The sequence below is a fragment of the Bradyrhizobium sp. CIAT3101 genome (assembly GCF_029714945.1).
Lineage (GTDB): Bacteria > Pseudomonadota > Alphaproteobacteria > Rhizobiales > Xanthobacteraceae > Bradyrhizobium.
In genome coordinates this window covers 6,925,193-7,040,535 of record NZ_CP121634.1, presented here as the reverse complement: position 1 = coordinate 7,040,535, position 115,343 = coordinate 6,925,193, and the positions used below count along the sequence as shown (strand labels likewise).

Annotated in this window: 98 protein-coding genes and 23 pseudogenes (2 of these 121 running past the window's edge); 67 read left to right on the top strand and 54 right to left on the bottom strand. The window is 58.4% G+C overall.

The genetic code is table 11. From position 1 onward, the window contains the following. From QA645_RS32860 to QA645_RS32850, 3 genes are all read left to right on the top strand, one after another. Nucleotides 1–99: the end of an IS110 family transposase gene (locus QA645_RS32860; RefSeq protein WP_283045398.1), read on the top strand. The gene continues 927 nt to the left of window position 1, outside the view; 99 of the gene's 1,026 nt are visible here — the last part of the coding sequence; the start codon falls outside the window, past its left edge; it ends in the stop codon at nt 97–99. Between the two features lie 769 nt (nt 100–868). After that, on the top strand, nt 869–1,168 hold the full coding sequence (locus QA645_RS32855; protein WP_283045397.1) for a hypothetical protein: 300 nt from the start codon (nt 869–871) through the stop codon (nt 1,166–1,168). Between the two features lie 1,638 nt (nt 1,169–2,806). Then, nucleotides 2,807–2,938 (top strand): hypothetical protein, encoded by a 132-nt coding sequence (locus tag QA645_RS32850; protein ID WP_283045396.1) that lies wholly within the window; start codon nt 2,807–2,809, stop codon nt 2,936–2,938. Between the two features lie 262 nt (nt 2,939–3,200). On the opposite strand, the gene QA645_RS32845 is transcribed toward QA645_RS32850, so the two are convergent. Continuing rightward, nucleotides 3,201–3,440 carry a hypothetical protein gene (locus QA645_RS32845; RefSeq protein ID WP_283045395.1) on the bottom strand — a complete coding sequence of 80 codons (240 nt, stop codon included), beginning with the start codon at nt 3,438–3,440 and terminating at the stop codon, nt 3,201–3,203. 726 nt (nt 3,441–4,166) lie between these two features. Here QA645_RS32845 and QA645_RS32840 point away from each other — a divergent pair. Then, nucleotides 4,167–4,373: a hypothetical protein gene (locus QA645_RS32840; RefSeq protein WP_283045394.1), complete on the top strand. Its 207-nt coding sequence runs from the start codon at nt 4,167–4,169 to the stop codon at nt 4,371–4,373. Between the two features lie 111 nt (nt 4,374–4,484). Further along, nucleotides 4,485–4,670 (top strand): hypothetical protein, encoded by a 186-nt coding sequence (locus QA645_RS32835; RefSeq protein ID WP_283045393.1) that lies wholly within the window; start codon nt 4,485–4,487, stop codon nt 4,668–4,670. A gap of 81 nt (nt 4,671–4,751) precedes the next feature. Here QA645_RS32835 and QA645_RS32830 read toward each other — a convergent pair whose 3' ends face one another. After that, nucleotides 4,752–4,982, bottom strand: a complete 231-nt coding sequence (locus tag QA645_RS32830) for a recombinase family protein (protein ID WP_283045392.1) — start codon at nt 4,980–4,982, stop codon at nt 4,752–4,754. Nucleotides 4,983–5,175: 193 nt separating this feature from the next. Here QA645_RS32830 and QA645_RS32825 point away from each other — a divergent pair. Further along, nucleotides 5,176–5,310 (top strand): annotated as a pseudogene (locus tag QA645_RS32825) (transposase); the annotation flags it as partial. A 236-nt stretch (nt 5,311–5,546) separates the two neighbouring features. On the opposite strand, the gene QA645_RS32820 reads toward QA645_RS32825, so the two are convergent. Continuing rightward, entirely contained in the window at nt 5,547–6,128 is a 582-nt protein-coding gene (locus tag QA645_RS32820) for a methyltransferase (protein ID WP_283045391.1), read from the bottom strand. Nucleotides 6,129–6,804: 676 nt separating this feature from the next. Between QA645_RS32820 and istA (QA645_RS32815) the strand changes: the two are divergent. Then, nucleotides 6,805–8,373 (top strand): annotated as a pseudogene (istA, locus tag QA645_RS32815) (IS21 family transposase); the annotation flags it as partial. Here istA (QA645_RS32815) and QA645_RS32810 read toward each other — a convergent pair. Both QA645_RS32810 and QA645_RS32805 read right to left on the bottom strand, forming a co-directional pair. Continuing rightward, entirely contained in the window at nt 8,331–8,561 is a 231-nt protein-coding gene (locus QA645_RS32810) for a LysR family transcriptional regulator (protein ID WP_283053452.1), read from the bottom strand. The pseudogene istA (QA645_RS32815) and the gene QA645_RS32810 overlap by 43 nt on opposite strands. 852 nt (nt 8,562–9,413) lie before the next feature. Then, the gene (locus tag QA645_RS32805) at nt 9,414–9,695 is read right to left on the bottom strand and encodes a helix-turn-helix transcriptional regulator (protein ID WP_283045390.1); all 282 of its coding nucleotides are present in this window, start codon (nt 9,693–9,695) and stop codon (nt 9,414–9,416) included. A 267-nt stretch (nt 9,696–9,962) separates the two neighbouring features. Here QA645_RS32805 and QA645_RS32800 point away from each other — a divergent pair. Both QA645_RS32800 and QA645_RS32795 read left to right on the top strand, forming a co-directional pair. Further along, nucleotides 9,963–10,122: pseudogene (locus tag QA645_RS32800) on the top strand (P-type conjugative transfer protein TrbL); the annotation flags it as partial. Next, nucleotides 10,100–10,864: pseudogene (locus QA645_RS32795) on the top strand (strawberry notch family protein); the annotation flags it as partial. The pseudogenes QA645_RS32800 and QA645_RS32795, both read left to right, overlap by 23 nt. A gap of 626 nt (nt 10,865–11,490) precedes the next feature. Here QA645_RS32795 and QA645_RS32790 read toward each other — a convergent pair. From QA645_RS32790 to QA645_RS32780, 3 genes and pseudogenes are all read right to left on the bottom strand, one after another. Continuing rightward, nucleotides 11,491–11,908: pseudogene (locus QA645_RS32790) on the bottom strand (molybdate ABC transporter permease subunit); the annotation flags it as partial. A gap of 5 nt (nt 11,909–11,913) precedes the next feature. Continuing rightward, nucleotides 11,914–12,225, bottom strand: a complete 312-nt coding sequence (locus QA645_RS32785; protein ID WP_283045389.1) for a hypothetical protein — start codon at nt 12,223–12,225, stop codon at nt 11,914–11,916. A gap of 13 nt (nt 12,226–12,238) precedes the next feature. Next, complete coding sequence (locus tag QA645_RS32780; protein WP_283045388.1) at nt 12,239–12,451, bottom strand: hypothetical protein; 213 nt, start codon at nt 12,449–12,451, stop codon at nt 12,239–12,241. A gap of 736 nt (nt 12,452–13,187) precedes the next feature. On the opposite strand from QA645_RS32780, the gene QA645_RS32775 reads away from it, so the two are divergent. The 4 genes and pseudogenes from QA645_RS32775 to QA645_RS32760 all read left to right on the top strand — a co-directional run bounded on the left by QA645_RS32775 (nt 13,188) and on the right by QA645_RS32760 (nt 16,223). Then, nucleotides 13,188–13,520 (top strand): hypothetical protein, encoded by a 333-nt coding sequence (locus tag QA645_RS32775; RefSeq protein WP_283045387.1) that lies wholly within the window; start codon nt 13,188–13,190, stop codon nt 13,518–13,520. Between the two features lie 148 nt (nt 13,521–13,668). Then, nucleotides 13,669–13,824, top strand: a pseudogene (locus QA645_RS32770) (transposase); the annotation flags it as partial. A 75-nt stretch (nt 13,825–13,899) separates the two neighbouring features. Further along, nucleotides 13,900–14,979 carry a serine hydrolase domain-containing protein gene (locus QA645_RS32765; RefSeq protein ID WP_283053450.1) on the top strand — a complete coding sequence of 360 codons (1,080 nt, stop codon included), beginning with the start codon at nt 13,900–13,902 and terminating at the stop codon, nt 14,977–14,979. 86 nt (nt 14,980–15,065) lie between these two features. Continuing rightward, a complete protein-coding gene (locus QA645_RS32760) occupies nt 15,066–16,223 on the top strand; it encodes a TlpA disulfide reductase family protein (protein WP_283045386.1) in 1,158 nt (385 codons plus the stop codon). A gap of 268 nt (nt 16,224–16,491) precedes the next feature. On the opposite strand, the gene QA645_RS32755 is transcribed toward QA645_RS32760, so the two are convergent. The 4 genes and pseudogenes from QA645_RS32755 to QA645_RS32745 all read right to left on the bottom strand — a co-directional run bounded on the left by QA645_RS32755 (nt 16,492) and on the right by QA645_RS32745 (nt 18,707). Beyond that, entirely contained in the window at nt 16,492–17,034 is a 543-nt protein-coding gene (locus QA645_RS32755) for a hypothetical protein (protein WP_349253145.1), read from the bottom strand. Continuing rightward, complete coding sequence (locus QA645_RS43390) at nt 17,035–17,259, bottom strand: sugar phosphate nucleotidyltransferase (RefSeq protein WP_349253144.1); 225 nt, start codon at nt 17,257–17,259, stop codon at nt 17,035–17,037. 155 nt (nt 17,260–17,414) lie between these two features. After that, nucleotides 17,415–17,699, bottom strand: a pseudogene (locus tag QA645_RS32750) (ATP-binding protein); the annotation flags it as partial. Between the two features lie 204 nt (nt 17,700–17,903). Continuing rightward, nucleotides 17,904–18,707: an IS110 family transposase gene (locus QA645_RS32745; RefSeq protein WP_283045385.1), complete on the bottom strand. Its 804-nt coding sequence runs from the start codon at nt 18,705–18,707 to the stop codon at nt 17,904–17,906. Nucleotides 18,708–18,853: 146 nt separating this feature from the next. Between QA645_RS32745 and QA645_RS32740 the strand changes: the two are divergent. Beyond that, nucleotides 18,854–19,354 (top strand): annotated as a pseudogene (locus QA645_RS32740) (ATP-binding protein); the annotation flags it as partial. A gap of 132 nt (nt 19,355–19,486) precedes the next feature. Here QA645_RS32740 and istA (QA645_RS32735) read toward each other — a convergent pair. From istA (QA645_RS32735) to QA645_RS32720, 4 genes and pseudogenes are all read right to left on the bottom strand, one after another. Next, nucleotides 19,487–21,020, bottom strand: a pseudogene (gene istA, locus QA645_RS32735) (IS21 family transposase). Between the two features lie 142 nt (nt 21,021–21,162). Then, nucleotides 21,163–21,945 carry an aminotransferase class I/II-fold pyridoxal phosphate-dependent enzyme gene (locus QA645_RS32730; protein WP_283053447.1) on the bottom strand — a complete coding sequence of 261 codons (783 nt, stop codon included), beginning with the start codon at nt 21,943–21,945 and terminating at the stop codon, nt 21,163–21,165. Nucleotides 21,946–22,978: 1,033 nt separating this feature from the next. Next, complete coding sequence (locus tag QA645_RS32725; RefSeq protein ID WP_283045384.1) at nt 22,979–24,415, bottom strand: carboxylesterase family protein; 1,437 nt, start codon at nt 24,413–24,415, stop codon at nt 22,979–22,981. A gap of 109 nt (nt 24,416–24,524) precedes the next feature. Next, complete coding sequence (locus tag QA645_RS32720; RefSeq protein ID WP_283045383.1) at nt 24,525–24,956, bottom strand: DUF4440 domain-containing protein; 432 nt, start codon at nt 24,954–24,956, stop codon at nt 24,525–24,527. Nucleotides 24,957–25,105: 149 nt separating this feature from the next. Between QA645_RS32720 and QA645_RS32715 the strand changes: the two genes are divergently transcribed. Further along, nucleotides 25,106–26,074 carry an AraC family transcriptional regulator gene (locus tag QA645_RS32715; RefSeq protein WP_283045382.1) on the top strand — a complete coding sequence of 323 codons (969 nt, stop codon included), beginning with the start codon at nt 25,106–25,108 and terminating at the stop codon, nt 26,072–26,074. A 384-nt stretch (nt 26,075–26,458) separates the two neighbouring features. Here QA645_RS32715 and QA645_RS32710 read toward each other — a convergent pair whose 3' ends face one another. After that, nucleotides 26,459–26,809 carry an aminotransferase class I/II-fold pyridoxal phosphate-dependent enzyme gene (locus QA645_RS32710; RefSeq protein WP_349253143.1) on the bottom strand — a complete coding sequence of 117 codons (351 nt, stop codon included), beginning with the start codon at nt 26,807–26,809 and terminating at the stop codon, nt 26,459–26,461. A gap of 1,538 nt (nt 26,810–28,347) precedes the next feature. Between QA645_RS32710 and QA645_RS32705 the strand changes: the two genes are divergently transcribed. The 7 genes and pseudogenes from QA645_RS32705 to QA645_RS32675 form a co-directional block, all read left to right on the top strand. Continuing rightward, nucleotides 28,348–28,491, top strand: coding sequence for a hypothetical protein (locus tag QA645_RS32705; RefSeq protein ID WP_283045381.1), 144 nt, complete (start codon nt 28,348–28,350; stop codon nt 28,489–28,491). Nucleotides 28,492–29,203: 712 nt separating this feature from the next. Next, on the top strand, nt 29,204–30,289 hold the full coding sequence (locus tag QA645_RS32700; protein WP_283053445.1) for an HlyD family efflux transporter periplasmic adaptor subunit: 1,086 nt from the start codon (nt 29,204–29,206) through the stop codon (nt 30,287–30,289). A 30-nt stretch (nt 30,290–30,319) separates the two neighbouring features. Then, the gene (locus tag QA645_RS32695; RefSeq protein ID WP_283045380.1) at nt 30,320–32,476 is read left to right on the top strand and encodes a peptidase domain-containing ABC transporter; all 2,157 of its coding nucleotides are present in this window, start codon (nt 30,320–30,322) and stop codon (nt 32,474–32,476) included. 725 nt (nt 32,477–33,201) lie between these two features. Beyond that, complete coding sequence (locus QA645_RS32690) at nt 33,202–34,068, top strand: DUF3991 and toprim domain-containing protein (protein ID WP_283045379.1); 867 nt, start codon at nt 33,202–33,204, stop codon at nt 34,066–34,068. Between the two features lie 236 nt (nt 34,069–34,304). Beyond that, a pseudogene (locus QA645_RS32685) lies at nt 34,305–34,904 on the top strand (DUF1419 domain-containing protein). An 11-nt stretch (nt 34,905–34,915) separates the two neighbouring features. Further along, on the top strand, nt 34,916–35,314 hold the full coding sequence (locus QA645_RS32680; protein ID WP_283045378.1) for a DUF3085 domain-containing protein: 399 nt from the start codon (nt 34,916–34,918) through the stop codon (nt 35,312–35,314). An 89-nt stretch (nt 35,315–35,403) separates the two neighbouring features. Beyond that, nucleotides 35,404–36,172 (top strand): annotated as a pseudogene (locus QA645_RS32675) (lactate dehydrogenase); the annotation flags it as partial. A gap of 99 nt (nt 36,173–36,271) precedes the next feature. Here the strand turns inward: QA645_RS32675 and QA645_RS32670 are convergent. From QA645_RS32670 to QA645_RS32660, 3 genes are all read right to left on the bottom strand, one after another. Then, on the bottom strand, nt 36,272–36,724 hold the full coding sequence (locus tag QA645_RS32670) for a tyrosine-type recombinase/integrase (protein ID WP_283045377.1): 453 nt from the start codon (nt 36,722–36,724) through the stop codon (nt 36,272–36,274). Nucleotides 36,725–36,833: 109 nt separating this feature from the next. Beyond that, on the bottom strand, nt 36,834–37,157 hold the full coding sequence (locus QA645_RS32665; protein ID WP_283045376.1) for a site-specific integrase: 324 nt from the start codon (nt 37,155–37,157) through the stop codon (nt 36,834–36,836). Between the two features lie 45 nt (nt 37,158–37,202). Beyond that, a complete protein-coding gene (locus QA645_RS32660; protein ID WP_283045375.1) occupies nt 37,203–37,772 on the bottom strand; it encodes a tyrosine-type recombinase/integrase in 570 nt (189 codons plus the stop codon). 346 nt (nt 37,773–38,118) lie between these two features. On the opposite strand from QA645_RS32660, the gene QA645_RS32655 reads away from it, so the two are divergent. From QA645_RS32655 to QA645_RS32645, 3 genes and pseudogenes are all read left to right on the top strand, one after another. Next, nucleotides 38,119–38,502 carry a hypothetical protein gene (locus QA645_RS32655; protein ID WP_283045374.1) on the top strand — a complete coding sequence of 128 codons (384 nt, stop codon included), beginning with the start codon at nt 38,119–38,121 and terminating at the stop codon, nt 38,500–38,502. 34 nt (nt 38,503–38,536) lie between these two features. Then, nucleotides 38,537–39,070: pseudogene (locus tag QA645_RS32650) on the top strand (SMP-30/gluconolactonase/LRE family protein); the annotation flags it as partial. Nucleotides 39,071–39,186: 116 nt separating this feature from the next. Continuing rightward, nucleotides 39,187–39,405, top strand: coding sequence for a hypothetical protein (locus QA645_RS32645; protein WP_283045373.1), 219 nt, complete (start codon nt 39,187–39,189; stop codon nt 39,403–39,405). Nucleotides 39,406–39,447: 42 nt separating this feature from the next. Here QA645_RS32645 and QA645_RS32640 read toward each other — a convergent pair whose 3' ends face one another. After that, on the bottom strand, nt 39,448–40,209 hold the full coding sequence (locus QA645_RS32640; RefSeq protein WP_283045372.1) for a dienelactone hydrolase family protein: 762 nt from the start codon (nt 40,207–40,209) through the stop codon (nt 39,448–39,450). Between the two features lie 66 nt (nt 40,210–40,275). On the opposite strand from QA645_RS32640, the gene QA645_RS32635 reads away from it, so the two are divergent. The 12 genes from QA645_RS32635 to QA645_RS32580 all read left to right on the top strand — a co-directional run bounded on the left by QA645_RS32635 (nt 40,276) and on the right by QA645_RS32580 (nt 53,224). Next, nucleotides 40,276–41,454 carry a CoA transferase gene (locus QA645_RS32635; protein ID WP_283045371.1) on the top strand — a complete coding sequence of 393 codons (1,179 nt, stop codon included), beginning with the start codon at nt 40,276–40,278 and terminating at the stop codon, nt 41,452–41,454. A gap of 51 nt (nt 41,455–41,505) precedes the next feature. Further along, nucleotides 41,506–42,255 (top strand): citryl-CoA lyase, encoded by a 750-nt coding sequence (locus QA645_RS32630; protein WP_283045370.1) that lies wholly within the window; start codon nt 41,506–41,508, stop codon nt 42,253–42,255. Between the two features lie 118 nt (nt 42,256–42,373). Then, nucleotides 42,374–43,579 carry an ABC transporter substrate-binding protein gene (locus QA645_RS32625; RefSeq protein ID WP_283045369.1) on the top strand — a complete coding sequence of 402 codons (1,206 nt, stop codon included), beginning with the start codon at nt 42,374–42,376 and terminating at the stop codon, nt 43,577–43,579. 54 nt (nt 43,580–43,633) lie between these two features. After that, nucleotides 43,634–44,503: a branched-chain amino acid ABC transporter permease gene (locus QA645_RS32620; RefSeq protein WP_283045368.1), complete on the top strand. Its 870-nt coding sequence runs from the start codon at nt 43,634–43,636 to the stop codon at nt 44,501–44,503. Continuing rightward, entirely contained in the window at nt 44,503–45,468 is a 966-nt protein-coding gene (locus QA645_RS32615; RefSeq protein WP_283045367.1) for a branched-chain amino acid ABC transporter permease, read from the top strand. Before QA645_RS32620 ends, QA645_RS32615 begins: the two co-directional genes overlap by 1 nt. Beyond that, nucleotides 45,455–46,213, top strand: coding sequence for an ABC transporter ATP-binding protein (locus tag QA645_RS32610; RefSeq protein WP_283045366.1), 759 nt, complete (start codon nt 45,455–45,457; stop codon nt 46,211–46,213). Before QA645_RS32615 ends, QA645_RS32610 begins: the two co-directional genes overlap by 14 nt. After that, nucleotides 46,200–46,895 (top strand): ABC transporter ATP-binding protein, encoded by a 696-nt coding sequence (locus QA645_RS32605; RefSeq protein WP_283045365.1) that lies wholly within the window; start codon nt 46,200–46,202, stop codon nt 46,893–46,895. Before QA645_RS32610 ends, QA645_RS32605 begins: the two co-directional genes overlap by 14 nt. Nucleotides 46,896–46,938: 43 nt before the next feature. Further along, nucleotides 46,939–47,709, top strand: a complete 771-nt coding sequence (locus QA645_RS32600; RefSeq protein WP_283045364.1) for an SDR family oxidoreductase — start codon at nt 46,939–46,941, stop codon at nt 47,707–47,709. A gap of 22 nt (nt 47,710–47,731) precedes the next feature. Beyond that, nucleotides 47,732–49,045: a Rieske 2Fe-2S domain-containing protein gene (locus QA645_RS32595; protein ID WP_283045363.1), complete on the top strand. Its 1,314-nt coding sequence runs from the start codon at nt 47,732–47,734 to the stop codon at nt 49,043–49,045. A 343-nt stretch (nt 49,046–49,388) separates the two neighbouring features. Beyond that, a complete protein-coding gene (locus tag QA645_RS32590) occupies nt 49,389–50,603 on the top strand; it encodes an FAD-dependent oxidoreductase (protein WP_283045362.1) in 1,215 nt (404 codons plus the stop codon). A 234-nt stretch (nt 50,604–50,837) separates the two neighbouring features. Continuing rightward, nucleotides 50,838–51,938 (top strand): alcohol dehydrogenase catalytic domain-containing protein, encoded by a 1,101-nt coding sequence (locus QA645_RS32585; RefSeq protein WP_283045361.1) that lies wholly within the window; start codon nt 50,838–50,840, stop codon nt 51,936–51,938. A gap of 563 nt (nt 51,939–52,501) precedes the next feature. Next, on the top strand, nt 52,502–53,224 hold the full coding sequence (locus QA645_RS32580; RefSeq protein WP_283045360.1) for an adenylate/guanylate cyclase domain-containing protein: 723 nt from the start codon (nt 52,502–52,504) through the stop codon (nt 53,222–53,224). A 1,213-nt stretch (nt 53,225–54,437) separates the two neighbouring features. Here the strand turns inward: QA645_RS32580 and QA645_RS32575 are convergent. After that, nucleotides 54,438–54,650 (bottom strand): annotated as a pseudogene (locus QA645_RS32575) (multiubiquitin domain-containing protein); the annotation flags it as partial. 103 nt (nt 54,651–54,753) lie between these two features. On the opposite strand from QA645_RS32575, the gene QA645_RS32570 reads away from it, so the two are divergent. The 3 genes from QA645_RS32570 to QA645_RS32560 all read left to right on the top strand — a co-directional run bounded on the left by QA645_RS32570 (nt 54,754) and on the right by QA645_RS32560 (nt 56,293). Further along, complete coding sequence (locus QA645_RS32570) at nt 54,754–55,344, top strand: hypothetical protein (protein ID WP_283045359.1); 591 nt, start codon at nt 54,754–54,756, stop codon at nt 55,342–55,344. After that, nucleotides 55,337–55,693, top strand: coding sequence for a hypothetical protein (locus QA645_RS32565; protein ID WP_283045358.1), 357 nt, complete (start codon nt 55,337–55,339; stop codon nt 55,691–55,693). Before QA645_RS32570 ends, QA645_RS32565 begins: the two co-directional genes overlap by 8 nt. Nucleotides 55,694–55,828: 135 nt before the next feature. Beyond that, nucleotides 55,829–56,293, top strand: a complete 465-nt coding sequence (locus QA645_RS32560) for a hypothetical protein (RefSeq protein ID WP_283045357.1) — start codon at nt 55,829–55,831, stop codon at nt 56,291–56,293. A gap of 277 nt (nt 56,294–56,570) precedes the next feature. On the opposite strand, the gene QA645_RS32555 is transcribed toward QA645_RS32560, so the two are convergent. The 6 genes from QA645_RS32555 to QA645_RS32530 form a co-directional block, all read right to left on the bottom strand. Then, nucleotides 56,571–57,134: a MarR family transcriptional regulator gene (locus QA645_RS32555; protein ID WP_283021180.1), complete on the bottom strand. Its 564-nt coding sequence runs from the start codon at nt 57,132–57,134 to the stop codon at nt 56,571–56,573. 119 nt (nt 57,135–57,253) lie between these two features. Next, complete coding sequence (locus tag QA645_RS32550) at nt 57,254–58,582, bottom strand: amidase (protein ID WP_283045356.1); 1,329 nt, start codon at nt 58,580–58,582, stop codon at nt 57,254–57,256. Nucleotides 58,583–59,187: 605 nt separating this feature from the next. Next, entirely contained in the window at nt 59,188–60,120 is a 933-nt protein-coding gene (locus QA645_RS32545) for an ABC transporter substrate-binding protein (RefSeq protein ID WP_283045355.1), read from the bottom strand. Between the two features lie 8 nt (nt 60,121–60,128). Continuing rightward, nucleotides 60,129–60,968: an SDR family oxidoreductase gene (locus QA645_RS32540; protein WP_283045354.1), complete on the bottom strand. Its 840-nt coding sequence runs from the start codon at nt 60,966–60,968 to the stop codon at nt 60,129–60,131. Between the two features lie 13 nt (nt 60,969–60,981). Further along, a complete protein-coding gene (locus QA645_RS32535; RefSeq protein WP_283045353.1) occupies nt 60,982–61,374 on the bottom strand; it encodes a cupin in 393 nt (130 codons plus the stop codon). A gap of 8 nt (nt 61,375–61,382) precedes the next feature. Continuing rightward, nucleotides 61,383–62,075, bottom strand: coding sequence for a DUF2848 domain-containing protein (locus QA645_RS32530; RefSeq protein ID WP_283045352.1), 693 nt, complete (start codon nt 62,073–62,075; stop codon nt 61,383–61,385). A gap of 163 nt (nt 62,076–62,238) precedes the next feature. On the opposite strand from QA645_RS32530, the gene QA645_RS32525 reads away from it, so the two are divergent. Beyond that, the gene (locus QA645_RS32525; RefSeq protein ID WP_283045351.1) at nt 62,239–63,732 is read left to right on the top strand and encodes a 4-hydroxyphenylacetate 3-hydroxylase N-terminal domain-containing protein; all 1,494 of its coding nucleotides are present in this window, start codon (nt 62,239–62,241) and stop codon (nt 63,730–63,732) included. A 703-nt stretch (nt 63,733–64,435) separates the two neighbouring features. Further along, on the top strand, nt 64,436–65,986 hold the full coding sequence (locus QA645_RS32520) for a PAS domain-containing sensor histidine kinase (RefSeq protein WP_283045350.1): 1,551 nt from the start codon (nt 64,436–64,438) through the stop codon (nt 65,984–65,986). A gap of 827 nt (nt 65,987–66,813) precedes the next feature. On the opposite strand, the gene QA645_RS32515 is transcribed toward QA645_RS32520, so the two are convergent. After that, a complete protein-coding gene (locus QA645_RS32515) occupies nt 66,814–67,284 on the bottom strand; it encodes an MFS transporter (protein WP_283045349.1) in 471 nt (156 codons plus the stop codon). A 1,003-nt stretch (nt 67,285–68,287) separates the two neighbouring features. Beyond that, nucleotides 68,288–68,476, bottom strand: a pseudogene (locus tag QA645_RS32510) (DUF3363 domain-containing protein); the annotation flags it as partial. A gap of 602 nt (nt 68,477–69,078) precedes the next feature. Between QA645_RS32510 and QA645_RS32505 the strand changes: the two are divergent. Then, on the top strand, nt 69,079–70,284 hold the full coding sequence (locus QA645_RS32505) for a sulfotransferase (protein WP_283045348.1): 1,206 nt from the start codon (nt 69,079–69,081) through the stop codon (nt 70,282–70,284). A gap of 233 nt (nt 70,285–70,517) precedes the next feature. Here the strand turns inward: QA645_RS32505 and QA645_RS32500 are convergent, their stop codons facing one another. From QA645_RS32500 to QA645_RS32480, 6 genes and pseudogenes are all read right to left on the bottom strand, one after another. Further along, nucleotides 70,518–70,829 carry a DUF2285 domain-containing protein gene (locus QA645_RS32500; RefSeq protein WP_283045347.1) on the bottom strand — a complete coding sequence of 104 codons (312 nt, stop codon included), beginning with the start codon at nt 70,827–70,829 and terminating at the stop codon, nt 70,518–70,520. A gap of 280 nt (nt 70,830–71,109) precedes the next feature. After that, a complete protein-coding gene (locus QA645_RS32495; RefSeq protein ID WP_283045346.1) occupies nt 71,110–71,298 on the bottom strand; it encodes a DUF6499 domain-containing protein in 189 nt (62 codons plus the stop codon). 159 nt (nt 71,299–71,457) lie between these two features. Further along, nucleotides 71,458–71,733: a DUF2285 domain-containing protein gene (locus tag QA645_RS32490; RefSeq protein ID WP_283045345.1), complete on the bottom strand. Its 276-nt coding sequence runs from the start codon at nt 71,731–71,733 to the stop codon at nt 71,458–71,460. A 912-nt stretch (nt 71,734–72,645) separates the two neighbouring features. Next, nucleotides 72,646–72,975 carry a transposase gene (locus tag QA645_RS43385; protein ID WP_349253195.1) on the bottom strand — a complete coding sequence of 110 codons (330 nt, stop codon included), beginning with the start codon at nt 72,973–72,975 and terminating at the stop codon, nt 72,646–72,648. 23 nt (nt 72,976–72,998) lie between these two features. Next, the gene (locus QA645_RS32485) at nt 72,999–73,670 is read right to left on the bottom strand and encodes a transposase (protein ID WP_349253142.1); all 672 of its coding nucleotides are present in this window, start codon (nt 73,668–73,670) and stop codon (nt 72,999–73,001) included. A 90-nt stretch (nt 73,671–73,760) separates the two neighbouring features. Continuing rightward, nucleotides 73,761–74,820, bottom strand: a pseudogene (locus tag QA645_RS32480) (IS5 family transposase); the annotation flags it as partial. Nucleotides 74,821–74,901: 81 nt separating this feature from the next. Here QA645_RS32480 and QA645_RS32475 point away from each other — a divergent pair. The 4 genes and pseudogenes from QA645_RS32475 (at nt 74,902) to QA645_RS32460 (ending at nt 77,310) form a co-directional block, all read left to right on the top strand. Further along, on the top strand, nt 74,902–75,141 hold the full coding sequence (locus QA645_RS32475) for a transposase (protein ID WP_283045344.1): 240 nt from the start codon (nt 74,902–74,904) through the stop codon (nt 75,139–75,141). Nucleotides 75,142–75,195: 54 nt separating this feature from the next. Next, nucleotides 75,196–75,324, top strand: coding sequence for a hypothetical protein (locus QA645_RS32470; protein WP_283045343.1), 129 nt, complete (start codon nt 75,196–75,198; stop codon nt 75,322–75,324). Further along, nucleotides 75,321–75,674 carry an IS66 family insertion sequence element accessory protein TnpB gene (gene tnpB, locus QA645_RS32465; RefSeq protein ID WP_283045342.1) on the top strand — a complete coding sequence of 118 codons (354 nt, stop codon included), beginning with the start codon at nt 75,321–75,323 and terminating at the stop codon, nt 75,672–75,674. Before QA645_RS32470 ends, tnpB begins: the two co-directional genes overlap by 4 nt. A gap of 69 nt (nt 75,675–75,743) precedes the next feature. After that, a pseudogene (locus QA645_RS32460) lies at nt 75,744–77,310 on the top strand (IS66 family transposase). Nucleotides 77,311–77,332: 22 nt separating this feature from the next. On the opposite strand, the pseudogene QA645_RS32445 reads toward QA645_RS32460, so the two are convergent. From QA645_RS32445 to QA645_RS32435, 3 genes and pseudogenes are all read right to left on the bottom strand, one after another. Continuing rightward, nucleotides 77,333–77,626, bottom strand: a pseudogene (locus QA645_RS32445) (transposase); the annotation flags it as partial. A gap of 401 nt (nt 77,627–78,027) precedes the next feature. Continuing rightward, nucleotides 78,028–78,429 (bottom strand): annotated as a pseudogene (locus QA645_RS32440) (transposase); the annotation flags it as partial. Between the two features lie 554 nt (nt 78,430–78,983). Beyond that, nucleotides 78,984–81,452, bottom strand: coding sequence for an NEL-type E3 ubiquitin ligase domain-containing protein (locus tag QA645_RS32435; protein WP_283045341.1), 2,469 nt, complete (start codon nt 81,450–81,452; stop codon nt 78,984–78,986). Between the two features lie 811 nt (nt 81,453–82,263). Here QA645_RS32435 and QA645_RS32430 point away from each other — a divergent pair. From QA645_RS32430 to QA645_RS32420, 3 genes are all read left to right on the top strand, one after another. After that, on the top strand, nt 82,264–82,770 hold the full coding sequence (locus tag QA645_RS32430) for an aminotransferase class III-fold pyridoxal phosphate-dependent enzyme (RefSeq protein WP_283045340.1): 507 nt from the start codon (nt 82,264–82,266) through the stop codon (nt 82,768–82,770). After that, a complete protein-coding gene (locus QA645_RS32425; RefSeq protein WP_283045339.1) occupies nt 82,761–83,036 on the top strand; it encodes a hypothetical protein in 276 nt (91 codons plus the stop codon). Before QA645_RS32430 ends, QA645_RS32425 begins: the two co-directional genes overlap by 10 nt. Before the next feature lie 385 nt (nt 83,037–83,421). Further along, the gene (locus QA645_RS32420) at nt 83,422–85,698 is read left to right on the top strand and encodes a hypothetical protein (RefSeq protein ID WP_283045338.1); all 2,277 of its coding nucleotides are present in this window, start codon (nt 83,422–83,424) and stop codon (nt 85,696–85,698) included. A gap of 475 nt (nt 85,699–86,173) precedes the next feature. On the opposite strand, the gene QA645_RS32415 is transcribed toward QA645_RS32420, so the two are convergent. Then, on the bottom strand, nt 86,174–86,479 hold the full coding sequence (locus QA645_RS32415) for an AMP-binding protein (protein WP_283053441.1): 306 nt from the start codon (nt 86,477–86,479) through the stop codon (nt 86,174–86,176). A 27-nt stretch (nt 86,480–86,506) separates the two neighbouring features. Between QA645_RS32415 and QA645_RS32410 the strand changes: the two are divergent. The 12 genes and pseudogenes from QA645_RS32410 to QA645_RS32360 all read left to right on the top strand — a co-directional run. Next, nucleotides 86,507–87,076: pseudogene (locus QA645_RS32410) on the top strand (transposase); the annotation flags it as partial. A 300-nt stretch (nt 87,077–87,376) separates the two neighbouring features. Beyond that, nucleotides 87,377–89,062 (top strand): transposase family protein, encoded by a 1,686-nt coding sequence (locus QA645_RS32405; protein WP_283045337.1) that lies wholly within the window; start codon nt 87,377–87,379, stop codon nt 89,060–89,062. 125 nt (nt 89,063–89,187) lie between these two features. Then, nucleotides 89,188–90,215, top strand: a pseudogene (locus QA645_RS32400) (IS110 family transposase). Nucleotides 90,216–90,578: 363 nt separating this feature from the next. Beyond that, entirely contained in the window at nt 90,579–90,818 is a 240-nt protein-coding gene (locus QA645_RS43380) for an ATP-binding cassette domain-containing protein (RefSeq protein WP_349253194.1), read from the top strand. Nucleotides 90,819–91,374: 556 nt separating this feature from the next. After that, nucleotides 91,375–91,479: a pyrroloquinoline quinone precursor peptide PqqA gene (gene pqqA, locus QA645_RS32395; RefSeq protein ID WP_283045336.1), complete on the top strand. Its 105-nt coding sequence runs from the start codon at nt 91,375–91,377 to the stop codon at nt 91,477–91,479. Nucleotides 91,480–91,571: 92 nt separating this feature from the next. Then, entirely contained in the window at nt 91,572–92,363 is a 792-nt protein-coding gene (gene amoC, locus QA645_RS32390; RefSeq protein ID WP_283045335.1) for a bacterial ammonia monooxygenase, subunit AmoC, read from the top strand. 194 nt (nt 92,364–92,557) lie between these two features. Further along, complete coding sequence (gene amoA / locus QA645_RS32385) at nt 92,558–93,346, top strand: bacterial ammonia monooxygenase, subunit AmoA (RefSeq protein WP_283045334.1); 789 nt, start codon at nt 92,558–92,560, stop codon at nt 93,344–93,346. Between the two features lie 27 nt (nt 93,347–93,373). Then, on the top strand, nt 93,374–94,696 hold the full coding sequence (gene amoB / locus QA645_RS32380; RefSeq protein ID WP_283045333.1) for a bacterial ammonia monooxygenase, subunit AmoB: 1,323 nt from the start codon (nt 93,374–93,376) through the stop codon (nt 94,694–94,696). 95 nt (nt 94,697–94,791) lie between these two features. Further along, on the top strand, nt 94,792–95,259 hold the full coding sequence (locus QA645_RS32375) for a hypothetical protein (RefSeq protein ID WP_283045332.1): 468 nt from the start codon (nt 94,792–94,794) through the stop codon (nt 95,257–95,259). A 44-nt stretch (nt 95,260–95,303) separates the two neighbouring features. Further along, nucleotides 95,304–95,831, top strand: a complete 528-nt coding sequence (locus tag QA645_RS32370) for a copper resistance CopC family protein (RefSeq protein ID WP_283045331.1) — start codon at nt 95,304–95,306, stop codon at nt 95,829–95,831. Between the two features lie 9 nt (nt 95,832–95,840). Then, entirely contained in the window at nt 95,841–97,832 is a 1,992-nt protein-coding gene (locus tag QA645_RS32365; RefSeq protein ID WP_283045330.1) for a c-type cytochrome, read from the top strand. Between the two features lie 42 nt (nt 97,833–97,874). Then, nucleotides 97,875–98,387: a hypothetical protein gene (locus tag QA645_RS32360; protein WP_283045329.1), complete on the top strand. Its 513-nt coding sequence runs from the start codon at nt 97,875–97,877 to the stop codon at nt 98,385–98,387. A 456-nt stretch (nt 98,388–98,843) separates the two neighbouring features. Here the strand turns inward: QA645_RS32360 and QA645_RS32355 are convergent, their stop codons facing one another. The 13 genes and pseudogenes from QA645_RS32355 to QA645_RS32295 form a co-directional block, all read right to left on the bottom strand. Further along, complete coding sequence (locus QA645_RS32355; RefSeq protein WP_283045328.1) at nt 98,844–99,194, bottom strand: hypothetical protein; 351 nt, start codon at nt 99,192–99,194, stop codon at nt 98,844–98,846. 73 nt (nt 99,195–99,267) lie between these two features. Then, on the bottom strand, nt 99,268–99,558 hold the full coding sequence (locus QA645_RS32350; RefSeq protein ID WP_283045327.1) for a hypothetical protein: 291 nt from the start codon (nt 99,556–99,558) through the stop codon (nt 99,268–99,270). Nucleotides 99,559–99,709: 151 nt separating this feature from the next. Beyond that, complete coding sequence (locus QA645_RS32345; RefSeq protein WP_283045326.1) at nt 99,710–100,033, bottom strand: hypothetical protein; 324 nt, start codon at nt 100,031–100,033, stop codon at nt 99,710–99,712. Between the two features lie 742 nt (nt 100,034–100,775). Continuing rightward, entirely contained in the window at nt 100,776–101,372 is a 597-nt protein-coding gene (locus tag QA645_RS32340) for an NYN domain-containing protein (protein WP_283045325.1), read from the bottom strand. Then, a pseudogene (locus QA645_RS32335) lies at nt 101,284–101,802 on the bottom strand (IS5/IS1182 family transposase); the annotation flags it as partial. The pseudogene QA645_RS32335 and the gene QA645_RS32340, both read right to left, overlap by 89 nt. Further along, nucleotides 101,766–101,906, bottom strand: coding sequence for a hypothetical protein (locus QA645_RS32330; RefSeq protein ID WP_283045324.1), 141 nt, complete (start codon nt 101,904–101,906; stop codon nt 101,766–101,768). The pseudogene QA645_RS32335 and the gene QA645_RS32330, both read right to left, overlap by 37 nt. Nucleotides 101,907–102,304: 398 nt before the next feature. Next, complete coding sequence (locus tag QA645_RS32325) at nt 102,305–103,681, bottom strand: FAD/NAD(P)-binding protein (RefSeq protein WP_283045323.1); 1,377 nt, start codon at nt 103,679–103,681, stop codon at nt 102,305–102,307. A gap of 160 nt (nt 103,682–103,841) precedes the next feature. After that, nucleotides 103,842–104,993, bottom strand: a complete 1,152-nt coding sequence (locus QA645_RS32320) for a sulfotransferase (protein WP_283045322.1) — start codon at nt 104,991–104,993, stop codon at nt 103,842–103,844. 423 nt (nt 104,994–105,416) lie between these two features. Further along, nucleotides 105,417–105,717 (bottom strand): annotated as a pseudogene (locus QA645_RS32315) (transposase); the annotation flags it as partial. A gap of 675 nt (nt 105,718–106,392) precedes the next feature. After that, a pseudogene (locus tag QA645_RS32310) lies at nt 106,393–107,599 on the bottom strand (IS5 family transposase). 484 nt (nt 107,600–108,083) lie between these two features. After that, nucleotides 108,084–109,115, bottom strand: coding sequence for an integrase arm-type DNA-binding domain-containing protein (locus QA645_RS32305; RefSeq protein WP_283045321.1), 1,032 nt, complete (start codon nt 109,113–109,115; stop codon nt 108,084–108,086). Nucleotides 109,116–110,031: 916 nt separating this feature from the next. Continuing rightward, nucleotides 110,032–110,352 (bottom strand): hypothetical protein, encoded by a 321-nt coding sequence (locus tag QA645_RS32300; protein ID WP_283045320.1) that lies wholly within the window; start codon nt 110,350–110,352, stop codon nt 110,032–110,034. A gap of 12 nt (nt 110,353–110,364) precedes the next feature. Beyond that, the gene (locus tag QA645_RS32295; RefSeq protein WP_283045319.1) at nt 110,365–110,979 is read right to left on the bottom strand and encodes a hypothetical protein; all 615 of its coding nucleotides are present in this window, start codon (nt 110,977–110,979) and stop codon (nt 110,365–110,367) included. Nucleotides 110,980–111,170: 191 nt separating this feature from the next. Here QA645_RS32295 and QA645_RS32290 point away from each other — a divergent pair, with 191 nt between their 5' ends. From QA645_RS32290 to QA645_RS32270, 5 genes are all read left to right on the top strand, one after another. Continuing rightward, complete coding sequence (locus QA645_RS32290; protein WP_283045318.1) at nt 111,171–111,659, top strand: hypothetical protein; 489 nt, start codon at nt 111,171–111,173, stop codon at nt 111,657–111,659. Nucleotides 111,660–111,753: 94 nt separating this feature from the next. Then, nucleotides 111,754–111,996: a hypothetical protein gene (locus tag QA645_RS32285; protein WP_283045317.1), complete on the top strand. Its 243-nt coding sequence runs from the start codon at nt 111,754–111,756 to the stop codon at nt 111,994–111,996. A 78-nt stretch (nt 111,997–112,074) separates the two neighbouring features. Continuing rightward, nucleotides 112,075–112,440, top strand: coding sequence for an H-NS histone family protein (locus QA645_RS32280; RefSeq protein ID WP_283045316.1), 366 nt, complete (start codon nt 112,075–112,077; stop codon nt 112,438–112,440). A 695-nt stretch (nt 112,441–113,135) separates the two neighbouring features. Continuing rightward, complete coding sequence (locus QA645_RS32275; RefSeq protein WP_283045315.1) at nt 113,136–113,321, top strand: hypothetical protein; 186 nt, start codon at nt 113,136–113,138, stop codon at nt 113,319–113,321. Nucleotides 113,322–114,537: 1,216 nt separating this feature from the next. Beyond that, complete coding sequence (locus QA645_RS32270; protein ID WP_283045314.1) at nt 114,538–114,915, top strand: hypothetical protein; 378 nt, start codon at nt 114,538–114,540, stop codon at nt 114,913–114,915. A gap of 178 nt (nt 114,916–115,093) precedes the next feature. On the opposite strand, the gene QA645_RS32265 is transcribed toward QA645_RS32270, so the two are convergent. After that, nucleotides 115,094–115,343, bottom strand: the 3' portion of a protein-coding gene (locus tag QA645_RS32265) for a hypothetical protein (protein ID WP_283045313.1). 218 nt of this gene lie beyond the right edge of the window; the window shows 250 of its 468 coding nt (coding positions 219–468); the start codon falls outside the window, past its right edge; its stop codon occupies nt 115,094–115,096.

The following is a 115,343-nucleotide window of genomic DNA, read 5'->3' as shown; positions in this document are numbered from 1 at the left end:
AAAAAGGCAAAGGTCGCCATTGCACGCAAGATCGCTGTGATCCTCCACTGCATTTGGGTGGATGGCACGTCGTTCGACTGGAGCCACGCGCCGGCCTGACCTTATTCTGCAAGTTCCTGGCCCGGTCCGCCGGGCCCGGCGATGTCCCGCTGGGACGGTGGTCGTGGTGACCTCGGTCAATCGGCTGGTGGCGGGCTCGCCCGCACGCCGTTGCAAACGATGAGGCACCCGATCCGGACATCATCATGAGGCGCCTGCGACCTCGGAAAGGACCATGACCCCAGCGACGGGCAGCTGATCACATTGAGATTTAGGTAACGGCCAATCGGCCCACGACTACCGAGCTGGCTATCGATCTACCAGCCGCGCTCGTCCCATCTCCGCAACCCGACCCGCTCCGACGGGTCGAGCGCTACCGTCTTGCCGAATGGCTTCAAAGAGAGTTGACAATAATCCGCAATTAAAGGGCCGATTGACGTATTCGACCAGCTTGCGGGCAGCGGCTTCCTGGTGGGCAAAGGGGCGCTCGGGTCACGCCAGAACTTGTGGTTCAGACAAGATTCATAGCCGCGAGCCTCCGAACGTTGTGGAAAGACAACGTAGATGAAAACGGTCATAGCTCACGCGCCATTGCAGGATGGCAGCGGTTCTTCAGCTTTATCCAGTGCTTTTGCCGTCCGCCGCGGTAAGTCCGTTCGAGGTGTTTCGAGACAGCCCCTCAGAACAGGTCTGGCCCGGATGAATTTTAAGGGCATTGTCGAGGTTAACACTAACTCCGCTCGATCGGCGCGGCGGACAACGCGATCCTTGTTAGAGCGATCCAGATGATGGATTGCGGTGCGGCTCGCACTCAAACTGGAAGTGAAAAGTGACGATTATTCTAGCCCTGCTAGGGAGCGCGATCATCGGGCTCGCGACGGGCCTGTCCTTTCGGGTCTGGGCCATGGTGCTAGTGTCTCCGGCGATCGCGGTCCTCGCCGCGATCGTTCTTCAGGTCTCCGACTTCGGCTTCTTCGCTGGCGTGTCCGTCGTCATCGGATGCCTCGTCGTCAGCCAGATCGCCTACCTGCTGGCAGCGTTCTGCCGGCATAACATCTCAGTTCAGGACGAAGCCTACTGCGATCCAGGCGAACACCGCCATCAGGGTATCCGCGACAAGCACAAGTAGCGCAAGGCCCGTCCAGGACGGCAGCTTTGCTTTCGGCGCGGCCGGAGGGTTTTTGATCGTTTCGGCAGAGGGCCCTGTAAGAACGGAGGTGAGTACCTGACAGCAATGCCAGCCGCACTTTTTTGAAGCACCATGGATCTCATTGCGGCACACCTTTCAATGCTAATGGTCGGTTTGATCGGGGTCCCGGAGATAGGATGATCCTCCCGAACAGGAGAGGCGGGGCCGGGTCTTGGTCGGGGACAGCCACCGGCACGGCGCGGGCCGCCGAAGAGACGCGCTGCCGGGCTCAAGAGGGCGCTGTCCGGATGATCTGTAAACGTACTGTCTTTTCCAGGGGGGCGATCAAAACGGCCCACTGGCTCGAACCCCGACAGATTATCGCATGTCGTTTAATACGGCTGTCGTCGCGACGCGAGGCGCCTTGGTCACGGTCCGTGAAGCCGCACTCCCATTTGGAGAGCGAGAGTAATACGCGGCGCGAACGAAGCGATACGATCGTGCGACAAATGCCCATTTTCGGTCGGACAAGTCCAGGGGTGCGACCAGCGAGTCATTGATTGTTCTCAACCCGTGGCTGTTTGAGCGAGCAAAACGGACAATCGCGCTTGCTTTCGGCACGGATGATGCCCGCCCGTTCAGTCCTAAGGCTCAGTACCGGAGCCGCGATGGTGTTGGAAGGCGCAAGACCAACAAAGGCAACACCGGAGATCGATCAGCGGGGCTGAGCCTTCGCGATATTGGTCTCGAACTTCAGGCCGTCTCAGCCGATTTCGAGTCGGCCAGAATTTCAAGGCTAGCACGAGCCGCCGGCGATGGCGGCTCACTCTGACGGCAGTGCCGGCACAACGCTCCCCGAAATCGCCCGTGGGCTGAACCGTGCATCGGCGACGGTGCTACCGAAACTGTGCTGAACCAGGATTTCCGGCGTGCTCCTCAACATGCGCGATGATTCACGGCGTGGGCAACCGAGATTCCGCCTACTACTCGCAGTTTGCGTGTGGTATGGTAATGCTGAGCGCGCTACGTGAATTATGGAGATCAGTAATGGCCGTGTATTTGGTCACTTGGGATTTGAATAAACATAAGGCGAACTACGCCCAGGCTCGACAGAATCTGATCGATCACATTTCACACTACAGTCACATCAAGGATGAGGGCCTCGATTCCGTGTTGTTCATCCAGCGCCGTCGACAGCTGAGGCGCTAGACGCCGACATCCGACGACACATGGACAAACACGATAGGCTCATTGTCACGAGACTGGTGAACGGTCAGCATCAAGGCTGGTTGTCTAAAGAGGTCCGGGACTGGATCAACCCGCGCATTTAACTGAAGGCATAACGGCTCAGGTGCAAGCCCGAGTCGCAACGCAAAGCAAGAAAATGAGTTCATGGGACGGACTTAGCCCTGGCCAGTTCTTGGTTCGAGTGGGGTTTTCAGTCGCTATCACGGCCGTCGTTGTCGTCGGGACTTTCGTCGCAATCCGCTACATGGCGGGCTTTCATCGATGATTACAGCCAGGCGCAGTGCTCAGAGCATTCCGGCCCGCGAGCTCTCGCGGTGCCCATCAATTCCGCAGTGACCTAAGACACGATCTCCAATATACCAATGGCAGGGGCACATGGGGAGTGTACCGATGGCAAAGGAACGTGACGACCTCGGGCTTATCGCAGAGATCGAAATCGACGAGTCGGCTGCGATCATAGTTGAGCAGATCGACGACGAGATCACTGTCGCTATCGCGAGCCTTGTGGGCGTTTTCAGGTAACGGCAGATCAGGCGCTCAAGCTCTCTCAGGCCCTAGCTGTTGCCGCGGAGAATGCGGAAAAATTCCGTCGGTCACAGGGATAGAAGCCCAGCTCTATTTCGGTTCGCATTCCACCTGCCATGTCGCTCACTGTTCGCTGGTGCCACTTCGTCTGATCCCAAGCCGATCGAGCAGAAAGACAGCGGACGACAGCCTGTCTACGCTGATTATCGTCGCGGCTGTGATGCTATATCGCCTGCAATTTGCCGGGGTCAATAATTTGTCATCGCAGGAAAGTTCTGCCCAGTCGACTGGTGCAGCCGATCGGGATCTGATCTTCGTAGTGATCGAGCGTCATCGCGAACTGTCCGCCCACTACGACGCGGCTGCGTCGGTAACGGCGAAGCTTGAGCAGGGCGCCGAATTTGATGCCGCCGACGAAATCAGCGGCAAGGAACCTGGCTCTCACGGAGCATGCAAATGTGCTCATCCGTTCAACGCCAACCACGATCGCGGGCGTCATCGCGCTGACCCGATACGTCGCCAGTCTGTGGGAGTGGGAGCTGCCCGATGATGATACGTGGTATCGGGTCTTCTTAGGAGGGCTGGCGGACGCGATCGATCAAATCGCTACGGCGCAGCAGTGCTACGGCAGCTCTACGACGACATCACTCAGCCATCGGCGGTGAGCTGGACGGTCGCGTGCGGATTGCCGCCGGCATTTCGACGTGGCCGATGAGGCGCCGAAGACCGGGTGACGCGTACTGCAACAGTTCTGATTATCGCAGAACGCTCGCTAAAATTCGCAGGCGCTCCTCGTCCGGGAACTTCTCGGACTCGAGGTCCAGCCTGCGCTTAGCATCCTCCAACTCCCCGGTGATGAGGACGTAATCTTTGAACCTGCTCGACGGGCAGATGTATTTGTCGATTAGATTGCGCGGTTCTGCGGTTCTAGCCGGAACCTCTCGTGGTCCATATGAGCCCTCTCCTCAATCGCGAGCCGAATCTACAACCGATGCGCGGAAATCAAGTCACAAAAAAGCCCCCGCAGCCCTTTCGAGCCACGGGGGTTCGAGGCGCAGTCGGGAGGGAGATGCTTGCGTATCGCCCCGGGTCCACCTGGCCGGAGATCTTGACCAGCCCGCGCTAGCTGACCGCTGGTGGCTGAGCCAAAAACAGGGCGTGGCCGGCGAGCGCCTCGCGCTATTAAAAGAACCAGATCCGGCGTTGGGAGGCGCGGAGGAGATGAATGACCGTCAGCAAAATTCACTTTAGGCATGAGCTGCGGCAGCTGAGCGAGATGCACATCAGCTCGTCGAGTACGTTCGAAGACTATGTCCTCATCACCGGGGAGCTGGAGGAGGCGCCAGGTTGGAACTGGAGGCCGAGAAGTTTCCCGACGGAGGAGAAGCGACAATTTGCGATCGATCATGGTGCAGCTGCCGCTCTCGATTAACTGACGATCGTAGAGCGCCGCGTAGTGAGCGCTCTACGCATTTGAGCAACGCGGCCGGCAAAAGCCGGCACCTGATGGCCCCGGCACGCTCCTAAAAGGTGGTAATAACCCGTGCGAGACCTGATCATCGAAGCCTTTGACAGCGTCATCCGCAGCGAGATCGCGGAAGCGAACGCCGTTCGCAAGGAAATCGCCCAGCGCGGCGCCTATTGGGCCGGCGACGAGATATGGAAGCTGCGCCGCCAAGTCGCCGCGCTGCACAAGCGTATCGCCGAGCTTGAAGAAATCGACGCGTGATCTCAGCAGACCGCGAGTATCGCCTCGATGCCCTTTAGAACCGTGGCTTCAATCGCTTCGCGCGGCACCGTGCGCCGGTTATCACAGAGACCGGTTTCCTTCATGCGCGTGCAGATCTTTTGCCTCAGCAGTCATCCACTGCTCGCGCGGGTTTTCGCGGCTGATGCGCTTGCCGGTCTCCGGGCCTTTGATGAACCTTTGGCGGTTCCAGACGATGCGCCCGGCGTACAGCTCATTCTGAAGGATGCCGTTCAAGCGCTTGCGGCTACCGTCAATGGTCGAGGCGTTCCAGGCGCCGCCTTTCTTGTTCAAGGCAGCTTCGATGTCGCATGGCGAGTTGCCGCCTTCAACGGCTTCTTCATCTGCGGTGTTAGACTCACGAAGGCTTTTCCTTGCCGACGCATTCGATGAGGAAGCGTAACGGCGCTTCGAATGTGTAAAATCGGTTTATGGTGCGGCCCTTATAGACTTCCTGGGAGAACCAGAACATGCGACGACTGAAGCTGAGCGTCGGCGGCGATGGAGTTACGATGAGAAGGTCCGCCTTGTCGAAGAGACCTTGCAGCCCGGCGAGACGGTCTGCGGGGTGGCACGCCGGCACGGGGTGGCTCATAGCCTGCTGTTCACCTGGCGTCGACAAGCGCGCCAGGGGCGACTGGGCGGAGATGTTGCGCCTGTTCTTATTTCCGTCGAGATCACACCCGTAGTGGCTCCGATCTCGAGCGGCGCACCACAACTGGCGTCTTCACCGCCTGCGCAGCGTGCAAGGGCTGGAATCATCGAGATTGATCTCGGGGCGGTTGGACAACTGCCGGGTTGTCATGAGGTCATTCAATCCGATCGACCGGCCTCCCTTGAGTGACGGCAGAAGAGGCTTCACCGAACCGTGAGCTCCCAGATGATACGAATGTGCCCCCCTTCAATCGATGGTCGGAAAATATGCATGTTTCTAACGCGCAGCTTACTGTCATCGATCACGTTCAGGACGCGCCCAATGTCTCCCTGATCAGAAAAGACGACATACATTAGGCCATCAGCCTTGAGCCAATTATGCGCTCCCCCCAGAGCTGCGGCCATGGCGCTGTGACCTTCGTCAAAGCAAGAGCGCTCCAGGTCGTCCTTTGCTTTTCGGTTCCAGTACGGGGCGGCAAACAGAATAAGGTCGAACTTTTCTTTAGGCTGTAGCGCAGAATAAATGTCACTGAGGCGCACTTCTGCGTGATCGGAATAACCTAACCGCTCGATGTTTATCTTTGTGGTGAGAACGGCTTGCGGATTAATGTCGAGAGCCACCAGGCGTTCTGCCCCAGCGCGGAGTGCCGCCAGCCCCAGCACGCCTGATCCGCATCCTAGATCCAATATTGTCGCTCCAGATTGGATGTGCCACTTCGATATCAAGGCGTCGGGAGCGTGACTCAGGCGTGGCGACAGAACGCCAGGGAGAATGTGCAACAGCATACCGCACACTTCCACATCGTGCGGGTGTTCGCACGACCGGAGGTCAGCGATCATTGCGTCTACATCGGACGTTTGGCGCCGCGGCGATACGGCTAGGGGTGCAGTCATTTCAACTCTCCAGTTCGCTAGCGCGCGCTTTGCCTGATCCTCGTCCCATCCGATCAATGGATCGCCCTATTGGGCGAGTACGGTAGCTGTCGCACGCTCGGTACTCTGTACAGGGTCCGTTTTAGAGACGCTGCGAGCATGGTTTTCCCATCCTGTCTGAATGCGCCTCGGTCCTTTGCTGACTATCGTCGCCTCATAGCAACGGCCGTGCCATCGGCATTCAAAGCGCGCTCGGCTTCTAATTTTCCTTGACGAACGGCTGCCGGCAGGCTCTGGCGTGTTCTGCCGCTCCAGCGAGCGTGTCGGCGCCGGTGTCGCAAACCCAACACCGTACAACCGAAGTTGGTGTACGAATGGGCTCGTGTCGCAGCTATTCTCACGGCAGGCTCGACCATAAATCAGAAATTGCAATGTTCATTGAAAACCCCCGACGGTCGGTCAAAATCCCCCGGGTGTGGTCACCTCAAACTCCCCCACTTGATGCTCGCCGGCTGGGCAGCTGATCGGCCGCAACGGACATAGCAGGACGTCTATTTTCGCCCCCTTTTAGGGAAGAGGGGACGGGGAGTTGAACGTCTTGAAGCCGCACCTGCAAAGCACCGTATTTACGTTACTTGAGCGCCAGACGAGCCAGCGAGAGATCCAGCGGCTGACGGGGATCGACCGCAAGACGATCCGGCGCTACCAGGCGATTTTCGTGTCCCGGCGAGCGGCGGAGGCAAACTCCCCCGGGGTGACCGCCGGCTCCGAGGCCGCGGATGGGCAAACTCCCCCGCCTCCGCGACCGCCGGCTATCGGAGCGAAGGTGGCCGCCAAGACGTTTGATTTCGCCCGCTCAGCCTGTGAACCACATCGGGAATGGATCGAACAGCAGGTTCGTCTGAAGCGCAATGCGCAGGCGATCTATCAGGATCTGGTTGACCAGTTCGGCTTCGCGGCCAGCTACGAGAGCGTCAAGCGTTTCGTGCGCGCCTTGCGCCACATCGATCCCAAACAGTTTGACCGTCTCGAGTTTGCCCCAGGCGAGGAAGCCCAGGTCGATTATGGCGAAGGCGCGCTGACCCGTGATCCGAGGAGCGGTCGTTACCGCCGGCCTCGCCTGTTCGTGATGACTCTGCGCTACTCGCGGCGCAGCTTCCGGCGGGTGGTCTGGAAGTCGAGCCAGCAGATCTGGGCACAGCTCCACGAAGAGGGTTTCCGGTATTTCGGCGGTGCCGTCGGCTATGTCGTGCTCGATAATCTCAAGGAAGGTGTCATCACGCCCGACCTGTACGAGCCCGAGCTCAACCGGCTCTACGGCGCAGTGCTCGCGCATTACGGCGTTGTCGCCGATCCGGCACGGGTGCGGGACCCGAACCGCAAGGGGACCGTCGAGAACGCGATCCAGCACACCCAGGGCACCGCGCTCGCCGGGCGGCGCTTCGAGTCGCTCGAGGCTCAGAACAGGTTTCTGGAGCACTGGGAGGCGAACTGGGCTTCCAAACGCATCCATGGCAGCACAAGACGTCAGGTCGAGGCCATGTTCCAGGAGGAGAAGCCGCATCTGCGGCCACTGCCCGCGACCGGCTTTCGTTACTTCTCCGAGCTCGTGCGCACCGTCTACGACGACACCACCGTGCGCGTGGATCACAGCGACTATGCCGCGCGCCCCGCGCCGATCGGCAGCCAGGTCGTGGTACGCCTCTACGAGACCACGATCGAGATCCGCTACCGCAACACCCAGGAGCTGCTGCGCGTTCACGCCCGCGCCGTACGGCCCGGTTCGCTCAAATTGCCGCACAACGAGCGCCCGTTCAATCCATCCCGCCAGACCGCCTTCCTGCTGGCAAGCGCCGGCGACATCGGACCGCAAGCGAAGGCGCTCTGTCAGCACCTGTTCGACACCGAAGGCCGCGTCGGACAGCGCGCGATGTGGGGCATTGTCGGGCTTGCGAAGAAGTATCCCGCCCGGCTCGTCGAGCAGGCCTGCGATCACGCGGTGCGTCATCACATCCATCGCTACAAACAGGTGCGCGCCATCGTTGCGCGATTATTCGAGCAGGCGATCGAGCGCCTCGATCAGGCACCACAACTCACGCTGTCTCTGACGCAGGATCATGCACTGATCCGTCCCGCGGACGAATACGGCGAACTCTTTCGCCTCGGCGCCCGGAACCGTGCCAGCAACGAGAGCCGGCCCGTCAACAACGGCGATGCCACCACGTGCTCGAGATTCCGAAGACAGCGACTGAGCGTTGGCTGCTTGATCCTGAGCGCCTCTGCTGCTTGGCGAAGGCTTCGGTGCTGGGACGCGACGATTGCCCAGCGTAGGTCTCGAAATTCCACTGGCACGGTTGGAGCTTAACCCCTCTAACTCGTATTATTCGGTCAAGTGCCACGATTCGCTACAGTTGGGATCGAGCAGAATATCAACCGGTAGTAGAGCTTCCTTCCGAATTCATCGGAAGCAAAGTTTCAACCGAAATGGGTAGAACCGGGAATATCCGTTTTCGTGGCCCATCTGCGCGAGACTGCCTCAGGCCAGTCGCATGCGGAACGCTGCCCAGCGACAGCGCGGGACTAGAAGCCGAGGGCGGCGACTCTCCGACAGCCGATGAGCCAAAGCGAAGGAAGATCTCGGATCATCGGGGCGCTTCTGTTCCTCCAACACCAAAAGCTAAAGTTGGTGGACGTCTGCCCTTTCCCCAATCGGCAGTGCCTTTTAACGTTACTCAAGCTTACCCAACCCTTAGAGTGAAAGGGACGCTAGAACAACAATGATGGCTAGCCTTCCCCCTGCTGCCGCCTCTGGAAGAGGAGGGCACGTGGCTTTCGGGGCCAAAGAGCCCAAGCGCCGGCAGCTCTTTACGTCATCCATCGAAGACCGGAACACATCATCTAGCCATGCGATGTATGTTTGGTCGATGCAAGAACCGGTTCTCTGATGAGGATGTAACTATCAGAGCGGATGCTTTAGGACATCACGTCGGACGAGGCACGTTGATCCAACTTTCGGAGACGAATCCTGTCGTCCATCGCAGCGCCCCTGTATGCCCTGGCTGGCTGACCTCACTAATCACGTGAAGCCGAACAACACACCGGATGGGATACTCCCTTGCTGCCGTTCGGCTGCTAAACATAATCTTAGAACGAGATTGGTCTTGTAAGTCCCCTCCACTGGGTGCGCGACAGCCGTAGCTATTTCTTCCTGCGACGTGGACGTGCTAGTTTGCGAATTTTAGGCAAGGTCTTGGGAGACCTCGCACCTTTCGGCGGCCGAACAAACAACTCTGACAAATGGACGTCCAGCGTTTCGGCGACACGGTCGAGAAGATCAATTGTCGGATTCTTCGATTGCCGCTCCAGACTACTGATGTAGGAGCGGTCCATCCCGACCTGGCAAGCCAATTTCTCTTGCGAGATACCTTGATCTACGCGAATCCGGCGCACATTCCAGGCCACAATCGCACGAGTTTTCATGCGCCAACTCATGCCATGGGGCCAACCGTGAAAACACTGGCTATAATCCCACGATTAGGACTTGCCTCTGCAGTAACGTGTGCTCTAGGGCCTGCGAAAGATCTGCATTCATGCTGCGGTTTTGTGAGCAGCCTGTTGAGTCTCTTCTTTATCGCGCGTCGATATGTCCGCCGTTATCATGCCCTCCATCCAATAGAGGGCCTGATTGACGCACTGCATGGAGGTCCTGCCCAATAAAGACCCTTCCTCAATGCCTACACCACCTATATCGATTCAGGCTTCGGCCTGATCAAAGGCGAGGTCACCTATCTCGCCTCGACGATGATCGTCCTCGACATGACCTTGGCCGGCGTGTTCTGGGCCTGGGGGCGCAGACGAAGACGTCCTCCAGCGGCTGTTGAAGAAGACTCTTTATATCAGCTTCTTCCCCTTCGGTTGCGCCGCCGAAGCCGAGCTATCGGCCGCACCTGCCGGCGAGCCTCGTGAGCGACGGCATCCTGCCCGATGCCCAGCTCGAGACGCTGATCTATGCCGGTGAGGCGCATCGCGATTATCTCGCTGGCGCCTGGACGGTGGACGAGACCTTTGACCTCGTCACGGCCGCGCGCGACGACGCGCCGAACACCGTTCGTTTCCGTCGCGGCTTTATGCTCGGCGATGGCACTGGCGCCGGCAAGGGTCGTCAGTCCGCGCGCATCATCCTCGACAACTGGCTGAAGGGCCGCAGTGAGGCAGTCTCCAAGTCCGACAAGCTACTGGAAGAGGCGCAGCGCGACTGGTCGGCGCTCGGCATGGAGCGTCTGCTCGTCACACCGCTCTCGCGCATCGCGCAAGGGCGCCCGATCCTTCTCTCCGAAGGCATCCCATTTTTAACCTACGCTACGCTGCGGTCCGACAACCGCGGCGAGAAGCTTTCGCGCGTCCGGCAGATCGTTCAATGGTTGGGCTCCGACTTCGACGGCGTCATCATTTTCGACGAGAGCCATGCCATGCAGAATGCCGGTGGCGGCAAGGGCGAGCGGGGCGATGTCGCCCCCTCGCAGCAGGGCCGAGCGGGCCTGCGCTTGCAGCACGCATTGTCCAACGCCTGCATCGTCTATGTCTCGGCGACCGGCGCCACCACCGTCCACAATCTCGCCTACGCCCAGCGGCTCGGGCTCTGGGGCGGGTAGGATTTTCCGTTCGCGACGCGCGCCGACCGCGCTCAACCGTGGTTGATTTGTCTAGAACAGAATTAGAATATCGCCAACCACTACTGGATTCCCCATGCCTGAACCTACCGCTCCCAAGTTACAATCGGACGCGCAGGCTTTGGAAGCTGTCTCCGATCAGGCAATTGCAACCTGCGGCGGTGATGCGCGGCGAAGTCGTGAAAGGGTGTTGATCGCGAACGAATTTCTTGAGTGGGAAATGAAGCACGAGTCTCCCGCGGCTATATACGCAGCGTGAAAGCACGGCATGTTCAACACGTATTCGGGCTAGAACTGCGGGAACCTGCAAATGGTGAAATGGGTCTATAGAACACGGGCGGGGCACGCTCAGATTGTCCCGACGCCAAAGGGATTTGCAATCGTATTTGCTGGCGAGACGTTAGAGTACCACGCTTCACCCGCTGCGGCGGCAGAGGCACTCGCTAACGGTACATGCTTCTGGCCGTCCGCTGGCGACCCATCTAAGATGGGCATCCCGGAGGACATCGGCGAGTGGCAACGCGTGCCGTGACCATGCGGTGCGGCAGCCACGCGGCCGCAGCGAGCGGCCAGGCCCGTCTGGTGTACGGGGGATAGCCTCAGTCGGCGACCGTGAAGAAGGCATATAACGGAGAGGTGCGCAAGGTGGCCGCAACTTCCAGCGGGCGGTCGCCCATGTTAACGAAGGCGTTGCGGATGGGCTGCACCACCAAAGGCAGTGCGCACAAAACCGATCCGACCACGAGCCCCGCAAAGGTGAAGGCAAGCGTGCGCCCGCCCCAGAGAGAGGCGCGAAGGCCGCCCGGGCCGTGCAGGACCAAGAAACAAAAGCCGACACCGTTGGCGGAAGCACCAGCGGCAGCGCGATGATCGTGGCGTCACCGCCTCAGTCCAAAGCCTCTTCGAACGTGCTAGCTGCCACGCGAGCGGCGTACCAATGAACAGCAGTATCACCGTCGTCGGGCTCGCGAGCGCGATCGTGAGCCCGAGCGACTGCCAGATCTCTGCCGAAAGGCCATCCATTCGCGTCAACTCTGGTCGTCGAGCACGTACCTATCAGGCGCGATCACCTCATAGGCATTCGGCGCTTCGATAAAATCGATGGAGGAGCGTCTCACTGTGCCGTCGGGGCAAATCAACACCAGGCCGGGGCCCAGCGGGATGGGGACATAAAGAATCTGCGGCAGCAGACAACGCGAACTAATGGCGAATAACTGTGAACTTTGACGGCACGATAGGGTGCCGGTCTGGATGAAGTCATAGGCTGGCGTCATGGCCGCGCGCTGGACCGGCTTCGGCTGCATCGACCCATAGAAGCCGAGCGGCTTTATGCCGCGCACCGCGGCTCCGTAACTAGGTGCCGGAGCCGGATTGCAGATCGACGGAAAACGCCTCCACGCCATTTACAAAGTTCGCCGTCGAGCTCCACTGCAGGAGCTTATCGATCGCATAGGTAAACCGCGATTCCCGAACCGCGAGAGCATTCTCGAACAATGGCTTCGGACTTGTGCCGTCGGCCGAAATAGACACCTGAGACGGCACGCCTTGACCGATCTGGCTGTACAAGCTTTCCACTCGCGCCAAGACTGAACAAGGCGTCGTGTGCGGTCTTCGGCTTGAACGACGCTGCAATCTTCGCCGGCTCGATGGGGGGCGCGGTCACCGCCACATTGATGTTCGCCGCTCCCGCATTTCCGAGCATAAGCGGCATAAGAGTTGCGTCGATCAGGATAAATCGGGCAAGTCTCATCGTGCACCTCCTGGGACGAGCCGCTGCGACCGTTTTGGCCGCGCGGCTCTTTGCTGCTCATACCAGCAATCCGCGTGCCGCTCTCGGAATCTGATGCCGTCTTGCTTCAGGAGAGTGAAATCCGCATAGACGTCAGCGTACCTTCTGAAATGGCGGGGCCGCGTTCAACCTGACGTGGATGACACGACAAGATCGAGCCTTAGGATGATGCCGGTCCCCTTCCTCTAACCGGTCTGCCTCGCTTCCGACAGAGAAGCAGCTCGCGGGTAAAGAGAGTCCAATGATGGCAACTCGACCACTCGTCCTAGCTATGGGTAGCACTCACGCAACAAGCCCTCGAAGGGACTTGAATCGCACGTAGCGTCAAGTTGTACATACCAGGCGAAGAACCTATCCGCGAAAGCATCGCCAAAGTGACAAAGCCGTTTCTCGCGACTGTATTATGTTCCGCTTTCGGTTTGATTGGGATGAGCGGGGTCACCCTTGTTAACACAATCGGGCGCTGCAGTTGCACCGCCATAGTCGCTGCTCGAGAGCCAATAGGTGATCGGAATGAACACGACATTGTCGATTTTCAAATATACCTGTCGCGGCGTGGATGGGCTCTTGAAGGAAGCCGTGGTTACAGCAGTATCGGCCAATGAATGGGATGGTCAGAAAGGAACGTGCTTAGCTCCTCTCGACGTTCATCACACGGCCGACGGATTTGCGGTTGGGCAGATCTTGGAGGGTGCCGGTTCTCCTGTCATGAAGGACGGTAAGCTGGTTGGCGTCGACGCTTCCGGTAAGGCGGTGTTTAACTTTGCATCCAGCACATTGGCGGCTCTGTCAGGAAGACCGTCAAATTCACCACCAAACCCGCTGGTTTTGGTCGATTCGAGCTAGGGTTCACAGATTGGCGTGAAGCTGCTCAACTGAAGTGAGACGGTGTGCTCACTTACAACTAGGCTTACTGAAGACCAGACGTCGCGGACCCCTTGCCTGCGGGCTTAATCAGTTCGAAGCTTGTTCGGGCCCAAGACAAGATCAGAGCATGAAGCACAATCGCTTTTCGGAAGGACAGATCATCAAGATTTTGAAAGAGCATGAGGCCGGCGTTTCGGAGCTCGATCTTTGCCGCAAGCATGGCGTCAGCGACAATAGCATCTGCACGTGGCCAACCGCCCAGCCCGAAGCCGTCGATGTTTCGCCAGACCGGCTCTCCCGAATTCGCGCGGTGCTGCAAAAGGAAGTCGACGCGGAGCGCGTGCCAGGCGCCGTCGTCATGATCGCCCGGCGAGGTAAACTGATTTATTCAGAAGCTATCGGTTTCCTAGATACGTCGGCGGGCAAGCCGATGACTGAGGACGCGATCTTCCGCCTCTGCTCCATGACAAAGCCACTTGCTTCGGTTGGCGCCATGATGCTGGTCGAGGAAGGCAAGGTCCAGCTCAACGATGACGTTTCTAAGTTCCTGCCGCAGTTGGCCAAAATGGACGTCCTGGCCACGGACAAAGACGGCAAGACCACCCGCGAGCCCGCCAAGCGTCGGATGACCATCCACGATCTCTTCCGACATACCGCGGGCCTTACTTACGGAAAGTTCTCGAAAATTCTGGAGATCAAAGCGGCTTACACCGAGGCAAACCTCCTTGTTGAGCCATTGCGCTTGGTCACGCCTGAACAATTCACGGCCGCGATTGCCAAAACGCCGCTGGTCCATGAGCCGGGCACCACCTTTGAGTACGGCTTGGCTGTAGATGTGCTCGGCCACGTGGTCGAGGCGGTCTCGGGCCAGCGCCTATCGGCGTTTCTTGATGAGAGGCTATTCCGCCCGCTGAAGATGGCTGACACTGGTTTTAAGGTTCCTCAGGCAAATTGGAGTCGAGTTGCCGAGCCGCTGCGCAGGGAAGAACAGTTTCTCGACATCAAGATCGATCCGTTGAATGACCTTGCTGGAGAAGGCGGCGTGTCGACAGCGGCCGATTACCTTCGCTTCTGTCAAATGATGCTGAATGGCGGAACTCTGGACGGCCGTCGGTATCTGAGCCCCACGACGGTTAAACTGATGACTTCAGATCACCTCGGCAATCGTCCCGGGGTGCCAGCATCACCCGGCATCTCTCTGATGGGTTTGGATGGTTATACATTCGGACTCGGCGTTTTGGTCCGGCAGGGGCCAGGCCTCGCAGGCGTGCCCGGTTCCGAAGGCGAGTACATGTTGGCAGGCTACGGTGGAACGTTCTTCTGGATCGATCCAAGGGAGGAACTGGCAGTCGTTTTCATGGCGCAGACCCCAGGATCTACTCGCACCTACTACTACCGCATGATCAAGGCGCTGGTCGCGCAGGCTCTGGGCAACTGATCCCGAAGCATTGTTGCCGCCTTCGTCGAGAGCAGAACGAGTCTGAGAGAGTCGAGCAACCTTTGGCAATAGCTTTGGAGAGCAACATGGTGCTGCGCATGGAATCCCTGGCTCCTCCTATTAAAGTGCAGAGCTGGCTGCGTGGCCAGCCCCTGACGAACTTTCAGCCCGGGAAGATGTACATCGTCGAATTTTGGGCGACTTGGTGCGGGCCATGTGTGGAGGCGATGCCCCATCTGGTGCAGCTGCGAGAGCAATACAGAGACAGGGGGCTTGAGGTCGTCGGAGTCGCAGCCAGCGAAAGCGCCCCAACGGCGAACGAGGCCCGAACCAAGCTAGACGCGTGGTTGACCGAAAAGTTTCCGAAGCTGAACTATCGGATCGCGTTCGACTACTCAGGCGAAATGAACAAGCTCTGGATGGAGCCCAGTTTTTCTGTCGGAATTCCCACCTCGTTCGTCGTCGACCGTGACGGTCAGATCGCCTTTATCGGACATCCGACGCAACTCGATGACGTTTTGCCGAAAGTTCTCGACGGCATCTGGCGAACTAGCGATGAAGCCAAAGCCGCCGATACGAACCGGATCGACGAAAACCAACGCATAACCCGCGAAAGAGCGGTGATCGAGCCAATCTACGCAAAACTTCAGCCGACGATGGAGGCGGAGGATTGGAAAGCCGCGTTGTCGGCCGTTGAAGAGGGCCTTGCCTTGATGCCCAATCAAATCGAATTCCGAGGGCTTCATGCCCATCTGTTGCTTCACAAAATGCGCGACATGCGGACGGGCCTGCCGGCCATGCGCCAATTGGTTCGCGACGCGATCGACCAAAGGTCCGAGGAGTGGATGACTATAGCTATAAGCGAACTCTTCGATCCGGCGATTGACACGTCCCATCTCCCGCGTGAGGAGCGCTTTGCGATGGGTAGGGATCTGTCCGAACACATCCTGGCCCTAAATCCGCCGCAAGGCGACGGCTACAAGTTTCGGGTATATGGGGCGGTCGCTCAGTATTATTACGAGAGCGGCAACAAGGAACGCGCGATCGAGTTGGTGGAGCTGGCACTGAAATCGCTGGACCATCCGAAGCCTATGCAGGACAAAATGAAACAGCTCTACGTACCGCGGTTGCTCCAGGCCCTAGCCAGCTACAAGGGTGAGAAGGCTTGTTACGGAGAGTTTTGTTCGGCTCCGCAAAGCAAGTCTCCTGAAGTGCTGACGGAGGCGCCGGAAGAGGAAAATTGAAAAATAGGAGCGTTAATCGGAATTTGTTTACTGGCCATTCCCCATTCTCCGGCGGGCCAGTCGCAAGCAGAGTCTATGCAACACAGTTGCGGATCGTTGCGGCAGGTTGGAAGCTTCGAGTCTTGCCGATGAGCGGATTCAGTGCGGTCGCAAATCCTCCGTGTCGTCGATCTCCCAGCCGGAGATCGTCGCGGCGCGGCGTGGCATCTCGGAGATGCTCAATCATGATCACAAACTGTTTGACGTTATAGTTGCGCCATTCTCCGTGTCAGTGAGGTGCGGCTGCTGGGTCGCTGAAAATGCGTTCGGCTACGCCGAGGTCTATAGCGCTGTCGATCTCGAACCATCTAAGGCCATCGCAGAGCGCGCCCTTTATCCTCAGCTCGCCTTCTGTGATTAGCCAAGCGAGAACCTCTTCCACATACTTGGTGTTGTCGCCGGAAGCGAAAAGGGCATCTAGCCGCGGGACAAGGTGCTCTTTCACCGTATCCTTGTCGAAGCGGAAGAGGTTGATGGTCTGGTAGAGTGGCTCTATCGATAGGTCGGCACTCCCTTGGTTCATACGGAATTCGCGCACGTAGCCGCCCTCAGAGAGGGGTACGGCCGATCCGGTCATCGTTTCGTTGAAGACGTCGATCGCTGCGACATCACCTTGATGATCGAGTAGCCGAGTAAGAGCAGAACTTTTGAAAAAGACATCGCCCTCCAACAAGAGTACGTCGGCTTTCATAAGGGTGTCGCGTGCAAGCCAAAGGGAATAGGCGCTCCCGGTATGATCGAAGTGCGAAGATTCGACGTAGCTGATCTTCATTTAGTCGAATGTATCGCCGCACGCCGCCATGATGTCATCCTTGCGATACCCGACGACGACGGTCGTCTCGGCGACGCCAAGAGCCGCGAGATTGCGAAGTGCGTTGTGCAAGATCGGAATGCCAAGCACTTCGATTAGCGGCTTTGGTCGGATCTCGGTCAGAGGACGCAGGCGCGAACCGACCCCCGCCGCAAGGATGATGGCGTAGCCTGGAATTTCGGACACGGTGGTAGCTCTCTTTTGTTAGAAGCGCATTGTGAATGCGGATTCCGACGATCGCGCGCATGTATTCCGATCTGATGCCGCGCAGCGTTCCGATCTGATCGCGCAGGTGGAGCACCTGATCGTCACGGCAAGATGTCCTTATGTTTGGGGTCTGGTCAAGCGGCAGCGGGGATGGTGGACCTGCGCATGGATTCGCCGCTGAGTTCGAGCCGGTGAGCGTTGTGAACGAGGCGGTCGAGGATGGCATCGGCGTAGGTGGGATCCCCGATCAGATCGAACCAGCGGGCCACCGGGAGCTGACTGGTCACCAGCGTTGAGCGACGCCCGTACCGGTCTTCGAGGATTTCGAGCAGGTGGTGACGGGCATTGCCGTCGAGCGGTTCAAGCACGGCCTCTGATGGCAAGCACAATTTGGCACTTCGAACGACTTGGACGGCTGCGATCGTATGTCCGGCCTTTAGCGCGGATCATATCTCCGCTGGCCCTGATGAAGTCCGACAAGCAAGGGGTCACATCAAGGATGCGAGCTTTGAGGCTCACACGACTGGTCGGGTTTTCCTGGTTTTCGGTGGCGACCGCTGTCTTTCATCATGCCTTTCTTGCACTTACCAAGCTTATAACTCTTCGATGCGGCTGTCCGACACTCAAAGTTTGGCGAACATCTCGGCGCGGAAACATTCTCCGGTTTTCATCATTGCCCAGATGATCCGAGCAAGCTTGTTGGCGAGGGCGACGGTCACAAGCCGCGCCAGCTTTTTAGCCAAAAGCCCGACAGTCCAGTCGCGCAAGCCGCCACGGCATTTTTCCACAACGTTTAGAAGCGATGTTGCTCCGAGAACGAGTAACTTCCTTATATATCGATTACCGGCCTTGGTGATGGTTCCGAGAGTTGGTTTACCCCCGCTTGAAATTTGCCTGGGCGTCAGACCCAGCCAGGCAGCAAAATCCCGTCCCGAATTGAATACGCTTGGGTCTGGTACACTGGCTGTAATTACCGAGGCAACAAGCTTGCCAACGCCGGGAATTTCTCCGAGCGAACGGCTCGTCTCGCTGAGCGCGTGAGCCTTGGCGATCTCCCTCTCCAAATCATCGAGTGCGCCTCCGAGCGCATCAATTTGCTGACCGAGAACCTTCGCGGCCAGGACAGCGGCGTCGGGAAGAGTCGCGTCGCCTTCTGCGAGGCCTAAAAGCTCGTCGACGCGGCCGGTGCCCTTGGCGACGACAAGACCGAATTCCGCCAAATGGCCGCGTAGAGCGTTCACGCTCATCGTTCGCTGTTTGACCAGCAGCTCGCGCGTCTTGTGCAACATCAGGGTCGCTTGCTGATCAGCGCTCTTGATCGGCACAAAACGCATGGCAGGGCGCGAGACCGCTTCACAGATGGCTTCCGCATCGACGGCATCGTTCTTACCTCGTTTGACATAGGGCTTTGTGTAGGCCGGCGGCATCAGAGACACATCGTGTCCCATGCCTTCAGTTCGCGCGCCCAATAGTGCGCTGAGCCGCAAGCCTCCATGCCAGCGCGGCACGGTCGATCCTCGAGAAGAACTCGCGTATCTCCGGGCCCCCGGATATTACCACCGAAAGGACTGAAATGCTCAAACACCCGACACTCGAACTGCTGGGGCAACTCGGTCTGGCAGGCATGGCCCATGCGTTCATCGAACTGGAAAGCAAGGGCGATGTCGCCAACCTCAGCCACGCCGAATGGCTTGCCCTTCTCCTGATCACGAGGGCGACCTACCGCAATGACCGGCGCCTTGCGCTTCGCCTTCGTCATGCCCGGCTACGCCACCATGCCGTGCCTGAGGACGTCGATTACCGGGCTGCGCGCGGTCTCGATCGCCGACTGTTCGACAGGCTGCTCAAGGGCGACTGGATCGCCGCCCATGAGGGCTTGGCCATTATCGGGCCGGCCGGCGTCGGGAAGAGTTGGTTGGCCTGCGCCATCGGCCACAAGGCTTGCCGTGACAATCGCTCGGTCCTCTACGCCCGGCTGCCGCGCCTGATCGATGACCTGTCCCTGGCCAAGGGTGACGGCCGCATCTCCGCGCGCATGAAAAGCCTCGCCAGGGTCGATCTCCTTATCCTTGATGGTGTGGACGGCCTCACCTCAACGGCATCATAGTGCCAAGGCGTGGTCGCCAGAGCGCCACAAAGAAGGGAGACCGTCCGAGATGAAGTTTATTAGAATAGGCGTTGATCTCGCCAAGAACTATTTTCAGATTCATGCGCTGTCTAGTGAGGATGCACCAGCCGTAAAGCGCAAGCTGACGCGCCGGACGATCGGCGTTTGCTCCGGGGCTTTGCGCACCGGGATCTTGTCGAGCCCCTTCTCGAGGATCGATTCGACCGAGGGATAGTTGCGCGCCTGGATCTCCAGCGCGCGCCGCGCGGTCGCTTCCAGGCGTTCGGCGCCAAAGCGCTTCTCCAGTCCGATGATGCCGAGGCATGAACGGTAGCCCTGCTCGGGATGCGGCCGATCCTCGATGATCTTCTCAACCAGCAGCGACAGCATTGGCCCGATCCGCGCAGCTTCTTCCCGGATTTTCAACGGCGTCCATTTTCACGGTAGCGCCGGTGGCTCGACGGCATATGTTCGTGGATCGTCGTATGCCGCCCGTTGCCGCTTCAACGCATGTGGGCGGCGATGCGTTCGCCATCAAGGAAGATTTCGACGGTGCGTGCGGTCATGCGGGCCTCGACCTCGCGGCGGGCGAAGGGCCACGGCGCCGAGTAATGGTGGCGCTCGATCGCGATGTGATAATCGAGCCCAACCCGGCAACGCTTCCACTAAGCATGGATCCACGGTTCGCTCGGCAGCGGCTTGAGGTTCGGCGCGTCGATCTCCTCGGACAGCTGACGCCGCGTTTTGCTGTACTGGCGCAGCACCCGTGTGTCGTTGAGATCGGCGATGCACTCGGCGACCGCAGCGTTCACCTCGGCCAGGCTGTAAAAGATCCGGTTACTCAAGCGGCCCAGAACCCAGCGTTCGATAATGACGACGCAGGCCTCGACTTTCGCCATATCCCGCGGCTTCCTCGGCCGCGCCGGGAGCACCGCCGTGCCGCAATGGCGCGCCATGTCGGTATAGCTGCGGTTGACCATCGGATCGAAGTGACACGCCTCGATCACCGCGACCTTCGCGTTGCCGGGGACCAGAAGATGGGCCACGCCGCCGAAGACGAAGGCGCGATTGTGCGCCTCGATCCAATCGGCGAACTGCTCGGTCCACGTCGAGCAGGCAAATGACAAGCTCGATCCGCCGAGCACCGCCACAAACAGATGGGCACCGCGCACTCACCGGTCCGGCGGTCGACTACAACCGGCACCCTGTCGCCAGCGTAATCGACAAACATCTTCTCGCCGCCCCCGTGGTTCTGCCGCATCGTCAGAGGCAGGCGGCCTTCCCAGCGCCGGAACAGGTCACACCAACGGCTGTAGCGATAGTTGCGCGCCGATATATTCTTCCCACAGAACCTGCGGCGTCACATGCTTGCGCTTCAACTCACGTGCCACCGCCGACCAGTCCGGTTCCGCCTGCTTGCGCCGGCGGGCTTCACCCCAGGTAAGCCGTACAGGCACGCTTCCAGCTCGGCGTCGCTTATCTCCGCAGGGACTGGCCAGCTTAGCCCCGAGCGTGCAAACCGCTTCAGCATATCCCGAACCGTGGTCGCCCCGCCCCCGGAACGCTCGCCTATCACCCGCGTCGATAGCCCTGCTTCCAGGCTCAGATGCAAAATCTCGCGCACGTGGCGCATCGTAACCCTCCTCGTCGGCATCCATTTCTCCGGTCGCTATCCGACTGGATAAATGCCCCAACGATCAGGTCCTCCTAACTCCAAAGTGCGCGCGATCGTCTCGGAATCCGCATTGTGAACCAAAAAGGCCAGTTCCATTTGTTCAAAGTTGCGGTGAGACGCCGCGAGCCTTTGCGAGTTCGAGATAGATGCCGTAGGAGAGTCGGACCCCGGCGGGATCACCAAAGGCTGTGCTCGAAACTGTTGCGACATTAGCGTCTATCAGCAACGCGCTAACGACGTCATCAGCGTTGAGCTCACGGTCACCGACCTTGGTCCGGCGCTGCAATTCAGTAAGATCGAGATAAAAATAGAATCCACCTTGCGTCGCGGGCTGGGGCACCGATGTCAGTGCTGACAGGATCGAGAGTCCGAGCGCCCGTGCGTTAGCAACGCGACACTGCAATTGCAGCTGGAAGGCAGTATCGCCGGCTTCCAGATGTCGGAGTACCGCCTGCTGTGCAATAACATTGGAATTCGAGGTTGTATGGCCCTGTAGGGCCTTAACCGCGCTGATGACCGCCTTGGGGCCAGCGAGATAGCCGACTCGCCAGTCGGTTGGGGCTACCGACTTGGAGAATGAATTGACAATCAAGGTCCAAGCTCGTGCCTGGGGGGCCACAGAGACGATCGGATGATGGGTATGTGGGGTTTGGGTGAAAGCCCCGTAGCATTCATCGAAGATAATCCAGAGATTCCGGTCGATGGCGAGCTGGCCAATGTCGGCCAGGGTGTCGCGGTCGTAGACTGTGCCGGTCGGATTGTTCGGCGTATTGATCACGATCGCTTTAGTCTTCGATGTAATTGCCGCGGTGAAGTTCGTGAGCCTCGGGACATAGCCATTATGCCGGGTCTGAATAAAGAGCGGTGTGCCGCCGGCGACGATGATCTGAGCGGGAAAAGTAGTCCAGTAGGGGGCGGAACTGTATCCCTCCGGCGGCGGCCACCTTGTGTAGTTTGAGAGGCGGCCCGAGGATTTGACCTTAAATCTAGCTTTAAGGTCACGTGGCGAATGCAGGTCAATGTGTTGGGCGCCGAGCGTCGGCGGGATGGAGTTACGACGAGAAGGTTCGCCTTGTCGAAGAGACGTTGCAGGCTGGCGAGACGGTCTGCGGCGTTGCGCGCCGGCACGGGGTGGCTCACAGCCTGCTGTTCACCTGGCGTCGACAGGCGCGCCTGGGGCGACTAGGCGGAGATTCCGTGCCAGCTCTCGTTCCCGTCGAGATCACACCGGTGGCGGCTCCGATCTCGAGCGACACGCCACAACCGGTGTCTCCACCGCCTGCACAGCGCGCAAGGGGTCGGAATCATCGAGATTGAGCTTGGCGGTGGCTGTCGTGTTCGCGTTGACCGGGACGTCGACGGCGAGGCGCTGCAACGGGTTCTTGAGCTCCTGCGACGACGATGATCCCGATCCCGAGCGGCGTCAGGGTTTGGATCGCCACTGGCCACACCGACATGCGTCGCGGCATGCAAAGCTTGGCGCTTACGGTCCAGGAGTGGGTTTCGGCGAGGGGTCCCGACTATGAACGGCGCCGGGGGCCCATGACTCCAATCCAACAAAATCAATGGACTAGAGGGGTCCTGATGACGCCGATAGGGGGCATTTTTCGATCAGTATTCACATCATGCTGCCTTTGATCGAGGCGGCGAACCATGATGATGGCGAGCGGGAAGCCGATCCGAACTTCTTCCTATTTGCTGCTCTTGGTGTCGATGTCCATCGTCAACCGACAATTCATCGCGCGCTTCGCGCCAGCCATCAGCGACGACGCTCAATTCCGCAAAGCTCCTCGCGGTCGTGCGCGCAATTCTGCATCCCGAAAAGAAGTAGATTGGGTTACCGCTTTGCAAATTGCTTGGTGCGGAATAGTTGCCGCAATGGCAGCAAAGCCTCCCAATCGCAGTCGAAATGCCGGTTATGGACGTGCGATGTTTGCAAACGAGTCGAGGACTCTTTGATAGTAGATTGCTGGATCACAAAACAGGTTACCTGCACTTCCCGACACAGGCCGGTTGCTAACAGGAGACCACAGACCAGCATTGTTTGAGGTAGCGAAATCGAGCACAACGTTTCGGATGCGATGGTCGCGGGAAGCTTGGTCAGGACTCTGATTTGGCTCTTCCTGGCCGACCAAGGCATATAGTTCAGTACCGTGCACTGCGGGTGCTCCGTCTGCAGGGCCAATCATGAGCAAGAGCGCGTTACCGCCGGCGGCTGCGTGGGAGAGCGCGCCGCGAGCCGCAGGAAGGAGGTAGATCCAGTCGGTCAGGATGTCACCTCGCACTTCCGCAGGCGTGCGCCCGCCTTGGTTGTAAGCGTTAACGATGAGTCGTGCACGAGACCGAGGAATGCGCCACCGCCTGACCTCGGCGATCACGTTGTCGACACAGTGCGGATCGAATCGCTCGAGGTCGTTTGCCACCCACCAGCCGATCTCGTTGCTGGCCGTACTGAGGAGTAGATCGATTTGGCGATGGGTCCCGGCCGCAAGGACGTCCATCGGATGTGCACCAAGGACGCCGCCGGGCTGGTCCGCGTCGAGAACCAAACCTATCGATTGGTTATCCACGCCGTTGCGGGCGCCGATATCCCGTGGAACGACTTTTTGCTGAGCCGCGATCATGGGGGCCGTGTCCATCTCGAGCAGCTTTTCGGGATTATCTGCAATGCCGAGTTCGTTGAGGAAAAGCTCCGCAAGCTCTTCGGCCCACCACGCTGGGATGAGACGGGAGGCTCCGCCAGAAAATCCTGCGAGCCGTCGGTAGAGGCCATCCGCAGACGGAGCGCCGAGCAGCGCTAGCGTCTGCATGCCGCCGCCGCTGTGGCCGATGACGGTGACGTTGGTGGGGTCGCCGCCGAAAAACGCGATGTTTTTTTTTACCCAACCGAGGGCCGCGATGACGTCTTGGAGGCAGAGATTGCTGGCTTCGGCCAAGCGTCCCCCGTACTGCGATAGCGAGATAGCACCGAGAGCCCCTAGCCGGTAGTTGACGGATACGGCAACCACGCGCCCAGTCGCAGCGAGCCCCGAGGCGTTGGACGTAACCTGTGAGTTCGCGCCAACCTCAAAGCCACCCCCATAGATGTAGACAATCACGGGAAGGCTAGTTTCAGCAACTGGCTCCGGAGCCCACACATTGAGATTCAAGCAATCTTCGCCTGTCCCACTCTCGGCACCTAGCCAGTCCAGACTGCTGGACTGAACGGGGGCAACACCTTTTCGGTTGTAGTGGCGGTTAGGGTCAAATTCCGAGATAACTGGACGGCGGAAACGCTGTGCGGTAGCAAACGGGATTCCCAACCATGAGCGCACCCGTGTTACGGCGGCGAGGGTCTCTTTAATGTCTGTCATGACATATACGCTAGGTTCGGGCCCAATGGATCAAATGGTGCCGGCTAATCGCAGAGCGTCGATTGGCATAGATTCGGCACCATTGAAACCTGACTGCAAATCTTCTTTCCTAGGATGCCGTGGCAACGGCGAGAGACTTCGTCAGAGCCCAGTTCGAATGCACGATGCGCCATTGGCCATCGACCAGACGATAGACCTCGGTCGAGTTCCAAGCCCTGAGTGGCTGCTCGCCTCCCGCCTGGCTCGCGACAAAGGTATTGAGGTTATAGCTCAGTACCGCGAGATCGCCGCCCTCGCTGACGATCAAATGCGGGTCGAGGTACTCGTTCCGCACGATGTGAGGATTCTTATAGATCTTCAGGAGATGTTCGACCACGGACTTGCGGCCGACAAGTATCTTCTCGACCACTGGGTCGAAATAGCTGATGTCCTCGTGGTAGTTGTCGAGATAGCCGTGGCAGTCTCCTGTGCTCCAGCGCTCGTTGAGCGAACGCTCTAGGTCGAGGAGCGTCTCGCTGATCTTCTTTACTTCGGTTGCCATCTTTGCTCTTCCCAAACGATCGAACAGAATGACTGTTATCGGCCATTTGTACCCAAAATAAAGGCAAAAAACGGGGGACCCTCTGATACAAATCGGACACGCTCGCTCCGCGGGCTGGTCGGCCAAGGCGACACGGAAAGGGCACGGAAATGATCTCTCCCTCCCGACGGAAGGTCGATATCGAGTACCTCGGCTATCAGCCGGCAAAGCCCTACCCATATGACCTAGAAATTTTTCGCGTGTCCAATCTCAAGCGAAGAACCCGCGCAGAGGCGATGCACTGGACCTACAGCTACGAGTTTTACATGCTGATCTGCATCACCCACGGTCGGTGCATTCAGTTCGTGGATTTTGAACCCATTTCTTGCTGTGCCGGGACCTTGCTCGCATTGCGGCCAGGCCAGGCTCACAATTTCGGAAGTGATGAGCAATGGGACGCATGGATTATCCTATTTCGCCCCGAGTTCCTCTTGCCCACCTCTTCTGCTCCCCACGATCTACGGTTAGCTGTCGACCTCGAACGCCTGCCGGAACACCTCAGGCTGGACGGCGGAGAGCTGAAGCGCGCAGCAGATGCGATCCGTCGCATGCATGACGATTCGTTGCTCGACACCTCATCGCGATCAAGCGCTTCTTCGTCAGGAAATGCCACCCGCCCGCATGAACTTACGGCCGATGTTCATGCGCTGCTGCGTTATCAATTCTACGCTTTCGTGATTTGGATTACCGTTGTTCACGGCGAGCGGCGCAGACAGGAGCCGCAGCATTCAGGCTCCTTGCAACGCTTCACCCGCTTTCAGAAACTCGTCGACAAGCGGTTCGGTGAGTGGAACCAACTTAGCTGGTACGCGAGGCACCTCGGCTGCACCGAGAGAAGCCTGACGCGAGTCACTAAGCAGGCGGTCGGCATGAGCGCAAAAGCATTCATTTCGAGGCGTATCAATCTTGAAGCCAAGCGGTTGCTCGTTCATACGGATTTGCCGGTTGGGGTCATCGCGGAGAAGCTCGGATTTCGAGAAGCCACGCATTTCAGCAAATTCTTCAAGCTCGAAGTAGGCTGCGCGCCGAAAGAATTTCGGGCTCAGAGAATTCGACCGACTTCCGCCGATGCCGTCTAGTCGTACTATCGTAAGACGACGCGCCGTTCTTCTTACTACCAGCGTTCCGGATTCGCTCTCCCAATGCCGCAAGGGGTTTGCTAACGGATCTCCCTTCTATATTGGAGAGGTCGCCAACGCACGTTGACCAAAGGCTTCGCGACGCGAACGTGGCCGCTGGGCCTGTCCAGGCTTCAGCACGAGAATTGCACCACGCTGACGAATGCATCGCCTCGATCCACCAGTTGCATGCACCGCCCTTCGGCAACGCATACAAGTATCTGGAAGTCATGCGAGGCATCCTTCTCGGTAGGTCCTCCGATTAAGGTTGGACACGCGAAAACAGCGAATGTCTCGACGCTCAGGTAGTCTCAGTAATGGGGAATCTCTCCGTTCTGGGCGGAACTAGCACTTCGTCACAGGATTCACGAGAATCATGGCAGCATTGAATAGTGCCTGTTTGGCGCCGCTCGTCACCGCGATCTTGTCTGCAGACCAGGGTTGAGCGGACTCGGCCGAAAGCTTGCAAGCAAATGCATGCCGCAACTCCATCAAACCGAGCGTGTCGGTGTAGCGATTAAGGTTGCGACCAGTTGCAGCGATCGCGCCCTCGCGCACAGTTGGAGCTAACTCGCTCCAGATCTCGCCAGCGGTCAAATCGATGATTTCCCTGCCGTCGGCGGCAGCTGCCGTGGCGGCAGTTCTCGCTGCGGCGGTGCCTGACGGTTTGAACAAGGCTGTCCGTTGCGCCAACACGGGTGCGCTTCCTCGATCTAAGACATATTGCCTACGGTCGATGCACACTCATGTCGTCCGCCGGAGTCATTGAATAGGATATACGGCACGACTCAGAAGAGCCAAGTTGCCGTCCGTTGGTCGTTCTCCAAGGCAGATCGTGCCGCAAGCTCACTTATTGCTGTGCCTCGGCGAAAACCAATAAGGCTGAGTTGACGCACGCTGGTCCACACCGTCGAACCAGTCTTCGGTGGCGAAGGCCTACGAGCAGTTCGACGAGGCCGAAGCGTTCGACGCTATATCGATTATAGCCTCGGCGGATCAGTTGATGGGCTTGCGCCCAATGACGTCCGACAATTGTGGCGTCAGCCGGAAATTGTCCCTTGCAGTTACGTTTGCGTGAACGCCCCCACTCCGACCTCACAACGAAGCGATTATAGCAAGTGGTGCGGGGGCCATAGGTTTCCGGCAGGTCGCCTCCGATGCCCCAGGTTTGAGCACTTGAATCGCGTCCAAACCGTTGTCTTCAACCGGTAAAGACCGGCCAATCGGCATCAGAGTATCTCCAATTGGACAGCCGTTGAAGTCCGTCGTCCTCCCGGGATGCCACCGCTTTAGCACGTCGAGCCGTTGAGTGCCGCACACACCTGCTTCGGCTATGCGTCAATTGCCGCTTCATCGACGACTCCGTGCCGCGCTCCTTTGTCCATCACCAGATTGAAGGAACGCACGTCCATAAGACTGTCCGCTGTTGCTATGATGGAATTCGCTGTTCCGCGCCAGGTGCCGCGGATCCATTTCCCCTCCTTGCCGCTCCCCGACCTATCTTGTGTTGCCACCTGTTGTCGGTTTTGTCGCATTCGAGACGTGGCATGGCCGGCGTGCCCCGCGCTCTCAGCTAAGCCACTGAATAAAAAAGCAAAGCGGTCTTTCTGTGATTTCCTGCGGAGTTGGCCCGACTTTTGAATTTATCTCTTTCTCAGCGGCAGGAGCTGCCGGCCAGTCATTCAAGGAGATGACAATGAAAATCGATATGTCAGCCGATGGTCTAACCGAATTAACGCATGAGGAAGCATCCGCAACTTCAGGAGGGATGTTTTGGGGAGTAGCTCTCGGAGTGTTTGGGCTAGTAGCCCTAGCAGCCGCGGGCATAGCGGAAGTGGTATTAGCTATTAAGCGTCGTTAGAACATAAATGGCGCAGACTTGCCGGGTCGCGCGTTCGCCCGGAGAGCGCGAACGCGGACGGCAAATATATTCAATCGCTGTGACGTCGCGGATCGCACCTTGTTCATTGAGCTGGACCTGCACGATCTGTTCGTTGCTGCTCTCGACTTGCATTGCGTTGCCTCGATTGCCGGCTTTGTCACATCCAGGACGGCACGATGTTTCGACTAGCATGGCGCCGTGCTGGCAGTTAAACCGTTGAATAGTCAACAGAATGACTTTTCTCGAGCGATGCTGTGCAATTGGCACAATTTTTGAGGTTCTTCCTTCGCGCAACGTCAGCGGCTGCCGACCGGTATGCTGACTGATCTACGCATTTGAAAAGGAGGCGACAATGAAGATCGATATGTCAGCTTATGGTGTGACCGAATTAACTCCTGAAGAAGCATCCGCAACTTCGGGAGGGTGGTTCTGGGCGATTGCGGGAGTTTTGGCCGGGGTAGCGGCAGCCATTGCAGCTGGATTATTCCTCCCTTGATCGCATACATGTGAGCCCGGAAGGTTAAATGCCGTCGGGGCCATCGCGGATGACGCCAACCCGGGCGTGGACCGGAAGTCTACGAAGGGTCTTGGTCAATTCGCGTTGGAGCCCCGACCGAGCCGATCGTATATCGCTACGAGTTCTGAAATTTGCTCGAGACGTTTCAGCTGGACGTCGAGCACTCCTGGTGTCGGATTTGTCGCATCCCCGACACGGTTATGTTCAGCTGGCGCACCGCGGGCCCACAGTCATCGTCAAAAAATACGGAACGGTTCTTCTCTAGCTCCTCCTGCGCTGGCACGATTCTTGAGTTTCCTCTTTTTGCGGCGGCAGGAGCTGGGACCAGCAGTCGCTGACTGATTACTTAATGACGGAGACAACAATGATGACCGATATGTCAGCCTATGGTGTGACCGAGCTAACTTCTGAAGAGGCGTCCGAAACTTCGGGAGGGGTGTTTTGGGCAATCGCTTTCGCAATTGTGGGGGTAGTAGGCCTTGCAGCTGCAGCTATAGGGGGAGCGGCCGCATCCCCGCACCATTAGAACGTAAGCGGCGCAAATTCTCTAGTCTCGGCAGATTAGCAGTTTCCATGGAAACTGCTAATCGTCGTCAAGAAATGAACTTGTTATATGAGCGATGTCTTACTTCCTGCTGATCTTGTCAGCTACACTGCGGAGAGCATCCTCTCCCGAAGGTCAGGACGATCTCTGCTCATTTACAAGGTCATTTTACTGTCCGTGGTCGCCGCACTGTCGGCGCTGCCACTCACCACCATAACGGTCTCTGTTCAAAGTGCCGGCGCCATTCGCCCCACCATCGAGAAGACACCCCTGATCGCGCCCGTCTCTGGACGCATCTCGCGTATCCTTGCCGTCGAGAACGATGTTGTAGCCCAGGGGCAAGAGATCCTCACCCTCGATGATCAGGTGGTTGAGGAGAAGCTTAGGGCAGTTACAAGCGAAATTCGCGCCAAGGGCGATCTAGCCCGTGACCTCGAGACCCTGATCTCCTCGGGAACAGAGGCCAAGGACCCGATCCACCTGCTGACCGAGTCCGCCACGGCCGAGCGGCTGCATTTTCTGAACCTGCTGCGGGAGAACGAATATGCCCGCAGGAACGCCGAGGCAGAACTCGATCGCGCCAAGCGGCTGCTCGCTGTTGCTGCAGCGCCCACGAAGGCCGTCGACGACAGAACTTTCGCTCTCCAGAGCATTGAGGTCAAAGGCGAGATCCTCGCCCGGCGAAAAGCCGCCGATTGGAACCAGCAGCTCTTCGACACAAACATACGCTTGAAGGAGCTCATAGCCAGCTTGCATCAGCTCGAGAACGAACGAGATCTGACCCGCATTCGAGCTCCCGTGTCCGGTGCTCTAGAGCAATTCTCCGGCCTCACCGCCGGTGGCTACGTCCAAGCGGGGCAAACTGTCGCTCGCGTGTCGCCGGATGGCGAACTGGTGGCGGAGATGTATGTCTCCCCCAACGACATCGGCTTTGTACGAACCGGCCAGGCAGTCCGGCTCCAGGTGGATGCCTTCAACTACAATCAGTGGGGTGTTTTAGAGGCGACAGTGCTCGACGTCGCCCAGGACTTCATCCTCCATGATAAGAACCCGATCTTTAAGGTCCGCTGCGCGCTCTCTGGCAGTCATCTCACGCTCAAGAACGGGGTCATCGGTAAGTTGAAAAAAGGCATGACGGTCCGAGCCCGCTTCCTGGTGGCCGAGCGCAGTCTCTTTCAACTCCTCTACAATGAGCTCGACGATTGGCTCAATCCGCTCCTTGTGGCCCGCTAGTTGTTTCGTCTCCAAATAGCCGCGCGCTCTATGTCGAGCAAAGTCATCAAATTCAAGCAGCGCGATATCACAGATTGCGGGGCCGCCAGTCTTGCTTCTGTCGCAGCCTTCTATGGCTACAAGCTGCCCTTGTCGCGCATCCGCCAGTATGCCTCGACAGACCGCTCCGGCACCACGGTGTCTGGCCTCACGCAAGCGGCTCAAAAACTGGGATTCATCGCCAAGGGGGTGAAGGGTGGGTTCGATAGCCTGTACAAGATTCCCAAGCCCGCCATCGCGCACGTCATCGTCAAGGAGGCCCTGCACCACTTCGTCGTCATCCAGGCCATCGACGCGAGGTGGGTCGTCGTCATGGACCCGGCCTATGGCGAAATCCGCAAGCTTTCGCATCAGGAATTCAAGACGCAATGGACGGGCGTCCTGGTGCTCCTGGTTCCGGCAGGCACCTTCGAGCGACGCGACGAAACCACATCACCCCTCGTCCGCTTCGCCCGCCTGCTTGCGCCACACAAAGAGGTGATGGTGCAGGCTCTCATCGGGGCAGTGGTGACGACGATCCTTAGCCTCTCGACGGCCATCTACGTTCAGAAGATCGTCGATCATGTGATCACAGCGGGCAATCGCAACCTGCTGAACCTGATGAGCGTCGCCATGCTGCTGATCCTGGTGCCACAGATCTTGATCGATCTCCTCAGACACCAGCTCACGCTGCAAACGGGTCAGAAGATCGATGTTCACTTGATCCTCGGCTACTACAATCACGTCCTAAGCCTGCCCCAGAAGTTCTTCGACGGAATGCGCATGGGCGAGATCGTCTCCCGCATGAATGACGCGGTGAAGATCAGGAGCTTCCTGAATGACGTCTCAATCACCATGTTCGTCGATCTGCTTGTGATACTGTTCTCGTTGGGGCTGATGTTTGTCTATTCATGGAAGATCGCCTTGGCGGTGGCGACCTCTATCCCACTATACTTACTGGTCTATTTGACCATCAACTGGATGAATAGGAAGCGCCAGCGCGCCATTATGGAAAATGCCGCCGACCTGGAGGCGCAATTGGTTGAGTCGCTCGGAGCGGTCTCCACGATCAAGACATTCGGTATAGAGAGCCTGGCCAATCTTAAGATCGAGACCCGCTTCATCAAGACGCTGCATTCTGTCTACAGCTCCAGCCTCGTCTCAGTCTTCGGAGACAATGCCTCGACCTTCCTCTCGAGCCTATTCACCATCGTGCTGATGTGGTTCGGTACGACGCTTGCCCTCGAGCAGACCGTCACGCCCGGCGAACTACTGTCCTGCTATACGTTGCTTGGCTATATCACCCGGCCGGTTGCCAACCTGATCCAAACCAACCGGATCGTTCAGGATGCGTTTATTGCGGCGGATCGCCTGTTCGAGATCTTCGATCTCGAACAGGCGAGCGGTGGTGGCATCGACGCCACCAAGTCCGACCTTGGTGATATCTGCCTGGAGAACGTCACGTTTCGCCATGGCGCGCAGCCGAACCTGTTCCAGGATCTCAGCGTCACTTTCGGCCGAGGCGAGATGACGGCCGTGGTGGGGGAAAGCGGCTCAGGCAAGAGCTCCCTTGTGGCGCTATTACAGAACGTTTATCCGCTCGAGGGCGGACGCATCCGCATCGGGCCCTATGACGTCCAGGACTTCTCGACCGTATCCCTGTGCAGGGTTATCGCTGCGGTACCGCAATCGATCGACGTGTTCTCGGGCTCGCTGATCGAGAACATCGCTCTTGGCGAGTTCGAGCCTGACATCGAGAAGATACTGCAAATCTGCGATCAACTAGGGCTGTGCGAGTTGATCAAGCGTTGGCCCGGCGGTTTCCAGGCCTATCTGGGCGAGAGCGGCATACGTCTCTCCGGTGGCGAGAAGCAGCGCCTCGCGTTGGCTCGGGCTTTGTATCGCGATCCGAAGATCCTGATTTTGGACGAGGCCACATCCTCTCTCGACTCGGCTGCCGAGGCATCCGTCGTGCGAGTGATTGACGATCTGCGTCGGGCCGGCAAGATCATCATCGTCATCTCTCATCGTCTCAGTACCATTTGTGGGGCCGACAAGATCGTCGTCTTGGACAAGGGAGGGGTTGTTGCGCAAGGAAGGCACGCTGATCTGCTGAGAGCCGACGGCGCCTACACTCGTTTGTGGCGAGCGCAAACCGGAGTCAGCTAACAGTTCGGGTGAGCGGCATCGCAGAGTGTTGTCGAGATCTTGCGATAAACCGAATGCGCTGATGGCGCCGCTCCGGATCGTGACGTCTGTTGTTGTGAGATTGCGCTACGCTGGCCGCGCCTGCGCTTCTTCTGCTCTCTGTCCCGACGGAATGACTGCCGGGGCGATCGCGGAAGCGCTGGATCTGGCGCCTAACACGCTGACGTTTCACCCGACTGGCCGCAACGTCCAACAAGACGCCGCACCCGGCCATCTTGTTGCGTACGTGCTCGATACCAAGTTTCCTGCCGCCCCAGCTATCCACCAGCGCCGCCGAATAGCCATTGTACGTCTTGCCGTCGAGAAACACGTGGCACAGCGCGTCCCACTGCGTCGAGCCCTGGGTTGCCAATCCAAGGGTTGTTCGGGCGATCACCTACGGCGTGATGCCAAGCGAAGAACTCGGCGATGCCGACGTCGTCATCGTGCATGAATACGATCCGCACCAGTTCAGCCCGGCTCATTGAGCCGGGTTTCCCTTTGAGTGCCGCTTGCGAGTGGGCGGCGGCAAGGGAGGCTGCGCCGCGGCTGGCCGACGCGACGGCGCCGGTTGCCCCGCAAGATTCATCAGTTGCCAGCCACGCCCTTGCCCCCTTCGCTCTTCGCGGCGAAACGCGCGGGTCCGGCAAGGTGCGGGAGAAGGCAATTCGAGCGGAAAAGGCCCGGCGCAGCGCCGGGAATTGGAGATGGAAAAGAAGGACATCGAGGAGCTGAAGACGCGCGTGCCCTGCGCCGCCGTACTGGAGAAGGGCGGCGTTGCAATCGATCTGAAGAAAAGCACGCGCAAGGCCGTCAAGTATCGCCGCGGCGGCGACATCATCATCGTCATCCATGATGGCAAGGGCTGGTTCGATGCGCTGTCCGATGCCAAGGGTGATGTATTCTCGCTGGTGGAGCATCTCGACGGCCTCGCATTTCCGGACGTGCTGCAGCAGGTCTCGGATCTCGTCGGCTTTGTGCCGACCGAACCTGTCTGGACACGAAAGTCCCCGGAGCAGGGGCCCGATCTCTGTGTGGCGGATCGCTGGCGTGCGCGACGTGAGCCATGGCGAGGATCGCTGACCTGGTGCTATCCGCGCGATCAGCGCGCCATTCCGGAATCGATCATCCGTGCGGCGATCCGACATGGCGGATTGCGCGAAGGCCCGCACGGCAGCATGTGGGCCGTGCATCTCGACGGCGATGGTGTCGTCACCGGCTGGGAAGAGCGCGGGCCGGAATGGCGGGGCTTCGCCAGCGGCTGCGGCAAGGTGCTGTTTCGCCTCGGACCGGCCGATGCGAGCCGGCTCTGCGTCACGGAAGCCGCGATCGACGCTATGAGCTTCGCCGCAATCGAAGGCCAGCAGCCCGATAGTCTTTGTCTCAGCACGGGAGGCGGTTGGGCGCCGGCGACCGTCGCCGCCATTCGGGTGTTGAGCGCGCGGCCAGGTGCGCGCCCCATCGCAGCAACCGATAACAATCGGCAGGGCGAGGTGTATGCTAAGAGGCTCGCGGTCATCGCACAAAAGCTGGGCTGCGACTACGAGCGGCTCCGGCCTGCCGCGCAGGATTAAAACGAACAGCTGCATCCGGCCAAGAAGATGAAGAAGGGAGAGGAGGGAAAGGAAAACCCAGCTGCCGCATGCCCGCCGGCCGCGTCAAGGGTGAAGCTTCGCCCGCGTACCGCGGCCCTTGACCCGGCCGGACGGAGAGGCGGCCGTGGGGGAGGGGTCAGGAAGCGCTGAAGACGATGGCGACATCGAGAGGATGAGCCGCGCTCCGGCCCGACGAGGCTGAAAGGAGCCCGATCATGATCCTCTCTCCGATCCGCAAGGTCTATCAGGGCATCGCCAACCGCCGGCAGATGTTCCGTATGTTCGACCGCCATGCGAAGCGTCCGAACCGTTCACCGGACGATGGCGCTCTCTATCGCGGCTAATGGTTCGCGATCGGCCAGGCCGAGCACGACTATATGTTCGAGGTCCTGCCGCCGCTCTGGATGCGTGGCGATATGTTCGCATTGAGCGAATTCCTCACCGGCAGCATCAGCAGCGTCTTCCTCGCGCTGACGATCGACGGTCGTCCGCGCACCTTCCACGGCTATTGCGATCTCTCCGAGAAGGGCTCGCCCGACCGGATGCGTGCCGCGATCGTCGAGCGGGAATCGCGGCCCTTGAAAGCGATGACGCGCGAAGAGCGGCTCGAGCACATCTGGTCGAACACGCATGACGATTATCGCGGCTATGCCGGCGAACGCTGGGCCGAGCATCTGCGCGGCGTGCGCACGGTGCTGTTCTATGGCGGCGAGCGCGGCACAGTGCTGAAGCTGCTCGACCAAATGACCGAGGCGGAGATCGCCGCGAATCTGCCGGTGCATCTGCGCCACCTTCCTGATGCGATCGCGGCGTGAGGGAGGTCGTGATGTTCACATTTCCCATCCCCGCCGTCCGCAGGGTTATCGAACGCGGACAATCCGACGCCGCCGCCAATGGCGGGTTTCGCAATCCCTATTACGGTCAAAGGCCTGGTGAGGGCGAGAAGCCCGGCCTCTGGCTTGTGGGTGACAACGGCGTCTACATCATGGCGAACGGCAAGCTCGGCGACGGCGATCGTCCGCTTGTGGTCTATTCCGAGGAATGCCATCCGGTAGGCAATCCGGACTGGTTCGACTACAAGCGCCGCCATTTCGGCGCCGATGACGGTATCGAATTCATCGAGGCCGAGCGGCTCATCCCTCTCATCAATCGTGATTTTCGCTACACGCATCTGCGCCTGCAGCTAAGCGAGACAGACATCGCGCTGTCGCTCATCGTGCGCTAACCCTCCCATCCCCATCCATGGTGACCATCCGCAGCCTAGGCAGCTCGGCGGGACGACGGCACGCGCCCTCATCTCAATGAGAAATTCCCATGGCGCAAGACGATCCCTTCACCCTCGATCTCTTCGGCAACACCGCCTTATCGTTCGGGCCTTGGCCTCGGCGTCACCGCTTTCGCCCGCGGCCTCGCCGTCGAGCCAGACGATGACGATGATCCCGATCCGGCGACGCCGGCGCCCGCGCTTCCGCTCGCGGCGGTCGCACGCTCCAAATCATCAGCACGGCGCGAGCGCGGCGCGGATTTCTATCTTGCCGGCGGCCGCGCCCTGGCGAAGGGCAATATCGCGGCGATCCGGCTCGCTGCCGCCATCGAGGCCGATGCGCGGCCGGCGACGCCTGAAGAGCAGGAGCAGCTGATCCGCTTCACCGGATTCGGTGCGTGCGAGCTCGCCAACTTCGTGTTCCGGCCTCCCGGCGAGGCCGAGTTTCGCAAGGGTTGGGAGGCGATCGGCGAGGATCTGCAGGATGCTGTCGGCGATCTCAACCTTGCCTCGCTTGCGCGTTGCACGCAGTATGCGCATTTCACGCCCGAGTTCATCGTGCGCGCGATCTGGGCAGGCCTCCAGCGCCTTGGATGGCGCGGCGGCCGTGTGCTCGAACCCGGCATCGGCACCGACCTGTTTCCGGCGCTGATGCCCGAGAGACTTCGCGAGATCTCCCACGTCACTGGGATCGAGCTCGATCCGGTCACCGCGCGCATCGTGCGTCTGTTGCAGCTGCGGGCGCGGATCATCCCGGGCGATTTCTCCCGCGCGGAGCTGCCGGCGAGTTTTGATCTTGCCATCGGCAATCCGCCTTATGTTGCGGCCAAATTTATGTTGCGGCTGTGGGCGATAAGCCAAGGATCTCAGTGATTTCCTTGGCGCAAGCCACCACATAAGCATGGCGATGGTCGTTGCCTACAGGGCGTTCAGGAAAGCCATCAAGGACGGCAAGGATTGTTGTCGTGAGGGCTTTCTCAAGCCGCTGATATCAATCTTAGCTAACGCCTTGGCCTTCATTTCCAGATCCACCTCGGCGTAGATGTGCGTGGTGTCCAACGACACATGGCCCAGCCAAGCGCGGATCGTGTTGATATCAACCCCTGCACGCAGTAGATGGACGGCTGTCGTGTGCCGGATCGTATGGGGACTGACGCGCTTCGTCGCCAGGGTCGGTACGGTTTCGCTCGCAATGGCGGCATAGTGCGTCACGACGCGGTGTATCCCGAACCGGGTCAAAGGCTCCTTCATGCGTCCTAGAAAGACTGCATCGTTCCTATCCCTATCGGTCACGAGGCGAGCCAGTGATGTCGCTGTCGTTGGCCACAATGGGCAGATCCGGATCTTGTTTCCCTTGCCATGAAGGCGCACTGACGGAGACGCGCAGTTGAAGATTACCGATAGTCAATTTTGCTGCCTCATCGGCGCGTGCACCACTGTTGTGTCGGGTTGATCGAGGAGCGCATCCATCTCGGCCTTCTCAAGATAGCCGATCATGGCTTTTGTCGTCTTCTTGAATGATATTGCCCTTATCTCGGAACACCACCAGATGGACCGGCGAATGCATGCCGATGAAGTGTGCCAGGAAATGAATGGTTGCAAGCCGTTGGTTGCGGGTTGCTTCGCTGCATCGGCGATCACGTTCCAGATGATCCAGGAATTTGCGAGCGACTGCCGGTGTCGGCTCCTCCACTGCCATACGATCGATGGCGCAACCTCCCTGCTTGCTTGCAAACAGCAGCAGCAGTTTAAGCGTGTCTCGGTAGCTGGCTTGGGTGTTGCGGGAAAGATTGCGTTCGGCCACCAGCTGCTCCAGCAGGAAACGGCGGACCACGGACCGAGGAGGTTCTCATCCTTCATGGTCGACCCCCATTGAATATTGTGCAAAGCGCTGGCTGGCTGCATCGAGGAGATCCGGCGTCATGTGCAAGTAGCGATGCGTTGAACGGATATCGATGTGTCCAAGATAGGTTGCGAGTTGCGGGAGCAACCGTTGCACGTCTTGACCGGAGCGATACCAGGCAATCACCCGGTGCACGGCAGCAGTATGACGGATATCGTGCAGTCGTGGCGGTCGAAGCTCGCCGATAGGGCAACTGATTCCAGCGGTTCGACGGACATGCTGGAACAAGGAAATGACCCGCTGGTAGCGCCACGGCCGGCCATCGTGCGTGGTGAACAGCGGAGATTCTTCCCCGCGCGACAAAGGGAGAAGGCGCCGGCGTTCGATATGGGCAGCCAGCTCGTAGTTGAGCTTTGGTCCGATCGGCACGAAACGCGTTTTGAGGAACTTCGTGTCGCGGACAGTGATGATCTGCTCGGTCAGATCCACGTCGCGCAAGACCAGGCGAAGCGCCTCACCGATGCGCATACCGCTACCGTAAAGCAGCAGGAGAAGGGTCCGATAGATCACCGGCACCTGAGGCCTTTGCCTAACCTTCAGGACCGAGGGCGCGTGCAGCAGTCGACGTAGCTCTTCCGTCGAATAGACGTACGGCGTCTGTTGCGGTGGCAGCTTCGGGATCGTTGTCGGCTGCGGCGAGAACGCTGCGTGGCCGCGGCTGACGGCGAACCGGTAAAAGCCGCTCAGAACGCTGTGGCGACACGTCCTGGCGGAGCTGAGCGGCCTAGAGAAACGCGGCTACCTCTCTGGAGTAATGTCTGTGATCTCGAGGTTACCCATCACGCGGCAGAACCGGCGCAACAATACCTCGGGGGACTCGAAACGCGTGCCCAATGAGCGCGTCTGGGCCAGATAATTGTTGATGACGTCGATCAACCTCATCCCAGCGACCACCAGCGCAGCAGTTGTGTTCCAGTCCGGCGACGCGCTTCCGCTTCCGAGCGCGAAGGCGGCATCATTGACCGGCGCGGCACAGCAAGAGGTTCTGGTCGGCATTCGCCCTCAGCATTTCAGCCGGGCTGGCGGAGGCCCACTCCGCAACGGAGTGGTCTCCTATTCGGCCATCGCCGATCTCATTCAGCCGACCGGGACCCGCACCTTCACGACCATCAAGATCGGAGGAGTGGATGCGGTTGCCGAGCTGCAGGCCCATGACATCAGCAGCCATGGCGAGCGGATCGACCTCGCCATCGACCTCAATCGCGTGGTGCTGATTGATCCGGCCAACGGCCTCGTCATCGCCTAGCGAACGCCAACAATCGACAGAACGGGAGGAATAAATGGCGTCGAGACTGTTGGCCACCGGGATCGGAGCGCCCGAAGGTCCGGTGTGCCTGCCGGATGGATCGATGTATGTCACGGAGATGTCCGCCTCGACCCTTTGCGTCACGAGGCTTGATTCTCGCGGCAATCGCAGGGTGATCCGAAAGACGGGGGGCCGTCCGAACGGACTGACGACCGATGGGCACGGTGGGATCTGGATTGCGGAAGCCGGTCTTCGGGCGCTGATTTGCATCGACGAGGGCGGAAACGAAGTCCGGCGCATGCACGGCGAAGGCGCGGACCGCTTTCTGTTTCCGAACGACCTCTGCTTTGGTCCGAACGGACTGCTCTACATGACGGATTCCGGAATGGCCGCCGAGGATTTGATCAACGGGCAGGCCTTCGTCGACGGCAATATGGACCTCGACTGGGACGGCCGTGTGTATGAGATCGACCCGACGGCGATGAAGGTGCTGCGTGTCCTCGACCGCAAGATCCGCTTCACCAACGGTAGTGCCTTCGGCCCCGACAATCACCTCTATGCCAACGCGTCCTTCACCGGCGAGATCTACCGATATGACGTGCTCGCCGAGGCTGCGCCGAAACGCGTGGTCTTCGGTAACGTCCTGCAACCCGATGCCAATCCCGATTTCAAAGGCCAGATGGAATGGCCTTTGGCAGGGACGGCCGGCTGTATTGCACGGTCTACCACCAGAAGAACGTCACGGTACTGGACCGCTGGGGCGAAGTGGTCGTGGATGGACCGCAGCCGACGAATTGCGCCTTCACGCTCGAGGGCAGGAAGCTGCGCGTCACCGAAGTCGGCAAGGGCCAGGTCGAGGAGATCGATATGCCCTGCGAAGGTCTGCCGATCAGATCACACTGACCACGGCTTGATAGAAGGAGGCATAAACGTCACTCTTTCATATCACCCAATATGCTGGCGAAGGAAGCTTACGACGCGTGACCTGGCAAGACGATGGGCCTTCTCGTTGAATCGGTCCGTCCGGAACCGATTATAGAATGCATGCTCCGCGTCGGGATAAGTATAGAACTCGTCGTTCGGCGCTGCTCTCTCCGTCACGATTTCGCGAATCCGGTTGATCGTGACCATGGGATTGTGGTTGTCATTTTCACCAAAGTGGAATTGCATCGGGCTTCTCGCCTTCCTGATCTCCTCACCGAGCGAGTCGAGCCGCACTCCGTACATCGAGACCGTGCACGCCACTTCGGTGAGTGAAGCGGCGCGAACGGCCAGGCGACCTCCAAGGCAAAAGCCCACGAGGCCGGGTCGCGACGACTGCTTCAAGTAGTTTGCAAGCCAATCAAGGCTCGCGCAAATATCAGTCGTTCCGACACGTTCATCGAAGCGCTCGGAGAAATCGACTGCCGCTTGTCTTTGGGCAGGATCTTCGCCGTTACCGAGGTCGAGGTCTCGCTGCATTCGCCAATAGATATCAGGCACTAGGGCGGCATAGCCCTCGGTCGCAAAATCGTCGGCAATGGCGCGCATGGCTGGCGTAACGCCGAAGATCTCCTGCAGAACGACTATTCCGCCGCGAGGGGCTTCCCGCGGCAGGGCGAGGTAGCCGCCCATATAGGAGTTGTCGATTTTGATTTTTGCAATCGTTGATGTGGCTTTCATGGCGACCCAGTGCTCCATCCCAACAAAAAGAATATCTGTCGACAAAGGTAGTTTTCCAATATATCCTTTCTGAAGTGGCGGTGAAATGCAACCAAATCGAGCGGGCTAATCATGGACAAAGACGCGCGCAGCTCCCTCACAGGTATTAGGATCATCGAGCTCACTGCGATGATCACTGGACCGCTTGCAGGTACTATGCTTGCCGATCTGGGGGCAGACGTCATCAAGGTGGAAAATCCCCCCGATGGAGATCCCTTTAGGTCGTTTCGGGGGGGAAACTATAGCCCCTACTTCTGCACGTATAATCGGAACAAGAGGAGCGTTGTTCTCAACCTCAAGGACGAGAAGGGGCGCGAAGCATTCCTCAAGCTGATTGGGACCGCCGACGTTCTTATCGAAAACTTTCGAGCAGGCGTCATGGACCGGCTGGGCCTTGGGGTAGCACGCCTGCGCGAGGCGAGTCCGCGCCTCATAATTTGTTCGATCACCGGCTTCGGCGACACGGGGCCTTATGCCGATCGTCCCGCGTATGATGCGGTCGGCCAGGCGCTGAGCGGGATCTCGGGCCTGATGCTCGGGGCAGAGGGGCAAATCACAGGGCCCTCTGTAGTCGACAATCTTACCGGGATGTATGCGAGCTACGCCGTCTTAGGGGCGTTGTTCGAGCGCGAAAGAACCGGCACGGCGAGGACAATTCAGCTGAACATGCTGGAATCGGCCATCGCCTTCATCGCTGATCCGTTTGCGAATTATACCATGGCCGGGATCAAGCCGGATCCGCTGATGCGAGTAAGGGCATCGCAGTCCTACGCGTTGCGCTGCAACGATGGCGCCCTTTTGGCAATTCATATGTCCTCGCCAACCAAATTCTGGATTGGTGTCCAGAAGGCGTTCGATCGATCGGACTTAGGTTCTGATCCAAGGTTTGAGAGCCGCGCTGGCCGTATGGAGAACTACGAGCAGCTGGCGCAGGAGCTCGGGGCTACGGCTAAAACGCAAGAACGCAAATATTGGATTGATCGTTTGGTTGATAACGACGTTCCTCATGCGCCGATCCTTACCTTGCAAGAGGTGATGGATGATGCCCAGGTGCGTCATCTAGATACGTTTACCGAGATAAGCCATCCCGTCCATGGTCCGCACATCACCATCAGGCGTCCGGTTCGGTACGACAGGAGCCGTACGGACCAGCCGTTGAATGCTGCTCCCGACCTCAATGAGCACGCGGCTGAGGTTCTCGGTCCACTGGGTTACTCCACGGAAGCGATCCTGGAGTTGCAGCGCGGATAGTAGGCTCTACGCTCTCGCGCAAACGGTTTCCGAGCTTAGAAAGGTAGAGAAATGGCCACAACCAGGATTGGCAGTCATCCGAACGATGTCGCTCGTCTGCGAATGAGAGGGTGCGATGCGCTGTCTCACGTCGTCGGCGAGATGACCTTTACGCAGGGGTTCTATTTTATCGTGACGGGGCGTCGCCCGACGGAAGCTCAGACCAAGGTCCTCGATGCAGCCCTTTTGATTCTCATGGATCATGGGCTCACGCCCGGGGCGCTCGTCGCTCGCCTGGTGGCAGATTCAAATCCAGACGACGTGCAAATTCCCTTGGCTGCTGGCATTCTGATGGTAGGCAACCGCTTTGCGGGTACGATGACTGGTGCTGGCCGCATCTTAAGCGACGGAATGGCCTTTGAAGGTGAGAAGGCTACCTGGGCCGATCAGGTGGTCCAAGACTTCAAGAAGCAAAAACGGCGCATTCCCGGCTTCGGTCACCAGCAATACACTTCAGGCGATCCTAGGGCTGAACGTCTCTTCAAGATTGCCGGTGACGCGGGAGTGACGGGCGACTACATCTCTCTGATCAAGTTACTAAGCGCGGCTATCGACAAGGACGCCAAGCGGCACATTACACTCAACGTCACCGGTGCGTTAGGTGCCGTTCTTCATGAAATTGAGTTTCCAGTCGGAGCCATGCGGTCGGTTGCGGCAGTCGGGCGCTGCGCAGGGCTGGCAGCTCACATCGAGGAAGAGCGTCAGTCGCCTGTCGGGCCCGAGCTCTTTAATTTTGGCGAAACAATCTCTTACATCGATTGAGTTGCTATATCCCCTATATTCGTCAGATAGGTATGTTGACTACACTATTAAACGAAGCTAGATTGGCTGCCATAGAGATATAGTGCCAACGGCGGCTCCATTCTCTGGGGAGGTTATAATGTCAATAAGCAGAAGATCGCTTTTGGTCAGTTCAGCTGCCGTTTCCGGGAGCGCGTTACTCCCGGGGCTTCTCAAGCCGGCTAGGGCGGAGGCGGGGCCTATCCGGATTGGGGTTCCGACCGGAATTACCGGCAACTGGGCCGCGCTGGGTCAGCAGGTGCAGCGGTCGTGCCGCCTGTTCGCCAAGACCGTGAACGCCAAAGGTGGCATCAATGGTCGGCCCGTCGAATTCATCTATGAGGATACGCAGGGCGATCCTGCTGCGTGTGTGCGTAAGGTAACAGAGCTTGTCGAGCGCGGCGGGGTGAATTTGATCACGGGCATCATTTCGAGCCCTGAATCGCTGGCAGTGATGCCGCGTCTCAACGACTGGAATACCATCTACGTCGGAAGCATTAGCGGAGTCGGGTCAATGACTGCCGCCAACTTTGTGCCGAATGCATTCCGCTCATGTACGTCTGGGCCTATGCGTGCGAGGACGATTGCTCTCTGGTTGGCGGACTCGCCTAAGAAGCGTCACTTCGCGATTGCGCAAGATTATGCTTGGGGCAAAAGCAGCGTTGCGACTTTTGAGAAGCTCATAGCTGATCTGAAGAAGGAGGTCGTAGGACAAGTACTGTCTCCTTTGGGTACCAAAGATTATTCCAGCTTCATTGCCAGGATCAGGGAGGCCAATCCCGAAGTGCTCTACATCGCGATGAGCGGAGATGATGCGACAGCCTTCCTTAAGCAGGCCGCCCAGTACCGTTTGGCCGATCGAATGCAACTTGTAACAGAGGTCTTGGATATTCTGAATATCAGGCCCCTTGGAGATGCTGCGGTCGGACTATACGGCGTTAGTCAGTATAATTTTGGATATGACGCGCCCGGGAATGCGGAGTTCGTTCGGTTGTTTAAGGCCGAGTACAACGATGTTCCGGATACTTATGAGGGTGAGCAATGGCAGGCACTCGCGTTCCTGGCTGAGGCAATCCGCCGGAGCAATTCTACGGACGCCACCGCTGTGCGGGTTGCTCTCGAGGGGCTGGAACTCGATAGCGTCAAGGGCAAGGTGAAGATGCGCGCCTGCGACCATCAGGCCGAGCAGCAGGTCTTCATTGCCAAGGTCGAGAAGACCGACCAGGTGGCGTACCCGGTGCCGAAGATTGGCAACGCCTATGCGATTGATGCGGTGATGCCCGGTTGCCGTAAGGACACTTACTGAGGCGCGGAGATCCAGCTTCTTTCTGAAGGGGCTGGGATTTCGAGGGGTGCGTAGATGATCTCTTGGCAAGTCTTGCTCAATCTGACTTTGAACACCCTCGCTTTGGCGTCGTTGCTTGCGATGCTGACTATGGGCCTCACTCTTATTTTTGGAATATTGCGCATCATGAATTTTGCTCATGGTGCGATCTATATGTTTGGAGCCTATTGCGGCATATCGGCAGCTGCTCTCCTCGGGACTTTCTGGGTGGGATTGTTAGTCGCGCCGTTTGCCGCGGGTCTCCTGGGCTGCATTTTCGAGTTCACCCTCCTGCGGCGGCTTTATCGACGAGATGGTGGTAGCTTTTTGCTGATCACATTCGGCTTGAGCTTGGTTTTGAGCGAGTCGATCCGGCTTATTTGGGGGCCAAACACTCGCGACGTAGAGCTTCCCGAAATACTTTCCGGAGTGCTGTGGATTGGCGACGAACCTTATCCTGCATATCGGATCTTTTTGATCTTGTGGGGGATCCTCGTTCTGTTGGCGCTCACTTACGTGTTCTTGCGCACGCGATTGGGATTGTTGATCCGGGCGATCGCCCAGAATGCGGAAATGACCCAGGCGCTCGGGATCGACGTCGGGCTGATGAGGTCGCTGACGTTTGCCGTTGGCTGCGCGTTCGCGGGTCTCGGTGGCTATCTCGCGGTGCCGCTGATTACGGGCTACATCGGCATGGGCGGGGCGGCAATCATAGACTCGTTTGTTATCGTCATGATCGGCGGCATGGGGAGCTTGTTCGGCTCTGTTGCTGGTAGCGTCCTGGTCGCGCTCACGCAGACGTTCGGCAATTTCTATCTTCCGGAATTGGCACTAGTTGCGACCTATCTGCTGATGATTGGGGTGCTTCTGTATCGGCCTGGCGGATTGTTCGGAGAGCAAGACTAATGAAGTACGCAGTACCAGTCGTCGCACTTCTATTGTCGGCGCCGTTCTTTCTTCCCGGCTTTCACGTTACCCTTTTGACCGAGATCCTGATCTTCGCCCTGTTTGCGATGAGTCTCGATGTCCAAGTGGGCTACGCCCGTATGTTCTCGTTTGGGCACGCGGCGCCCTACGGGGTCGGAGCTTACGTGGCGGCCTTCGCTTTGGTCGTCGGTAAGTTGCCACTGCCGATCGCCATCTTGATTGCGGTGGTTGCGGTGTTCATCCTGTCCATCCCGATCGGTTGGCTCTGCACCAGGGCAAGCGGCGTCGCATTCGCGATGCTCACGCTTGCGTTTGCGCAGCTGGCGTTTGCGGTTGCTTTCAAATGGAATGCCGTAACCGGAGGCTCGGACGGAATTTCGGGACTTATCCGAAACCCGGGGCCTTGGGGATTTGCTGGACTGGAATCCCGTGACGGCTATTACTGGCTCACTGTGACCCTTGTGGTGGGTACCGCATGGCTCGCGAGCAGGTTCGTTCGCTCTCCTATGGGGACGGCTATTGTTGCCGTTCGAGAGAACGAGAAGCGGGCTATCGCGATCGGCTACGAGCCGCGTCAGCTTCGGCTGGCTGCGTTCGTGATCTCGAATACAGGCGCTGGTTTGGCAGGCGCGCTCCATGCCGGCTTCTTGTTGTTCGTTTCGCCTGAACTCCTTCATTGGACACTATCCGGCTACGTTCTCGTTGCTGTGGTGCTTGGCGGTAGCGGGACACTGATCGGCCCGATGATCGGTGCGGCGTTGATGGTGATCGGCGGGCATCAATTGAGTGCAATAGCAACGAGTTGGCCGCTCTTTATGGGACTGCTGTTCATGATCGTTGTCGTGGTTGCTCCGAATGGTCTCTGGGGGATCAAGTCCTCAATCTCGAACGCCCTCGCTTTGCGGAAAGCGAGCCGCCTGGAGATGAATCATGTCGCTTCTTGAGTGCAAGGGATTGACCAAGAAGTGGGGCGCACTTGCTGCGGTGAGTGATGTCGATATCGTCGTTGGAACTGGCGAGGTCGTCGCGCTAATCGGACCGAATGGCGCCGGCAAGTCTACTCTGTTCGATCTGATTGCCGGTAGGATACAGAAGACCTCAGGCGCTGTGTCGTTTTGCGGCGATCGGGTGGATAGTCTGTCCGCTGCGGCTCTCACTCGTCGTGGTCTGAGCAGAACCTATCAGATCACGACGCTGTTCCCCAGCCTCACAGTTCTCGAGAATGTCAGGCTGGCGGTGCAGGCTTGCAACTCGGCGCGTAGTCATCCGTTGTTCTCAAAGTCCCTTCATGAATCTACAACGAGCGAAGCACTCGAATGGCTAGTCAAAGTAGGTTTGCGCGAAAGGGCCAATTCACTCGCTGGTCAGTTGTCGCACGGAGACCAACGGCTAACTGAAATTGCGGTCGCTTTGGCAATGCGACCTAAACTTCTGCTGTTGGATGAACCGACGCAGGGAATGTCAGTCGAAGAGACACGCGGCACGGTGGAATTGCTCAAGTCCTTGCTGAAGGATACCCACATCGCTGTTCTGCTCGTTGAGCATGATCTGGAAGTCGTCTTTGGACTTGCGCATCGCATTGTAGTGCTCGATCGGGGCACGAAAATTGCGGATGGTTTACCCGCTGCAGTGAAGGCTGATCCGGTCGTGCAACAAGCGTACCTAGGAGCGGGAAATGTTGCACCTTGATGGTCTGGAGGCGGGCTATGGCAGCGGCAAGGTATTGTTCGGGGTCAACCTGGAGGCACCTGCGGGACAGGTTACCGCGATTATCGGACGCAATGGCGTTGGCAAGACCACGACATTGAAGGCGATACTCGGCTTCTTGGCCGTGTCGGCCGGCAGGATTTCGCTTGATGGCAAGGATCTTAGCCGAAAGCAGGTCCATGATGTGGTTCGTGCTGGCATCGGCTACGTACCCGAAGGTCGACAGATCTTTCCGACTTTGACTGTGTTGGAGAATTTGCGCGTCGGTCAGCGTCGCCCCCCGCAGGTGTGGACGGAGGAGCGCCTTCTTGAGCTATTTCCGAACCTGCGGGAGCGATCCCAGAACCTCGGGCGTGCGCTGTCGGGTGGGGAGCAGCAGATGCTGGCCATCGCCCGTGCGCTCGTAACGGACGTCAAAGTATTGATGCTTGATGAGCCAACTCAGGGCCTCGCGCCGAAGGTTGTGGATCAGATTGGAGATGTAATTCGTCGCCTGAAGGCCGAGGGAGTTGCAGTTCTTCTGGTCGAGCAGAACTTGAATCTTACGGAGAACGTGGCCGATCGGATTCTTGTCATGTCCAAGGGAAGAATCGTCGAGACTGTGACCGGCGAAGGCTTCAGAACCAATGGTGACGAGATCCGCCATCGATGGCTCACGATCTGATTAGGCGCGTCTAACAGAGTAGAACGACCTAGGAACGATAATCATGGACTTGGACGGTAAGCCACTCCTGGACGGTCAAGCAGCAGTTGTAACCGGTGCTGGTCAAGGTATGGGCAGAGAGATTGCCTTGGCGTTGGCCAAGGCCGGCGCGCGCGTCGTGGTATGCGACATCAACGCTGGGACGATCGAGGCAACGGCGAACGAAATTCAACGACGCGGCGGAACGGCGTGGCCGGTCGCGTGGGACGTATCCGATGCTGCGGATGCTGTGCGCGTAGCGGCCCAGGTGAAGGCGCTTGCTGGCGACATCTCGATACTCGTCAACAATGCGGGAATTCATCGTAGAGGTTTAGTCGGGGCCCCGAACCACGTTGAGACGTGGCGGAGCATCATGGCTGTCAACCTTGATGGCGTGATGTTCGGAATAACCGCGTTTTTGGAGCAGCTAAAGCAGACGCGTGGCTGCATCATCAACTTGGGTTCGATCCAGTCCTTCACGGCGGCGCCCAATGACACCAGCGCGTACACGACGAGCAAGGGCGCGGTTCTTATGTTGACTAAGGCTCTGGCCGTGGAGTTCGCCCAATATGGGATTCGGGTCAACGGAGTGGCTCCTGGATTCATCGAAACACCACAAACGGAAGCGTCTCGCGCAAATCCAGATCGCGTGGCTTTCGTTCTATCTCATACTCCGATGAAGAGGTTCGGACGCGCTGACGAGGTCGCCGGTCCTGTAGTATTTCTTGCCTCGCCAATGGCGAGTTTCGTGAATGGGGTGATGCTGCCAGTCGATGGCGGTTTCCTCACCCTCTGACAACTTTGAAAGGATGCTGACCATGTCACGTACCAACCAAGTTGATGTTCTTTCTCATGTGGGGCCTGGCACCAAGGTCGGCGAGCTCTTTCGCTCCGTTTGGCTTCCGGCGTTGCTGTCCGCACAACTGCCGAAGCCGGGCTGCGCGCCGGTACGTCTGAAGCTCCTCGGTGAGGAACTTCTCGCTTTCCGCAGTGGAAATGGACAGGTCGGTATTGTGCAGGCGAACTGCGCCCACAGGCTGGCGCCGCTCTTCTATGGACGGGTTGAGGAGCAGGGAATTCGTTGTGCCTACCACGGATGGCTGTACGATAAGTCCGGCCAGTGTTTGGACATGCAGAACGAGTCAGACAAGGCGGTCTGTACCAAAGTCAAGATCAAGTCCTATACGGCGGCGGAGCAGGCAGACGTCATCTGGGTCTATATGGGGCAAGATGCGCCGCCGGAACTGCCGAAATTTCCGTGGATGGGCCTGCCCAAATCGCAGCGAAATGCAACGGTCTGGATCCAGGAGTCCAACTGGCTCCAAGGCATGGAGGGCGAGCTCGACAGCTCGCACGTTTCGATCCTTCATACCAATCCGGCCACCATGGCTACATCGCCGGTACATCAACACTATTCCGCCTCGGACCTGTCGCCGAAGCTGTACGCCAAGAACACGGCTATCGGCGTCCTTGCGATCGCGCGCCGAAACGCCGAGCGCCAGTTCTACTGGCGTGTATCTCAGTTCATGGTGCCCGCGTTCAGCTCCATTCCCAGCGCAGATTTCCCAATTGGCGGTCGCGCGTTCATTCCGATTGACGATCACAACACGTACACGTGGGACTTTAACTACTATGATAAGGGCGACTTGCCAGAGGCCTTCCTGGACTACGTCGGAAAGGGCCTCGCATTCCCGCCAGAGAGCACGTATCAGCCCTTCAAGCTGAATACTGGGGCGATCATCGACACGTACGTTCCCGTCCGCACGGCCCAGAACAACTACCTAATCAACCGGGAAGGGCAGAGCCTGTCCAGCCCGACCGGCATCCATGGTCTTAACGATCAAGACCGGGCCATGCAGGAAGGAATGCTTGCGCTCGAAGGTAGCAGCGGTCGCATTGTCGACCGGGGCAAGGAGTTCCTTGTGAATGCGGACATTGGCATCGTTCGTGCACGCCGCCGAATACTGGACATTGTGCAGGACGACGCAAGCCTCGCAAAGTTCAAGCAGACCATCAAAGACGGCACGGCCTATGCGGCTAGACCACTCGATGTTGTGTCTGAACATGGCGAGCTTGACGCCTTTTTGACGCAACACGATGGGCAGCTGACACCTAAGCGTGAAGCGGCCTGAACAGAAGCCTCGATTATCGGAAGAGAACATGGCCTGGCAGTGTGTGACGACCCGTAACAAGGTATCGCCAAGTACGCCGTTTGCGTTCTCCGTTGGAGAACGCAACTTCGCGATCTTTCAGGTCGCCTCAACCTACTACGCTTTGGATAATGTCTGTCCGCATGCGTTCGCCCTGATGTCGGACGGCTTCGTGGAGGGGGACACCGTCGAGTGTCCCCTGCATGGAGCTCTTTTTCATATTCCGAGCGGTCGTTGCCTCGGGCCTCCTGCAGATGCAGATCTGAGGTCCTACCCAGTTCGATTGGAAGACGAACAGATCCTCGTGGATGTGTGATCGCTCGCTATGCAAGTAACAGGAAATGGCAAGCAATACATTATCGTGGGTGCGGGACAGGCTGGGGGTTGGGCTGCCCGAACGCTCCGCGAACGTGGTTTCGCCGGCCGAATAGTGCTTGTTGGCCAGGAGGATCATCCGCCCTATGAGCGCCCGCCTCTTTCGAAAGAGGTCCTCGTCTCGGGGAAGGACCCAGCGGGCACCTATCTGTTGACGACGGAAAAGCTACGCGAGTTCGACATCGACGTGCGCAGATCCACCGCCATAGCCATCGTCCGGTCCGGACGCGAGATTCTGCTCCAAAGAGGAGAGGAGATTCCATATGATCGGTTGTTGCTGGCCACGGGAGCCCGGCCCAGAACACTTTCCATTCCTGGAGCCGATCTCAAAGGCATTCATTACCTTCGCACAATTGAAGATAGCTTGCGCATTCGTCAATCGCTCGGGGCGGCCAACCATCTTTTGGTGGTAGGAGGTGGTTGGATCGGATTGGAGGTAGCTGCAGCCGCCATTGCTTTGGGTGTGCCGGTGACTCTGGTAGAGGCGGGCGATCAGTTGTGCGGTCGGTCGCTGCCAAAACCAACGGCTGCGTTCTTCCAGGAACTCCACACCGGTCGCGGCGTAGACGTGCGGCTGAACGCAAAGCTCGTTACGTTCGAGGGCAACGGCACCGTTGAACGAGCGCTCTTTGCCGACGGTCAGTCCGTGCAGACTGCTATTGTGGTCGTCGGAGTGGGGGTGGAACCGAACGTCGAGCTGGCTGTTGGCTGCGGACTCAGTGTGGACAATGGCATCGTAGTGGACGAGACCACCCGTACCTCCGATCCCGCGATATTTGCTGCCGGCGACGTCGCGAGCCACCCGGTCGATCGGGTTGGCCTCCGACATCGTCTTGAAACCTGGCACAACGCGCAAAATCAGGGAATTGTAGCCGCTAAGGCCATGCTGGATGAGGACGCGAGATATCGCGAGATGCCCTGGTTCTGGTCGGATCAGTTCGATCTCAATTTTCAGATGTTGGGGATACCTGGTCGGTCTGACGACATTTACGTCAAGGGCGACTGTGGAACCGGTCGCTTTGTTCAGTACTTCGTCGCAGGCGAGCGTATCAACGCTGTCGCCGCTTTCAACAGCCCGCGCGAGTTGCGGGAAGCCAAGCGAATGATGCTGTCCAATTCGCCACTCGACATCTCTGCGCTGACCAGCATGGCGAAAGTGCAATGAGGGCTCCCCACGTTAATTACTATGACGAGGGCTGGTATTACGAACGCATTCGCGCAGGACGTTGGCTGCCGTGTGGCTGTTCGGTGGGTGAGGGAAGTCCCGTACTCGTAAGCGTACTTTACTTGATATGGCAGCGCTTGCGCGGCTTGAAGCGCGTCGCGTAAAGCCGCGCAAGAAGTCGACCGTTCAGCCAAGGCTCCATTTGGAGTACTTTGCATCTATCCGAGGTGTTCTATGACCAAGGCACTAGCAGCAGTCCTCGAAGCTCCAAAGAATTTTCAGTTTCGCGAGTTCAACATTCCGGAGGTCGCCGAGGACGATGCCGTCCTGCGTGTAGAGGCATGCGGGCTCTGCGGAACGGACTACGATCAATGGCTCGGGCACCTCAAGGACTGGGGCGGTGGTATGCCGATCATCCCCGGGCATGAGGTGATGGGGTTCATTGAACGAATTGGACCAAAGGCCTCCAAGCTGTGGAACGTAAAAGAGGGAGATCGCGTCGCCATCGAGCCGATCATTCCCTGCGGTCATTGTGAAGATTGTGTCCGTGGCGCCTACACTCGGTGCCACGCCGATTTGGGCTATGGACTCTATCAGAACACAAAGGTCGCCCCTTCGCTATGGGGCGGTTATGCCACGCATACCTATCTTCATCCTCGCACGATGGTCCACAAACTACCATCGAGCATCCCAACGGACTTGATGACTCTGGTCAATCCGTTGTCGAACGCAATCCGCTGGGTGTACGAGATCGGCAAGGTCGGGATGGGGTCGACCGTCGTCATCGAAGGACCTGGGCAACGAGGACTGCTTGCCGTCGCAACGGCGAAGAAGGCGGGCGCTGCGAACATCATCGTGACTGGAACAGGCGCCGATACAGGGCGCCTGGCACTAGCCGCAAACCTAGGCGCGACGGCCACCATTAACGTGGATGAAGAAAATCCCGTCCAGCGAGTTATCAAGCTCACAGACGGCCAGCTTGCCGATGTCGTTCTCGACGTCTCATCTGGGACCATGGCGCCTGTGTTGCAGGCAATCGATATGGTGAAGCGGGGTGGAAGGGTCGTGTTGGCGGGTCTCAAAGGCCAGAACAAGCTAAATGGTCTGCCGATCGACAAGCTTGTTCTAAGTGAGATCGAGCTCGTCGGCGTCCTGAGCGCTGGATGGCAGTCAACTGAAATGGCAATCAATATGATCAGGGAAGAAGGAGCCGCCCTTCAGGCGCTTTGTTCCCACTCGTTTGCGCTCGCTCAGGTGACCGACGCCGTTCGAACCCTTGGCCGAGAGATCGTCGACGGCCACGATGCCGTTCACGTTACACTGACGCCATCGTGATAGCTATGTGCAACCTTTGCTTGGTCCGATTGGCACGTCAATTCAATGTACTATCGCTGACGACTCGCGACGACGCCACCAGCGATGAGATCGCTTGCGATGTGGGCGGCACCGATCGATGGCTTACGCAAAGTTGTCGAACGGAGACGGCGTCAAACAGTTCTGCCGTGTCTGAGAACTGTGGAGCAGAAAACGAGCCAAGGTCGTGACCCACATTCTACGCCAAAAGTGCATGACGACGCGAGAAGGCTCGTGCGGGCGCGCCGCGTCCTGTTGGTCGTCAGCACGCACGCGGCGACTAGCCTCGCAGGAAGGAAGAACCGTCTTTGACTGAATCGAGCAATCTCCAGAGGAGGAAGCCGAGCGTAAGGCTCTGGAATGCCGCTCGATCGAGCGTCCGCGCCGCGCTGCGAGCTATTCGAGAGTTTGATGATGTGATGGCGCGATCTTGGGATCTCGGCAAAGGTTGAGCCGTAGCGCGCAATTCATGAGCTCCGCTGGCAGGCCGGTTGTCTGCTCCTCCCTGACTTGGCCGCCGCCTTTTTGGGGCGGCGGCCACTTTCTTGTTGATCGAACTTGGCCGCGGCCCGTCGGCCGAAGTCGCACGATCTCGAAGTATCGAGCGGGAACTCGACCGATCATCATCTTCAACAACGTCAGAAGGCCGAACTCTGCCGAAAATCGGTTCAGCGGATCGTAAAGGGATTTTTGGCGCCTCAGTTTCTCGACGGCATCGCCGTAGAATGCTCGCGCTCGAGGGGGGCGATGGATGCGACACTCATCCGATATTGCGGGACCTGCATTCTGAGGGCGGTACCGACTACGCCATGTTCCTGGTGGACTTCTCTCCAACTACTTTCGTGGCGGACGCCGCTCTTTCGATCGCGACGGATCGCGCCGGAGGCTTCCAGGAAGTTGATTTGGCGAGCTTTCGCGATCTCGTTTCGGTGCTGGGTCTTGCGATCTATCGTTTGATTCTGCTGAGAGAACCGCCGCTCAAGATGCTCGACTGCTATCTCGGTCACATGAGCGGCGCGAGGGTATTGGCCGCAGAGATCGTTCGTGGCCAGGGCCGGATCATCTCTGCCGCGATCATGCTCGCAGATCTTTCAGGCTTCACTACACTCACAGATAGAGAAGACCCGATGGAACTCGTGCAATGGCTGAATGAGCACCTGGAAGCCGTTGGCGATCCGGTCATCGAGAATGACGGCGAGATTCTAAAATTCTCGGGTGACGGCTTGCTTGCGGTATTCCCGGCCGAAAACGCCGCCGGCCAGCCATGACTGGCATGCGAAGCGGCGCTCAGGGCTGCAAGAGAGGCCATCAGGCGCAATGATGCAGTGAACACACAACGGCAACAGACTGGCCAACCTCAGCTCGCGCTCGACATCGCGCTCCATTTTGGAGAGGTCGTCTAGGGTAACGTTGGTACTTCACGGCGGCTGGACTTCACGACCATCGGCCGAGCTGTGAACGAAGTCGCACGCATAGAGAAGCTCTGCGAACAGCTCGGCGTTCATCTCTTGCCCTCGGACCGGTTTGCAAGACGTTGCTCATCGAGCTTCAGACGCCTTGGCGCCTTTGAGCTCCGCGGTGTGGAGTCCGCGCAATTTCTGTATAATACATTGGGTTGATCCTCACATCTGGTCGTTTGGCAGGAGAAGATGGCGATCGTCGCGAAGAAGATCGCGTAGGAAATGAATCTTTTGCTTGGCGGGCCGCCAAAAAGCCATCACATGGGTGTTACCGCCGAGCACATGCAGCATCTCGATGACATAGTCGATGTAGTCATCGAGATCGAAGCGGCCTTCGCTCGTCGCGGTTCTTCATGCAGCGATAGCCGATCCGTCCCTTGACTGGCGCAACAATTCGGTGCTGTTCGTGCACAATCTCGATGAGAAGCCGCGCGAGATCGCCCATCCGAGGTCCCTGCCCGTGCCCTTGTGCATTCCTGGCCTTGCAAATCGGTGTCTGTGGCGCTTGAGCTAATTGTTTGATCTAGCGTTTCAGCAACACCGCGGTCCGTGATCACAACGAGCGTGCCGCCCTCCGCATTGGACCCCGGCGTTCATTGGAATGGGTTAGCAGCGGCGCTCGCCCATGATAGCCAGATGGCGGCATCTGGCATAACGACGGTCTTTGATGCCCTTTCGCTCGGAACGGCCACACGTGGCGGTGACCGAGAGCAACGAGCCGCGCTTCTGCCCACGATGGTCGAGGCCAGAGCCGCTGTGGTGAACGTCGCGGAAAAGGCGGGACATGATCCCTTGTCCCGGTTGTAGCCTCCGGAAATCGGAAGATCGTAACTGACAACCCGCAGGCGTTTGCCTCGGCTACGAGCTCGTACTTCAGGCCAAAGCTTTCCGGCCAAGCCATATCGTCCGCCGGCAGCGAAAACTGCCGGCGAGAAGTGAGACCTTCAGTCTGATCGAGCGGGAGTGTCACGAAACGTTCAATGCCAGGTTTGCGGAGATCGACGTGCTGATCCAGCCCGATTCTAGTCGGCTGTCCACCTCCCTGCGGTTTTTCGTAGATGGCAAACTGCTCAACCGGAGTTTGGCCTGCCAGCTTCAGGAGCTCGCGGCCGGTCGGCGTGGGGGCAGTCAGCTCGAACACCGATTTGTCGATCTGGACCTTATAGGTCGGTGGCTTTTCCTTTTTAGAATCAGTATCTTGCTCGTGATGAGATGAGTTTTCGTCTGCGGACATGGGAGGCTCCAAAGTTTGTCATAGGCGACACCCTTATGTGCGGGACTCACCCCCGCATCCGGACGCAAAAATTTATTTTATTTCGCTGTCCGCGAGGCTCCCAATGTCTCGCATACTGCATTGGCGCATGAACAATACGAGACGCGATCCGCACGATACGGCCACTCTCACGGAGATTGCCGAAGCGCTCCACGCGATGAGCCAAGCCGATAGAGTGAGGCTCGCGCACTTCGCGCGCTTGCGAGCCGCGGGTCTGCCGGGGTGGGATTGGGAGGACCTGCTGCATGAGGCCATCGATCGTGTTCTGAGCGGATCACGGGCATGGCCGCGGTCAGTGCCATTGATCGCACTCCTGTGCGGCACGATCAGGAGCATCGCGGGAGACCTGTGGCGCGAGCGGAGGAACAGCCCTGACGTCGGCTCGCAAGCCACCTCGGAGAATCAAGGCGAGGGCGACTTGCCCGACGATTCTCCGGAGCCTGAACGACAGGTGATTGCACGTAGAACACTGGAGATTCTCGACTTCTTCGAAGGTGATGATGAGGCGTTGGCGATCGTGAAGGGGTTGGCCGACGGAAGTGGTCCCGAAGAGATTCAAATCAGCCTTGGGATGACCGCGAGAAGCTACGCCAGCGCTCAAAAGCGGATTCGGCGACGGATTTCCGGCATGGTAGCGGAGCAAGAAATTGGGTGACGACTATACACGGTTGAATAACATTTTGTCGGCGCTTGAGGGCGAAATTCTCGAGGCGAAGGACAGCGATCTGCTTTCCGGCAAAAAGGCCGTGGAAGCTGAAAAGACGGTCCGGACGCTTATTGAGACGCGCTTGGCAATACACGAAGAGAAGCTTGCCGCGCCCATACCGTCCAATGCGCAGGATCGACGATTGCTTCTCGATCTGCTCGCCAGAAATACGCCGTCCATGCCCCGCGAGGTGCGGATGGCTTATGGGGCCGGCAAGAAGCTGAGTAATCGAGAGGTATCGGCCTTGCTGCGCAAGCTGGTGCTTCGAGGGATGCTTTCTTCTGCGAAGAAAAAGTAGACCACCTCCAGCTCAATGTTAATGAGGAGAGTTCCGAGTGACTTCGGAAGTAGTCGTGATGAACGGCCTGGCCGTTGCGCAGAGTGGCAGGCGAAAGAAGATGCAACCTGCTTCTCCCAGGACGTCGGCAGGTCATTGGCCGGAAGGCTTTCCGGAGAAATTCAGCGACTGATCGCAAAGGTGCTCGGGCAGTTCTCGGCTTCGATTGGCGTAGATGCGACGAACGCGCGGCGAGAGATCGCTATCATGCTCCTTTCGAAGGACGATATTTTGATCGAATCCCATTCGGGACTCGTGGTCGCGGGCTTCGGACGGAAGGATTACTTTCCGGTTATGCAGATGTACGAACTCGGAGAAGTCTATTCAGGCCGACTGAAGCATCGAACGCCAAAGGTCGAGCGCATTAGCCTGTTGGCGGGGATCGATCTGCTAACTGGGAAGGTGCACGCTCTTGTCAGAGACCGCCACCGGAGCCGCGAGTTCGTTGAATTCCTCAAGCTTCTCGACGCGGCCTATCCGGCCAGCACGGCAATCAAGCTGATCCTCGACAATCATTCCGCACACATCTTGAGAGAAACCAGAGCCTGTCTCGACACATGACCCGCAGGCCGCTTCGAATTTACGTTCGCCGAAGCACGGCTCCTGGCTCAACCTCATTGAGGGCTTCTTCTCCAAATTCGCCCGCTCCGTCCTACGTCACATCCGGGTGACATCAAAACACGAGCTCAGGGAGCGCATCATGGCCGGCATCGACGACGTTAATCGCTACCCCGTCATCCACACCTGGTCCCACAAGCTCGCTGAGGCTGCCTGATATGATTCGAACCACGAAAACGCTGACCTAGGCCTACCCAAAGACGAGGCCGTGAGCTCAACTCTACAGTTTGGCTCCGACATAGAACATCAGTATTGAAAGTGCGCTCTCGCGCTCGCTAGGCGTGAGTTGGCCAGCAAAGTAGTCAACGTGAAACTTCACCTTCTCGTCGATCGCGTGGAGGAGCTCTTTTCCTGAGTCGGTAACACCAACGAATGTAACCCGTTGATCTTGATCGTCGCGCCTACGATCTGCCAAGCCCTTTTCAACCAAGGTCCTAACCAGGGTGGAAGCAAAGGCCGGAGGTATGTCGAGCCGAGCGGCGATCTGATTTACCTGCAGATGCATTTCAGCGCTGCCGTAGATCTGGATGAGAGCCTGATGGGCCAGGGGGTCTATCCCGAAGGCTCTTGCCTGATCTTCGACTATGCGGAAGGCCTTGCGTAGAACATAACGAGCTTCTGCCACTCCTATGAAATACGTGTGCTTATCTTCCGTCTCGCGTGATTTTTTCGCTGCGTTCCTTCGGCGCCTCAGTCGTTCAAGATCGAGTGGTTGAGGAGTGAAGGCCGTAGACGGAGCAGGTTCTCGGGCACGCTCGTCGGCTCTTTTTGCTTTAGTTGCCATATCCAATCTTTCCAGTCGGTACAGCCGAGTCGGCTACGTCAGTCCGGCAAATAACATGGATACACAAGGTAAGTAAGTGACTTTGCGTAGATATATTTGCCAGATGCGTCATGTCAACGTCACCCGTCCTTGAAACGCACAGCTTTGATGCCGCTCTCGACCTCTGCGGCCAACGAAAGTAGCGGCCAATCGCTACGACTGGCCCCTATCACCGTCAGGCCTACTGGAGCTGTTGCGGGTTCTTGGCAAGGCAGGCTAATCGCGCAACCGTCCAATGCATTAACAATGGTTGTGTTTCGTAGCATCAGAAGATTGGCGCGGGAATACGCCTCGTCGCTCGTCTCGAGCTCGCCGATTCGGGGTGCAATAGTCGGGACGGTCGGTGCCAGGACGGCATCGAATCCCGTCAACTCTCGCTCCCATTCGGAGATTAGGCGCGTCCTCAGCTGAAGGCGGCGGATATAGTCAGCAGCCCGGTGTTTAGCACCTCTTTCTATCCGAGAGCGTACCCGCGGATCGTAGGCAGCCCCCTTTCGACCGAGCAGTGTTTCATGCCATTCGAATGCCTCCGCAGCCACGATACCCCCGTCCTGCATGATCTCGGCCAGGTTAGCGACCGCGCCGCTGTGGCGTTCAACCAGCTTGAACCCCAAATCAGACAGAAGGTTGAGGGTTTGCTCGTAAGTCCGGGCGACCTGAGCATCCAGATCTTCCAAGACCTGGTTCTTCAGCACCATGAAGGTAGCAGGGGGGCGCATGGAGGGTGGCTGAGGCGATACATTGTGACCGGACAACACGCCGTAGAGCCGTGCGCATTCGCCGACGCTGGGAGCCAGCGGCCCGATCGAATCAAATGAGGGGGAGAGAGGAAGAGTGCCTTGCAGGGGTACCGTTCGGGCTGTCGGTTTGAACCCAACGAGACCACATAGTGCCGCCGGAATCCGTACCGAGCCACCGGTATCGGTACCAATGGCCGCTTCTGCCATTCGATCAGTAACCGATATTGCGGCGCCGGACGAGGATCCGCCCGGGATGCGCCGTTGGTCTCGTTCCCATGGATTGGCTGGCGTTCCGAAGTGCGGATTAAGCCCGAGGCCACTAAAGGCGAATTCGGTCATCGTTGTGCGACCGATGATAATCGCGCCGGCCTCGCGAAGGCGCCGGACGATCTCCGCATCGCGTGGGGCAGGCTCTTCGCCCGTTCTCGCTCGCGAGCCGGCGCGCGTCACCTCACCTGTGACGTCGAACAGGTCCTTAATTGAGACGACCATGCCTGCCAGTGGAGGCAACTCGATCCCGAGAGCGAGCGCCTGATCGAAATAGTCGGCAGTAAGCTTGGCCTCGTCCGCATAAATTCGCGTGAAAGTATTGGAGCCTTCGCCCCTCGGGTTCGCCGCGTTCTCGAGGCAATCCTCCACCTTGGCGCGAATTGTTGGTGCCAGCGCCATGCGCTCCTCCATTTTGGCGAAATTAGCTCGTGCTTGAACTCTTGACGTAGGGTGCTTCGGTATCACCAGCCGTGGAGAGCGAAATCGATGTCCGGTGATGCTGGGGCCGTGGAGGCTCGCGCCAAGGCGCTGTAACTGCCCCTGAAGAAGAGCAGCGGACCCGCGCCAGCTGTTCGAGTTTCGAACCGCGATACCCTACAGACGAATATGTCGTGATCCCCTCCGTCGTATGTAGCGTAGGCGGCGCATTCGAAGTATGCGAGCCAGTCGGACAACAGTGGCGACCCGTTTTGCATCCGGCCGACCGTCAGATGCGCCCATTTGTCGCCTCCGCTCTTCGCAAATCGGTTCGAAAGGTCTTTCTTGTCTTCCGGCAAAATGATGACGCCGTAGTTTGCGGCCGATCGCCATTGATCTATTCCGAGGGCGCGCCGCGATAAGCTGAACAATATTAGCGGCGGGTCCAGAGACACCGAATTGAAGGAGCTTACGGTGGCCCCAAGACGTCCTTGAGGCGTTTCAGCGGTAATGATAGCAACGCCGGTTGCGAATGACCCGAGAGCATCTCGAAAGGCGCGAGAGTCGAAGCTTTCCATCTGGCCCACCTAGGTGTTTGTTGGTTGCCATAACGATTGAAAGCGCGTCGCCACCACGTCATCATAGGCCGGCGCACCATTTAAAATACCAACTTTGCGACAAAAGGCGTTCATACCTTCGACGAACGTCCTAGAGATTTCTGCCGAATATTGCGGCGTGTCGCGCCGGATTAATTCGGCTATCAGCTTCGCCTCCGTAGCGGGGAATACTTTGGCGCCTACTTCAGCAGCTTTCTCTGGCGCAGCCTTGAGAATCTCCTGCGTGCGAACGATTGCCCTCACAACCGCCTCGACTTGCTGTGGATCTGTCGCGATCTTCCGTTCAGTCGTCGCGATTGAAGCCATGGTATAGTTGAAGCATTCCGGCGGACCGTCGCCCCGGCGCACATCGATGACAACAGATCCGGCTCCGGAACATACAGCTGTTTCTGTGCCCATTCCGTTTGCCCAGAAGCCGTCAATCAATCCCTTCTCAAGGGCATGGGCTGCCGTGAGACCGAAGTTTACGGTCTTACCGATGGCGCCAGGCACTGGTGCGATCTGGACCTCGTCCCTGTTGAGGTCGATTCCCCCGGCGATGAGCAGCTGGCGAAGTCCCATGTCAACCCAAGGCGCGGCACCTATTCTCCGCCCCTTTACGATCGATAGATCGTTCCGCTGCGGGCTGAGATCCTTGCGCATGACCAGAAACCAATACATCCCTTGGCCTTGCGCGCAGACAAGCTTGACACCGTTCCACTCGGGAAACGCGCTAAGCGCCGAATGAGCCGAACCTGCAACAAAATCTAGGTCTCCGTTCTGCAGAGCTGCGTAGGCACGGTCCACAGGGTAGACGAGCTCAATCTCGGCATTCACTCCTTCCTCCCTCATAATTCCGAGCTCGACGGCCGCGACAGCCGGAAAGTAGGAATTCGAGATGAGATCGGGCACTCCGATTTTCATGCGGATACTCACGGTTGAGTAGAAGGGAAGACCGACTGAGCGCCTAGCTGAGGCCAAGCAACGGGCGCGCTGGCCTCGGCGAGGCGACGCTCGAGTGGCAGTTGAGGATTCCATCTGCGGGCGATCAAGCGAAGGCCATTGATCTGATCCGCTTCGTCGGAGCAGAGCCAGATCAAAGGGGCACGCATTTGCTCGGGCTGGATTAACTTGTCGGCTGGCAGGCCGTTTTCTGATGGCACCTGGCGCGTGTTTACCGGGCCTCCTGGAACCAGAACGTTGGCCGTCACGCCCGTCCCGTCCACATCTCCAGCCATGATCCGTGATGCAGCTTCTAATGCAGCCTTGCACGGTCCATAACTGCCGATGCCGGGGCGATACATCGTGTCAAGGCTCGTGGTGATATTCACTATTCGGCCCCAACTTCTCTCAATCATCGGCCTCACGAAAGTTCGAGACATCAGTTGCGGCCCGAATACGTTTACACGAAGCATAGCGAGCCAGAGTTCGTCACTTACCTCCCAGAACTTTGCCCTGTCGGTGAGATATCGGCTGGAGATGCTCTCAGGCCCGATTGCTGCATTGTTCACGAGAACGTCGACGCCCCCGAAGTGACTCTCCGCCTCGACTTTCAGTGCCTCAGCCGATGCCGGGTCCGCAACGTCCATTGCCCGGGTGAAGACCTGCCCACCCTTGGCTTTGAGTTGCACACCCATTGCGGTCAACGCATGTGCGTCAATATCGACAAGGACAAGATTTGCGCCGATTTCGGCCAAACCTTCCGCCATTGATCGGCCGATCCCGCGCGCGGCGCCTGTAATGAGGGCCGTCTTGCCCTTGAGCGACATCATGCAAACTCGCCCGTCACTTGTTGGTTGGCTTTTCGCTGAAATAATGCAGCTCGAATAGCAAGCACCCTCCGTTTGACTTGAACGGCCCATGGTAAGCCCCCGGGGGACGACAAGCATAAGTATTCGGAGCGAATGCAGTGCCTCCATTGCCAGATTTGTCATTGCCGACGGTCAAGTCACCTGAAATGAGGAACACCTCTTCCCAGTACTCATGTACGAAAGGATCGGTCGTAAACACGCCAGGATCGAACCTGAGCAGGCGGCTCCTGCCGCCCGTCTTGCCGTCCTCGTTGAAATCGCTCGCGAGAATCTTCTGCTTGATGCCTTCTGGATACCCGGGCGGTGTTTCCCAGCCGCTCTGCAGATCCAGCGTGTGGAATTCGAGATGAGGTTTACCATTCGACATGTTCGTGCTCACTCCGTTGGCAGGGTCTTGACGGTATAGGTGTGATGGAGACTCCTTCCAAGAACCGGGTCTACCAACTCCAGCTCGTAGGCATCGCCGTGTTCGATGGCTCCATGTACGGGTAAGGTCCCACAGAACATCGCCGTCGAGATCGGCAGCCCCATGCCCGCACCAAAGCAACCGGCCATCAAGTCGTGCGGATGTCGCATCGCCTCTAATGATCCTTCTTGATACAGCCAGCGCTCGCCGTTTATGACCGCGTAGGAACGCATTTGAAGTTCGTCCCAGTGATTCTCGACGTCTGCCAGAAGCCACCAGCTGCGCCCAATCGGCTTGGGGCACGATTGCTTTGAGATGGTGATGCCGATGGTTTCGATCTTGCGGTCCGTATGGTCCGAACCTAGGCCCAAACAGACGCCCTCCTTCAGTCGCATCAAAACAGGCTCGACTTCTCCGCTCGAATTCTTGCCGACGACTTCGATCACTTCGTCGGTCGTGAGTAGCGACGAGGCGACCCTGTAGAAGATCGGGGTCGTCTTCGGTCGCGGCACTCCCAATCTCTCGAGTTCCTCGATGTGCGCCTCTAGCGCAGCCTTATCGCGACCGGTCCAGCCAGCAACGACCAGATCGCCGATTGTCGCCCTAACGAGATCGGCCGATCCTCGTCGTTCTGACACGATAAGCGCTTCGAACTTCGTCACTTTCCGTCGCTCCGTCAGGTGAGTTTGGCGTTCCGATCGTGCGATGCAGTGCAATTGACCCCGCAGGGCCCGCTCTTTTCGGTTGAAATCGAACGCTAAGTAGAATACCTATGTTAGATGACGTATGTCAAAACATTTCTCTTCCCACCAAATGGAGTCGACAGTGAACCCTCAGCCCAAGAGCATTACTGCTTCATCCGCCGGCGGCCTACGTTCCGGTCGCGATTTCCTGGAGTCGCTGAACGATGGGCGGCAGGTCTTTCTGGACGGCGAGCTGGTAAAGGACGTTACGAAGCACCCGTCTCTGGCTCGAACGGCTCACACGCTTGCCGGCTTGTTTGATCTGGCGGCCGAACCCGGCCTGAGGGATCGCATGACCTTCACGAGCCCAAAGACTGGACAGCCCGTGCTTAGGGCTTACCAAATCCCGAAGACGACAGAAGATCTGCGCGCGCGCCGCTTGTTCTCAGAGGTGTGGGCCGAGGCAACGTTCGGGCTGATGGGACGCACCCCGGATCACGTGGCCAGCTTTTTTTGCGGCTATGCGGCCGTTCCGGAGGTCTTCAAGGCTGGCGGCGCTCAGTTCGCTGCGAACGTCGTGAACTTTTACGAGAAGATGCGCGACAATCATCTCTATGCTAGCTACGCAATCGTTCCTCCGCAGATTGATCGCAGTAAGCCAGCTCACAAGCAGGCTGACCCGACATTGTATGCCGGGATCGTGGCCGAAAAGGACGGGGGTATCGTCCTCAAGGGCGCCCAGCAGCTGGCAACTGGTGGCCTATATTCGGATTATATCTATCTGAGCTGCATCCATCCGCTTCAGCCTGGAGACGAGAATTACGCTAATGGCGTCATGATTCCGGCCAACGCTCCGGGACTGAAGCTGTATCCGCGGCGTCCTTTCGGCGCGGTGGCTTCGAATTCCCTCGACTATCCGCTGTCCGGACGGTTTGATGAGCCCGACTGCTTCGTGGTGTTGGACAATGTATTCGTTCCTTGGGAGAACGTCTTCATTCATCGCAACATCGATGTGTGCCGGGATCAGTGGTGGAAGACCCCGGCTCATGCGTATGGCAATTGTCAGGCTCAAACGCGTTACACGGTGAAGCTGCGTTTCATGATCGGTTTGGCGAAGCGGATCAACGAGCTTTCCGGCAACGACAGCAATCCGGCGGTCCAGGTGCAGATGGGTGAGTTAGCTTCGCTCGTCTCCATCATTGAAAACATGCTGCTGTCGCAGGAAGTAACCGCATCTGTCGATTCCAACGGCGTGCTTTGGCCCTCAAAGACGGCGCTGTATTCAATTATGGCTCTGCAGTCCGAGTTGAACGCTCGGATGCTTGAGATCATTCGAGAGTTGAGCGGCGCCGCAATGATCACGCTGCCGTCGTCGGCGGCAGATTTCGAGAACGCCGAGATGAACGCTGATATCGAGCGCTATATGCAGTCGGGAGCGGCGGACGCAAAAGCGCGTGTTGCCGTAATGCGTATGGCTTGGGACTTCATCGGCTCGGAGTTTGGAAGTCGCCAGCAGCAATACGAGAAGTTCTACGGCGGGGCTTCGTTCCTAGTGAAGCAGAACATGTTCCGGAACTACGATTTCAAGAGGGCGACGGGACTCGTTGAGAAGGCGCTTACTCTGCCGGCGTTCTGATGCTGCAGCATTGCGGGCGGGCCGGCCCGGCTCCGATGCGCTCGGCAAAATGGTGCGTCTCGCTTTGGGGGATACGAATGCTGATTTTCACGAAATGCTGTCGTTCGGCCCTTTAATTGCGGTTTGATGTCAAGTGGTGTCTCCTTTCTTGAAGGCGGTAGCGCTCGGCCTGTCGGAGCTCGCCATTGCGTAGACAGGGCGAGCGCGGGTGATGACGATGCCAGTCCGGTTGCGGTTTGGCGCCGTTGAGCCTGATGCCATCGCTGGGGTCATGGTCCTTTCCGAGGTCGCGCAGCGCCTCATGATGATGTCCGGGGCGGACGCCTCAACGTCTGCAGCGGGGTACGGTCAAGCCGCCACCAGCCGAATGAACGAGGTCGTCACAACCACCGTCCCAGCGGGACATCGCCAGTCCGCCGAACCGGACCAGGAGCTAATAAATAGGATCAGGCTTCCTTCGCCTGACCCCAATCGAACGGTGTGCCATCTTTTCGTAGAGCGATTGATCCTGTTGACTTGCTTGGCTATTCTTTGTCACCCCTTTTCTGTTGATCTCGATGGCGTATCGATGGGTGTGACTCCTTGCTGAGTGTAGATATCGGACTGACGGTTGTTGACCGCGGCCCTTATTCGGAGCGGGCGGCTAGAGAAAAGTCGTTGTCGCTGATTGCGGGAGGGAACAACAATTATGTCTAGGCTTCGAGTGACCGATGCGACGACTGGTCGTCCTTCCAAAGAGGTGCTGGATGAATTGCGCCGGAAGCGGGCGATGCTCGAAGAAGCTGAACGCATCGCGCACGTTGGCTACTGGGAACGGGACCTAGGATCGGAACAGATCATCTTTTCAGAAGAAGCCTATCGCATCTTTGGCGTAGCTCCACGCGAAGGCACCATTGGGCTTGAGGAAATCATCGAGCGGATACACCCGGACGATCGCGCAGCCTGGAGCGCGGCGATAGAGGAGATGCTTCGCGGCAACTCTCGTTATGATCTGAATTATCGCATAGTGAGACCCGACGGTGAGGTGCGGTTCATCCACAGCCGGGGTGATCTGACCAGAGACTCGTCGGGCCATTGTCTCGGTGCATTTGGGGCGGTCCAAGATATCACTGATCTTAAGCGAGCTGAGCATCTGACGCAGATGGTCTTCGAGCGTTCACCCGATGCCATCTGCATTATCGGACGAGACTATCGATACCAGCGCGTCAACCCGGTCTTCGAGCGTATTGCAGGAAGGCCAGCGAAGGACCTTGTCGGGATGCATGTCGCCGATGTTTTGGGGAATACGGTCTTTGAGCAGATCCTCAAGCCAAAACACGACCGATGTTTCGCCGGAGAAGAAGTCAGATGCGCGGATTGGTTTGTATATCCTAATGCGAGGCATTTCCTCTCGGTAAGCATTTCTCCCTTGAGTTCGACGTCGGATCGCGTCGAAGCGATTCTGTTGATCTTTCGCGACCTCACAGAACATGTATTGGCATCCGACGCCTTGCGCTCGGCGCAAGCCGAACTAGCGCATGCTAATCGTGTCGCCACTATGGGGCATCTCACGGCATCGATTGCCCACGAAGTCAACCAGCCAATTGCTGCGGTGGTAATGAATGCCCAGGCTGCTTTGCACTGGCTTGACGGAGCACCCGCCAACCTTCCGCAGGTCCGTCGATCCTTGAACCTGATTGTTGAGGATGGAGAACGGGCCGGAGAGGTTATCGGACGGATCCGCTGCCTCGTGAAGAAGGCGCCGCCTCGGAAAGATCGTCTCGACGTCAATACCGCTGTCCTTGACGTGATCGCCTTGACGCGCAGCGAAGTACTCAAGCATGGGGTCTGCCTTCGGACAGAGCTTGCGAACAACCTGCCCTTTGTCGAAGGTGACCGGGTCCAGCTGCAACAAGTCATGCTGAACCTTATCTTGAATGCGGTCGACGCAATGAGCGGATTAGCTGGGAACGAAACCGAGCTCGTGATCAGCGCTTCGAAGGATGCGTCAGGCAGCGTGCTTATATCCATACAAGACACGGGACCTGGCGTGCCTCCGCACCTTGTCGACCGCTTGTTCGAGCCCTTCTATACGACTAAGCCCGAAGGGATGGGAATGGGTCTAGCCATTTGTCGCTCAATCATTCAGGCGCATGGAGGGCGGCTGTGGGTCAGCGCGAATAACTCCGGGGGGGCTGTATTTCGATTTACCCTGCCGACCGGCGACGACATTTCCGCTGGGCTGGCGGAGCCACAGAAGTCTGTCGTTCCGTAGCCGGACATATGTTGTAGTGAGCGCATGGCGACTGGCGTCTCGCGCTCGTCGTTACTTTGCTTGTTGCGACTCGGTCCGAAGGATGCCCGGCGCGGAAAGTAGCGTTGTCCGCGCGAAGGTGGTCCGGATTTGGGAGCCGCCTTGGTCGGCCCAGGCGCGGTCGGGAATGTCTTTTACGGCGATGATCAAGAGTAGACATTGCCGCTGATTGATCGGACGCAGGGCGCGACCGGAACCGTCTTCCTGCTTGCTGCCAGAGCTATGGAAAGGACGTTGCTGGATAAGAAGGGCAGCACGCGCTCGTTGACAGGGCAAGCACTTGGGACGCGAGTCTGATCCATCCCAGCTTCTTCTCCGAACCTGCGGCTTGCAATTTCGGATCCTAAACTCCAGAAAATGAGCTGGTTGTCGAGCACACGGGCTTGCGTCGCCTGTTCCGCTACCCAAGCCCGGGGTCGGCTACTTCTCGCGATCGCAAAGCCATTCCTAGGCCAAGGGACAACGTCTTCTCAAGCGCACTTGCGGGTTGCAGTGAGCGTTCAGAAGGTGGAAGGGGAACGCTCTGTTTGCCCACTATTGGTGAATGGGGAAGTCAGGCCTCGCGACAGACAGATGCGCGCCTAAGCCGTTACTATCGCACATGCTGACTGACTGCCAGAACATTGCGTCCGCTCAATCACATTCGCCGGATTAGCGGGATCATGGCAGACGAGCCAAGAATCGCGGCACCCACGATAAACGTAAGGCCCATATCGAAGCTACCGGTGGTATTGATGATCGCACCGATGGCGAGCGGTGAGAGCGCGCCGACAAGATTACCGATGCCATTATAGATGCCAACCCCTGCGGCGACCGCGCCAGAGGGAAGGATCTGCAACCCCCAAGGCAAACAGTGAGGGCAAGGCCGCACCCCAGAAGAATGCGCTGACGGAGATCATGATGGCAGCGGTCTCGTGATCTGCAATCACAGTGACGCAATACATGCAGATACCGGCCGAGAATAGCGCGAAGAAGCACACAACTGCTCGTCGGCCGATCCGATCGGAAATAATCGCGGAGAGTACTTCGCCAAAGAACATGAGGATGAATGGCATTGACGCATACATGCCGGTCTGCCTCGGGTCGAATTGGCGGACCTTGATAAGATAGTTCAGCAACCAACTGTTGAGCCCCCACAGATAGCTTAAAGCGGCCGAATTAAAAGTCACAAGCATCCAAAATCGCCAATCCGTCGAGAAGGCGCGAGTCTGAGTGCGGTAGGGGGTGCGCACGGCATCGGCGAAAGGCGTCGCGCCCACAACGTTCTCCGGCCAATCCCGGACCGGGCCGAATGTATAACCCAGTCGGCCAGTCCCGGTGACAAAGACGTCCGGGACCTGCGTTGCAGTTTGCGCTCACGATAACACCGGAGATGGCAAGACAGGTGTTTGCGCCGTCCGAGATGCGCCGCTGGCATTCAGTTCAAGGCCAAAAACCCGGCGATCCCTCTGCCAATTGTAGCCGATTTGCGCTCCTGCCAGGAATACCGGGGTATCGACCACGTCGCCATAGATCGAGGGACCGTAGGGATCACTAAATGATGTCCGGCCGTAAACCCCGCCGACGTGCCCGCCGAAATAGCCTCCGGTCCAGCTCCATACTGCAGGCGGGACTTTTACTTCCGGCCTAAAATCTGCCGAATTGACGACCCCGCTTGCAACGAGCGCAGCTGTTGCGGTCCCCCAAAACAAAAGTTCAGATCTCATATCACCTCGCGCGCACACGAGCGTGCGCCATCTTGCAACGAAGGCCGAATGACCGACGTTGTTGCGCTGCTTCCACGCGGCGTGTGTTTGTGCAGGATCTAGGCCATCGGACGCGGCGCGCGTTCCCTGCAGTTGCTCGTTAGTGATGTCGCCTTCGCAACAAGATCGATGATCTTTGAGATAAGTCCGCGTCTGATGTCGGTCACAACGCACGCTTCACGCTCGACATACAGCGGATGAATAAGTGACGCTCTTTAGGGATGGCGTCGGCCTTCCCCCCTCTCGCTTGCGCGCTTTCGTTGAACCCGTTGGGGTGACTTAAGAGCTGCACCGCCGACAGTTCGGGGATTGATTAAAGCACGGTCCGAAAAGCGACTTCTGACGAAGTTCTGTCGGCCATTTTTCTGCGTCAGGCGTCACAGCGCGGCTTGTGTCATCGATCTCTTCTGGAGCCGCGACTTGGCCTGAAAGGCATACCAGCAAGGGAGCAGACGGGGCCATGATCTGTCGATCGAGCATTGCTCCTTCCTGAGACCATTGAGCCCGCCTCTTCAGGCTATATTCCCAATCCTCGCTTACGGCCGACATTCCAATCGACTCTACTGCCAGGCAACATAATGCCAGATACCTGCTTTCCGAGATGCTTCTCCAAAGCCGGCCGCCAAGGTACCAGCTCAAAACCGAGCCCATCGTCGATCATCGCGAAACGCCCCGAGGCAAGCGTCACGCGCTGACGGTAGATGCCGGTCCCTAGCCGAGGCGCAGACTCATTGCAGTCGCCTTCTTCGGAACTATGACGAGAGGTCGATCGTGCAAGGTCCACGACAGCTTTCCTCTGGGTCGCGTCAGCAGCTATTTCGGATAAACTATGGTATAGCTTTCCCACAGATCTCCATCTCGATATCGCTTAGCTGCTTGCGACTGAGCGAGCCTTGGGCAGCTATGGCTCCACAAGGAATTGGTCGCGGCCGATCGCTGCGGTCTGACAAAATCGAATTCATGGCAGTGAATCGTGCGGAGCATGCAGGGGCTCATTCGAACGATCGGTTCAAATGGGAGACAAAAGCGATGCAAATCGCCCAGCAACAACAGTGGATAACCGGCATTTGGTATGCGTGGGACGCCCGCGTTTGAGCCATTTGAAATTTGCCGTTGCGAGGCATGGAGTGCAAAGGCCGAAGCGCAAGGACAGTCGTCGGATTTTGTCGCTGGATGACGTCATCGTTACAGACGAGAAACATCTCTGATGGAAGGCCCGATACAACTGAAGCACGTCACCAGTGTTGTTTATTTCGGCCATATGAAGGATCACAACGGCCGCTCGGTCCGTTCAAGGGGATACGTTGAATGATGAATCAAGATGTAAACCATTTGCCTGCGGTATGCTTTCTTCTGGGGCTTCCCCGCTCGGGGACAACGCTGCTCGCGCATTTGCTTCAGTCGCACCCGGATATTGCGGCTCCGCCTGAGCCCTGGCTGATGTTGGCACTTGAGGCTTTTGGTCGGGTCGACCACCGTCACCCCGCCGGGACCTCAATGGTCCAGGCCGCAACCTCCGAATTCTTGGGCCGAATAGATCGAACGGGCGTCACGCGCGCTTTTGCGGATGCAGCCTACGGGCAGTATTTGGCAGCTGCCGGCAAGCGCACCCTGATAGACAAGACTCCGCGGTATTGGACGGTGCTCGATTTTTTGGACTTGCTCTATCCGGAGGCGCCGCGGATCGTTCTGATGCGCAATCCATACGCCATTGCCGCATCACTGAAATCGACGTGGGGCGTTCCGCTTCTGGCGGCAGGTTCCCCACCCGCGATCGCATCGTGTGTGGCCGACATCGTGCTCGGTCGGCCTACACCCGCGATCGCATCTTCGCTCGCCGACCTTGTTCTGGGTCTGCCCGCGCTTGCAGCGTACCGTAGTAGGCTCCACACACAACTGGTACAATACGAAATTCTTGTGACCCATCCTAACGAGGAAATCCGGCGCGTGATTGCTGGCCTTGGACACGCACCCATGGACATGTCATCGGCGCCATTGGAGCAAACGGACTATCTTCGGTCTAGCACGTTTGGCGATCGAAAGATCCTCGAGAAAAAGACCATTGACGATCACTCGGTCCAGGCCTGGCAAACCGAATTGAGCCTCGAAGAGATGCAGGTCGTGACAGATCTGGTTGGCACGCAGCTTTTCATAGAGCTCGGCTATGAGCAGGATCTTCGGTTTGCAGAACAAGCTGGCGTAGTAGACAAGGGCCCGGAAGTCACCGAAAGCTATCGTCAGCTATTTCGAAGCTGCTGGGATTTCCTGGAAGATAAGACAGGGGGATCATTTGACATCTCCACTAGCGATGCCGAGCTAAACAGTACTGACCAGCAAGCTCAAGAGAACTCCTCGTTGGCTTTTGGCCCTTCGATACTTCTGCAAGCGCAACGTCTGGCCGCATCCAAGAGAGAGGACAATTTGCGGATCGGAAATTCAATCGCAGCGCAGCTGACCGAGGCGCTCACGGCAGCGAAGGCTGCTCAAGATGCGTTGCCCGAAGGCCATTCGTAATGGCATGACTGCGTGATGTTGAGGCAACATCGCGCGGCTCAGCACACCCTCTTTATTTCAGAAGCTGCTCGAGCCGGAGCTTCCGCTGTCATCCGCAGACCAACGTGAAAGTGGAGAAACACCGCGCCGCTCCCATAACTGGCCCTGGCACACTTGAATCCGCCAATTCAGGGAACAGCCGCAGCGCCGCCATCGAGCATCCGAAGGGACGACCTCGGCCTGCGTTCAGCAGCCTAATTGTGGCGTGGCGTCAGAGGAGACGTTTTCATACCCGAGCGAAATAAACCCGCCGGCGTGACGCCACCGCGCATGAGTGCTAAACCGACCTTAAGCAGGCGGATAATTCGGCTACGCAGCGGATGGGTTTTCCAGGCCTGCTCAGAGATGCGCCTTGGACCGAACAGTACCTCGGCGATGTCACGGTAGGAGGCGCCGTCCATGTGCCCATCGAGGGCGCGCAAGCTCAGAGCCAATCGCTTACGCCGCTGTGCCGATAGGAGAGCAATCGGAGGCCCTGGCGGACGACCATTGATCGCGCGCCACAATCGAAGCGAGGCGTGGGCGCGGATCTCGAAGTCCGCGTCGTGGATCGGCTGTTCGATTGCATAAAGGGTACCTAAACGTGGGGCCTGCTTGATGTCGCGTTTATTGAATGCGCACTACAGCATGCCAACCATCAGCTGCCTGTCGGATACTGTCCGATGCAAGATCGGCAAGCTCAATCCTAGCGGCAACGCCATGTGGATCGGAAACGCTTTCAACGAGCGATACCACGTAGCCTCGGGCGCCCAGAAGATGGCATGCTCGTGAAAAGACCTCTGCGGGTCATGAGCGAAAGCAGAGGCCCCATCTCCTCCGGAATTGAGGCGTCACTTGCCCGTGTTTTGAGAGCGTGTCTCGGTAGTCAGCCTGATATTCGGGATTGTGACGGAGGCTTTCCCAAGCGAAATCCGACGTCTCGCCTGCTGTAACGCTCTGATAGGACTCCGGTGAGCGCCGGTCGAATTTCGACACTGCTTGATCTCCCCAAAGAAAAATTGCGGCGCAGTGTCTATAAAGCCTTGGGTTGTTGCGGAAGTCCCTAATTGTGCATCACCGGTGATGCAACCAGGCGATCACCCGATCACTGGGAGAGATCTTTTCTAAGGGTGCAGCCCAGACGAGACATTTCTGCTATTTGGGCCCATCAGAGCGGAGCAAGTGGCGGTAACCGCGCTCAACCATCCATTTTGCGCGCGCCAAATGGCTGTCGAATGCATTGCGGGCGCGCTCGGGTTCGCGCTCGGGGTCAAGATGCAGCACGCTCCGCGAAACTTCTTTCCAGTCGGCGCCATCGGCCTCGGCGTCGAGGAGTCGCCAATACGTCACCAGATGCTGCTCGTCATAGGGCGTCAACGCCGCATCTGTGGGCGCCAAGTCTGCGACATCAGGGCAAAGCGGTGTTTGCATGAGAATCCCGCAAAAAATGAGAACAAACGTAGCGCGTGGTGACTCAAGGCTAGGGGCTTGCTCGTTGCAAGCCGCACTTTAGGCCTATTCCGGGTTCCGTCCGCACCTGAGAATACGATGTCCGAAAGCCTCATCAAAGAATACGCCTTACTGTTCGCACGCACGATAGGACTGCAGTCTCGCAAACTGGTCCGCGAGCTGTTGGGCGAAGATCATCCGCTTCTCGGTTTGATCGAGCCGCTTCTGTCGATATTTGCAACCAACAAAGCAAGTTCGACAACGAAGTCCGCCAGTTGGCGAAGTCGGATGAGACGACACGTCGACAAGGACCGTTCCTGGTGTCGGCGTGGTTGATAGCCTTGAAGATCGATGACCCATTGCGCTTCCGATCGGCATCAAACGTCGGCGCCGTCTCGTCTAAGCGGTTTTCCGAAAAGGTCATGCTAAAACAACAACCTGCGCGATGCCGAGCGAATCTAAGCGCGCTTTAGCCTCGCCAACTGGAGACACAGGTGAGGCAAAAGCGTTGTATAGCCAAGCCAAGCCAATGCGGACCGGGGAAAGATCCCGCATGACAAAATCAGGTTGGCGGCAGCGCTCGGCGCGAACGCTGAGGCGGCTAACGCTATCGCGCATGGACCGTTAAAGAGTGGGTCCGGAAAAGAGGGGGGGTTTTCCGGAAAGATCATGCCAACCCCGATAGACAAAAGTGATCCGCTGCCGGGTTCATGGTTCTTTCCGCGGTCATCTCTCTATGCAGGAGCGCCGCATGATGGCGTTCAGAGGCGTGGCATCCCGATGTGAAGAGCGCGGTGCGTAAGGCCCGCAGGGGCGACTTCGAGATTGCCGACACCTTCGTCCCGGCAGGGACTCTTGCTCCGCCGAAGCGGATCCGGGTGGTTTAAGACTGGTTTATGCGGTGCGCATCTCCGCTTGGAATTCGGTGCCATCGGTCCAGATAGCATGGAGGAGGACAGCCAATTTGCGAGCAACGGCAACCTTGGCCTTTTTGGTGCCGATACGTTTGGCCAGCTTGCTGCCCCAGCGCTTGAGCGCAGAACCTCGCCTGACAACGGTCAGCAGGACGTTCGCGGCCTCGAACAAATAAGTTCGCACCTGGTGGTTGCCGCGCTTGGAGATGCGGCCAGTGCGATCCATCTCAGTGGATTGATGGCGTCTTGGTGTCAGGCCTAGATAGGCGCCCACGTCGGCGGAATGCCTGAAGCGAGTGGGGTCGTCGATGGTAACGACGAAGGACAGGGCAGTCAGGGGCCCGAACCAGGAACGGTCAGCATTCGCCGAACAGTTTGGTCGCCTTTTGCCACGGCCAGGAGTTGTCGATCGAGCTTCTCAATTTGCTCAGTCAAACAGGACTGGACAAGGAGCAGCGGTGCGAAAATATCTTGTAAATCCGGCGCATCAGCAAGCACGGCATCGACTTTGCGAGCCAGGCTGGTCGAGCCGGCCTTGCCAAGCAATTTTCCCAACCCCTTGCACAGACCGCGCATTTGGTTGTCTATATCTCGCCGCAAATTCAGCAGCTTGGTTCGAGCCGCCAGCATCGAACGGGTTTTCCTGCTCTCCGCCCCCTTCACGGCAACTTCCCTGTACCACCCGATGCGCGCCATTTCGGCTAGCCCCTTGGCATCGTTCTGGTCCGACTTGTTGATACGCATCGATAACGCTGCGTTGGCATGACGTGCATCAAGGCAAATCACCGGAAAGCCCAGCGCTCTGAGTTGGTGCCATAGCCAATTCGATAGCGCGCCCGTTTCAAACACGATCCGCTCAGCATTGCCGGCATGACGTCGCAAGAGTTGAGCGATCGCCTCCGGCTTGGTGGACACGCAACCTTCGAATGTCACATCGCCGCTCTGGTCCAAAACGCAAATGCTGGTTTCTTCCATAGAGATGTCCAGACCAACGTACTGCTTCATAGTGCTGCTCCCTTTTCGATAGTCTGCTGAGGCCATCCATCCTACCGACTCTCGTGTCCTCAAGAAGTCGTCGGCCGCGATTACGCCATGTTAAGAAGCCGGATTGAGCTGGTCTGGACAGGCGAGCGTTCGCCATAGCAGCCGCAGGAACAGGGCCAAGAATTCTCTGAGCCAGGCGAGGATGCGGCGGAAGTTGTGGCCGACGGCTGAGAGGATGACGTTGGCGGCATCGCCGGCACGGCCTTTGAGGTGGCAGCGTCCGAGGTGACCTTCGGCCTTCAGGTGTCCGATGATGGGCTCGATGGCGGAGCGGCGGCGCAGCTCGCGCTTGATGATACCGAAGACGCCGCGCTTCTGGCCGGAGATGAAGGCGCGCCGGGGATTTTGCGCGTCGTGACCGCGGTATCCCTTGTCGACATAGGCCCGCTCGATCGGACAGCCGGTAAGTGTCTCGGTGCGGTCGATGACGTCCCGCAAGGTATGACCGTCGTAGGGATTATCGGGCAGCGAGCTGGCGTGCAGCACGAACAGGCCGCCGGGAGCCCGGCGGTTGTTGGTGACGATGGAGGCCTTCACGCCGAACTCGTAAGGGGAGGCAGCCTTGCCCTTGCCGATGCACTCCACCTCCGGGGCATGAAAGGATTAGAGCTTCCAGCCGCGCTGGCGCTGCTGCTGCGAGCGGATCTGCGCGGCCCGGCCGAGCGGAAGGGCGAACGCCTCCTCCAGTGCCAACTGAACCTCAATCTTGCGGCGGATGTCGCGAATGATCCGGCCCAGCCGGCTGCGCAGGATACGCAACTGCCGCTGATGCCGCCTGAACTGTTTGGCGTGGGCGTATCGGCCTGCCATCATCGCGGCGGCCTTGGCCACACGCGCATAGGATTGCCGCAGCCTGACCCCATGCCTCCTCGCCAGGCGATTGAGCCCCTTGATGGCCGCGTGCAACAGTTTGGCGTCGGTCGGAAAGGTGATGGCCTTCAGCTGCAACCGTGGTGTCGACCGTGACGCGCTTGAGGTCCTGGCTGCGCAATGCAACGGCCTCGTGCGCCACCCGCAGGCTCTCGGCCAGCAGCAGCTCCAGCTTGTCGCCGAGCCGCTTGCGCCAATGGCTCAGGTCGCTTCGCTCGTGCGGGAAGGCGTGCTGGAAGAACGTAAGCGCTTAGCCGGAACCCTTGCTTCGGGATCCGTATAGCTGTGCGAAAGAAGCCTCCGGCTTGGACGGAGGTTTGGGATGGGATTGGACAGCAAAAAGGACGTCCATTTGGACGGCTCACCGACGGGGTCGGTGAGCCGTCTGGAGGTTCTTGAAGGACCATCGGGGCGTCGCGTACGTTCGGAAGCTGAGAGAGCTCGGATCGTCGCCGAGAGTCTGTTACCCGGTGCCCAGGTGTCCGAGGTGGCGCGCAAGCACGGAGCGACGCGCTGGCAGATCTACGATTGGCGACGGCGGTTTCGACAGCGAGGCATGTAGCCGCCGTGCGAGGCGTCGCAGCCGACATTCGCGCCGCTGGTCGTGGAAGGTGCGTTGGAGGAGCGTCAGATTCCGGCGATCAAGCTTGAGATCGCGATCGGCGATGTCGTGCTGCGGACGGATATGGCCATTGATGCCGAGCAGCTGTCCCGGGTGATCCGCGCGGTGCGAGCGTCACGATGATCGCGGCTGGTGCGGATCTGAAGATTTACATTGCAACACGGCCGATCGACTTCCGCTGTGGCCATGATGGGCTTGCGACGAAGGTGCAGGAGATGCTGCGTCTCGATCCGTTCAGCGGCGCGGCCTTCGTGTTCCGATCGAAACGAGCTGACCGGATCAAGATTTTGGTCTGGGATCGAACGGGCCTGGTGTTGGTTCACAAACGCCTCGAAGGTTGCAAGTTCGTTTGGCCAACGATCGCAGACGGCGTGATGCGCATATCGCCGGCGATGTTCGCGGCCCTGTTCGACGGGCTGGATTGGAGGTTGGTCCGCCCGGAAGAAGCGCGGCGTCCTCAGGCGGCTGGATAACTGCGGCAGAATGACTCGGAAGCTACTTTGAACGTGGCACGCGCGGCGGCGATGTGCTCGAAATAGCGCATGAGCATCGCGGCGCTGCGCGACGAAAACGAACGCCTGAAGGCGCTTTTAGCGCAAACGCAGGCGGCCTTGAGCGAGCATCAGGGGGCGCTGGCGGCGTTGGAGGTCATTCTCGGCGAATTACGACGCGACAGGTTCGGCGCGAAGTCCGAGAAGCTGCGACCAGATCAGTATCATTTGCCGCTCGAAGACGTGGAGATTGCGCAAGGCATCCTGGATGCCGCGCAGGAGAGAGCCGAGAAGGTCATCCAGGGCCGATCGCGGAGCGTGACCGATCAAGGCTCTCACCGCAATCGCGGCTGCTTGCCTGCCCATTTGCCGCGGGTGGAGCGGATCATCGAGCCTGCGAGCACGCTCTGCCCGTGCGGTTGCGGCGCCATGACGAAGATTGGCGAGGACGTCAGCAAGCGCCTTGACGTGATCCCGGCACAGTGGCGCGTGCTGGTCACACGCCGCCCGAAATACATCTGCCGCCGCTGCTCCGGCCCTGTCGTGCAGGCGCACGCGCCGGAGCACGTCGTACCCAGCGGGTTGCCGACCGAAGCGGCCATTGCGCACGTGATCGTCTCCAAGTTTGGTGACCATACGCCGTTTTACCGCCAGTCCGAGATCTATGCGCGCCAGGGCATCCGGCTTGATCGGGCGACACTGGGCAACTGGTCCGGTCGCGCCTGCTTCCACCTTCAACCCCTCGCGGACCACATGCGCCGCCACCTGGCCATGGCGGATCGTCTGTTCATGGACGAAACCACGGCGCCGGTACTCGATCCCGGGCGCGGCCAAACGAAGAAAGGCTACTTCTGGGCGATCGCCTCAGACGACCGCGGCCACAGCGGCCCAAGTCCGCCGATCGTGCTGTTCCGATACGCCCCTGGTCGCAGCGGTGCCTTTGCGGAGCAGTTCCTGGATGGCTTTTGCGGACGCTTCCTGCAATGCGATGCCTACGATGGTTATGACCGGCTGACCGAAGTCGCTCGACTGCAAGGACCTTGGACGCTTGTGCATTGCTGGAGTCATTTGCGCCGGCGCTTCGTCAAATTGGCCCGTAACAGCAAATCGCCGATCGCCGAGGCCGCCGTTCGGCACATCGCACAGCTTTACGCCATCGAAGCCTTGGTACGCGGCTCATCGCCAGACGTCCGGCTCGCCGCGCGAAAGGAGCATTCGTTGGCTCGTCGCCGCTTTAAAAATGTGGTTCGAGAAGCAGCTGTCCATGATCTCCAGCGGCTCGACACTGGCCGAAGACATCCGCTATGCGCTCAATCATTGGCAGGGGCTGACCCGCTTCCTCGAAGACGGGCGCCTCGAGCTCGACACCAACCCGGTCGAGAACGCCATCCGGCCAGTTTGCCTGACCAGGAAAAATGCGCTCTTCGCCGGTCACGAAATCGGGGCAGAAAACTGGGCCTTGCTCGCGTCGATCGTCGCCACCTGCAAGCTCAACGACGTCAACCCGGCTGCCTACATCGCCGAAACACTCGAGGCGATCATCGACGGCCATCCTCATAGCAGGATTGAAGACCTCATGCCGTGGCGATTCCGCAAATCGTCAAGCCAGCCCCAATAAGGGTCCCGGCTAAGCGCTTACGGAAGAACTCTTCGCCGGTGAAGAACTGGAAATGCGGATCGTGGACCCAGCGCTCACAAATGCCCTCATCGGACAGCCCGTAAATGTGCTTGAGCAACAGCAGCCCGATCATGAAGCGGGTCTCGATCCCGGGCCGGCCATTCTCGCTGTAGAGCGGCGCGACCTCGCCGTCGATCCAGTCCCAATCGATCTTGCCCGCGAGCTGAACCAGCTCGTGCTTCATGTTGATGATCTGGTCCAGCCGCGCCCGGAACAGATCATTCGATCCCGACGTCTTGTGCTTCTTCGGCCGCATCGTCCCCTCCGATGCACCACAGAATCATGGTCCACGGCGAAAGGGAATCTTGAGGGTTCTGTGAGGTCGCAGGGAAAGCCAACCGCGTGCTGTGCCGCTAGTGGCGACCTCATAGAAGCCGGATTGAACGAAGCTGCGGAGTTGTAGGCGCTATGAGAATAGTGCAGCTGGTGCGGCTGTGGAGAAGACGCGCCTGTGGTCGCCGCGCGTCGGCGGGACATTCAGCTGATGTAAGTGGCTGCATTGATTGGGCCGATGGCGCGGCGCGGCGAGGGATTTTCTGCGCTGGGATGCGCGGCCGAACGATTGACGGGATGTTCGGTGACGAGCGCGGGCACGGCGACATCGGACGTCACCGCCGAGAAGCTGACCACGGAAGGGGTGGATGGTGCAGGTGTTGGTCATGAGGTATCGCAACGAAACGGTTGGTTGCGCGCGCAGGCTCGCGGGACGACATCGACGCGCCGCATGGTGCCGCCGCAATGTGAGCAGGCTGGGATCTCGCATGTGGCGAGGGGATCGGTGGTGGCTTCTTGATCAGTTGGCGCGTTGCGGACAGCAAGGAGTTGACGACAGAGGGCGATCTTATCGTTGCGTCCGCCATTGGCGAGAAAGCCGTAGTGGCGGATGCGGTGGAAGCCGTCCGGCAGAGTGTGCAGGAGAAAGCGACGAATGAACTCATCGGCATCGAGCGTCATCAGCTTGGTCTTGCCCTCCTGGCGATAGTCCTTCCAGGAAAAGCTCACCTTGCCTTCGACAAGCGAGATCAGCCTGCTGTTGGCGATGGCGACGCGATGCGTATACGGCATTACAGGATCAGTGACCAGGCGGATGAAATCAACCTCGTCCTGCGCGGCCACTATGGCTATTACGGCGTCGCCGGAAATCTCCGGAGCCTCGTAAAAGTCTATCGGGCCGTGGAGGCGTTACTGGCGCGGAATGCTGCGCAGCCGCAGCTGGGCAGGCCGACGCCTCACTTAGGACGCCTTCAACCAAATCAAAGAACGGACACCGTTGCTGAAGCCTAAGCTGCGCCTCCCTTATCGGGAGCTGCAAGCGCTTGCAGTGCTGTGAACCAACTGTCGAAGAGCGTCGGTGCGGGAAATCCGCACGCCACGTTCTGTGGGAATCGGGGGCGGGCGACCGCCTCCGGTGACCCGGTGGGTGGCGAGACGTCCCCCTATCCCGATTAATCCACAAAAGAAATTGCAGGGTTTGGCCGCCTCTACTCCGCAATCCCTGCAATCTCAAACCGTCTCGAATCCGAAAAATAGACTCTCGCTCAATCGCTTAGAGCCTTGTTCACGGACGACAGATTAATTCACGCGTTAGCAGTCATCGCAATCGGATGGCTGCTTCACAGCTCAAGGCCGTGGTCCCTGAGCACCTCGCGCATCAGCGCGCCTTTGATCTCGCAGGCGATCTCGTCGCGGATCTTTGCTCCGAACTGCAACTCGGCATCGCTGTCTCCGGTCAGGTCATGATCGGCGAGCCGTTGCTCGAGCCGACTCTGGAACTCCCCGTCCATCGCCCCGATCAACCGGTCCTGCATCTGTGCGTGGGCTTCGGGGGCGATCCGGCTCACCACCGTCTCCCAAGGTTGCCAGCGGGTTGCCAGATAATCGGCGAATCCTGCCGCCTCCTCATTCCGAACCTTGGTCTCGGCCGCGGTGAGGTCGTGCTCAGTGACGTAGGAGACATCAAAGAACCGCATGTCCGGAGCGATGAGCTGCAGGTCCAGCCGCTCGCGTAGCTTGACCTGATAGGCAAGATAGACCTCGATCTCGTCGACGAATTGGAGCGAACCGACTTTCTGACGAGCGATGGGCTCGAGCGCGCCCAGGCGGAACAGGACCCGCGCCTGGTCGACGAGCTCGCCGAGACGGTTGTCATAGGCCCCCTCCTCGACGTCAGCGTTCAGGCGTGCTGTCTGCATGCCGTTCCAGGACAGGGTGATGCGATCTTCGCAGGTCTCGCTCGCCCCAAACGCCAGCTGGAAATACTGTTGGCGCAACCCCGGCCTGATCGCTGCTCGCCGCAGATCATCGGCTACCGCTTTTCTAAACTCCGGATTGCCGCTATTCACGGTGCTACGCAGCCTGTCGAGGAAAAGCGCATATTCCGACGCGCCCGCTTCGCCGGCGAAGTTCTGCCATGCAGCGATCACCTCCGGCTCGCCCTCCATCCAGTTCGCTACCGCGTGGCTCAGGGGTCGCGCTGAATCGCCCGCCGTTCCCTCACTCATCGAGAAGAACACTCGCGGACCGCTATAGCCCGGGGCATTCAGGGCTGCCGCCAAATTAGTCCGCACCCGCTCGGATAGCGGATTATCCTCTACATACACGATGCACCCAGAACCCAGCTGGGTCAGCAGCGTCTCCGGCAGGCTGGTCAGCCGGTTGCCTCGTACCTCGAGCACCTGGAGCTCGGCCGGGAGGGTCTCAGGCAAGCTCGTCAGCCTGTTGCCGCCAACATGGAGTCTCTGAAGCTCAGGCGGGAGGGTGTCGGGCAGGCTGGTCAAGTCGTTGTCGCGGGCGAAGAGCAACGGGAGCTCGGCGGGAAGGGCGTTGGGCAGGCTGGTCAGCCGGTTGCCGTCGGCTTCGAGCTCCTGGAGGTCGGGCGGCAGACTCTCGGGTAGGCTGGTCAGCCGGTTGCCGCCAACGGCAAGTGTCTGAAGTCCGGTTGGGAGTGTGTTGGGCAGGCTGGTCAGCAGGTTGCCGCGGACATCGAGGTCCTGGAGCCCCGTCGGCAGTGCGTCCGGCAGGCTAGTCAGCCGGCAGTTGACGACAGCAAGCGTCGAAAGGTTCTCCGGAAGAGTTGCGGGCAGTCTGGTCAGCAGATTGTCGCCGATTAACAGTGACTGGAGTCCGATCGGAAGGATGTCGGGCAGGCTGGTCAACCGGTTGCCGCTGGCGCCGAGCGTCCGGAGTCCGGCCGGGAGCGTGTCGGGCAGGTGCACCAAGTCGTTGTCGCTCACGTCAAGAGACTGGAGTCCGGCCGGAAAGGCGGCGGGCAATGTCGTCAGGCCCAGGCGTGGCAGCTCCAGCCGTGCATAGACGTCTCCGGCTTCTGCCCAGGCTCTTATTCGTCTTGCGGCCTCGTGCCGGTCCTCGTTTTCCGTCTGCCCCGGTTCGCCAGCCCAACTGTCCAGGATCTGCTCAAGCTGCGCTTCCCTGAGGACGGGGTCTTCAAGGTTCGTCAGATTGCTAGAATAGCTAGATGTGGAGGCGCCTGTGCCGTGCAAGCCGTCGGTCCACTGCGCCGGGGCCGGCGGGAGGGGGAGCCAGTGGCCTCCTCTTGAAGTATTGCCATCGCCCGGCCGGGGCTGTCGGCCGAGGGTCGATGCCTCGAGGCTGTGCTCCCAAGGAATTGCGGGGGACGTTGGCCACTCCGACACCACATCATCGGCCTCAGCCCACGAATGCTCCTCCTGATCGACACTATGCGTCGGCCAATCGGCAGCTGCATCCATGCCCTGCCAGCAATCTGTCAGGCTGAAACTGCCCGGCAACTGGCGACCGTGATCCGCGGCCGCAAAACGCACATTCTGATTACCCCATTGTTCAGAGGGCGGATCCGATGGCGACCACGAGGTGCTTTGTCCGACGCGATCCTCGCGCGGCATACTCAACTGCTCTGCATCTCTGTGCGACACAACATGGGGCTGGCCGAGGCTATTTGAATTGGAGGATTGGCGCTCGTGCGGATGCAACTCGTTCAGGTGCTGCTGAAACCCGGCGTCCGCCTGCTGCGTCAGCAGCCTGTCGTCATGCGTCCGCTCTACGTCCGAGGCCTCGAATGGGTTGACGTTGTTGAACGGATCCATCCCATTCTCCTGGCAGATCTAGGCAGTTAACGCCGGCCCCTGGATAAACACGTTCTGAGAGGTTTAGCTTTCGAGAAGCTGACGAGGAATCAGAATGATCGGATCTGTCCTCTGAGATCTCCCCGGGATGGTTACCGCCTCTTAATTGCCCGTAGCTGCAGTTCGACTTGCCAAGGCCGGACCATACGGCGTTTCGAGAGGCCAATTCTGAGCCTCTCTTCAGAACCTTCGCGCTTGTGGGCGCCGGCAATAAGTCATGCTGGGAAATATCGCAATTTCGTTGCTTGCCTCGTCCACGGAACGTAACGCCCGCAATGCCTGCCTCTGCATGCCCATATCTTCCGAAGAGGCCTCAAAAGCGAACTTCTCCAGCGCGACTTTGTTGGAGATCGACCAATAGCTCCGATGCAAGAGCCCCCAAGCGCATCGTTTTTTTTGCGAAGGGTAAGCATCCAGAGTCTCGGCGCAAGCCACGCGAGGGTAGCTCGCACTTCTCTCGGATTTGCATTGCTACCGAAGATGGCGGGCAGCGGAACGTCGAATAGCATCGACCCTTCGGGTCCGATGGTGCCCGTGGCCACATCGTCGCCCGGTCCGCCCCACAAGCAATGGCATCGTCAGGATCGACAAACCCATACCCGAGATGACGGCAAACTTCCCGACGCCAATGCTCATGATGCATGGTTTCATCGGGATCAATGACTGAGCGAATGAACGCTTCCGAGCCTCGCCATGAGGCGGCTGGCCTGCATGCTCCCCTACCGACGCTTCGCCGACACCCTCGCGGAGGCCTGCGCACGGCTCGGGGCCGATGTGGTTCGCTACACCCTCATCGCAATGGACTTTCACCATCTACTCCTTGCCGGTCTCCCGGCGCACCCAAAGTAGTGCTAGCCGTCGAGGGCTAATTGCGGCGAAGCCCGAATTTATTGCTGCAGTTCAGGAAACTGCCAGTAAGCATGGCATTCTGGTCATTGCCGATGAAGTCCTGAATCTCAGACAAGGTTTCCGAGGGGCTTCCACCCGCTATGGCCTTGTTCCGGACCTCATCACAATGGGCAAGATTATCGGCGGCGGTTTGCCAATTGGGGCAGTTGGCGGTCGCGAGGATGTGATGAAGGTTTTCGACGCCTCATCCGGCCCGCCACTGCTTCCGCAAGGTGGAACATTTTCCGGGAATCCACTATCGATGACAGCGGGACTCGTCGCAATGCGGCATTTAGATCATGCGGCTTTTGCACATCTTGAGACGCTTGGAAACATTGTCCGAGACGGGATTGGTCGGGCCATCTCAACCCGGCGCGTACCGTGTACGTGACTGGAGCCGCCTCGCTCTTTCGTATCCATCCGATGGCACACATCCCGAGCGACTATCGTGAGGCCTATCCTGCGCCAGGCGCAGCAGCTTTAATGAAGCAGCTCTCGCGTTTCTTCGCGGAAAACGGCATCATCCTGCCGCATAGCGCTGCCGCTTCGATCTCGACACCAATGACTCGCTCCGACGCCGAATTCATCATCGATGTGTTCGCAGGCTTTCTCGACAGCCATCAAGAGATGCTGGACGCCATAGAGACGAGCAGGTGACTGGAGCAACCGTTGCGCAGTGCCAAGGATGGGGCAAACAGCGACGGAGTCTCCGATAGCGGTCCAGCAACTTGCTCCCCTGATATTGAGCGATGATGAGCATCCCGAACTAAGGTCGCTGACGATGCGGCGGAAAGGCGCAGGCGCTGGCTCTGAGAACCCGGACTGTGCTGACCTCTGCGGAGGATGGTCAGAACACGGAAGTGGCGCTTGCGAAGAGAACGCGTGTCTGCAAGGCGGAAAAACACACGCCATCTTTCATGAAAGTGGAAGCCCCCATTCTGATTTCCTTAGTGCATCCGCGGCAACGCCGTTCGTCAGCTAATCGTCAGCCAGGCGGTCTATCTAAATTCGCTTCGCATTCTCCCTGGATCGGAGGTGGAATATGACGGGCATTGGCCGACCTGGTAAAGCGCACGTTGAGGCTACTGGAGCTGACAGCACGTGGAGATCGAGCAGTTCGCGCTCGGAATCAAGTCTCACCCATGCTGAGGGCAGCCAATTGTTCAATTCCGTCGTGGAGCGGATGCGCTCTGGGGCTCAAGATGGAGCGGGGCCGGTCGCAAGCCAGCTGCAAACTTCGGATGTGGCGGGCCCCATTCCTTGGACCGGCGACGAGATCAAGGCAGCGAAGCGCCAAATGGACAGCCTGCTGGCAGAACTTGATACTTGCCGCAATGCGGCCATGCAGCCGGCGCCGAACGCGTTGGTGGCACAAGAGCTGATTGACCAGCTCATCAAGGCAGGCTCAAACGTTCTGGAGTACTACGCGAGGCTACCCCAGCATGAGGCGCCTAGCATTCTCTCCGACGATCAGGCTCGCCGTCTCCGAGACGAGGTGCTCCATGCGGGGAACCAATGCAACCTACTAGCGACCCCGACCATCTACGCCCTGGAGCAGAGCAGGAAGAGTGCGGCCACTGTGCTCGATCGGATGGTCCAATCGAGCGCTCCCTTCGACCAGCTGAGTCGAGCGATCTCCAGCGTAGCAAACCGTTATACGGCCTGTATGGAGTGGTGGGGAAAGAAGGCATTGCGCCTAGAAAGGATGCAGTCCGTCTGCACCGCCACTTACAATTTACCAAGTACGACGGCTGAGATGCGGCAAGCCGAAGAGGCCGACCTGCGGCTGCACACCGGCTGGGCACTGAATATGAAGTGCCTGCATTTGCAATCGCAGATCGCTCTATTGCGAATCATGGTTGAGCCGCAGATGAGCACATTCGAGCCAGCCACGAGGGAAGCCCTCATGGATGAGAACGGGCGGGTACGTCTGCTAGGAACGTTCATCGATGACGTTTTCCCGGCATTCAACTCTACGAGCGAGGCTGTTCTAAACAGCAAAGGGCGTGCACTCGACGCAGCGCACTGCGCTGTTTTGGAAGGAGTTATGGAGCGCCTTTCGGAATTTGGGCTGGCGTGGCACAACATCGTTGCAAACCTAAGCGATACTGGGACAGCCAACCTCCCATTGGAACTGTCAGGCCAGATAGTGGAAGGTGCGTGGGTCACTGCGCAGGAGGTCATGCGCTTCCTGTCACTGCAGCCGAAAGCGTCAGCGGTCATTGTGCCGCCGACCGACCCTCGGGCTGCGATGCCCGCCAGCACTATCGGCGAGGCTGTAGCCGCCGAAGGCGCTGGAGCGCGGAAGAAGGGGAAAGGCAAGAACACGCGGTCCGCTGGCGCTGGGAGCTCGGCGCCTGGGCAGACCCAGGCGCATGTCGCTATGGACGCCAACGCCGCGGCGCCAGCAGCCAAAGTTGTCGTGCTCTCGGAATTTGGTACGAAGAGGCTCGTGACCGCGGAGGAGGCGCATGCGAGGGCGTCATCGTCGGAGACGGCGCACTTGGCGATCTGGCAGGCCCCGCCGTCGATGGAAGCACTGACGGGGCTCCTCAAGCGGTTGGACGAACTTTTGCAATTCGATCTGCCTGGTCAGCAAAGGGCCGCCTCGCAAGCCCGCCACATGAAGCCCGAGGACGCCGAACACGTCGTGGATACTGCGATCGGGCGCCTGAAGACCCAGGTAGCCGAGATGCAGGCCTGTGTAGCTGCGTTGGAGGAGCCTCGTCGACGTGTCCTACTCACGCCTGCACAAGTGCGCGAAGTGCACGACAAAATCGTCCGACTCAAGATGCTGCGGTCCGAGGCGCAGGGGCTGGGGACGGCTTTGAACGAGCGAAGGGGCACGATGACGGTCGATTGCATGAAGACGTATGCCTATCCGTCGCAGAACTACCTTGAACAGTTGCGCGCGGCCGAGGAGTTGACGCCTGCCGGTTTACCGCGCGCGTTAAAGGGTGAGCCAGGGGTGCTGTTCGAGGTCAAGCTGCAACCCAAGGCGCTGCGCAATGGTGCAATGCCGAGCCCGATGTGGGTGCACATCCATACGAAGCGACCGGTACATGTGTGGCAGTTGACGACGCTGGATGACGCCGAATTCGCCGCTTGCCACGTCAAGTCAAATGCACAACGCGGCTGCAATCGCCAGTGGCAGAACGCCCGGGCTGCGACAGGTCGCGAAGACGTCGTGGTTCACCGCGGCAAGCTCACGCCTGCATTATGCAAGTCCTTGTTGAGCACAGTGCATAGCGACATTCTACACTATCGGCTTGCCGAGGCGGACCAACTGTCGACGCAGGCCGCTCGACTTGGGATCTAGGGCACGCGGTCGAGTATTGAAACGTGGTGACATCATTAGTCAGACCGACGAAATCGGGAGCCAGCGGGCGTAGTCAGGGTCATACAGCAGTCCGTAGCCCGAAAGCTTCAGAGAGGAAGTACTTTCGCTGTTCGCAAATCATGGCCAGGTCTCGCGGAACAACTCCAGAACCAGCTTCAACGCCAGTGCCGAGGCCAAGCCGCCAATAACGATTGCCGGAATCGCCGATCACGCGCGCGGCTTCGTTCGGTCTGGCGGGACCCGGTCGGGACGAGGGAAATCGCCGTCGCCTGCCTTGCCGATATGACGACGGGCTGTCACGCCCGGGTAGCTCGGGCTGGTGCTGGTCGAGCGGGGCTTTATTCGCGGATCTTATGTAGCCCTGCGGCCTGCGCCGAGAGAAGTTGGGAAATCACGCTAATTTGGCGTTCGATCAGGTCGATATAGCCGCTGAACCAGGCGAGGGGGCTGTCTTTCAGCTCGATTGCGACGCGTCCAAGTTCGCCGTCTGCGGGGGAACGTCCTCCTTTTCCTTCAGCACCAACGCTGACCAGCCGGGCAGCGGCCTGCCCATGGAGCCCTGCTTCAGAGGCGCGACCAAGTCGGGATGATGATGATTATTGATCAGCATGCCAGCTTCAGTCTGCCCATAGTGATCGTGAACGGCGACGCCCAACGCATCCACGGCCCAGAGATTCACTTCCGGGGTGAGCGGTTCGCCAGCGCTTGAGGCGCAGCGCAGCTTCGTCAGCTTCGGTCGCGGGCCATCGAATCCGCGCATCGAGCGGTAAACAGTTGGAGCGGCGGCCAAGGTTCGTTGGACCTGCATTTGCCATGGCTCGACGATCAGTGGGCGTCCGGCTGTCGAAACGGAGCTGAACTTTGGCGCCGCCTGAAGGCGCGAGGCTTCCGAGGCTCGCTTCGCGTCATCAGCGAGTGGGCGACCCGCAGACGACGAGCTGAAAAGGTTGACACGCAAAACCTTCAACGGATTCCGTCGGCCAGAACGATCGCTCGTCTCATGACGATCGGCCGGGACTTGCTGACGAAAGCGGAGACCGTCACGATCGCGGCGATCGAAGCCGGCGTACCAACCTTGGTCGAGGCCCGCGACATCATCGCCGAATTCCACGTGATGATCCGGCGCAAGGCTGAGGAAGGGCTCACCCCGTGGATCGAGCGCGCCCGCATCAGTCTCGTCGCCTCGTTCGCGAGCGGTGTCGTAAGGGATGAAGCGGCGGTTCGGGGGGCAATCACCTCGCCTTGGTCCAACGGACAGACTGAAGGTCAGATCACGCGCCTCAAGCTCGTCAGACGTCAGATGTATGGCCGGGGGAAAATCGATCTGCTTCAGGCCAGACTAATCGGCGGAGAATAATCAGAGCTGCACCAAAACTCCGACAGAGCCCAAATTTGACCCCTCCCCGGCTTAGGGGTCAATATTGCAGACGATGACGTAATTGCGGTCGGCGCCCGCGGCACGAAAAGTCCGCTATCTTCAAGCCTTCCGCAATCTTACGAATCGGAGGGGCTATGAAGCAATATGTTGGGCTGGATGTCTCGCAGAAAGAAACGTCAGTATGTGTGGTCGACGAGCGCATTGCCTCACCCAGAATGTTACTGGACAACTTCTCGCCGATGATTGGGTCGGTGCCATCGAATTGGTTCGGTGGCGTCTATGGCGGGAAAGATCAGCATGGGCGCGCGGCGCGAGGTAGTGTCGGCGGTAATGGAGCGTTACCGGTCGGCCAAACGAGCGGAGAAGGGACGGATCCTCGACGAGCTGTGCGCGACGACGGGCTGGCATCGCAAGCATGCGGTGCGCGTACTCCGGCGACGCGAGAGAGTTGGACCGGGCGAGGTCGAGGCAACAAGACAGCGAAGACGCAGATATGGCGCGACGATCAAGGACACGCTGACGGCGCTGTGGGAGGCGTCAGATAGGGTGTGCGGCAAGCGGCTTAAGGTGATGATTCCGACCTTGCTGCCTGCCCTTGAGCGGCATGGCCGATTGCAGCTTGGCCCGTCGGACCGTGATCGTGTTCTGGCTAACAGCGCCGCCACCATTGATCGCCTGCTCGTCGATGTGAAGATGGCGGCGAGCGGCGGCAGGCGGCGCCGTGCCGGATTCTATTCAGCAATCCGGCGTGAGGTCCCGATCCGCACGTTCAATGACTGGAACAGCCCGGTGCCGGGCTTCTGCGAGGTCGACATGGTCGCCCATGGCGGGACGTCGGTGGCTGGCTCGTTCATCCAGACCCTGACGATGGTCGATGTCGCCACCGGCTGGACGGAGTGCCTGCCGTTGCTGACGCGGGAAGGCTCGCTGGTCGTCGAGGCGATTAACAGAGCACAGAGCCTGTTCCCCTGGCTGTTGCGCGGCGTGGACTTCGACAATGACAGCGCTTTCATGAACGATGTCGTCGTGCCACGGTGTCGTGAACAGAAGCTCGAAGTCACACGCTCGCGTGCCTACAAGAAGAACGACCAAGCGTTTGTCGAGCAGAAGAATGGTGCGGTTGTCCGCCGCCTCATGGGCTATGGCCGCTTCGATGGCGTCGAGACAGCGCGCATGATGGGCCGCCTCTATGCGGCGGCACGTCTTTACGTCAACTTCTTCCAGCCGTCGTTCAAGCTGAAGGAGAAGCGTCGCGAAGGGGCTAAAGTGATCAAGCGCTATCATCTCCCATCGACGCCCTATGAGCGTGCCTTGACGCACCCCAAGGTGACCGCGGCCGTGAAGAAGCGGCTGCGTGATCAGTATCGCTCGCTCGATCCGGTCGCGCTGTTGGCGGAGATTCGCGCAACCCAAGAGGAACTCGGCAATCGCGTCGATCGTCGTGCCGGACAGGCGCGCGGCCTGCAACCCGCTCACACTAGCGTCCTGCCAGCGACCGCGGCGACGTTTGCGAAGACGCTCGGCAAGACCGCGACGGTCGGCGAGCCGCGTGCCACGCACCGGCGAACTCGTCGGCCCTATAAGACCAGAGTTCGCATGCCGTCCAAGCTCGACCCGCATATTGCCGCGATCGAAGCGTGGCTCGCAGAGCAGCCACAGCTGACGGCGCTCGCAATTGTTGGCCGCTTGCGCGAAAAATACCCCGAGGAGTTCGGAAAGAGACAGCATTCGATTGTGCAACGTCTGCTGAGGGCACTCAGACGGAGGGCTGCCGAACGGTTGGTCGCCCAGGGCCTGCTCGACGACGCCACGACCGCTGCCCCATTGCCCGGGGTTGTGGACGGCTCGGGCTATGTAGGGCCCGACCCGCCCACAGCCCCTCTCGTCGAGCAAGCCGGAAAAGCCACTTGGCGCGGCCGATACTTCGAGATCGCATCAACCACTACAATGGCGCGGCGAGGGTAACATTCGCTGATGCAGCAATACGGGGGGTCAATATTGCAGACGATGACGTAATTGCGGTCGGCACCTGCGGCTCGAAAGGTCCGCTATCTTCAAACCTTCCGCAATCTCGCGAATCGGAGGGGACTATGAAGCAATATGTTGGGCTGGACGTCTCGCAAAAAGAAACGTCGGTATGCGTGGTCGACGAAGTGGGTCAGGTCTTGTTCGAGGGAAAGGCCAAGTCCGACCCGGGGGCGTTGACGACACTGCTTCGCAAGTGGCGCCACAGGCGGAGCGCATCGGATTTGAGACCGGGGCGATGGCGAGTTGGCTATGGCATGAACTTCGTAGGGTTGATCTTCCGGTAGTTTGTATCGACGCGCGTCATGCCCACGCGGCTTTGTCGGTACGGATGAACAAAAGCGATCAGAATGATGCTCGAGGGTTGGCCGAACTGGTGCGGGTCGGCTGGTATCGAGAAGTCAAAGTCAAGAGCGAGGAAAGTCAGAAAATACGCGCGATAATTGTCGCGAGATCTCGGCTCGTGGCTATTCGTCGAGACATCGAGAACCAAGTCCGCAGTCTAATCAAAGAATATGGCTTGCTCTTCCCACGCGCGATCGGAATCCGATTTCGAAATCAGGTCTGCGAACTATTGGGCGAAGATCATCAGCTCCTTAGTGTAATCGCCCCGCTGCTATCGATCCATGAACAGATCTGCAAGCAACAGAACAACTTCGACAATGAAGTCCGCCAGTTGGCGAAGGCGGATGAGACCACGCGCCGCTTAATGACGGTTCCCGGTGTCGGCGTGGTGACGGCGTTGACCTTCCGCCATACGATCGATGACCCGTCGCGCTTCAGATCAGCATCGAGTGTCGGCGCCTATCTCGGTCTCACACCTCGGCGCAACCAATCTGGCGAAACCGACATCAACGGCAAGATATCACGTTGGGGCGACCGTCTTCTCCGAACCTACCTGTTTGAGGCCGCGACCGTGCTACTTTATCGAACTAAGAAATGGTCTTCCCTAAAGGCTTGGGACATGAAGCTCGCCAAGAGGATTGGCATGAGGAAGGCAAAGGTCGCCATCGCCCGAAAGATCGCCGTGGTTCTTCATTGCATTTGGGTGGACGGCACATCGTTCGACTGGGGTCTGGTGAAGGAAGCCTGACCGATTTTGTAGTTCCTGGTCCGGTCCGCCGGACTGGCGATGTCCCGCTGGGACGGTGTTGTGGCGACCTCGTTCATTCGGCTGGTGACGGCTTGTCCGTACTCCGCTGCAGACGTTGAGGCGCCCGGCCCGGACATCATCATGAGGCGCTGAGCGACCTCGGAAAGGACCATGACCCCAGCGAAGACATCAACAGTCCAAACGATCCATGCCTGGCCGGCAAGCACGTATCAGCCGCGCCCGCGCCGTCTCCGCAACCCGGAACAGCTCCGACGGCGCGAGCACTACCACCGTGCCATTGGCGAGTTCAGAAATGCAGGCTTGACACCAAACTGCAATTAAAGGGCCGAATGACACCTCGATCTGCGCGGCATTCGGGTTTCGTACGGGTCAAACGAAGTTCTGAAGGGCGTCGACCTCTCGGTCCGGCAAGGCGAGGTCGTCGTCATCATCGGCCCGAGCGGAAGCGGCAAGAGTTCGCTCCTGCGAACGGTCAACATGCTTCAGCCGGTTGTACAACCTGACCCCACGCAGGCCTCAAGCTCTTTCTGGCGCCGGTCATGGCGAGGCTTGATTCGTACGTGGCGTGAGGTTGTAACCTGAGACCGAACGCGCGGATTAATTTCCAAATTGAAGCCGGAGCAGGACGGGTTGTTTGAGATGAAAGCGGACGTCTTGCGTCTATACGGGCCAGGTTCAAACCCGACGCGCCGCACCGCTCTTTCAAAGGGAGGGTGCGGGTAATGAGCGAACAGAGAGAAGGGGGAGGACTGTGTTTCTTTGGCTTTGTTGCGGTCGTCGACCTGAGTGAACGGCTTAGCTCCGGGTCAGCTATGAAGATTTACCTCATCTAGGGAGAGTGATGTGGAGTCCAACTATAACGAATGGTTCAATATGGACGCTTGGATGCATCAATACGCTGCTTTGCAAGAGCAGCAGCGGGCGAGGCAAGAGTCGGATCATATTCCTGCGGATCGTCGGATTATCGCGCCAATCTCATCAGGGTGATGGCACAGCGCGCGGTGGCAGGGATGGCGTGATTATGGGTTTCTTTTTCGCCGAGCACTTGCAGCGCACTCGGTGAGTTCTCCCCCACTGCGAGGACCTCGTGTCCTCGCGACTTTTTGCGCCGCATTCATCTAGCCAGGAGCAAACCGATATGAGCTGGAAAGCCCCAAAAATCGTCGAATTGCCGGTCGATCTCGAAATCAACATGTATGCGTGCGCCGTTCGCAAAGAGGTAACCAGAACGCTGGGAGCTTGAAGACAGATCCTATCCTTGCGATCAACGATCGGAGTGAGAACTTCCCTCGTAAACAACACCACACCTGAGGCAATCTCCAAGGAGGAGAGAAGATGTCGATCACGATGACTCATAACGCCAAGTCCGCCGCTGAGGACCGTACTCAGCCGTTGGCGAATTTCAAACTTGCAGCAGGAGTCACTCTGGCAGTGTTAGCGCTGATGGTGTTCTGGCGCATCTTTCAGCAGGTCTATGCTTGGAGTGCCGGCCTGGATTCGACTGAGCCCGCGTTCGATGCCGCCTGGATGACGTTGCTGAAGGTTGAGCTTAGCGTCATCCCTTTGCTCTGGGTGGTGACCTGGGCGTATCTATGGTTTACGCGAGACCGCAATCTTGGCGCGCTCAAACCGCGGGAAGAGCTCCGGCGTTACTTCAATCTGGTCCTGTTCATCTTCGTCTATGCCTTTTGCGTCTGGTTCGCTACCAGCTTCTTTGCCGAGCAGGACGCCTCATGGCATCAGGTTGTGGTCCGGGATACAAGCTTCACGCCGAGTCACATCGTGCTGTTCTACGGCACCATGCCACTTTACGTGCTGTTTGGCGTGGGATCATTTCTGTACGCGATGACGAGGCTGCCGAAGTTCGCAACGCAGATCTCAATTCCATTCGTGCTCGTGGTTGTAGGTCCGTTTCTAATATTGCCGAACTTGGGCTACAACGAGTGGGGCCATGCCTTCTTCCTGATGGAAGAGGTGTTCTCCTATCCCTTGCACTGGGGTTTTGTCGTGATGGGCTGGAGTGTGCTGGCCTTGGGTGGGCTCCTGATCCAGATCGCGATGCACATGCTTGAAGTGATCGGGCGGCTTTCCCAAGAGGACGAAGTTTCGGTCGCTACCCAGCGCTGAAACCGCTTATGAACCATTTATCGCTGACAGCCCGGCATGTGCAAAGCATGCCGTCTTGTAATCATGTCGGGCGTCGGTTTCCAGGAAGGTCGATCTCAACTCGGTAAGAGAATTAGGAGGAAGCCATGCAAGGAGGAACGTCTGTGAGACTGTATGGGCTCGAATGGCCTAAAGAGTCAGCAGGAATCTCAAGAGTGTTTGACCTTCTCGTCGCCGCCATCCTTTTTCTGGCCGTCTCCGGCGCATTCCACCTGCATTACATGCTGACCGCAGGGGACTGGGATATGTGGATCGATTGGAAAGACAGACAGTGGTGGGTCACCCTGACTCCAATTATGGCCATAACATTCCCTGCAGCTTTGCAGTATGTGTTTTGGACGAAATTTAGACTTCCAATCGCCGCTACATTTGCGGTCGTTTGTCTCCTGTTCGGTCAGTGGATAAATCGATATTTCGGTTTCCACCTGTGGTCGTACTTTCCGATGAGCGAGGTCATTCCAGCGCTGCTGATACCTGGCGCACTAGTCCTCGATGTCGCTCTTTTGCTGACCGGGAATTTTTTGTTCACGGCGATGTCCGGCGCCTTTGCATTCGCACTGCTTTTCTACCCGGCTAACTGGTTTTGGCTGGCGCCATATCGGCTACCCGTAGAAGTGATGGGGCAGCTTGTTTCCGTGGGCGATTACATCAGCTATGCCTTCACCCGCACCGCCCTGCCTGAGTATATCCGGCTGATAGAGCGGGGCACGCTTCGAACTTTTGGTGGCCACTCAGCCATTATCGCGTCCTTTTTCTCGGCGTTCGTATCCATACTGATGTATTTGGCGTGGTGGCATATCGGAATGCTCCTCGCTCGTGTGGTAACGACGCCAAACACCCTGAAAAATTTCATGGGGCTCACGGATAAGGATGAGCCAGCTGAGACAGCCCAAAAAGCCATAGACGGCACTAGCCTGCAAGGGCGCTTCGTCGCAGCCGAATGATCCTGCTGGGACTGTGGAGGACTCCAAATGAGAACATTCTGTTTCCGCAAAAGCTCATGCGTGCGTGTAATCTTATCGGCAGCGGCGGCGATCATGCCGATCGGAATACTGACCTTCGTCCCAGATGCTGCTCTGGCGCATGGTGAGCGCAATCAAGAGCCGTTTCTGCGGATGCGAACGGCTCATTTTTACGATGTGAAGTGGAGCACGAACGAAATTCCCGTGAACGGTGAAATCGTTGTCACCGGCAAGTTCCGACTCTTCCCGATCTGGCCAGTCAATCTACCCCTTCCCGAAGCGGCCTTTCTGGGAAACGGGACGCCGGGCCCGGTGCTAGCCCGAACCGAGAGCTACATTAATGGCGTCCCAGCAATTCAGTCCACCAAATTGGAGCTGAACCGGGACTATGAATTCAAAACAGTGCTCAAAGGACGAGTGCCAGGCCACCATCACGTCCATCCGATGATCAACGTGATGGGAGCCGGGCCGCTGCTCGGACCGGGAAACTGGCTGACGGTGACGGGGAACGAAAGCGACTTCAAGCTTCCAATCAAAACTCTCAGTGGCGAGACTATCGACAATCTCGAAACCTGGGGCCTTGGCAGGGTGTTCTTCTGGCATGGCTTGTGGGTTGCGATCGCCATCGTGTGGCTTGTCTGGTGGTTGCGCCGGCCGCTGCTGCTGCCTCGTTTTCGCGCGTTGACGGAAAAAGGCGGCGATCAATCTCAGCTCGTTACCAGCACCGATCGCCTATTTGGGGCCGGTTTGCTCGTGGCGACGATTCTCATCGTATTCTTCGGCTTTCAGGCGACCGACACCGCTTATCCAAGGACCGTGCCGCTGCAGGGGTCCCGCGCAACCGTCGAGCCCCTATCGGAAGTGCCTGAGCAGGTCAAAGTTGTGGTCAACAAGTCAAACTATGACGTCCCTGGCCGCTCGCTTCGTATGAATGTGACACTGACGAACAATGGGAGCACGTCAGCACAGCTTGGCGAGTTCTTAACTTCCAATCAGCGCTTCATCAACCATGAGGTTAGCCAGGCAATGGCGACGGTGGATCCGAATTACCCCAAGGAATTGCTTCCTCCGAATGGGCTTAAGGTGAGCGACAGCCGACCGCTCAAGCCGGGTGAAACGAAGACAGTCGATATCGAAGCGGCCGACGCGGCATGGGAGACGGAGCGCTTGAGTAGCCTGATCAACGATCCGGACAACACGTTGGGAGGACTGTTGTTCTTCTATGACGAGCACGGCAAACGGACAATCTCAAACGTCAGCGGCCCCATGGTCCCTGTATTCACCGATCCCGACAACCGCACGGCTGAGAATCCGAAAGGAGGTCCGGGTTGAACATCGTAAAAGCCGCAGTGCTTGGAATTCCATCTTTGCTCCTCATCCTAGACTGCGGTGGGGCGCGGCCAGCGATTGCACACGGGGGAGTATCGATGGAGAAAGACGTGTGCAAGCTTCGCGCTGGGCCCTATATGATGCATTTTACCGGATACCAGCCGGCCAAGCAGGGGAATCAGGAATTTTGCGAGGACATTCCGGAAGTCGGCCGCACGGTCATCGTATTGGATGCCGTCGGCGATGTGCTACGTGATCTGCCCATCGAGGTGCGGTTGTTGCGAGACGCCGGCAACGACGTAGACAGCGAGGCCGTCCTTCGAATCCCGCCAAAACAATATCCGACAGGCTCACTATCGTTTCAGTACACGTTCCCCGAATCCGGGCGCTTTGTGGGCCTCGTGACAGTCGGCGACGGACAGAAATACGTATCGAGATTTCCGTTTTCGGTTGGTTACGGCAACGGGATTTGGGTCCGATATAGGGACAGTTTCGCAATCGTTCTAGGAACGCTGGCAGCCGGGGCCGCCCTGTTTTGGTACTCCACGTTGCTCAAGGAAAGCTAGGCTATTACTTTGTCGGCCGCTGTCCGGCAATAAGGGTCACACTCATGTCTCACGAAAAACACGGAAACAAGATCGATTACATCCGAGTAGCGACGGGGCCGTCACTCGATCATGCTGGCACGCCAAACTTGACCGCCGGCACCGGCAGGGCGCGAACTAGGCTGATTCAAGGGACGGTAAAAGAACTCTCGTCCGCAAGCAGGCGTCCGGTATCAGCGCTTGGCATCACGTTGCTGTGCGTTGGCCTAGTGTGCCTGCCGACGGCTGCCTCTGCACATGCCGCTCTCGTGAAGTCCGATCCCGCGAGCCGGGCAGTGTTAGCTCATTCGCCGCAGCAGATCGAACTATGCTTCAACGAACGCATAGAGCTCAAGTTTTCGAAAGTGGAGCTCAAGAACGCCAACGGTCAGTCGCTAACGCTCGGCGATTTGAAAGCAGGCAATGATCCGAAGTGCATGGTAACGGCAGTATCTGACATGAGACCGGGCAGCTATTCGGTTCATTACCGCGTGCTCTCGCAAGACGGGCATGTGGTGGACTACGGCTATCAGTTCACCGTCGAGGAACGTTAGGCATGCGGAATGACGGTATTGTTTCCAGCTCTGTGCAAGGCCATCGCTGACATTGCGCTTGCATGGGTCATAGGCGGAGTACTCTTTCTGTTGCTGGCAGCGCCGTCTTCCGATCCGTTCCTTGCCACTTGGCAAAGACGAGCGCAGGTGAGCTTTCACTGGGCGGCCGGCATTCACCTCTTCGCTACCGCTGGGTTATTTATCGCTCAAGTCGCGATTGCGACAGATATGGCACTACCGGAGATAGTAGCGTCTGGCCAGACGCTGGAAAGCTTCGGATTTGACACACATCACGGTCGGATCACGCTTGCAAGGTTAGCGCTCTCTCTTCTTTTGCTGCTGCCGACAGCGATCCTAATTCGCGGCTGGTCGAGGGAGCAGCAACGTTTAGCTTCAATCGTGACAGCCGGGACAGCAGCACTGATCGCGCTGATTGGTCCACTTGCTGGACACGCCGCCGGGGAAGACGACAGCCGTTGGCTCGTTCCGACCTATCAACTTCACGTGCTCGCGGTTTCTGCTTGGCTTGGGGCCTTACCGGCTTGGATCTGGCTGGTGGCTTCGGTCGCTGTCACCCCCACGGAGACTCGGCGCGTCTATGTCGCAGCGACGCTGCGACGTTTCTCCCAACTAGCAATCGGTTTCGTGGTCGTCGTCGTCGCATCAGGTTTGGTGCTCGCGTTTAGCTCCGCTAGTTCGGCTGGCGAGTGGCTTGGCACGACCTACGGTCAACTAATTATAACGAAGCTTGCTCTACTTGCATGCATCCTGTTGGTGGCCAATCGGATTCGCACGCGCTTCCTACCCGTCATGGAAACCGTAGGAGCAAAACCCGCGGCTTTTCTTGCAGGAGCTGGATGGGCAGCAACTGAATTCTTTTGCGGTGTTCTGATCGTCGGCTGCGCAGCCGCGCTCTCTTCAGTCATACCAGCACGACATGATCAGCCCATCTGGTGGCTGCCGTTTCGCTTTTCGATCGAAGCCACGTGGCCGGCGTGGCCGACGCCCGTTATCGCGGGGGGCGCCTTCTCACTAGCACTATTGTCACTCTTCTGGGGCCTGCTCGTTTGTTTGAGAAAGCCGCAAAAGGTAAAAGCAGTTGCAGCAGGCGCCGCCGCCGTTATTTTGGTCGCTGGCGGTCTGTGGCAGATATCAGTGCAAGCCTATCCCGATACTTACCGCCGCCCGTCGGTTGCCTATTCGACGATATCAATAACCAATGGAAAGCGTCTATTTGCCCAGAATTGTGCGGCTTGCCACGGCAGCGGAGGGCTTGGCGATGGTCCGGCGGCATCGACCCTTCCCAAGCCGCCCGCGAATTTGAGCGAACCGCATACTGCGCTGCACACGGCCGGCGACATGTTTTGGTGGCTTAGCCATGGAATTCCAAAAAGCGGCATGCCCGGATTTGCTGATGTATTGGCCGAACAGGCCCGCTGGGATGTGATCAACTTCCTGCGGACGTTTTCAGAGGGATTTCAGGCGCGCCTCCTGTCGCCTGAAATCGTACCCGATCATCCGTGGCTGGGGGCTCCAAACTTTTTCTTAGAGGACGAGAATGGGGCGGAGAGGGAGCTGAAGGACTTCCGTGAGGAAAGCAATGTGCTGCTCGTGTTTCCCGAAAAGTCCGACGCAATGCGCGTTAAACAGCTGCGCCTTGAGCAGAAAAGATTCCGGAAAGAACGATTGTGGGCGATTATCGTGTCGCCGGACGCAAAGCTGGCGGCGGGCGTCCCGAATGTCCGGCATGGAGCACAAGAGGTTAGAGAAAGTTACGATCTGCTCTCCCGGAGCACAACAAATCGTGGAGATCCCAAGCGTTTGGAAATGGGAAGACGTTCCATGGAATTCCTAATCGACAGGTTCGGATACATCCGTGCGCGCTGGTTGCAAGAGGAGGACGAATGTGGTTGGCAAAATTCCGACGAGCTGATCTCGCAGGTCCGAGTTCTCAATAGAGAGTCCAAAATTCTCCCGCCACCCGCTCAACACGTGCACTGAATTAGTGGAAATCTTTCAGGCTCGCAAACAAAGGAGGAAAGCATGCAAATATCATCCCGTCCCAACCGGTTTGGCGATCGATTCGAACAGTTCATTGGGTGCATGATTCTTGTGGCTGGCGCTCTGGTCGCGGCTCCAGCCCACGCACAACACCATGAGCCGGGCATGCACCATATGCACGGGTCTTACGGTGCGCCTGTTGCAAAATCGGGAAATACCGGCGAGCTGCCCGCGTTGAAGATCCTCCTGCCGCAATCGGGTAATACCATCGGCGAGCGTGTTGCTTTCGTTTTCCAAGCCGACGATAACATCGCAGAAATGACCATGAGCTCTGCCAATCCCAGCGTTCATCTGCATGTTGCGATGGACGAAACCGAGCTCATGCCAATGGCAGACCAGCTGATCCAGCTTGGTGATGGCCGCTATCTCTATGTTTTCGATCTCCCTGCCAAGCCTGGTCGGCACACAATAAGACTCTATTGGGCGGATCCGCAGCATCACACAATCTCCGAGACGGTACAGACCCTCAACCTGGTTGTGAAGGAAACAAAATGAGCAAGCCGTCAATCTTTGGGGGCTTAGGTGTGAGCCATTATCAGGAAAGTCTTGCGCGTGCGTTAGCTGAAGATAAGTTGTTCTGCTGCCGATACGTCCCCGCGGATAACCTGTCAATCGGCCCTTTAATTGCCTGCCCAGCACGGGACATGCAGGAGGTCTTCAGCCGCTGCGTAGATAGGCTTGTGCACGGGCGGCGGGCGCCATGATGGCACGTTGGATGGTCTCCGGCAGGAGTGCGCGGCGCCTCCCATTACGGTCTTGACCGCTTCGCTCGTTTCCGCCTCGCGCGTCCGAACGGCAACGAGATCGCCAATCCCGGCGGTCTCTTTACCGAAAGGACTTGCCATGAAACTGCTCACTGAAACCCTGCGCCAGAAACTGCTCTACGGCGGCGTCCGTTTCGGTCTGAACCGAGGCGCGAGCCAAACATTGAGCTCAAGTCGGGCTCTGACATCACTTTGCTTTAGCCGATGCTCGCGCAGCATTTTTGCCCGATGCATTTTCGGGTCGCTTGAGCCGCAGGGTCAAGCTGCCTTTTCCGCCAACTTTGCCTCCGTTTCCAAGGAGCCCTATTTGACCTTCTGCCGTTAGTTCGAGCTCGACATCAAGTGAGTCGACTTCGAAGGCGCCGATCGTCGTTGGTAGTGTGAGCGAGCTACTCAGCACCGCTACCAGGTTCTGAAAACTCTTCTGCAGCGTATCGGCCGGGATATTGCTTGTCTTATCACCCATAATTCGGCTGTCTAAATCGCGTCGCGTTTCGAGGATCGTAGCTTCATGAGAAATAACGAGTACATTGGCCATGCTGTTCTCCGTCTAACGCCGCCTTTGCTGTGCCTCGATCTTGGAACGAAGCAATTGCTGGTCAGAGTAGCTCTCAATCGCGCGTGTCCCTAAGATCAGCAATCGCTTGTGTGAAGCGTTTCGGAACTCCGGCAGGAAATTCGGCGCGGTAATGAGCATCGAGCCCATCGCAGAGCATGCTCGAGAGTGTAAAGGTGCGATCGTCGCCGAACACGCCAACAACATATAGTTTGAAATCTCCATCGATGTCCCAAGCTTCGTCCGCAAAGAGGTGCCCGCGTTGCTGTGGCATATCTCTTACGACGGTGCAGAGGGCCTCCTGAAGGGACTCGTCCTCCTCAAGGCTGTCGGGATCGTCGGTCAAGAATACGACCTGGCGCGTGCCGGGCGGATAAACCTGCAAGCTTAACGACATCAACCCGGTGGCCTACATCGCCGAAACACTCGAGGCGATCATCGACGGCCATCCCCATAGCAGAATCGAAGACCTCATGCCGTGGCGATTCCCCAAGGCGTCAAGCCCGCATCGATAGGGTGACGGCCGAGCGCTTACAGTCGGTACCGAGCGCCGCATTCTTATAGACCTGCGCGTCTTTCAATTCGTCGCGATTGTACTTTTTGTTCGGCGGACGGTCGACGAGTCCGGCGTGGAAAAGATCGCGGGCGGGCGCTTCGAAGTTTCGGTAGTCGAGACCTGTCAACGCGAGCAGATGGTGCGTATCGGATAGGCCGTAGCGTTCAATCGCGGTGAGTATCTTGAAATGCCGAGGGCCAACCGTGCGCAGTATGAGCGGCTGGCGTTTCGTACGTGGACGGTTTTTGCGGATCGTTGCGTGCATACGTCATCGCTAACCAAAACCTCTCGGAAAGTCTAAGGTCGCCAGGTAGCGGCAGGTGCAGCAAGGTTGTTGGACGTAGCGCAATGTTGGCCAGGAAAAGTTTAGCGCCCCTTGCTGCGCACTTGAGAGGGCCGTTCTTAGGGAGTAACTGCATAAGGTCGAGCGGCTCAAACCGGGCCTGAAACTCCTTCGCTAAGAAGGGGGCATCTTCGGCCCCGACGCGGAATGAGATCAGCGTGCCGATGTTGCCAAGGATAGCATTGCGGATCGCGGGTTCAAGTTGCTGCAGATATTGTGTGGCGACCGTAAATCCAAGTCGGTATTTTGTCATTTCCGACAGCATGTTTGCTAAGGCAAGCGTGGTTAATACATTGTCGCCAGAGATCATAACCTTCGACGAGTTGCTAGCTAGAGCTAAGTTTATTGTGATGAATTCGTAGGGCGCCTAGGATCCTTTGCCAGGAAGGAAAAGGTGGGCGGTTCAGTTTGGGCTTTTGCCGTTCCTAAGTTTCAGGAGTTTTGCGCGCACTCGTTTGAGAAACTCTTCTATATCGAAACTCTTCGCTCAATCCGGCATCGAGCTGACGAATACCGACTTCGATATCGGCCTTGAGGCGGTGGTACTTCGCAATCCACTCAAGTAGCTCGATCCCAATGCGCTCTTGGGCTGCCTCAGGTAGCGCTAATGCTTTGCGTATGGCGAGTTATAGCGTGGTGTTTGCCATAGAGCAGGGTTGAGTAATTATGCTCCTACGCTGGTCAACTTTTGTAAATCCTCTGGGAGCAAGAGAACGCTCAGATTACCATGCTTAGCCATGCCGAGCGACGGGTGCTGTGAGAACCCGACGTACTCGACCTTCTTGCCTTTGAATTGCACGTACTGGATTGCTGGAATGAGATCGGTATCGGAGCTCACGATAATGGCGATATCGTACAGATCGTCTACGGCACCCACAATCAGATCAACGGCGATTTTGACGTCGACACCCTTCTCGCGAATTTTGTGGTCGTACACAATGCGACCGCGCTTCACCGTAAAGCCTTCGTTTTCCAGGCCGCCTAAGAATTTTTGCTGGCTGGCGAGCAGCTGGGCGCTCTTCTCCGAGTTATCGTGATTGCGCAGCGAACCAATATAGTAGCGCTTTGAGGCAAGGGGTCGGCCGCGCGCCAGCAGCGTGACAAGGCCGGAGTGATCGAGGCGCGCCCCTTTCGGGTGACCGGCCTTCTTCAGCCCGTTATAGAGTCGTCCGTTAAGAAGCCGAATTGAGCGCGGCTGGACAGGCGAGCATGCGCCATAGCTGGACCAGGAAGAGGCACAAGAGTTCTCTGAGCCAGGCAAGGATGCGGCGGAAGTTGTGGCCCACGGCCGAGAGGATGACGTTGGCGGCATCTCCTGCGCGGCCCTTGAGGTAGCAGCGTCCGAGGTGACCTTCGGTCTTCAGGTGTCCGATGATGGGTTCGATGGCGGAGCGGCGGCGCAGCTCGCGCTTGATGATACCGAAGACGCCGCGCTTCTGGCCGGAGATGAAGACGCGACGGGGATTTTGTGCGTCGTGGCCGCGGTATCCCTTGTCGACATAGGCCCGCTCGATCGAACAGCCGGTGAGCGTCTCGGTGCGGTCAAGGACGTCCCGCAAGGTGTGGCCATCGTACGGGTTATCGGGCATCGCCCTGGCGTGCAGCACGAACAGGCCACCGGGAGCCCGGCGGTTGTTGGTGACGATGGAGGCCTTCACGCCGAACTCGTAAGGTGCGCTGGCCTTTCGACCTTGCCAGCGAGCAGAACCAGCTCGTGCTTCATGTTGATGATCTGGTCCAGCCGTGCCCGGAACAGATCGTTCGATCCCGTCGTCTTATGCTTCTTCGGCCGCATCGTCCCCTCCGATGCAACACAGAATCATGGTCCGTAGCGAAGGGAAATCCATAAAACGAAATTGCAGACTTTGGGCTTCTCAAGCTCCCAATCCCTGCAATCTCAAATGCCTCCGCATCCGACTCCTGCTCAATCGCTTACAGGCTTGTTCAAGGCGAAATCAGGCGCTCTCTGCGCGAGCGTGAAGAGTTCGAGGACTAGCTAGCATGGAGAGGTTCGAACTCACTATTGTTGCTCAGGGTCCACAGTCCATCTGGGTAGCTGCTCTGGTCGTGGCGCTCGGTACCACGATCATTGCCATTACAGCTTCATTCATGACGGCCCGCGGCTTCAATAGTTGATCCTTAGCGCGTCATCGCTGACATCCCCGGTGACGACGCTTCTCCACTCAGCGCCGGTTAGTACGGCGGGGAGACGATCGGGTTGCAGACGGCCGCGAGGCGCTGCGCCAGTTCGGCACACTGGGTGCGGATGTCGGGAATCGCCACGATCTCCCAGAAGGCGGCGCGGGTCAGTGGGCCCACAGCGAACAGCCGCCGTGAGGCAATGCCGTTCCAGTTGATCACGGCGCAATCATACGCGATGTCGATCCCGATCTGCAGGGCGTCCGCTCGTGCCAGGCCTTGCCCGAACAGGCTCTGGATCACGGGATTGTTGGTCGCGCGCGGGTCCTTCACAATGCCCGTGCAATCGACGATCAAGCCGACCTGGAGGCTCGCGGTATCCTGTTGGCCTCGCCGGCGATAGCGAACCAGCGCGCCAGCCGCATTCGGTTCGATGCCGGTGACCTTACCAGCCAAGAGGGAGAGGCGCCCCGAGGCGAGCACTTGGGTGAGGCACGCCTCGACCTCAGGCGCCGTACGATGGCGGTGGATATCCCACCAGGCACGTGCGTGCTCGAGGAAGCTACGCCTTGAGGGGAGCGGCAACTCGTGCCAGAGCCGTTGCGTATGGGGTCTGATGGCGTCGATCACGCTGCGCCAGTCGCCCCCTGCGGCCGTCTGCGCATCGACGCGGTCACGCAGCCATCGCAATAGCCGACTGGCACTTGCCCCGAAGGGGACGTCACTTTCGTCGATTCGAGTCGGATCCGTGCGGCGATGAGTTCTGGCCAGAAGGCCGCGTCGCGACATTGCGACAATCTGGCCCCGATGACCGCTTCGCAGCAACGACAAAAGGTAGTCGATCATCGTAAGCCCCGTGCCGAGGATCAGCACCGTCGTATCCCTGTCGACAGACGTGGACGGTGGTGCCCAAGGATCGGCATCGCAGGGGAATCTGGCAACCGGCCTCTCATTTCCGGTGGCGAGGATGACGACATCGCCAGTATGGGATGAGCCGTCGTCAAGTGTCACGACGGTGCCCGCAGCACCTTCAACGACGTCTACGCATTGGCCATGTACAATGTTTAGGCGAGGGGTTCCGCTTTCGGATGACGTAAAGGGTCTGGTTAGGCTTGCAAGATAATCGCCATAGGCTCGCCGCGGCACGAAACAATACGGATCAGGACACAGCGGCCCCTCTACGCGGTTCGAAAGCCAGCGCCAGAAATGCTCGGGGTCGTCCGGCAGTGCACTCATGTTCGCGGCGCGAACATTCAGGACATGTTCGGGATTGTTGGTGTGATAGGCTAGACCGCGGCCGATCTCGAGCCGTCGCTCGATCAGCGAGACGCGAAATCCGAACTCCGGATTTTGCAGAAGCTGATAGGCGAGCAACACGCCGCTCGCGCCGCCGCCGACGATGATCGCATGCCTAGTAGCGAAATCGTTCATGAGACTTCACCCCAAGATCCGAGCGAATGCTCATGCAGCCGCGCTCTTCGGCGGGGGCAGTATCGCACCAGCTCAACCGAGATCTGCTCAAGCCGCACAACTTCACCCGCAACGTTGGAAAGTCGTGTAGCGACTACGAATTGTGTTCAAGCCGTACATCTCAATCGGCTTTCGAAGCCGTCAACGCCTGCTCCAACTGCGCTGCCATGGAACTCATCAGCCGCAAATTCTCCTCCGTCTTCTCAGCTAAACGTTGCGCCTCGGAAGCTAAGGAGCTCTCTCCAGCTTGCCTAACAATGCCGTTGCGCTCGCGCGCGTGAGTGGAGACGCCGAACGACGCGCTTGACGTACCGACGCGCAGATCCCAGCAGGTTCGAAACAATTGACGATACGCCTCGGTTACTGCCGGACCCCGATCGACGATCCCGACTTGCTGTGCATATCGAAGTTCCTGCTCATAACCGAGCTCTATCAAGAGCTCGGTGCCGACCAGATTGGTCACCACCTGCATCTCTTCGATGCTCAATTCGGTTCGCCAAGCTTGGAGAGAGCGATCATCGATTGTCTTTTTCTCCAGGATCTTTCGGTCCCCAAAGGTACTGGACCGGAACTGATCGGTTTGCTCCATTGTGGCCGATGTCAAGTCTGCGGGATCGTAGCCTAATCCTGCGATGACGCGCCGGGTTTCCTCGTCGGGGCGCACCACCAGGAGTTCGTACTGCACCACTTGCGTCTGGCGGCGGCCACGTAACGCAGCGAGCGTCGGCAGGCCTAGAACGAGATCGGCGAGGCTAGATACGACAGCAGGCGTAGGCAAGTCCCGCGCCAGATCGGTAAGACAAGATGCGATGGCGGACGGGCAACCTGCGGACAGGAGCGGAATGCCCCACGTTGACTTCAGTGATGCGGCGATAGCGTACGGATTACGCATTATAAGAATTCTTGGCGCTTCCGGGTAAAGCGAATCCAAGAAATCGAGGACCATCCAATAGCGCGGAGTCTTGTCTATGAACGTGCGCTTGCCTGCGGCCGCCAAATATTGGCCGTAAGCCGCATCGGCAAGAGCTCGGCTAACGACAGTGCGGTCTATTCGGTCCAAGAACTCGGAGGTAGCGGCCCCAACCAGTGAACTTCCCGCTGGGTGACGATGGTCCACCGTGCCAAATGCCTCAAGTGCCAGCATCAGCCAGGGCTCAGGCGGCGACATGATATCCGGATGTCGCTGGAGCAAATACGCCAGCAGTGTCGTGCCGGAGCGCGGAAGGCCGAGAAGAAAGCCAACCGCTGGCGAATGGTTAAGATGCCGATTCATGGTTCCAAACCCTTATGCCTGCACAAGGTGATCGGCTGCTCGAAGAAAATAGCGGCAGCGCTGCTCACCTGGCACGTGACATGAAAACCACTTCACCTGCATCCTGTGTCCCGACAATGACGTTCGAACCATTTGGTCACGGAAGAATTTGACCGATCCCATGTGAAGTTGATGGCAGGCTCAATTTGTACGAAGATAGGTGGCCAATATGGAAAGGGTTGCGAATACTATACGTACGTTTATCGGGGCATGGTTGGTGCTACATAAGGGCACGTTCTCGCCACTTGGCGAACCGATTGAACCGCAGGTTTAAATGTCCTAACGCAGCAACAGGCGCCGCGCAGAGCCCGCCCATCGCATTCCTCGTGTGCAGCAGGCGATGGCTTAACACGCCAGGAGTTCCTTCATCCCGAATGCTTCCGGCAGATGGGCGACAGCTGTTCGCCTTCCCACGGGCGTCACGATTTCTTTGCCAGCAGGTCCTCCAGCGCCGCGTACTCCAGCATGGCGTCGGCCAGCAGCCGCCTCAACCGCATGTTCTCATCCTCCAGTTCTTCAACCGCTTGGCCTCGAAGACCTCCAACCCGCGGAACTTCGCCTTCCATTTGTAGATGCTAGCGTCGCTGACGCCGTGCTTGCGGCACAGATCGGCGACCGCAACGCCGGCCTCATGCTCCTTCAAAATTCCGATGATTTGCTCTTCCGAAAAGTGACTGCGCTTCATGCTCCGGTCCTCGTCTTGGGCCAGAACGGACTTCAAGCTGGATTGAGCCCGCCGGGCGAGATAACATGCCTTCCTTCCAGCGTGGGGGTCGGATTGATAGTCCGAGCATAGTTGAAGCCGTATCCTTTACGTTGAGTCAGCAGTACGGTTTGGGTCGCCGCCGAGGTCATAAGCCGTATTCTGGTAGATCGGCGCTGCCACAGCTTTGGTCATTGGATCGCGACGATATCCCGCGTGCAGAACAGCAGTTTCGTTGGAAAATGAGTGCCGCAACGCGGTCGCGATTGGAGGCGACGTGTCGGCACGACCTTCGCAAGTCTCTCGGGTTGACATCCGTCCCGCAGGCTCGGTCGGACCAGCCCGGAAATATGTGCGAAAAGCGCACACCAACGGCTCCATCCAACTGGATTGAAATTGCCCGACACAGTCAGTTTGAGAACTCCGGGTCGAAGGATGGAGCTTCGAGTAGACGGGAAAATAATGGGGTTCTGTGATAAGGCCGTCGCTTATCTTATGCCTGCGGCGCCTGACGTCAGTGCCCTCGTGACCCAACTCTCTAGCGCGTTTGTGGCTGCCTGAACGCCTGAACGATATGTGGGGGGAGTAGATCGCCATTCACCTGTGCGCCCGAGCGAGCGCTATTGGTCTCTCACGTCGAGCAGAAATGGTCGTCCGTTAGGAACCTTGATTGAGGGGCGAAGGGGCTGACAGGAGCGCTGAGAGTACCGCCCAAATGAGGGCCAAAAAGCTGCTCAGCCAGGCGAGGATGCGCCGGAAGTTGTAGCCGATGGCGGAGAGGACGGCGTTGGCGGCAGACCCGGCGTGGATTGCGCGTGTCATGGCCACGGTATCCCTTATCGACATAGGCGCGCTCGATCGCGCATCCGGTGAGCCTTTCGGTGCGATCGATGACGTCGCGCAGTGTGTGCCCATCGTAAGGATTATCCGGAAGGGTCTGGGCGTGCCGAACGAACTGACCACCGGGAGCGCGGGCGTTGGTGGTGACGATGGAGGTCTTTACGCCGAACTCGTAAGGCGTCGAAGCCTTGCCCTTACCGATGCACTCGACCTCCGGAGCGCGGAAGGAGTAGAGCTTGTAGCCGCGCTGGCGCTGCTGCTGCGAGCGGATCTGATCGGCACGCGTCAGCCAGATCGCGAAGGTCGATGCCAGCTCCGGTCGATCCACGATCTTGCGGCGGATATCGCGAACGATGCGACCGAGCCTGGTTCGCAACAGCCGCAGCTGCGTGCGATGGCGGTTGAACTGCTTGGCGTGGGCATAGCGCCCCGCCATCATCGCCGCGCACTTGGCGACACGCAGGTAGGATTGTCGCAGCTTCACCCCGTGCCGGGTCGCCAGGCGGTTCATGCCGCGGCTCGCTGCATGCAGCAGTTTGGCGTCGGTCGGGAAGCTGATGGCCTTGGGTTGCACCGTGGTGTCGACCGTGACCCGGACCAGGTCCTGGCCGCGCAAGGCGCCGACGTCGTGCGCCACCCGCAGGCTCTCCGCCAGCAGCAGCTCGAGCTTGTCGCCGGGCCGACTGTACCAGTGGCTCAGCCCGGAGCGCTCATGCGGGACGTGATGTTGGAAAAACTCCTCGCCGGTGAAGTACTGGAAGTACGGATCATGGACCCAGCGCTCGCACACGCCTTCATCCGACAGGCCGTAGATGTGCTTGAGCAACAACAGCCCGATCATGAAGCGGGTCTCGGTGCCCGGCCGGCCGTGCTCGCTGTAGAGCGGCGCGACCTGTTGATCGATCCATGACCAGTCGACCCGGCCGGCGAGCTGAACCAGCTCGTGCTTCAGATTGATGATCTGATCGAGCCGCGCCCGGAACAGATCGCCCGCACCAGTCGTCTTGCCTTGCTTCGGTCGCATCGTCACCCCCCGTGATGCGAACACACCATCACGCTTCGCCGATCGAGCGAGTCTCAAAAAGCATATCGCAAGGTTCTGCGGCCACAGACTGCAAAACCTTGCGATTCCAAAACTGCCTCCACGCCGAAAAGCGAATCCGGCTCAACGGCTTGCTTGTTCTTAACGGACGACTCTAGAAAGTATTTACATCAATATAGATGGCGCCCGGCTCCTGGCTTGCCTGCATATGCAGGTAGTATACCAAACGAAACTGCCGCTGCCCTTCACGGGGCAGCGGCAGTGAGGTTAATACCGTCATGCTACCATGCGCATGCTGAAGCGCAAGTGAGTCTGTGGTGGTGGCCGGAGTCGTTTAATAAAGAGAGGAAGGGGAGTCAAAAAAGGCGTGTCGTCACGACATCCTCTCGACTCGTACTTGTGTAGCCGCGCGCATTTCCGGTAGGTAAGTCCAAAGATCGTAGGTCTCTTCCATATCACTGCGAGATCAGACGTGGTTGACCAAGCGCTCGGCGATGTCGGGACGAACGCCCAGGCGGCCGAGGCGGCTGCGGAAGGTCCTGCGCAGGTCATGCAGCGTCCAAGGCGCGATGTTCGCGAGCGTATCCAACTCGCGTTTGCACTTGGACCAACCGTTGAACGGGCGCTCGATCGAGGTGCGCGAAGGAAAGAGAAAGGCGCTGTCGCGACGGTCGTCCGACTTGAGCTGCGCTGATATCAGTGCTGCCGCGATCGGTCCGACCGGGAAGGTGTGGTCCAGGTGGTTCTTGGTGAGCGTACCAGGCAGCGTGATTGTTTGCTGATTGTGGGAGTAGAACGTATCGAGGAGGGCCGCGATTTCGCCGCGGCGTTGACCGGTGAGGAGGACAAGCTTCACGATTGCGCCGAAGAGGTCGCCGACCTGGTCGGCGGCGAACGAAACGGCCCGCACCTCATCATCGTTCAACACACGTTTGCGGCGCTTTGCCTTGCCTTGCTTGAATGACTGGAGCGGATTGGCGGTGAGGTATTCTTGGTCGACTACCCAATTGAAGAACGTCTTGAGGTACACGGCTGCGTGCTTTTGCTGCGACGGCGTATCGCTGAGGCGTGCAAGCTTTGCGGATATATCCTGTTTGGTGATGTCAGCGAGCTTGGTGTCGCCGAAAGGGAAGTAACGGCGCAGCGCCCGTTCATACTCGTTGTATGTGCGCGGCCGGTTCTTGGTTTTCGCATCGGCCAAGTACAGCTCAAGCGCCTTCTTCCAAGAGATCGAATTTGGGCGATGCTTCCCAAGCGTTCGTTCGGCTAGGATCGCCTTGGCCTTCTCACGGGCCTTCGCCAGGCTGATGGCCGGATAGCGGCCGATCGCCTGACGTCGGCCGGAGCCCAAAAGGATGATGAAGGATTTTGCGCCGCCGCTGCTGATCCGGATACGGAAATGCTTCAGCGTGCCATCCCACAGCGTGGTCGTGCCACGCTCTGGCGGCTTCGCCGCTCTCAGCAAAACGTCGGTCAGTGGTGGATGCTGTTCTACCAATTTGGCACTCCGAGGACGCGTGCTGCAGGTTGCAGCAGCGGAGTGCTATGTAAACGAAACGATCGGCAGAACAAGGAGTTACACAAAGTGACGCATGCTATGTGGCGCTATGTGGCAGCAAAAAATCTGACTCTTAATCAGCGGGTCCCAGGCTCGAGCCCGGGTGCGGCCACGAAGGAAAGAGTCTTCTTCTTCAATAAGTGATGGGGGCGCTCGCCGAAAACAAAACGGTCTCGTGCGACGCTTTTGTGGTCGGACGTCCCACGGCCAGATTGCTGTACGACTTCTGTTTCTCTTCGCCCCAAGCGCTCACGCCGCCACACTAAGGACAAACAGCGGTCCGTCGTGTCGGTAGTTGCCTATGATTCCATCGCTGGGCCACCAACGCTCCCAGCGATATGGCGGACCTCAAAGCTCCGGCGTTTCATCCACAGAAGTTTGGTGGATGATGCTCAGCTCGGGAACGACGCTCGCTTTCCAGCCCTTGGCCTCGATGTAGGCCACCTCGTCGTCGGTCATTCTGACGAGGACTTTGCTTTGGAATCAAAGATGGAATCAAGCGGGCGGGCCGGAATAGAAAAATGCTTGTGTTGCAATGGATTATTGCGGGGTTCGATCCCTCCCGCCCCAGCCAGGTGCAACACCCTGAATTTCTTTCCAAATCAGCTTTGTTCTCTGTCGCGTTGTGAGCGCGTTTGGAAATTCGTTTGCCCCGGCATTTGGAAATTCTGTGCTGTTTTCGTTTCCCCGCCACCCGCATGCCATGTGGGTTGCACGTGGCCCGCCGCATGTTCTTCAACGTGTCATTGGCGGTGAGAAACGGGCAACGCGCATCAACTGCCGCAGTTGGGCAGCGCGTATCGACTTGCTTCCTTCGCGCGAGGAACAGCAGTCGGGGTGAGGCGCTTGGTGTTGCTTAAGAAGCGGTGTGACGGATATTGCCGTCACTGATCTGGTCTTGAGCTCCAGCTACGTCGCTATCCTGGTGCTCAACTTGCTTTTGCGCCAGGAGATGCGCATGCCGCTTGCGGGTCGCCGCTAAGGCGCGTTGCATCGTTTCCTTGGCGTAGCCTCGATAGGCTTGTGCTGTTTTGTGTCCCGACAGCGCGCGGCCCTGACCATCCGTTAGTTCGGCTTCTTCCAATTCGGTCATGCCGCCATGCCGGCAAGCATCGAGCGTGAACAGCTTGGACACGCCCTCGATCTTCTTGCGCATCTGCTGCACAACTTTTTCCATGCCAGGGTAAGATCAGACTTTTGCTGCTCCCTTAGATTCCCCGCGCTCGATCCGGCGCAAAATCATGGGAACGCCGATCTTGGGGAGATGGCCTAAGATGTCTTCTGCCTCGGCATAGAACTTGACGATTTCACCATCCTGCTTTTCTTCGAGAGGATGCCAAACCAGGGACTTGTTCTTGTGGTGCTCGATCCGCACCGCCTGTGGCCAGTTCTTGCTGCGGTAGTCTGGCCAGGTCAAAAACCCGGCCACGACATTCTCCGGCCGCTGCAGCCATTCAAAGCAGATAACCGCAACAGCGGCCGGCTCGGGCCGGCCGTGCTCGATGCAACCCCACGCAAACCGGTAGACCTCTTCTCGCGTGACCGCATGCTTCTTGGTCTTGGTCCGGGATTTGAGAGTAAAATCATCCCAGGGATTCGGGTGCTTCTTATCGAACAGGTCTGGGTGCAGGCGGCCCATGATGCGCCAAACCTTGCGGCACAGCCCGACGACCTTTTCGCCTTGTCGCAGCCTAAGACCGTTCGGCCCGTTGATGATCCTGTCGTAGATCTTGTCAGCTGCTCGGGGCGTCACTTCCCGGATCTGTCGCTCGCCGATACGCCATTCCGCGCCTGCAAGAAGCAACTCACCATCAACGTCTCGACGCCACGGCCCGGCATCACTGAGCCGCGCGACGTAGTTCGTCTTTTCAGTTTGATTATGCCGCCTTGGGAGAGAGCCAGATTTGGCGACGTGGTCGGTGATGCCCTCAGAATGGATGCATTAACGATTCCTCGCCCAGGTATGATCAACAACATGGAGTGGACCGAAGTTGATTGGGATTCCAAGCGCTGGACCATTCCGTCAGGGAAAATGAAAACCGGATGGGACCACGTCGTTCCGCTATCAAGGCAAGCCATCGTAATTTTGCGACGGGTCAGCAAATTACCGGGAATCGACGCTACGTCTTCGCTTGTGCCAATGACGCACCATTATCTAGGACGCTTTGTCAACGGTTGCGTGCACTTGGTATCGACACCAAGACTGAGCATTGTGCTCATGGCTTCCGCGCAACATTTTCAACGCTTTGCCACCATGAGGAGTTTGAGGAAACTAAGACGTGGGATGGCGATGTTATCGAGTTGCAACTAGCCCATCTTGAAAGCGACTCGGTGAAGGCAGTCTACAAACGGCACGGACCACTTGCGCTGATCGGTTCGCGCGCCAAGTTGATGCAGCATTGGGCTGACCGGGTCGATAGCTTCGCTGATCAGAGGATGGTCTCGGCCAACAGGCAGTCCTTGAAAGTTGCGCGACTTAGTTAAGTTGGAAAATCTCCTCTCTGGGCTGAATGCGAGGAGCCGTCTCCTCGAACGATCCAATCCATCGCAGACCAAAAGAGCCGGCGGAAACCAAAGGTTGTTCGAGATTGCAGGGTTCTCGCGTAACATCAAGGACATCGCGATCAAGATGCAGGGCGAAGGCTCCAAGCGCATGGTCGTGAAAAGCGGGGCCCTGGCACTCTCATCGCCAGCGATAGCCAGACGGTTGGCAACGTCACCGTCCCAGGTTGACTATCCGCCAACCGACCGAATTTTCGCGCTTTTGTTCGTGATTAATCCCTTGGGGTTAGTCCAGTTCGCCGTCGTGCGATTCTCTTGAGCCATTGACCGCTCCGCGAGACTCCGGAAATTTCTGAAATTCGAGCAGCCCGCTTGACCAGTTACTTGTGGTGTGAACATGAAACGCACCGATTTCGAATTAATGTCGATCGACGAGCTCTGGGCTCTTCACCTTGAAATAGACGTGGCTCTGACTCGCAAGATATCTGCGAAAAAACTTCAACTTGACCAGCGACTGCGACAACTGAAGCAGGGTGCATCTGAGGAAAAAAATGGACGAGAACCGCGGCCCTATCCACGAGTGCTCCCTAAGTACCGAAACCCCGACAAACCGTCGGAGACTTGGGCGGGCCGCGGTAAGCAGCCGCGGTGGGTGACTGCTCAACTCAAATCCGGGAAGAAGCTCGAGGATTTCCAGCTCCGACCATCGCCTCATCGGAAGGGGGCTGGCCGCGATGTCGGCCGAAGCCTAAGCCAGCATTGAAGGATCTTAACTTGGACGCGGAATTTAGAATCTGAGAGTTGACTTGGGGCAGCATCTATTTGCGCGCCTGTATCCTGGATACCCGGGGTTGGCCAATTGCAAAGCTGTCGCGAAGGGCACGATCAGTCCGCCCCAGGGCGATGCCGGCGCGCCGCACTGATCGATCAAAAGTGCAGGAACGCTGCAAGCAAAGTTCCGTCCCAAGGTTTCCATCGTACTTGGCGAACGACTGATGAGTTGCTCGATTGCTTAAGCCGCCTCATTGCACAGCATGACCCTCGGGACCTGCGTCACAGTTCGGACCTGCCGCCATCCGGTAATACATACGCGGATTTTGCAGGGACCGGTTTCCGCGCACTTGATTTTGCCGCTATAACCCCCAAGAGAACCGCTACCGAAATATCAAATATCTCACCTGTAAGGGCGGGTTCACGATTGTCGCCATGGCAAAAAATAACTCGATGACGATTTCGTCTGGAATTTTACTCGGTAGCCGAAGTCTTACGTGAACTGCAGTTTTTGTTGGCGCGACCGGGACAGACCCTTCGGGACAAGTCGCGCCTCGAACTAGGTTCCTTCTGTCAGGGGGGCGGCTGTCGAATTACATTAGGTTTGTTCGGATCTGGACCATGCGCGTACCGGAGTTCAACCCAAAGGGAAAAGAGCCGGTCGGGATCGGCGCAAGCTGAAGGCAGATGGACGACAAAGGCCGCCAACAAACCATGTCACCAACCCAGTTCATGTTGCATAGCATGGAGTACGGTCTCGATGCTTTGCGTGTAGCGACCATCGTTCCAGCGTTGATCGGCGCCGTACGCTACGACGGCGGCAAGGATTATTGCGAAGCCGATCTTGCCCATATCCTCGTCTCTTGCTCCTAGTCCAGTTCCTCTGGAAGCGTCATGTTCAGGTAGAGGACAATTCCCGTCCAGATCATTGCAGTCGCAACGGGCGCAAAAAGTGCGCATGCCAAGAGATGAGACATCACTGCTCCAAATGAACTTTTGCGGTCAAGATTGCTGCGCAAAAATGTCGTCTGATAAAATGTCGACGCTCGCAGAAGTTGCATAGAAAGTCTGCAGACTGGTTCCAACCCCACTGCCGCCATCGGGACAATTAGAAATGATTTAATATTTAATTTTCGGTATTCTTACAGCAGAACGCACCATTTTGAAAATGGATTCCGTCAAACTATCGGAGCTTGCCGTTCGAGGGTTGCATCTAGCGAACATCCACGGCTCGTTTTCCGGTCCGATGCTGCCGGCTGCTAGTCCATTTGCGGACTAGAGTGTCGGACTGCTTAGGCTAGCCAGTGTGAACGGCTAGACCTCATCCCCCGCGAGCTGATCTTGGTGCGATCCGCGGAGAGTTGATCGGAGGCGCAGTGCAGGAAGCATTTCAGACGCGCGGCGATCATTCGCCCCCTCTTTGGTCCAAACTGTTGGCTGGCAAGCGCGAAAGAAAGCGACGCCGGCCATCCAGTAACTCTTGCGCAGGAGTTGGATTAGGAGAGTGTCGGGAGAGGCTTGCAAAGATATGGGTATCACCGTCATCGGACGGCGAGGCGAAGGCCAAGGTACGGATAAGCTGACCAACAGGGTTGATATCCGCCCCAACTACTCCGGCAACTGCGCAAACGACTTTCCGGTCGTTCTGCTGGCTCGGCCCCGCTGCTTTTGAAAACGTTGTAAACGAGCATAGACCGACTGTCGTGTACGCCCTAAGAATTCTCCGACCTCGTCAGCCGTGGCTCCATCGCCAATGAGCCGAAGCAGCCGTACTTCTTCCTCGGGCAGCCAAGGCCGCGCCAACCCGCGATTGTTTGTCACTCGCGCCCCCGCTGCTCAAGCGCGCGGCGGCGCAGCTCGCCGCGGATTTTCAGGAATTCGGTTTGGCCGCTCGACCCGTGGTGGCGCCGGCAATCGGCCAGGCTCAGGCACCCGGTTATCGCGGACCATCCACGCCGCTAGCCGAGCGTAGCTGCGCCGAAGGGTCGGCACGAACCGAGCGGATGCGTCCTCGTGATCCATGCGGCAACACAATATCGTTGAACTATTGAGAAAGGATTGCCAGCTCTTCGCGGTCTAGTAACTGAACGTGAACGACACGATGTCAGCCCCCTTGGCGACCCCGCCCTATGATGCTGACGGAACCCTTGAGAGGCCGAAAGTTTCTGTTGAATGGCTGGGTGTTGAGCGGCGACTCCTCGCACGCAACGCGGTCGACCACACAGTGATGATCTTTCTCTTAGGCGGTGCAACAGTCACGCCCCGCGCAATGCAAAACTTCTCGATTTATGGCGCCGGCATTCTGCTAAAAGGTACTCCGACCACATCGACTGACCTCGATCTATCGTTCGACGAATTTCGAACGAGCTTTGCCTATCGTCTCGCATGGCATCGCGATACGTTCGCCGGGGCGCGGGGGGCGCGTTCCGCGATCACGACAGCCAAGACCGGCAACCTGGAGGGATAGTCCTGCGCGATGCCACGCGCGCTAAGGCGCTAGGCCCCGATCTGGATCGGGTCGCCGCGACGTCGCAGCAAATGGGCGCTTCCTAGCAGGTCTGCTATCAACGACAGAGTGACCACGTACTTTAGTAGCAGCAGTCCCCAAATTGTGCTGCCGTGCTCGAGGGGGCACGCGTTGGCCCTCAAATTTCGCAACCGGTTGAATTCAAAGCCTTGCGTAAACCACCAAACGCCTTGAGCCGACACGGCTCGGTATCGCCGCCGGCCTTTGAAGGTTGAACGATCGCAGTTCGCTTCATGGCGGCTGCCTTTGCCTCTGATTTGGGGTGCACAGCGGTGGTGACTTTCTTCGGAGAAGGCCGCTGACGAGAGACCGGCCTTGCCGGCTCCAAAGAACCCATGCCGATGTTTTCGGGCGGAGCAATGCGCTCG

Bases quoted from the DNA above. Each gene is read 5' to 3' on its own strand.
- QA645_RS32850 (WP_283045396.1), top strand. From the start codon at position 2,807: ATGGCAAAGGAACGTGACGACCTCGGGCTTATCGCAGAGATCGAAATC.
- QA645_RS32845 (WP_283045395.1), bottom strand. From the start codon at position 3,440: ATGACGCCCGCGATCGTGGTTGGCGTTGAACGGATGAGCACATTTGCA.
- QA645_RS32840 (WP_283045394.1), top strand. From the start codon at position 4,167: ATGACCGTCAGCAAAATTCACTTTAGGCATGAGCTGCGGCAGCTGAGC.
- QA645_RS32820 (WP_283045391.1), bottom strand. From the start codon at position 6,128: ATGCTGTTGCACATTCTCCCTGGCGTTCTGTCGCCACGCCTGAGTCAC.
- QA645_RS32805 (WP_283045390.1), bottom strand. From the start codon at position 9,695: ATGAAAACTCGTGCGATTGTGGCCTGGAATGTGCGCCGGATTCGCGTA.
- QA645_RS32775 (WP_283045387.1), top strand. From the start codon at position 13,188: ATGAACACGACATTGTCGATTTTCAAATATACCTGTCGCGGCGTGGAT.
- QA645_RS32765 (WP_283053450.1), top strand. From the start codon at position 13,900: ATGATCGCCCGGCGAGGTAAACTGATTTATTCAGAAGCTATCGGTTTC.
- QA645_RS32760 (WP_283045386.1), top strand. From the start codon at position 15,066: ATGGTGCTGCGCATGGAATCCCTGGCTCCTCCTATTAAAGTGCAGAGC.
- QA645_RS32755 (WP_349253145.1), bottom strand. From the start codon at position 17,034: ATGAAGATCAGCTACGTCGAATCTTCGCACTTCGATCATACCGGGAGC.
- QA645_RS32745 (WP_283045385.1), bottom strand. From the start codon at position 18,707: ATGCCGCCGGCCTACACAAAGCCCTATGTCAAACGAGGTAAGAACGAT.
- QA645_RS32725 (WP_283045384.1), bottom strand. From the start codon at position 24,415: ATGACAGACATTAAAGAGACCCTCGCCGCCGTAACACGGGTGCGCTCA.
- QA645_RS32720 (WP_283045383.1), bottom strand. From the start codon at position 24,956: ATGGCAACCGAAGTAAAGAAGATCAGCGAGACGCTCCTCGACCTAGAG.
- QA645_RS32715 (WP_283045382.1), top strand. From the start codon at position 25,106: ATGATCTCTCCCTCCCGACGGAAGGTCGATATCGAGTACCTCGGCTAT.
- QA645_RS32705 (WP_283045381.1), top strand. From the start codon at position 28,348: ATGAAGATCGATATGTCAGCTTATGGTGTGACCGAATTAACTCCTGAA.
- QA645_RS32695 (WP_283045380.1), top strand. From the start codon at position 30,320: ATGTCGAGCAAAGTCATCAAATTCAAGCAGCGCGATATCACAGATTGC.
- QA645_RS32690 (WP_283045379.1), top strand. From the start codon at position 33,202: ATGGAAAAGAAGGACATCGAGGAGCTGAAGACGCGCGTGCCCTGCGCC.
- QA645_RS32680 (WP_283045378.1), top strand. From the start codon at position 34,916: ATGTTCACATTTCCCATCCCCGCCGTCCGCAGGGTTATCGAACGCGGA.
- QA645_RS32655 (WP_283045374.1), top strand. From the start codon at position 38,119: ATGACGTCGATCAACCTCATCCCAGCGACCACCAGCGCAGCAGTTGTG.
- QA645_RS32645 (WP_283045373.1), top strand. From the start codon at position 39,187: ATGGCCTTTGGCAGGGACGGCCGGCTGTATTGCACGGTCTACCACCAG.
- QA645_RS32635 (WP_283045371.1), top strand. From the start codon at position 40,276: ATGGACAAAGACGCGCGCAGCTCCCTCACAGGTATTAGGATCATCGAG.
- QA645_RS32630 (WP_283045370.1), top strand. From the start codon at position 41,506: ATGGCCACAACCAGGATTGGCAGTCATCCGAACGATGTCGCTCGTCTG.
- QA645_RS32625 (WP_283045369.1), top strand. From the start codon at position 42,374: ATGTCAATAAGCAGAAGATCGCTTTTGGTCAGTTCAGCTGCCGTTTCC.
- QA645_RS32620 (WP_283045368.1), top strand. From the start codon at position 43,634: ATGATCTCTTGGCAAGTCTTGCTCAATCTGACTTTGAACACCCTCGCT.
- QA645_RS32615 (WP_283045367.1), top strand. From the start codon at position 44,503: ATGAAGTACGCAGTACCAGTCGTCGCACTTCTATTGTCGGCGCCGTTC.
- QA645_RS32610 (WP_283045366.1), top strand. From the start codon at position 45,455: ATGTCGCTTCTTGAGTGCAAGGGATTGACCAAGAAGTGGGGCGCACTT.
- QA645_RS32605 (WP_283045365.1), top strand. From the start codon at position 46,200: ATGTTGCACCTTGATGGTCTGGAGGCGGGCTATGGCAGCGGCAAGGTA.
- QA645_RS32600 (WP_283045364.1), top strand. From the start codon at position 46,939: ATGGACTTGGACGGTAAGCCACTCCTGGACGGTCAAGCAGCAGTTGTA.
- QA645_RS32595 (WP_283045363.1), top strand. From the start codon at position 47,732: ATGTCACGTACCAACCAAGTTGATGTTCTTTCTCATGTGGGGCCTGGC.
- QA645_RS32590 (WP_283045362.1), top strand. From the start codon at position 49,389: ATGCAAGTAACAGGAAATGGCAAGCAATACATTATCGTGGGTGCGGGA.
- QA645_RS32585 (WP_283045361.1), top strand. From the start codon at position 50,838: ATGACCAAGGCACTAGCAGCAGTCCTCGAAGCTCCAAAGAATTTTCAG.
- QA645_RS32570 (WP_283045359.1), top strand. From the start codon at position 54,754: ATGTCTCGCATACTGCATTGGCGCATGAACAATACGAGACGCGATCCG.
- QA645_RS32555 (WP_283021180.1), bottom strand. From the start codon at position 57,134: ATGGCAACTAAAGCAAAAAGAGCCGACGAGCGTGCCCGAGAACCTGCT.
- QA645_RS32550 (WP_283045356.1), bottom strand. From the start codon at position 58,582: ATGGCGCTGGCACCAACAATTCGCGCCAAGGTGGAGGATTGCCTCGAG.
- QA645_RS32545 (WP_283045355.1), bottom strand. From the start codon at position 60,120: ATGAAAATCGGAGTGCCCGATCTCATCTCGAATTCCTACTTTCCGGCT.
- QA645_RS32540 (WP_283045354.1), bottom strand. From the start codon at position 60,968: ATGATGTCGCTCAAGGGCAAGACGGCCCTCATTACAGGCGCCGCGCGC.
- QA645_RS32535 (WP_283045353.1), bottom strand. From the start codon at position 61,374: ATGTCGAATGGTAAACCTCATCTCGAATTCCACACGCTGGATCTGCAG.
- QA645_RS32505 (WP_283045348.1), top strand. From the start codon at position 69,079: ATGATGAATCAAGATGTAAACCATTTGCCTGCGGTATGCTTTCTTCTG.
- QA645_RS32490 (WP_283045345.1), bottom strand. From the start codon at position 71,733: ATGCAAACACCGCTTTGCCCTGATGTCGCAGACTTGGCGCCCACAGAT.
- QA645_RS32485 (WP_349253142.1), bottom strand. From the start codon at position 73,670: ATGAAGCAGTACGTTGGTCTGGACATCTCTATGGAAGAAACCAGCATT.
- QA645_RS32475 (WP_283045344.1), top strand. From the start codon at position 74,902: ATGGGATTGGACAGCAAAAAGGACGTCCATTTGGACGGCTCACCGACG.
- tnpB (WP_283045342.1), top strand. From the start codon at position 75,321: ATGATCGCGGCTGGTGCGGATCTGAAGATTTACATTGCAACACGGCCG.
- QA645_RS32435 (WP_283045341.1), bottom strand. From the start codon at position 81,452: ATGGATCCGTTCAACAACGTCAACCCATTCGAGGCCTCGGACGTAGAG.
- QA645_RS32430 (WP_283045340.1), top strand. From the start codon at position 82,264: ATGTGGTTCGCTACACCCTCATCGCAATGGACTTTCACCATCTACTCC.
- QA645_RS32420 (WP_283045338.1), top strand. From the start codon at position 83,422: ATGACGGGCATTGGCCGACCTGGTAAAGCGCACGTTGAGGCTACTGGA.
- QA645_RS32415 (WP_283053441.1), bottom strand. From the start codon at position 86,479: ATGCGCGGATTCGATGGCCCGCGACCGAAGCTGACGAAGCTGCGCTGC.
- QA645_RS32405 (WP_283045337.1), top strand. From the start codon at position 87,377: ATGGCGGGAAAGATCAGCATGGGCGCGCGGCGCGAGGTAGTGTCGGCG.
- pqqA (WP_283045336.1), top strand. From the start codon at position 91,375: ATGAGCTGGAAAGCCCCAAAAATCGTCGAATTGCCGGTCGATCTCGAA.
- amoC (WP_283045335.1), top strand. From the start codon at position 91,572: ATGTCGATCACGATGACTCATAACGCCAAGTCCGCCGCTGAGGACCGT.
- amoB (WP_283045333.1), top strand. From the start codon at position 93,374: ATGAGAACATTCTGTTTCCGCAAAAGCTCATGCGTGCGTGTAATCTTA.
- QA645_RS32375 (WP_283045332.1), top strand. From the start codon at position 94,792: ATGGAGAAAGACGTGTGCAAGCTTCGCGCTGGGCCCTATATGATGCAT.
- QA645_RS32370 (WP_283045331.1), top strand. From the start codon at position 95,304: ATGTCTCACGAAAAACACGGAAACAAGATCGATTACATCCGAGTAGCG.
- QA645_RS32365 (WP_283045330.1), top strand. From the start codon at position 95,841: ATGACGGTATTGTTTCCAGCTCTGTGCAAGGCCATCGCTGACATTGCG.
- QA645_RS32360 (WP_283045329.1), top strand. From the start codon at position 97,875: ATGCAAATATCATCCCGTCCCAACCGGTTTGGCGATCGATTCGAACAG.
- QA645_RS32355 (WP_283045328.1), bottom strand. From the start codon at position 99,194: ATGGCCAATGTACTCGTTATTTCTCATGAAGCTACGATCCTCGAAACG.
- QA645_RS32345 (WP_283045326.1), bottom strand. From the start codon at position 100,033: ATGCACGCAACGATCCGCAAAAACCGTCCACGTACGAAACGCCAGCCG.
- QA645_RS32330 (WP_283045324.1), bottom strand. From the start codon at position 101,906: ATGCGGCCGAAGAAGCATAAGACGACGGGATCGAACGATCTGTTCCGG.
- QA645_RS32325 (WP_283045323.1), bottom strand. From the start codon at position 103,681: ATGAACGATTTCGCTACTAGGCATGCGATCATCGTCGGCGGCGGCGCG.
- QA645_RS32320 (WP_283045322.1), bottom strand. From the start codon at position 104,993: ATGAATCGGCATCTTAACCATTCGCCAGCGGTTGGCTTTCTTCTCGGC.
- QA645_RS32300 (WP_283045320.1), bottom strand. From the start codon at position 110,352: ATGGAAAAAGTTGTGCAGCAGATGCGCAAGAAGATCGAGGGCGTGTCC.
- QA645_RS32280 (WP_283045316.1), top strand. From the start codon at position 112,075: ATGAAACGCACCGATTTCGAATTAATGTCGATCGACGAGCTCTGGGCT.
- QA645_RS32275 (WP_283045315.1), top strand. From the start codon at position 113,136: ATGGACGACAAAGGCCGCCAACAAACCATGTCACCAACCCAGTTCATG.